Here is a 115,343-nt window from a genome sequence, read left to right on the forward strand (position 1 = left end):
CCTGCCCACCCCGCCGCCGCCCCAACCCGCCCCCCCCCCCCCCCCCCCCGTGGGGGGGGGGGCGCCCCGCCGGGCGGGGGGGGGGCCGGTGCCGCACCCCCACCCCGCTGCTGCGCAGCGACCCTCCCCACAAGGGGGAGGGTGAAGAGCGCGACGGTCCCGCCTGGCATTGGATCGATGAGAGGCCGGCCATCGTGAGTTCCAGCCAATCCCATCGTCTCACATCCGGCGGTCTCATCGACCGTTCCACCCCCCTCACCTTCCGCTTCGACGGCATGACATTTTCCGGCTTCCAGGGCGACACGCTGGCGTCGGCGCTGGTCGCCAATGGCGTCAAGCTGGTCGGCCGCTCGTTCAAATACCATCGTCCGCGCGGCATTCTGACTGCGGGCTCGGAAGAACCCAACGCGCTGGTCGAACTGCGCACCGGCGCACGGCGCGAGGCCAACACCAAGGCCACGACGGCCGAACTGTATGAAGGCCTCGAAGCGGCAAGCCAGAACCGCTGGCCCTCGCTGCGCCACGATGTGATGTCGGTGAACCAGCTGTTCGCACCGATCTTCGTCGCCGGCTTCTACTACAAGACCTTCATGTGGCCGGCAAAATTCTGGGAAATGGTCTACGAGCCGGCGATCCGACGCGCCGCGGGTCTGGGTCGCGCGGCGGTCACCCCCGATCCGGATCACTACGACAAGGCCTGGGCGCATTGCGATGTGGTGATCGCCGGCTCCGGTCCGGCCGGTCTCGCCGCCGCACTCGCTGCAGGCCGCAGCGGTGCGCGCGTCATCCTGTGCGAAGAAGATTTTGCGCCCGGCGGCCGTCTGTTGTCGGATGGCGGCACGATCGACGGTCTGCCGGCCGCGGAGTGGCTGTCGCGCACACTGGCCGAACTCAGCTCAATGCCTGACGTTCGCATCATGACGCGCACGACGCTGTTCGGCGTCTATGACGGCGGCACCTATGGCGCGATCGAACGCGTCAACGATCATCTGCCGGTTCCGCCCGAGCATCAGGTGCGACAGCGGCTGTGGCGCATCGTGGCCAAGCGCTGTGTTGTGGCTGCAGGCGCGATCGAGCGTCCCATCGTCTTTGCCGGCAACGATACGCCCGGCGTGATGATGGCGTCGGCGATGCGGACCTATGTCGCGCGTTATGCCGCGACGCCGGCAAAGCGTGTTGCGCTGTTCACCAACAATGAGGATGGCTGGCGCACGGTCGAGACCGCGCTCACAGCCGGACTGCAGGTCGCGGCGGTGATCGATGCGCGGACTGACGTCTCGCCTGCCCATCGTTCCCTCGCCTCCAGGAACGGCTTCACCGTGCTGCATGGTTCGGTCAGCGGCGTCGACGGCGGCAAGGACGGCGTAAGAAAAATAGCGGTGTCGCTGACCGGCGGCGCGCGCGCCGAGGTCGCGGCCGACGGGCTTGCCGTTTCCGGCGGCTGGAATCCGGCGGTCGGGCTCACCTCTTACCATCGCGGCCGGCCGAAATGGCGAGACGACATCGCCGCCTTCGTGCCGGACGGCGCGCCGCCCGGTATGGTCGCCGCAGGTGCGGCTAACGGCGACTTCGGGCTAGGCGCCTGCCTGCGCGCAGGTTTCGAGGCCGGCGCCGCAGCGGCGCGGGACGCGGGACGCAATGGCAATCCGGGCTCTGCAGCTGTTGCCGGCGACGAGTCCTTCTCACTGACCCCGCTCTGGCACGTCGCCGGCAAAGGCAAGGCCTTTGTAGACCAGCAGCATGACGTCACCGCGTCCGACATCGAGCTGGCGCAGCGCGAGGGTTTTGAATCGGTCGAGCATCTGAAGCGCTACACCACGCTCGGCATGGCGACCGACCAGGGCAAGACGTCCAATGTCGCCGGCCTCGCCATCATGGCGGCGGTGTCGGGCAAATCCATTCCCGAGACCGGCACGACCATCTATCGCCCGCCGTACGTGCCGGTCGCCATCGGCGCCTTTGCCGGCCACCATCGCGACGAAAATTTCCATGCGACGCGGCTGACGCCGTCGCATCACTGGGCGGCCGAACAAGGCGCGATCTTTGTCGACACCGGCCTGTGGAAGCGCGCGCAATGGTATCCGCGCGCGGGCGAGAAGGACTGGCTGGAATCGGTCACCCGCGAGGTCAAGGCGGTGCGCTCGGGCGTCGGCTTCTGCGATGTCTCGACGCTGGGCAAGATCGATGTGCACGGCCCCGATGCCGGCGCCTTCCTCGACCGCGTCTACATCAACACCTTCTCAAACCTTGCCGTGGGAAAAGCCCGCTACGGGCTGATGCTGCGCGAGGACGGCCTCGTCTATGATGACGGCACGACCTCGCGGCTGGCCGAGGACCATTATTTCCTCACCACGACCACGGCGAAGGCCGGGCTGGTGATGCAGCATCTCGAATTCTGCCGGCAGGTGCTATTCCCCGAACTCGACGTGCAACTGACCTCGGTCTCCGACCAGTGGGCGCAGTTCTCGATTGCCGGGCCAAGGACGCGAGACCTGTTGAAGGAAATCGTCGACCCTGCCGAGGACCTTTCGAACGAAGGTTTTCCCTTCATGGGCGTGCGCGAAGTCGCTTTGCGCGGCGGCATCAAGGCGCGGCTGTTCCGCATCTCCTTCTCCGGCGAGATGGCGTTCGAGATTTCGGTGCCGGCGCGTTACGGTGAAGCGATGGCACGCAATTTGATGCTGGCGGGAAAACCGTTCGGCGTGACGCCGTATGGCACAGAAGCCCTCGGCGTCATGCGCGTTGAAAAGGGCCATGTCGCCGGACCGGAACTGAGCGGCATGACGACCGCCGCCGATCTCGGCCTCGGCAAGATGATGTCGACCAAGAAGGATTTCATCGGTCGCGTCATGGCCGGCCGCGAGGCGCTGGTGGCGCCGGACCGGCAGGTCGTGGTCGGCATCAAGCCGATCGACAAGGCGCGCCGCCTGCGCTCCGGCGCGCACATCATCCCGAAGGGCCAGACGCCCGGGCCTGATAACGACCAGGGCTACGTCACCTCGGTCTGCTTCTCGCCGACGCTCGACCAGTGGATCGGTCTCGGCCTTGTCGAGCGCGGCCGCGAACGCATCGGCGAGATCGTCCACGCGCATGATCCGCTGCGCGGTGAAGACTATGATGTCGAACTCTGCAATCCCGTCTTCTACGATCCCGATGGAGGGCGCCAGCGTGGCTGATTTTTCCTGGGATGTTCGTAGCCCGCTCGAGCGCGCGCTCGCTCCTGGCGCTTACGGCGTGCAAGGCGATGCCGGTGTGTCGCTGACCGAGATCCGCAATTTCGACCTCGTCCAGGTGATGGCACGGCGCGGCAAGGCGGGTGATTTGGCCGAGGCGGCGAACGCTCGTTTCGGCGTCGCGGCTCCGGAAACGCCGAAGGCGGTTGGCACCGCGGATGCGACGCTGATCTGGTCGGGACCGGATCAGTTTTTTGTCCTGTCGAAGGGTGGCAGGACTGAGGTGCTCGCTCAGACCTTTGCATCTTCCGCTTCGCTATCCGACCAATCGCATGCACGCGTGCTGATCAGCATCTGCGGCCTCAAGGCGCGCGCCATGCTGGCGAAACTGTCGTCGATTGATTTGCATCCCGATGCGTTTCCGGTTGGCGCTGCTGCCGCGACCTCGATGGATCACACCAGCGTCACGCTCTGGCGTGGTGGTGACCAGGCGGATGGGCAGGCGGTGTTCAACCTCCTGGTGTTTGCGACGTTTGCCGAAAGTCTGTGGCACACGATGTTGGATTCGGCTGCGGAGTATGGTGTGGCTATCGGGCATTCCGAGGAGCTTTAGCTCGATAGTTTCAGATGTTGGCGCCGCCCCTCATTGCCCTGCCGGGCATTTCTCCCCGTATAGTGACGGGGAGAAAGAAGCTGGTCGCAGCCTCGGCGCTCGTCCTGCAACGCTGGCGATTGGCGAAACCGGCGACGACAGCATCCTTCGCCCCGTTTACGAGGAGAAGATGGCGGCAGCCAGATGAGGGGCGGCGCTGGCGTTCGGAAGATGGGTTTGATTGGAAGGGTCTAACCTGCAGCGACCGCGTCGAGAACGCCACCTCCACCTTGCCAAACCCAACCGCGCTGCTATTCTTGCTGCTAAAATAATTTTACACACAGGCAAACATGTTTCTCTAACCGCAAGGCTGAGATGAGCCAGTCGCCCTACCCTTCAGTGACAGCTGGGCCGCCGCGGCCGAGCCTCGTCGTGAGGCCCGGACAGATCGCGCTGCCGCCGGGCATGGAGCGGTATACGATCCAGGGCAATGGCGCGGTGCTGATCGAGGTCGAGGCCGGCGATACGTTCACCGTGCGCAATGTCGAGGGCGGGCAGGCTTGCGAGTTGCTGGCCTGGGACAGGACCGGCGCCACCGATCCTTCCATCCTCGGCGAAAAGTCCAACAGCAATGCCGCCGGGATCAAGGCGCTTCTGGCCGAGGGCGATGACAGCCTGGCTTCCGTCCGTCGTGGCCTTGAGCGCCGCCAGGTGCAGCTCGACGAGCCCAAGGCGGTGCGTGTGTTCGGCGGCGCAACGCCTGCCGGCACCGAGCAGGCATTCACGGTCAGGCGCGACGGCGCGATGCTGATTGCCGCACCCGGCGGGCCGATGCTCGTCGACAGCCATGATACGCCAACGCCGCTCACCGTCATGGTGCGCCGCGCCACCGTGCGCCTGAAGACAAAGTCGCAGCTGGCCGATCCGCTTGCCGATCCGGTGCTCGATCTGCGCGTCCATTCGGCGACAGCCGAACCCTATTTCGTCAAGGCGGGCGACTACCTGCAGATCATCGATGTCGACGGCCGCCAGTGCACCGATTTCCAGTGCTTCTCGGCGCGCAAGCTGGACAAGGGGCTGGACCATCCGCTCGACGTAACGACCACGCGCACGCTGATGGGGTCGAGCTACCCGATGCCCGGCCTTCACTCGAAATATTACGACCAGGACATGGAGCCGTTGGTCGAGGTTATCCAGGACACATGCGGCCGGCATGACGCGTTCGCGCTGGCGTGTGCCGCCAAATATTACGACGACATCGGCTATCCCGGCCACACCAACTGCTCGGAGAATTTCAACCGCGCGCTGGCCGACAAGGGTGTCACCCCACGTGCCGGCTGGATGGCGATCAACTTCTTCTTCAACACGGCGATCGACGCCCATGGCGTCATGGTGTCGGATGAGCCGTGGTCGCGCGCCGGCGACTATGTCCTGCTCAGGGCGCTCACCGACATCGTCTGCGTCTCCTCCGCCTGTCCCGACGACACGACACCGGCCAATGGCTGGAACCCGACCGACATCCATGTGCGAACCTATTCCGGCCAACACAAATTCTCGCGAGCGATCGCCAGACGCATGACGCCCGATTCGGAACCGAAAATGACCCGCGAGACCGCCTTCCATTCAAGCTTCGCCAAGCACACCCGCAACTTCGTGGAATACCGGGGTTATTGGCTGGCCAATTCCTTCGCCAAGGAAGGCGCCATCGCCGAATACTGGGCCTGCCGGCAGGATGCCGTGATCATGGACCTGTCGCCGTTGCGCAAGTTCGAGGTCACCGGCCCGGATTCCGAGGCGCTGCTGCAATACACGCTGACCCGCGACGTCAAGAAGCTCGGCGTCGGCCAGGTCGTCTATTCCGCCATGTGCTACGAGCATGGCGGCATGATCGACGACGGCACGCTGCTGCGGCTCGGCAAGGACAATTTCCGTTGGGTCGGCGGCGACGACCTGTCCGGCGAATGGCTGCGCGACACCGCGAAAAAGCTTGGCCTCAACGTGCTGGTGCGTTCCTCCACCGATCAGATGCACAATGTCGCTGTCCAAGGGCCGAAGAGCCGTGACATTTTGCGAGAGGTGGTCTGGACCTCGCCGCTGCAACCGTCGATCGACGAACTCGAATGGTTCCGCTTCGCTGTCGCGCGCATCGGCGGCGGCAATGGCATTCCGGTCGTGGTGTCGCGCACCGGTTATACCGGCGAGCTCGGCTACGAAATCTGGTGCCACCCACGCGACGCCGAAAAAGTGTTCGATGCCATCTGGGAGGCCGGCCAGCCGCACGGGCTGAAGCCGATGGGCCTGCAGGCACTCGACATGGTGCGCATCGAAGCCGGGCTGATCTTCGCCGGTTACGAATTCTCCGACCAGACCGACCCGTTCGAGGCGGGCATTGGCTTCACCGTACCGTTGAAGGCCAAGACCGACGATTTCATCGGCCGCGAGGCTCTGATAAGGCGCAAGGAACATCCGCAGCACAAGCTCGTTGGCCTCGACATCGACAGCAATGTCGCCGTCGGCCATGGGGATTGCGTCCATATGGGCCGCGCCCAGATCGGTGTCGTCACCTCGGGCATGCGCTCGCCGGTGCTGAACAAAAACATCGCTCTGGCGAGGCTTGACGTCACCCACGCGGCAATCGGCACAGAGGTGGAGATCGGCAAGCTCGACGGTCATGCCAAGCGGCTGCCGGCGCGCGTCGTGGCCTTCGCCCACTACGATCCGCAAAAGACCAGGCCGCGATCCTGAGGGTTGCACCCCCGGCCCTTCGCAGGCTCAGGGCGTTCGAAGCTCGAAAGCAATTGGCTTTCCGTCCGCTACCGCGGACCGCTTCTCACCCCACAAGGGGAGAAGGACAAAGCGAGCGTTTCGCAACCGTGATGTGCACGACGCCACAAATCACTTGACGTGAAAGCGCGCCGGATCAATCTTCACTGTTAAGAAAAAAATACGACTGAGTGGAAACACTGGAGTCGTGCGGTCATGTACCGGGGAACAAGCTTCGCGAAGCCGAGGCATCACCGGCCGGGAACACAAAATGGGGAATTCAGACAGATGAGCACGATTACCACTGCCCTGGAGCAGCCCGCTGAAGGCAAGCTGCTCCGCAACATCGACTGGCGCGGCGCCTTCTGGGTGGCGAGCGGCGTTCCTGCCCTTGTCCTGTTTTCGATCGGCGGCATTGCCGGAACGACGGGAACGCTGGCCTTCGGGATCTGGATCGCTTCCATGATCATGGGCTTCCTGCAATCCTTCACCTATGCCGAGATCGCCGGCCTGTTCCCGAACAAGTCGGGCGGCGCCTCGATCTACGGCGCCACCGCCTGGCTGCGTTATTCCAAGTTCATCGCGCCGCTGTCGGTGTGGTGCAACTGGTTCGCCTGGTCGCCGGTGCTGTCGCTGGGCTGCTCGATCGCCGCCGCCTATATTCTCAACGCGCTGGCGCCGGTGCCGCTGTTCACCGAGGCGTCGCCGGACGTCGTCGCCTATATCGCGGCGCATGCCGGAATGGTGCCTGCCGACGCCATCGCCGCGGTGACCGCGGCGGCCACGCCGGCGATCCGCAACTGGACGCTGTTCAGCCACACGCTAGGTCCTGTCTCCTTCACCCTCAATGCCACTTTCTTCATCGGCGCGGTGCTGATGCTGATCATCTTCTCGATCCAGCATCGCGGCATTCTCGGCACCGCCAATGTGCAGAAGTATATCGGCCTCCTGGTCATCATCCCGATGCTGATCGTCGGTGTCGTGCCGATCGTCACCGGCCAGATCAACTGGGCGAACTTTTCGCCGCTGGTGCCGCTGGCGGCGGCTTACGCGCCGGAGCCCGGCTCGTGGAACATTGCCGGCTGGACGCTGGTTCTAGGCGGCATGTTCATCGCGGCGTGGTCGACCTACGGCTTCGAGACCGCCGTCTGCTACACATCGGAGTTCAAGAACCCCGGCACCGACACGTTCAAGGCGATCTTCTATTCCGGCCTGCTCTGCATGCTTCTGTTCATCCTGGTGCCCTTCACCTTCCAGGGCGTGTTGGGCCTCAACGGCATGCTGGCGACGCCGATCGTCGACGGCTCCGGTGTTGCCGATGCACTGGCCGGCATGGTCGGGGGTGGCGCATTGATCCACAGCCTCTTGGTGATGCTGATGATCCTGGCGCTGGTGCTGTGCATCATGACGGCAATGGCCGGCTCGTCGCGCACGCTCTACCAGGGCTCGGTCGATGGCTGGCTGCCGCGCTATCTCAGCCACGTCAACGAGCATGGCGCGCCGACGCGCGCCATGTGGACCGATCTCGTCTTCAACCTGATCGTGCTGGCCATCGCCTCGGCCGACGCGACGAGCTTCTTCTTCATCCTCGCCGTGTCGAACTGCGGCTACATCATCTTCAACTTCCTCAACCTCAATGCCGGCTGGATCCACCGCATCGACAACGGCCACATCAACCGGCCTTGGAAGGCGCCGAGCTGGCTGCTCGGCCTCGGCGCCATCTTCGCCTATGTAAACGCCATCTTCATGGGCGCCGGCGCCAAGGTGTGGAACCCGATGGCGCTCTGGGCCGGCCTGATCACAGCCGCCTTGATCATCCCGGTGTTCTGCTACCGGCACTACGTCCAAGACAAGGGCAAGTTCCCCGACCACATGCTGGCCGACCTCGGCATGGCGGGCGCAGACCTCTCGGTCAAAAAGGCAGGCATGCTGCCCTACCTGACGCTGGTCGCCGGCCTGGTGGTGATGCTGCTCGCCAACTGGTACTTCGTCATCTGAAAGTGATGGCTTGAAAAGAATGGGCGCGCTTCGGCGCGCCCGTTTCTTTTTGTGGCAGACGTCAGCCGGCCTTGCGGATGACCGCTTCGGAGCCTTCGAAGAACCGGTTCGGCGGACGCTTCAGGCCGAGATTCTCGCGCAAGGTGGTGCCCTCATACTCGCGCCGGAAGAGCTTTCGCCGCTGCAGCTCAGGCACCACCTTCTCGGCGAAGTCGTCGAGCCCGGCTGGCAGATAGGGGAACATGACATTGAAGCCGTCTGACCCTTCGGCAAACAGCCATTCCTCCATCGAATCGGCGATGGTTTTCGGCGTGCCGACGAAAGCAAGGCCGGAATAGCCGCCGAGCCGCTGCGCCAACTGGCGGACGGTCAAATTCTCCCGGCGCGCCAGCTCGATGACGCGCTCGCGGCCGCTCTTCGAGGCATTGGTTTCGGGGATTTCGGGCAAGGGCGCGTCGGGATCAAAGCCGGATGCGTCGTGCCCCAGCGCGATCGATAGCGAGGCAATGCCGCTCTCGTAATAGACCAGGCTGTCGAGCTTGGCGCGTTTGGCCTGTGCTTCCTCGACACTGTCGCCGACGATGACGAAGGCGCCGGGCAGGATCTTGATGTCGTCGCGCGAACGGCCAAGCTTCTCGGCCCTGCCTTTGACATCGGCGAAGAAGCGCTGTCCGGCTGCGAGATCGGAGTGGGCGGCGAAGATCACCTCCGCCGTTTCGGCTGCCAGCTGCCGCCCGGCCTCAGACGCGCCGGCCTGGACGATGACCGGCCAGCCCTGCACGGGGCGCGCAATGTTGAGCGGGCCGCGCACCGAGAGATGCTCACCCTTATGGTCGAGCACATGCAGCCTCGCGGGATCGAAATAGAGCCCGCTCTCGGGGTCGCGGATGAAGGCGTCGTCGGCAAAGCTGTCCCAGAGGCCGGTCACCACATCGTAGAATTCCCGCGCATTGTGATAGCGCTCGTCGTGCTCGACATGCTCGTCGAGGCCGAAGTTCAGCGCGGCGTCGGGATTGGATGTGGTGACGATGTTCCAGCCGGCGCGGCCGCCGCTGATATGGTCGAGCGAGGCGAAGCGGCGGGCAATGTGATAGGGCGCGTCGAAGGTTGTCGATGCGGTGGCGACAAGGCCGATATGATCAGTGACGGCGGCGAGCGCCGACAGCAGCGTGAACGGCTCGAACGAGGTCACCGTGTGGCTGCGCCGTAGCGCCTCGATCGGCATGTTGAGAACGGCCAGATGGTCGGCCATGAAGAAGGCGTCGAACTTCGCCGCCTCAAGCGTCTGCGCGAAGCGCTTCAGATGGGCGAAGTTGAAGTTGGCATCGGGATATGAGCCCGGATAGCGCCAGGCCCCGGTGTGAAGACTGACCGGACGCATGAAGGCGCCGAGCCGCAATTGCTTGTTGTCTGCCATGGGATGATCACCTGATGCGAATGAGCGTTGCCGCTCCGATATGTAAGCAGGATCGGACGGCTTTGCCGTCCTGGAAAGGAATTCTGTTTTGCAAAACCGGCGCCGCGAAGCATTTTCATACAGGTGGCCGTTCAACCTATTTTGATGAACCCGCCTGGTGTTGAGATACTTGCCTGGGTGCTCGGTGCCACCGGCAAGGAGAAAGCCAGAACGCCGCACGTCAAGCGTACGGCGTTCCAGCCTTTTCCAAGGTGCATCCTGTGCGCCGGCAGCGCCTACTCGGCGGCCAGCGCGAGTGGCGGCCTGTCATTGTCCTGCACCGCCTCATCAGCCGGCTTCCTGCCTTTCTTCGGCTCGCGGCCGAAGAACAGCGCGTAGCCTGCCGGCAGCACCAGGATGGTGAGTACGGTGGCGACGAGGATGCCGCCCATCATGGCGTAGGCGAGCGGTCCCCAGAACACCGCACGCGAGATCGGGATCAGCGCCAGCACCGCCGTCATCGCCGTCAGCACGATCGGCCGGAAACGGCGCACGGCCGAGCCGATGATGGCCTCCGATCGGTCCATCCCCCTGGCGATGTCCTGATCGATCTGGTCGACCAGGATGATCGAGTTGCGCATGATGATTCCGAGCAGCGCGATGACACCGAGGATGGCGACGAAGCCGAACGGCGCGCCGCTGATCAACAGAGCCGCCGCCGCACCGATGATGCCGAGCGGACCGGTGGCCAGCACGAGCATCGCCTTGCCGAAATGCTGCAGCTGGATCATCAGGAGCACGACGATGACGGCCAGCATGATCGGCGCCTTGGCGGCAATCGAGGCCTGGCTTTCGGCGGAATCTTCCGCACCGCCCTGGATCTCGATCTTGTAGCCGGGCGCCAGGCCGGCGCGCATGCCCTGCATGTCATTGTAGAGCTTGGTGACGACGTCGTTCGACTGCACGCCATCCGGCAGCGTGGCGCGCACCGAGATGGTCGGCAGGCGGTCGCGCCGCCATTCGACGCCCTGCTCGAGCACCGGCACCACCTTGGCCACCTGCGACAGCGGCACGAAGCCGCCGAAATCGGTCGGGATATAGACCGAGTCGACCGAGGACAGCAGGCTGCGGCTGGCGTCCGGTTCGCGGGCGACGATGGAAACCGTCTCCTCGCCATCACGGAAGTCATCGAGCGGCGCGCCGGACATCGCTGCCTGCAGCATCTGGCGGATGCGTTGCGAGGTGACGCCAAGAGCACGGGCGCGGTCCTGGTCGATGATCAGGTTCATCGCCGGTACCGGCTCCAGCCAGTCGTCATGGACGGCGCCGAGCAGCGGATTTTCGGCGAATTTCGCCTTCACCTGGTCGGCGATGCGGCGCACCTCCTGGCGGTCCGGACCCATGATGCGCATCTGCACCGGCCAGCCGGTCGGCGGGCCGAGGAACAGACGGTCGACCTTGGAACGGATCGAGGGGAAATCCTGCGCCAGGATTGAGCGCAGCTTGAGGATCAGCCGCTCGCGTGCCGGCTCGTCATTGGCCATCACCAGAAGCTGCGCATAGTTCGGATTGCGCAATTGCTGGTCGAGCGGCAGGAAGAAGCGCGGCGCGCCTTCGCCGATATAGGTGGCGATGAAGCGCTTGTCCTTGTCGTCCATCATCCGGGCTTCCAGCGCCTTGGCCTGCGTCTCGACTTCCTTGATCGAGGTTCCCTCAGGCAACCAGAGATCGACGAGGATTTCCGGCCGCGAGGATTGCGGGAAGAAGTTTTGTGGGATGAACTGGAACGTCCACAGGCTGGTGGCGAAGGTGACCAGCGTCATCACCAGAACGATGATGCGGTGGCGCACCGCCCAGCCGACCGTGGCGCGCAGCCGCCGGTAGAAGCCGGTGTCGAAGGCGTCATGATGGTTGCCGGCATGCTTGCGCTGCTTGAGGATCATGTAGCCCAGCCACGGCGTGAAATAGACGGCGACGAACCACGACACGACGAGCGCGATGCCGACGACATAGAACAGCGTGCGCACATATTCGCCTGCGGTCGAGGCGGCGAAGCCGACCGGGATGAAGCCGGCGATGGTGATCAGCGTGCCGCTCAGCATCGGGAAGGCGGTCGAGGAATAGGCGAAGCTCGCCGCATCGATCTTGACCAGCCCCTCTTCCAGCTTGCGCTCCATCATCTCGACGACGATCATGGCGTCGTCGACCAACAGCCCGAGCGCGATGATCAGGGCGCCGAGCGAAATGCGCTGCAGATCGATGCCGAGCTCGTACATGATGGCGAAGGTGGCGGCCAGCACCAGCGGAATGGCAATGGCGATGACCAGGCCGGAACGCCAGCCGATCGACAGCAGCGAGACAGCAAGCACGATCAGCAGCGCCTCGCCGAGCGCCTCCATGAACTCGTTGACGGCGTCCTTGACAACCTCGGGCTGGTTGGAAATCTGGTCGACCGCAACGCCGTAGGGCAGCGCTTCCTCAAAGCGCTTGTAGGTCGCCTCGACATCCGTGCCGACGTCCCTGACGTTAAAACCCTTGGCCATGACGACGCCGACCTGGACGCTTTCGTGGCCGTTGAAGCGGTACTTGCGCTGATAGGGATCTTCGAGACCGGAACTCACGGTGGCAATATCGCCAAGACGTGTCACCTGACCACCGGCGCGCAGGCGCAATTCCCTGATGTCGGCAGCCCTGGTGACATCGCCCTCGACCGAGATGCGCACCGAGCGCAGGCCGGTGTCGACGGAGCCCGCCGGATCGACATTGTTCTGGCCCTTGATGGCGTTCTGCAGGTCGGTCAGCGTCAGGCCGCGTTCGGCCAGGGCCTTGGACGAGACGTCGATATAAAGCTTCTCCGGCTGGTCGCCGATGATGACGGCCTTCTCGACGCCCGGCGTCGTCAGCAGCATGTCGCGAGCCTGGGTGGCGAATTTCTTCAGCTCCGGATAGCTGTAGCCGTCGCCGCCGATCGAGTGCAGGGTGATGAAGGTGTCGCCGAACTCGTCGTTGAAATAGGGCCCGAGCAGGCCTTGCGGCAGGTCGCCGGAGATGTCGCCAACCTTCTTGCGCACCTGGTAGAAGGCGTCCTTCACCTCCTCTGCATTGGTGTCGCCCTTGATCTGGACGGTGATGATGGCGCTGCCGGCGCGGGTGTAGGAACGGACGAAGTCGAGGTGCGGCGTTTCCTGCAGCTTGCGCTCGATCTTGTTGACGACCTGGTCTTCCATCTCCTGGATCGAGGAGCCCGGCCAGATCGCCTGGACGACCATGACGCGGAAAGTGAAATCGGGGTCTTCCTTCTGGCCCATGCGCATCAGGCCGAGCGCGCCGGCAATGATGATCAGACCGAACAGGAAGCGCGCGATCGAGGGATGGCCGATGGCCCAGCGCGAAAGATTGAAAGGCTGCTTTTCAGTGCTGTCGGTGGTGGTCATCGGCGTCAATCCAATTCGTTGATCGTGCGCGCATGCGCTTTGCATGCAGCTAGGATATTCCGATGCTGGCTTCCGGGCGGCGAGGCTTTCCGAGCGGAGAGACACTCATCGCGGTGGGACGCGCGGATCGATGCGGGGGAACTCGATCTTGGCGTCTCGACCATCGGGCGCTCGCCGCCCGGAAACCCTGAATTCGCTTGCCCAGCCCTTTCGCCGAAGCGACGATCAAGCCGGCTTCATGCCTGCGGTCAGCGCAGGGCCTTTGCGGCATCGCCTTCCGCAGAGGCGGCCTGGACCGCATCGCCGGTCAGCTTGACTTTGAGATTCTCGGTCATGAACTGGGTGCCGGCGGCAACGACGACATCCCCCGGCTTGAGCCCGTCGGCGACGCTGACGCCGTCGGCGGTGAACTCCGCAACCTTGACCAGGCGCTCGTGCACCGTCTCGCCGGCGCGGTCGACGGTCCAGACAATCTTGCGACCATCCTTTTCCGCAAGCGCGCTAAGCGGGATCGACACCATCTCCTGCTTCTTGGCCACCGAGGCCTCGATGTTGGCGGTCATGCCGAGCAGCACGCGCGGGTCGTCGGGCAGCGATACGCGGACGGCAAAGGTGCGCGACTGCTGGTCGGCGCTGCCGGCGACTTCACGCACTTTGCCGGAGAGCGCCAGCGCGTCATCGGACCAGAAGCTGGCCTTGACGTCCTTTCCCGGCTTGAAGGCGGCGATGTCCATTTCGGGAACCGCGATCAGCACTTCCTTTTCGCCGTCAACGGCAACAGTCATCACAGGCGTTCCGGCGCCGACCACCTGGCCGACATCGGCCGAGACCGCCGTGACGATGCCGTTCTCGCTCGCCTTGAGATCGGTGTAGACGACCTGGTTCTGCGCCTGGGCAAGGGTAGAGCGGGCGGCATCGCGCGTCGCTACCGCCTGGTTGTAGCTCAGCGTCGCCTGTTCGAGCTGCGACTTGGAGGTGAAGTTCTTGGCAAAAAGCTGCTCGGCGCGCTTGCGGGACAGATCGACCGTCTCGACCTGCCGCTCGGCGGCGTCGAGGCTGGCCTTGGCGCTCTTGACCGACAACTCATAGTCCGTGGGATCGATACGGGCTAGCACATCGCCTGTCGTCACATGCTGGCCGATGTCGACCAGACGCTCAGTGACCTTGCCCGAGATGCGAAAGCCGAGGTTCATTTCGGTGCGGGCTCGCACCGAGCCGGAATAGGTGATTTTGCGACTCTTTTCGGCCTGGCCGATCTCGACCACCTTGACCGGACGGATGATGTCCTGGCCCTCGGTCTTCTCCTGGCTGCAGGCGGCGAGCCCGAGCGTGGCGACGATCAGGCCGGCGACCGGCAGCTTGCGGATGATGGAACTGGACAAAGACACTTTCGTGCTCCCGACTGGAGATGAACGGTCGACACCGGCGCCCGGCGGGCGGCGGCTATTACTTCAGAGCCTTGATCGCGTAATCGATGAGATCGTCGGGCATCGCCCGATTGGTCTTGGCAAGGCATTGCGCCACCATTTGGGGGTGACACAGAATAACGGTGGCGGCGCCGAAGCAGCGCGATGCGATGACCGGATCCTGGTCCCTGAACTCGCCGGCCTCGATGCCATCGCGGATCACCTCGGCAAACAGGTCGTGAATGCTGTCGATATGCTTGTCGATGACGCCCCAGTCGCGCTCGAGCGCGACGATGACCATTTCGTGGACCTTCTGGTCGTCGAGCATGACTTCCAGCGTCATCTTGTACTGCGCATGCACGTAGCGGCGCAGCCGCTCCTCGGCGCTGATCGGCAACCGGGAAATCTCGTAGGCCATGTTGTAGCTGGCGAGGAGCATGCGGCCGCAGACGGCCTGGTGGATTTCGACCTTGGAGGCGAAGAAACGGTAGATGTTGGCCGGCGACATGCCGAGTTCGCGGGCGATGTCGGCGACATTGGTCTTGCCGTAACCATAGTGCCGGAACAGGCGTTCGGCACAGTCGAGAATGCGGGTGACATTCTCCTGGCGGGTGGCGTCGGCCATTACGCTGGCGGCTTCGGACATGGCTCTCTGTCGATTAATGAGTGACGAATTTCAACTTTCGTCAGTCGTAAATCGAAAAGAGGGAAGTGTCAATGCGAATTCGACGTACGCGTATAATTTGGTGACAGATGGTGACAGAGGGTGTGCGCGAACTCGACCTTGCGTGCCGTTGCGCTCTGGAACTAAGATCCCTTCACCATTTCCCGCAGCTGAAACTTCTGGATCTTCCCCGTCGATGTCTTCGGGATCTCGGCAAAAATCACCGCCTTCGGCACCTTGAAGCGGGCGAGCAGCGCGCGGCAGTGTTCGATGATCTCGGTCTCGCTTGCCGCCTTGCCGGGCTTCAACTCGACATAGGCGACCGGCACCTCGCCCCATTTGTCGTCTGCCTTGGCGACGACGCCGCAGGACGCTACGGACGGGTGTTTGTAGAGGGCCTCCTCGACCTCGATCGATGAAATATTCTCGCCGCCGGAGATGATGATGTCCTTGGAGCGGTCCTTGAGCTGGATGTAGCCGTCGGGATGCATGACGCCGAGGTCGCCGGAGTGGAACCAGCCGCCGGCAAAGGCCTCTTCGGTCGCCTTCCTGTTCTTCAGATAGCCCTTCATGACGATGTTGCCGCGAAACATGACCTCACCGATGGTCTCGCCGTCGGCCGGCGTCTTCTGCATCGTCTCCGGGTCCATCACGGTCAGGCCTTCGAGTGCGGCATAGCGCACGCCCTGCCTTGCCTTCTTCTGCGCCTTCGATCCCTTGTCTAGATCGTCCCAGGCGCCGTGCCATTCGTTGACGACCGCCGGGCCATAGGTCTCGGTCAGCCCGTAGAGATGGGTGACGGCAAAGCCGGCATCGGCCATGCCCGACAGCACCGCTTCCGGCGGAGGTGCTGCCGCCGTATTGAAGGTCACCGTCTGGGGGAACGTCCGCTTGTCCTCGTCCCTGGCGTTGATCAGCACCGACATGACGACCGGCGCACCGCACAGATGCGTCACGCCGTGGTCGGCGATGGCATCGTAGATCGGCTTCGGCCGCACCCAGCGCAGGCAGACATGGGTGCCGGCCTGGACCGCCATCGTCCACGGAAAGCACCAGCCATTGCAGTGGAACATTGGCAGCGTCCACAGATAGACGGCGTGCTTGGCCATGCCGGCATGGATGGTGTTGGTGTAAGCCATCAGGGCAGCGCCGCGATGGTGGTAGACGACGCCCTTCGGGTTGCCTGTCGTGCCGGAGGTGTAGTTGAGCGAGATGGCGTCCCATTCGTCGTCGGGCATCGACCAGGCGTAGCCCTGGTCACCGCCGGCGACGAACGCCTCATAGTCGATCGCGCCGATGCGCTCGCCCTTGGGATAGGGTGCATCGGCGGCATAGTCGGGATCGTCATAGTCGATGACCAGCGGCTTCACCTTGGCCAGTGCCAGTGCCTGTTTGACGACAGCGGAAAATTCGCGGTCGACGATGAGCACCTTGGTCTCGGCATGGTCGAGCTGGAACGCGATGACGGCGGCATCGAGCCTTGTGTTGAGCGAATGCAGCACCGCTTTGGCCATCGGCACGCCGAAATGCGCCTCCAGCATGGGGGGCGTGTTGGACAGCATGACGGTCACCGTATCACCCTTGCCGATGCCGCGCTTCGACAGCGCCGAGGCCAGCTTCAGCGAGCGCCGCCAGAAGGTGCGATAGGTGATGCGCTGGCTGCCATGGATGATGGCGACATGATCGGGATAGGTGCTTGCCGCCCGCTCCAGATAGGTGAGCGGCGTCAGCGGCTGATGGTTGGCGGCGTTCTTGCCGAGATCCTGCTCGTAGGGACTGCCCATCCCGTGCTCCCCGAATTTTCATTGTTGAGAACTTCTAACCACAGGTTCCCGCCACGTCACCATCGGCGATTCCCGACCGGGCACATTTGGCGCAATGATCGTCCAGATTCGATGGCCAAAAAGGTATCGTGTACCCACGCCAATTTGACTTTTGTCGAGAGCCGTGAATAATGTCAGCCGAGGAGACGGCATGGCGATCCGACCGGCAGAACAGCTTATACACAAGGCCGCATGGCTCTATTATGCCCATGGCCTGCGCCAGGACCAGGTCGCCAGCCAGCTTAACATCTCCCGCGCCTCGGTCGCCATGTATTTGCGCAAGGCGCGCGAGACCGGCATCGTCAACATCTCGACCTCGACGCAGCTGTTCACCGACGACGTATTGGCACGCCAGCTCGAGGACGCGCTCAAGCTTGATGCGGTGTGGATCGCGCCGGAGAATGCCTATGTCGTCGACCCTTCGACGGACGTTGCGGTGCTGGCGGCGGGCGTCTTTCTCGAACTGGTCAAGAAGGGCGACCGGATCGGCGTCGCCTGGGGCCGCACCGTCTACACTATCGCCGACGTCATGTCCTATGCCGACCTGCAGGACGTCACCGTTGTGCAGCTCTGCGGCAATCTCGGCGCGCCCTACTCCTACCGTCCCGACCAGTGCACGATGGAGATCGCCCGGCGGCTCAACGCCAAGGGCCTCAATTTCTACGCGCCGCTGGTGCTGACGACGGAATTGCTGGCGCATGGGCTGCGCGCCGAACCGGTGATCCGCGAACAACTGGCCGATATTGCCAACTGCGATCTGGCGCTCTATTCGGTCGGCACCGTCGACGCCGACAGCCATGTCGTCAAATGCGGCGCGCTCAGCCCCGGCGAGATGGGGCTGTTGCGCGAAGCGGGCGCCGCCGGCGTCGTTGCCGGCCAGATCATCGATGCCACCGGCAAGGCGCTCGACTGCAGCTACAACCGCCGCGTCATCTCGGCCTCGCTGTCGTCACTGCGCCAGATCGAAAAGCGGCTGATGGTGGTGCAGGAAGACAGCAAGTTCGAACCGCTGCTCGCCGCGCTCGCCGGCGGACTCTGCACGCATCTCGTCGTCGGCGCCAGCATGGCGCGGCGGCTGCTCGACCATGCCGGAGCCAGTGCGGGGGCAAAAAAGGCTTCCTGACCAACGAAATCCCAGCAGCAGGCGCATTGTCATCAAGGCGTCGCGGCACTCCTGTTCACAGCAACATCAAAGACAGCAAAGCGGACATAGCGACATGAAGAACCTTTGGAATGACGGCGACGCGGAAAGACTGGTTGCCGACTATGCGAAAAAGGGCGTTGCCCGCGACCTCGCGCTGCGCGTCTACACGACCCGGCTGCTCGGCGGCGAGCCGCGGCTGGTGCTGCATGGCGGCGGCAACACCTCCTGCAAGACCAAGGCCACCGATCTCGTCGGCGACGAATGGGATGTGCTGTGCGTCAAGGGCAGCGGCTGGGACATGGGTGTGATCGAGCCGCAAGGCCTGCCGGCGGTCAAGCTCGGCGCGCTGCTGAAGGCGCGTGCGCTGGCCAGCCTCGCCGACGAGGACATGGTGGCGCTGCAGCGGGCGAACCTCATCGACCCCGCCTCCCCCAATCCATCGGTCGAGACGCTGCTGCACGCCTTCCTGCCGCATAAATTCGTCGACCACACGCATTCGACCGCGATCCTCGCCATCGTCGACCAGGCGGACAGCAAGCCGCTGATCAAGACCGTGTTCGGCGACAAGATGGGGTACGTGCCCTACATCAAGCCGGGCTTCGACCTCGCCAAGGTGGCCGCCGATGTCTACGACGCCGACCCCAGCGTCGAAGGCCTGATCCTCGACAAGCATGGCATCTTCACCTTCGGCGACGCTGCGAAGCAGGCCTATGACCGCATGATCCATTATGTGAACGTGGCCGAAGACTATGTGGCGAAGAACGGCAAGCCGAAGGCAGCGAAAGCCGCACTGCCGGCCAAGCTCGCAACGCCGGCAGCGATCGCGCCGATGCTGCGTGGCGCGGTGGCGGTGGCGCGTGGCGAAGGCCGCTTCGACCGCATGATCAGCGACTTCCGCACCTCGGATGCCATTGTCGATTTCATCAATTCGGCCGGCATTGCAGACTACGCCGGACGCGGCGTGTCGACGCCCGACCTGTCGATCCGCATCAAGACCGGACCGATGGCGGTTCCGGCGCCAGACGCCGACAAGATTGGCGACTACAAGGCCGTCATCAAGAGCCATGTCGACGCCTTCGCCAACGACTATCGCGCCTATTTCGAAACCAACGATGCGCTGGACGACGTCCAGCGCACCATGCTCGACCCGATGCCGCGGCTGACGCTGGTGCCGGGCCTCGGCATGTTCGGCCATGGCCGCACGCTGAAGGATGCGAAGATCGCATCTGATGTCGGCGAGATGTGGATCGAGGCGGTGCGCGGCGCCGAGGCCGTCGGCAGCTTCCATCCTCTATCGAAGGCCGACCTCTTCCCGCTGGAGTACTGGTCGCTTGAGCAGGCCAAGCTCGCCTCCAACAAGCCGAAGCCGCTGACCGGCCAGGTGGTGCTGATCACTGGCGGCGCCGGCGCGATCGGTGCTGCGACGGCAAAACTGTTCGCCGCCAATGGCGCGCATGCCGTCGTCGTCGATCTCGATGCGGCCAGGGCGGCCGAGGCGGCAAAGGCAGCCGGCAACAATTCGATCGGCGTCGGCGCCGACATCACCAACCCGGCCGAGCTGCGCGCCGCCTTCGACAAAGCTGTCGCTGTCTATGGCGGCGTCGACATTCTGGTCTCCAACGCCGGTGCCGCCTGGGAAGGCCGCATCGGCGAGCTCGACGATGCCCTGCTGCGCAAGAGTTTGGAGCTCAACTTCTTCGCCCACCAGTCGGCGGCGCAGAACGCGGTGCGCATCATGCTGGAACAGGGCACCGGCGGTGTGTTGTTGTTCAACACCTCCAAGCAGGCGGTCAACCCGGGTCCGAAATTCGGCGCCTATGGTGTGCCGAAGGCGGCGACGCTATTCCTGTCCCGGCAATATGCGCTCGACTACGGCGCGCACGGCATCCGCTCCAATGCGGTCAACGCCGACCGCATCCGCTCCGGCCTGTTGACCGACGCCATGATCGCCAGCCGTTCCGGCGCGCGCGGCGTGTCGGAGAAGGAATACATGTCGGGCAATCTGCTCGGACAGGAGGTGACGGCAGAAGACGTGGCGCAGGCCTTCCTGCACCAAGCATTGGCCGAACGCACCACCGCCGATGTGACGACGGTCGACGGTGGCAACATCGCCGCAGCGCTGCGCTAGACATAGACCTGGAGCGGTTCATCGTTCACCAAAACGACGAACCGCTCTCCCACCTGAAGGACTCCAGGCGGAGAACTGCTTTTGCAGGTCGTGCTGAAAAACTGCTCGAACTGGTCAAAATCCACTCCAATCCTTGGCCTATTGCTCGACCACTTTAGGGCGCGCCTTGTGTTTCGCATGCGAGCTCCGACCCTGATCCTTGGTGGAGTTGTCGATGGCTGCGAAGAGACTTCGTGTCGGCGTGCTGTTCGGCGGGCGCTCCGCCGAGCATGAGGTTTCGCTGCTTTCGGCAACCATGTCATGCGTACTCTGGATCGGCGAAATACGACTCCGTTCCCACCTTCGTCACCCGCGAAGGCCAATGGCTGCTAAGCGATTTCAAGGACGGCGCGCTGGCGACACCGTCTGATGGGACGCAGCTTTGCCTGCCGCCGGGCGGGCATGGCGGATGCTGGCGATCCCGCCAAGGGCGCCGCATGACCTGCCTGCCATCGAATATGGTGTTCCGGTGCTGCACGCCTGCATGGCGAGGACGGCGCGGTGGCTGGTGCGCGTCGGGCGGTCATGATGCAGGGGCAGATTCCTAACAGATATTGTTAGATCTTGTTGGCTGCATTATAATGTGGGTATGAAAAACGAACCTATGCGCACCCTCACCATATCCCTTACCGCGCAGCAGATAGCTCGCCTGCAAAGCGCTATCGAAGGTGGCGGTTATGCTTCCAACAGCGAGATTGTCCGCGACGCCCTGCGCTTATGGGAGCAGCGCGAGGAATTGCGCACGCTCGAACTCCAGCACTTGAAGCGGGCCTATGCCGACGGGATGGGCAGCGGCAAGCCAGTGGCTGTCGACCACACCGAGTTCATTCGCAGCCTGAAGGCAGAACGCCGCGCCCGTGGCTAGCCATCGGCTCACACCGCGCGCTTCGCAGGATTTGCGAGACATCTGGCACACCATCGCCGCCGACAATGAAAAGGCAGCAGACAGACTGTTGATGCGCATTTTCGAAAGACTGGAGCTGGCGGCGCAGCACCCCAAGATGGGCAGCGCACGGCCCGAGTTAAGCGCAACGGCCCGCGTGCTCGTCGAAGACCGCTATATCATCATCTACGAGCCGCAGCCCGATGGTGTTATCGCTGTGGCGATTGTCCCCGGGATGCGCGATCCAGACCATTGGTTGTAGGCCGGCAGGCTTACCATCAATATGAAAAGAGCGGCCCATAGCCGCCCTTCGCATCTATCAGACGACCGATCCTACTTCGCGTTCGGGTTCGGCATCCAGGCCGGCATGGCGACATCGGCATGGGCGAATTGCGGCAGCTTGGCCGACAGGTCCTCCATGTTCTTGATGTCCTTGTCGATCAGGTCCTTCTGGGTGATCAGCGTCGGCGGCACGACGACGTTGTGGCCGGGATCTTCACCGGCGAGCAGCTGCGCCAGCGCGCGCACCGAGACCTGGCCGACGACGGCAGGGTTGGTGGCGGCGGTGGCGGCCCAGGCGCTGTCGGTCTCGCGCATGGCCGCGATGTCCGAGGTAGAGATGTCGGCGGAGTAGATCTTGATCTTCTTGTTCAGCCCCGCCTCGTCGACGGCGATCTTCACACCCTTGGCGAACTCGTCATAGGGCGCGAACATCACATTGATGTCGGGATGCGCCTGCAGCACCGAGCGCGCCTGGTTGGCGACCGAGTTGGCGATCGGGTTGTCGAGCGTGCCGAACATCGCGACTTCCTTGATGCCGGCATGTTTCTTCTTCACGTCGACCCAGGTCTCGTTGCGGCGGTCGAGCGGCGCGATGCCAGCGACATAGACATAGCCGGCGTTCCAGCTCTCGCCATTGTCCTTGACCGCCTGCTCGAGCGCCAGGCGCGCAAGGTCCTTGTCGGACTGTTCGATCTGCGGGATCTTGGGGTTTTCGACATTGACGTCGAAGGCGACGACCTTGATGCCGGCATCGACCGCGCGCTGGGCGGCGTCCTTCATCGATTCCGTCAGGCCGTGCTGGATGATGATGCCCTGCACGCCGAGTGCGATGGCCTGGTCGACCATGTCGGATTGAAGGGCGGCGTCCTGGCGGCTGTCGAGCACGCGCAGATCGATGCCGAGCGCCTTGGACTGGGACTCGACGCCCGAGAGATAGGCCTGGAAGAAATCGCCGGTCGAGAGATAGCGCACCAGCGCGATCTTGACGCCGGGCTTGTCGAACGGCGCCGGCTTGTCGGCGGCAAAGGCCGGGACCTGCATCAGCATTGTTGCGCCGGCCAATCCGAGCGCGACCTTCCCCAAAAGTCGTCTTGTGATGTTCACGTTCTTTCCTCCGTTTGTTGAACCCAAAACTGTCCCGGCAGCCATTCTATCTCCTGCCCCGGCCGGAAAGGGCGAAGGTAAAGACAAGGGCGACGACGAGAACCACGCCCTTGACGAAATCCTGCGTGTAGTAAGGCGCGTTCATCATCGTCAGGCCTTGCAGCAGGATGCCGACGAACAGCGCGCCGATGGCGGTGCCGAAGGCGTTCGGCTTGGCGGCGCCGAGCACCGCGTAGCCGATCAGCGCCGCGGCAACCGCATCGAGCAGCAGATTATTACCCGACGCGATGTCACCGCGTCCAAGCCGTGCGGCCAGCAAAATCCCGCCGATCGAGGCAAAAACTCCTGAAATGACGTAGGCCCAGATCTTGTATGCCTTGACAGGCGCGCCGGCGAGTTCGGCGGCCCGTTCATTGCTGCCCACGGCATACATCATGCGGCCGAAGCGTGTGTATTCGAGGAAGAACCAGATCAGCACGGCGAGCACGATCAGCACGACCACCGAGACCGGAATGAGGTTCGGGATGAAGAAGTCGAAGCGGTGGCGGCCGAGCGCCAGGAAGGCGTCGGAGAATTTGCCGTTGGCGACCGAGCCGTCCGGCATTGTCATACCGGTGGCGATGGAGCGTCCTTCAGTCGGGATGCGCTGCAAGCCGACGAGCAGGAACATCATGCCGAGCGTCGCCAGCAGATCGGGCACGCGCATATAGACGATCAGCCAGCCATTGATGAGGCCGACAAGGGCGCCGATGAGCAGGCAGATGAGGACAGCGACGACAACGTTCTGCTCCAGCACCACCATGACATAGGCAGCCGCCATCATGGCCGATGTGGCGACCGAGCCGATCGAGAGATCGAAGCCGCCGACAACCAGTGTGGCGGTGACGCCCAGCGCCAGCACGCCGGTGATGGCGACCGACTGGAAAATGAAGACGGCACTTTGCGGCGAGACGAACCCGTCGGCGGCGATGGCGAAATACGCGATCAGCCCGAACAGAAGCACGATGAACCCGTAGCGGATAGCGTAATCGCGCAGCGTCATTCAGCGCCCGCCGTCAATACCCAACTCAAACCCGTGCACTCCATTCCAACCCTCAGTTCTTCAATCATCGTGGCTCAGGCCGCACTGTGCAACGGCCCGCCCGCGACTTCGGCCAGCAGACGGTCGAGATCGACATCGGCGTTGCGGTGTTCGCCGACGATGGTCTGCTCGGACACCACCAATATGCGATCGGCCGTCTCCAGTGCCTCGTCGAGTTCGGTGACGAACAGCAGCGTGGCGCGGCCATTGGCGCTGGCCCTCAGCTTGGCGGCGATGTCGCGCCTGGCGGAGATATCGACGCCCTGGAACGGTTCGTCGAGAATGAACAATCGGGCGTCCTGCGCCATCCAGCGGGCCACCATCACCTTCTGCTGGTTGCCGCCCGACAGAGTGGTCATCTCGTCCTTCTCCGAGCGGCAGACGATGCCGAGATCCTCGATCTGCCGGCGGGCAATAGTGCGTTCAAGGCCGCGTTTGAGAACTGAAAAGCGCGACATGCGCTTGTGGAAGGGCAGGCTGATGTTTTCCTGGATGTTGAAGCCGCCGACGATGCCGTTTTCGCCACGGTCCTTGGCGACCAGAAACACGCCGGCGGCGATGGCTTCGCCGGTCGACGCGGGCGCATAGGGCTTGCCATATAAAGTCATCGTGCCGGACAGCGGCTTGCGCAGGCCGAACAGCGTCTCGGCGAGCGCTGTCTTGCCGACGCCGACGAGGCCGGTGATGGCAACGACCTCGCCGTCGCCGAGCGTCAGCGAGAATGGCCGGGCACCAGGGGCGATGCGCAAGGAATCGACGGTCAGGATCGGCTTGGCAGAACTCCTGGCTTCGATGCGGTCAAGATGGATCTTGCGGCCGAGCATGGCGTTAACGGCACCCTCATAGTCGAGAGGCTTGCTGTCGAAGACGCCTGAGATGACGCCATCGCGCATCGAGACGATGCGGTCGGCCAGCCGCCTGATATCCGACATGCGATGCGAGATGTAGAGGATGGCGACGCCCTGCTCGCGCAAGCGGTCGAGCAGCGCAAACAGCCGGTCGGCCTCGGCGCTGGACAGCGACGAGGTCGGCTCGTCGAGGATCAGCACTTTCGGCTGGTGCGCCATGGCGCGCGCGATGGCCACCATCTGGCGATCGGCCAGCGACAGGTCGCTGATGCGGGCCTTGAGGTCGATGGCGAGCCCCATGCGGTCGGCCACCGCTTTGGCTTCGCGGCGCACCCGGCCGGGGTTGAACAGCAGCGGCGCGCCCTTGCCGCTCAGCCGGTCGAGCGTCAGATTGGTGGCGACATCGAGATCGGCGACGACGCCGTCATTGATGTTTTGGTGCACGGTAACGACACCGGCGCGGATCGCCTCTGCCGGCGTGTTCGGCGCAAAGTTGCCGCCAGCGAGGTGCATGATGCCGCCGTCATGGTCGTAGACGCCGCTGATGATTTTGACGAGGGTGGACTTGCCGGCGCCGTTGGCGCCCATCAGCACAGTGATCTCACCGGCATGCAATTCGAGCGAGACGCCGCCAAGCACCTCGATATGGCCGAAGGATTTCCTCAGCCCGTCCACGCGGAACACGGCATCATTGCCCATTCGTTCCTCCCTGACGATGACGCTATGGGCTACGTGATCAATTGTCAACTCGATTGACAATTGCCAGTCAGCTTCCTAGCTTGGCCTCACCGCCATCGCTCCACTATGATTGGAGCGAGCAAGCGGGAGGGTGAGGAATGACTGCGAAATTGCCGTTTGAAGCACTGTCGGTGGAGACGCTTGCAACGCGCCTCGGTACGAACGAAGCGCTGTGCGCCAAAATCGGCAAGGGCCCTTGGAAGGTGCGCGAGGTCGGCGACGGCAATCTGAACCTCGTCTTCATCGTCGAAGGCGGCTCGGGTGCGGCCGTGGTCAAGCAGGCCCTGCCCTATGTTCGCCTCGTCGGCGACAGCTGGCCGTTGCCGCTCAAACGCTCCTTCTTCGAGTATCACGCGCTGACGCGGCAAGAGGCGCGCGCGCCGGGCTCGGTGCCGGCGATCCTCCATTTCGACGAAGCCCAGGCGCTGATCATCATGGAATATCTGGCGCCGCCGCACATCATCCTGCGCCGTGCCCTGATCGACGGCCGCGAGTTGCCAAATATCGCCCGCGACATCGGCCTGTTCATGGCCCGCACTTTGTTCCGCGGCTCTGATCTCTCCATGCCCACCAAGGACCGCAAGGCCGACCTGGCGCTGTTTGCCGACAATGTCGAGCTCTGCGGCATCACCGAAGACCTGGTGTTTTCCGACCCATATTTCGATGCCAAGCTGAACCGGCATACGTCGCCGCAACTGGACGGCCTGGTTGCCGAACTGCGTGCCGACCGCGACCTCAAGGTCGAAGCGCAGCGGCTGAAGCATATCTTCGCCGCCAACGCCGAGACGCTGCTGCATGGCGACCTGCATTCGGGCTCGATCATGGTCACCGACACCGAGACGCGGATGATCGATCCGGAATTCGCCTTCTACGGTCCGATGGCCTTCGACGTCGGCATGCTGCTCGCCAATTTCTGGATGTCCTACTTCTCGCAGCGCGGCCATGAACAGAAGGGCAAGCGTGACGCCATGCGTGCCTATCTGCTCGGGGTGACCAACGACACCTGGACGGTGTTCCGCGCCGAGTTCTCGCATCTATGGCGCACCGAGCGCACCGGCATGCTTTACCAGAAGAGCCTGTTCGAGGATCAGGGCGACATTCTCGCCTCGGAGCAGGCGCTCGACCATGTGCTGCACCAGATCTGGACCGACCTCTTGGGCTTTGCCGGCATCGAGGTGCACCGGCGCATCCTCGGCCTCGCCCACAATGCCGATTTCGAGACCATCGAGGACGAGGATCTGCGAGCCTCCTGCGAGGCCAAGGCGCTGAAATTCGGCCGTCACATCGCCGTCAACCGGCGCCAGATTCACGGCATGGACGAGGTTAATAATCTGGCCGCTTTGATCGAACGGGAGAGCAGGATTTGAACGTCGGCGAGCGCCACTACCGCACCATCTGGCTGAGCGACGACCAGCGTTCGGTCGAGATCATCGACCAGCGCTGGCTGCCGCACGAGTTCCGGGTCGAGACGATCGGGAGCGTTGCCGGCATCGCCACCGCGATCCATGACATGTGGGTTCGTGGCGCGCCGCTGATCGGCGTCACCGCGGCCTACGGCGTCGCCATCCAGATGGCGGACGATCCGTCTGACGAAGCGCTCGACGCGGTCTGGGAGACACTGCACAAGACGCGGCCGACTGCGATCAATCTACGCTGGGCGCTGGACGAGATGCGGCGGTTCCTAAGGCCGATCGTATTGGGACAGCGCGCGGAGGCGGCCTATAAGCGCGCTGCCGAAATCGCCGACGAGGATGTCGATCTCAATCGCGCCATCGGCGAGAACGGGCTTGCCATCATCAAGGAGATCGCGGCACGCAAGAAGCCGGGCGAGCCGGTCAACATCCTCACCCACTGCAACGCCGGTTGGCTGGCGACGGTCGATTACGGCACCGCCACGTCGCCGATCTATCTCGCCGTCGAGGCCGGCATTCCGGTCCATGTCTATGTCGACGAGACGCGCCCGCGCAACCAGGGCGCCCAGCTGACCGCCTGGGAGATGGCCGGCCACGGCGTGCCGCACACGCTGATCGTCGACAATGCCGGCGGCCATCTGATGCAGCGTGGCGCGGTCGACATGGTGATCGTGGGCACCGACCGCACCACGGCCAATGGCGACGTCTGCAACAAGATCGGCACCTATCTCAAGGCGCTCGCCGCCTCCGATAATGAGGTGCCCTTCTACGTCGCTCTGCCCTCGCCGACCATCGACTGGACGGTGGGTGATGGCCTGACCGAAATCCCGATCGAGGAACGCTCCGGTGACGAGGTGTCGCTGGTCTGGGGCAAGACGGCGGACGGCAAGATTGCGCAGGTGCGGGTTTCGCCCGAAGCGACGCCGGCGGCCAATCCGGCGTTCGATGTGACGCCGGCACGGCTCGTGACGGGGCTGATCACCGAGCGCGGTGTGGCCAAGGCTTCGCGCGAAGGGTTGAAGGCGATGTTCCCCGAACGCGGATAATCTCCCCCCTTGAAGGGGAGATGTCGCCAAAGGCGACAGAGGGGGTCGGTGCGTCCTGAAGCGTTGACTTTCATCTGCCGCAAGGAGGTCGCACCCAGTCGAACCGACCCCCTCTGGCCTGCCGGCCATCTCCCCTCATGGGGGGAGATTAGCGCCTCACCGGCTGGCTACCGAATTTCGGCCATGCAACAAGAATTGCGGCCTCGATGGCCGCTGACGGTTGCGGTTCTGGCGAAATCCGGCCAGAAGCATCTAGGCCGGCAACCGGCCGGCCCGCGACGTTGCGCTTGAAACCAGATACGGGAGACTATTGGGTGGCTCGCATAACACTGAGACAATTGCTCGACCACGCCGCCGAATACGGCTACGGCGTACCCGCCTTCAACATGAACAATATGGAACAGGGCCTCGCCATCATGGAGGCGGCCGAGGAGACCAAGTCGCCGGTCATCCTGCAGGCCAGCCGCGGCGCCCGCGCCTACGCCAATGACGTGGTGCTGGCCAAGCTGATCGACGCGCTGGTCGAAATCCACCCCGACATCCCGGTCTGCATGCATCTCGACCATGGCAACAACGAAGCCACCTGCGTCACCGCCATCCAGTACGGCTTCACCTCGGTGATGATGGACGGCTCGCTGAAAGAGGACGGCAAGACGCCGGCCGACTATGCCTACAATTCCGGCATCACCCGGCGCGTCGTCGACATGGCGCATTGGGGCGGCGTGTCGGTGGAAGGCGAGATCGGTGTGCTCGGTTCGCTTGAGAGCGGCGGCGGCGAGCAGGAAGACGGCCACGGCGTCGAAGGCGCCATCAGCCACGACCAGCTCTTGACCGATCCGGAACAGGCGGTCGAGTTCGTCAAGGACACCCATGTCGATGCGCTGGCTGTCGCCATGGGCACCAGCCACGGCGCCTACAAATTCTCACGCAAGCCGGACGGCGCGGTGCTGGCGATGAACGTCATCGAGGAAATCCACCGCCGCCTGCCCAACATGCATCTGGTCATGCACGGCTCGTCCTCGGTGCCCGAGGACCTGCAGGAAATCATCAATAGATATGGCGGCCAGATGAAGCCGACCTGGGGCGTGCCGGTGGAAGAGATCCAGCGCGGCATCAAGCACGGCGTGCGCAAGATCAACATCGACACCGACAACCGCATGGCGCTGACCGGCGCCATCCGCAAGGTGCTGACCGAAAACCCGAGCGAGTTCGATCCGCGCAAATACCTGACGCCGGCCATGGCCGCGATGCGCAAACTGTGCAAGGAGCGCTTCGAGCAGTTCGGCACCGCCGGCAATGCCCAGAAGATCAAGCCGCTGCCGGTAGCTGAGATGGCCAAGCGCTACAAGTCGGGCAGCCTTGATCCGAAGTTTGGGTGAAGTCCCCTGGCGCCTCTTCCTTCTCCCCTTGTGGGGAAGAAAGAAGAGCTATTGACATAAAAAAGGCCGGGCGCGAAAGCAGCCCGGCCAAAAGAAGGTCAAGAACCTTCAGAGGGGAACACCGTTCGGTGGAATGGGAGGAAACCGCCGAACGATAATTCCTATATGCGCGCATTCGCTGCGGTTGGCGACGAACGGCTTTCTAAAACAATGCGGGATGCGGAAATTTCGTTCTTGTCTTCCAAGATTTCAGCCGGCTGAGCGCCGGTTTCCAGGAGATCGGCGTAGTGCCGGCGCGCCACGTCGGGATGCGAGCGCAGGCGGCTCTTCAGCACATTGGTACCGACATTGCGAAACAGCGGATTGTCGGGATCGCTGGCCGGACCCCGCGCCTCGGCCGCCAGTTCCTCGGGCAGGTTGAGCAGCGGGATCGTGGCGTCGAGCCGGGCGCTGAAGAAGAAGGGCACCGAAATCCGCTCGACACCGGCCGGTGGCGTTACCACGCGGTGGACCGTTGCTCTCAGATACCCGTTGGAGGCCAGCTCGAGCAGTTCGCCGATGTTGATCACCAGCGTGTCGGGCAGCGGATCGACGTCGACCCAGGCACCGTCATATTCGACCTGCAGCCCCTTGCTCTCGTCCTGCAACAGAAGCGTCAGGAAACCGCCATCCTTGTGCGCGCCGACGCCTTGGTTGTCGCCGGTGGCGTCGCGGCCGGGGTAGCGCACGATCTTCATGCGATGGTTGGGCTCGGCCCGGTAGACGGGATCGAAGGCGTCCTCGGCCTGATCGAGCGACAAAGCGAAGGCCCGGAGCAGCCGGATCGCCACCGCCGTCGCCTTGGCCTGCCATGCGAGTAGCGCCGGCTTCAGCTCGGGCAGCGTGGCCGGCCACTGGTTGGGCCCTTGCAGCCGCGTCCAGGCGGGCACGCCGGGGCCTTGTTCGATGGCCGGGCGTTCGACGCCGATGTCGAGCTGTTCGCGCCAGTCGGCCTTGCCTTTGGTCAGCTCGCCGCCGGCGCGCGTATAGCCGCGGAACTGCGAGGACTTCACCATTTCGATCGCCAGTTTGTCGGCTTCCGGCAAGGCAAAGAACCGGCGCGAGGCGTCGAGCACTTCTGCGGTATGCGCAGCCGATATGCCGTGGCCGGTCAAATAGAAGAAGCCGACATCGCGCGCGGCCGTGCGCAGGTCGAAGAGAAACGTTCGCCGCTCGGAAGCGCCCTGTTCGAGACGGCCGAGATCAAGCACGGGTACGATCCTGGGCATGGTCAAGCTCCTTGTTCCGCTGTCACGGTGGCACGCAGGCCGGTCCGATCAAAGCAACGCGCAATCCAATCTCGGCGCCGATAGAGAAAGCCGGCGCTGCGTTTGGCAGCCTGCCGGCAAATAACGTTCGTGGCGCTCATCCGCGCCGGTCCAGCCTGGCGACCAGCCGGTCACCGACCCACTGGATGCCGCAAACGAGGATGATCAGCACAATGACCACGGCGACCATGACGCTGGTCTCAAAACGCTGGTAGCCGTAGCGGATGGCGAGGTCGCCAAGCCCGCCGGCACCGATGGCGCCGGCCATGGCCGAGGCGCCGATCAGGGTCACCAGCGTCACCGTGAAACCAGCAACGATGCCGGGCAAAGCTTCGGGCACCAGCACCTCACGGATGATCGTCCAGCGGTTGCCGCCCATGGCGCGCGCCGCCTCGATCAGGCCGCGATCGACCTCGCGCAGCGACACTTCGGCGATGCGGGCATAGTAGGGCGTCGCCGCAATCGACAACGGCACGATCGCCGCCCAGGTGCCGATCGAGGTGCCGACGATCAGCCGCGTCACCGGGATCAGCGCCACCAGAAGGATGATGAAAGGCACCGAGCGGAAGCCGTTGATGACGGCGCCGAGCGCGCGGTTCACCCACAGGCTTTCGGCAATGCCGCCGCGCTCGGTGGCGATCAATGCCAGGCCGAGCGGCAGCCCGAAGACGAGCGAGATGAGGCCCGATGCCGCCGTCATCAGGACCGTCTCCCAGATCGAGCGCAGCAGAAGTTCAAACAGAACCGGCGACATGGCCAAGCACCTCCACCCGTGCGTCGCGGGCCTTCAGGAATGCGATTACTTTGGACAGATGTTTCGGATCGTTGCCCGCGACCGCAAGGAACAGCGTGCCGACCGGCTGCTGCTGGACATGGTCGATGCCACCATGGACGAGGCGGAACCGTCCCGGCACGGCCACCGCAAGATCGGACAGCAGCGGACCGCGCGCGGCCTCACCTGCGACGTCGACCCTGAGGATGAGCTCGGCGCCGCCTCCGGGAGCAAGCCGGCCGGCAATCTCGGCCGGCAGTTGCGGGCGGATGCCGCCGAGCAGGCTCCTGGTGATTTCGGAACGCGGCTCGGCAAAGACCGACCACACCGGGCCTTGTTCGACGATGCGCCCGGCATCGATCACCGCGACGCGGTCGGCGATCGAGCGGATCACCTCCATCTCGTGGGTGATGAGCAGGATGGTGAGGCCGAGCTGCCGGTTGATGTCTTTCAGCAAGGCCAGGATGGAGCGCGTCGTCTCCGGATCGAGCGCTGAGGTCGCCTCGTCGGACAGCAGCAGCGCCGGCCGCGCGGCCAGCGCCCTGGCGATGCCGACGCGCTGCTTCTGGCCGCCCGACAGCGAGGACGGATAGGCCTTCGCCTTCTCCGACAGGCCGACGAGGTCGAGCAATTCGGCGGCGCGCGCCAGCCGTTCGGCCTTTGGGCGGCCCTCGATCTTCAGCGGCAGCGCGACATTGTCCTCCACGGTCTTGGCCGACAGCAGATTGAAGTGCTGGAAGATCATGCCGATGCGACGCCGCAGCGGCTGCAATTCACGCTCGCCGAGCCGGCCGATCTCGCGGCCCTCGATGAAGACGTCGCCGGAGTCCGGCCGCTCCAGCCCGTTGAGGCAGCGGATCAGCGTCGACTTGCCGGCGCCGCTGCGGCCGATGATGCCGAGGATCTCGCCCTTGCGCACCGTCAGCGAGACGCCGTCGAGCGCAGGCGTCGCGCCAAAGCGGCGCTTGAGGTCGACCAGGCGTACGACATCTTCTTGCCCGGCCGATATATTGACCGGACCGGATGCCTCGGCCGTGACGTGCTGGTTCATCTCACTGTCCGTTTCAACGCTCGACAAAATGCGACAGCGGCCCGCTCAACAGCGGGCCGCCTGCTCCTGACAACCAGGCGCCAATCAATAGGCGCTGATCCCGGTGCCCTTGTAGACCTTGTCGAACTCGGCCTTGACCGCCTCGTTCTGGTAGGACGCGACCAGCGTCTTCACCCACGCCTCGTTCTCGTTGCCGGATTTCACGGCGATGAAGTTGCGGTAGGGGTTGTCGGCCACTGGCTCCTGGGCGATGCGGTTGTCCGGGCCGAGACCGCTCTTCAGCGCCCAGTCGGTGTTGACGACAGCCGCGTCGAGATCCTCGACCGAGCGCCCGACAATGCCGGCATCCAGTTCCTTGATGACGACCTTCTTCGGGTTCTCGGCAATGTCGGCGGTGGTCGCCAGGATGCCGGTGCCGTCCTTCAGCTTGATCACGCCTTCGTTCTGCAGAACGCGCAACGCGCGGCCCTCATTCGAGGGGTCGTTGGGCAAGCCGATGACGGCGCCTTCGGGCAGGTCGGCAACCTTGGTGTATTTCTTGGAGTAGAGGCCGATCGGCCAGACGCCGGTGTAGCCGACGCGCACGATGTGGTACCCTTGGGTCTTGATCTGGTTGTCGAGATAGGGCTGGTGCTGGAAGGCGTTGGCGTCGATCTCGCCGCGCTCGAGCGCCTCGTTGGGCTGGGTGTAGTCGTTGAACACCACGGTCTCGACGGTCAGGCCTTTTTCGGCGGCCTGGGCGACGACGACGCGCCAGACATCCTCATCCTCGCCGCTGATGATGCCGACCTTGATAGACTTCTTGTCCTCGGCGAAGGACGGCGTCGGCTGAGCCAGACCGGCAAGCGTGACGGCCGAGGCAAAAAGTGCCGCAAGGGCAGCTCGCCGGCTGATGGCTGAAAAAAGAAGAGAGCTGGAAGCGTTTCCGCGTTCGGACATTGTCGATCCCTCGTAATCCTGAAGTCATTGCGGCGAGGTGGAATACCAAGCCTTGACGACATCATCGGCAATGCTGCTTGCCGGATCAAAGAACCGCATTTCTTCTCAAACACGAAGCCGGGAATATTCTCTCAAAGATTTCGCAATTGCGAGAACGGTCACGCCGGACCGGTCAGAATGTCTCGACAAAGGGCCGCAGCTCGACCTCGAAGCTCCAGGCGCTGCGATGCTGGCGATGGGTCGCGAGATAGGTCTGCGCGATCGCATCGGGCGACAGCTGGCTGTCCGGTCGCTCGGGCTTCGTCCCGACCGGCTCGATCTGGCCGTCGATAATGAAATGGGCGACATGGATGTTCTTCGGGAAGAGTTCGCGCGCCATCGACTGAGCCAGACCGCGCAGGCCGAATTTCGGCATGGCAAAGCCGGCGGAGTTGGGAAAGCCCTTGATGCTGGCGGAGGCGCCGGTGAAAAGAATCGAACCGGAGCCGCGCGCAAGCAGCCGCCGCGCCGCTTGCTGGCCGACCAGGAAGCCGCCATAGGCGCCGACAAGCAAGGCTTGTTTGACCGCATCGGGATCGACCTCGGCGATCGGGCCGCGCGTGCGGCCGCTGGCATTGAAGACGGCAAGGGCCAGCGGGCCTTGCTTGTCGGCGGCGTCAAACAGGCCGGCGACGGAGGCCGGATCGGCGACGTCGGTTTCGACGGCCAGCGCGCCGGTTTCCCCGACCAGCGCCGCGAGTTTGGCCGTGTTGCGGGCGGCCAGCACCACACGATAGCCTTCCGTGGTGAGAAGGCGTGCCAAAGAGGCGCTCAGGCCCGCACCCGCGCCGGCGATCACTGCGACTTCGGATGCCATGTCGTTTCTCCTTGGCGATGACGTGTTCGTCTCATAGCTGGCGTCTTGAGCGGCGAGACGCAAGAACGACGTTGCTCGATTTTCGCTGTTCGGTGAAAAACCCTGCCGGCAGGTTCGGAGCAATCGACCGCGGCCAGGGTCTTGCCTGGCGAGACAATCCGTCCGACAGGTGATTGCGTTGGAATCGCAAACGGTGTCGCAAGGGAGTCGACCGTGGAACCAATCTGGGCCGTCGGCCTGATGACCGGCACCGTGCTTGACGGCAATATCGACGTGGCGCTGATCAAGACCGATGGCGAGCGGATCGCCGATTTCGGCACCTATACGCTGGCCCCCTACCCCGCAGCGATCCGTGCCTTGCTGGAGGAGACGCTGCGTCAGGCCCGGGTGTGGAATTTCGACGGGCCGGAGCCGGCGATCTTTGCCGAAGCCGAGGAGGCGCTGACGCGGGCGCAGTCGGCGGCGGTGAAGGACCTTGTCGAAAGCTACGGCCTGACCATGGGCGATATCGGCGTGGTCGGTTTTCACGGCCAAACCGTGCTGCATCGTGCCCCGCAACCCGGGCGGCGCGGCGATACGCGCCAGTTGGGCGATGGCGCGCTGATGCATTCCATTTTGGGCGCCAAGGTCGCCTATGATTTCCGCTCGGACGATGTGCGCGCTGGCGGCCAGGGCGCACCACTGGCGGCTGCCTACCACGCGGCGCTTTTGAGGGAAGCCGACGCCAGCGGGGACACCGCTGTGCTCAATCTCGGCGGTGTCGGCAACGTCACTTGGTGGGACGGCAAGGACAACATCGTCGCCTTCGACACTGGCCCGGCCAACGCGCCGCTCAACGATTTCATCAAGGCAAACGGCCTCGGCGAGATGGACCGCGACGGCGCACTGGGCGCGGCCGGCACCGTCGATGAAGTGCGGCTGGCCAAATTGCTCCAGCATCCGTATCTGACCAAGCCCTATCCGAAATCGCTCGACCGTTTCGACTTCGGCGCCGCCATGGCCGACGGCCTCGGCGCAGAGGATGGGGCGGCGACGCTGACGGCCTTCACCGTCTCGGCCGTCGGCAAGGCGCTCGATTTGTTGCCGCGCCGGCCGAAGCGGCTGGCGGTCAGTGGCGGCGGCCGCCGCAACCCGACGATGATGGCGATGCTGGCGAGGCGCGCCAACGTCGAGGTTGTGCAGGCCGAGACACTGGGCTGGAAAGGCGATGCGGTGGAGGCCGAATGCTTTGCCTTCCTTGCCGTGCGCGTGCTGCGCGGCCTGCCGATCAGCTTTCCCAGCACCACCGGCGTGCCGCGGCCGATGCAAGGCGGGCGGCTGGCAGGTTAGAGCTTCTTCTGCAGGAAGATGCGGCTGCGGCCGACGGGAAAGTCAGGCAGTTCGCCGAAGCGCCGGTAGCCTTGCCGCTCATAGACTTTGGCCGCTGTCGGATTGAACGTATCAATCCAGGCGTTTTGGCAGCCGCGCTTGACCGCTTCCTCCTCGGCAGCGCCCAGCATGTCGCCGGCCATATGCCGGCCGCGCAGGCGTTCGTCGACCCACAGCCACTGCACATAGAGCCAGCCCCAGGCGGTGTATCCCGAAATGCCGGCGACGACAGCGCCGTGCTCATCACGAACGAAGACGGCGATCGGCTTGCGGCCGGAGGGGCCGACATCGCCGTCATTGAACGCCGTCAGCCGCTCGGCCAGGAAGGCGAGGTCGTCTGACGAGGGGTCGGCAGTGGTTTCAAGCGTCGTCTTCATCCGGGCGGGGCTCGCATGGCAAGCCAAGCTCTAGCGAAGGACGGGATGAGAACGCAAGCTTTACGGCTTGATGGGCAGCGGCGATCGCCATGACCCCGCTGCTGCCGCAACCAGCATCAGCACGGCGGCGACGATGGCGCAGATGGCAAAGCCGAACGATGAATAAAGCGGCCCGAAGCTGGTGGTGCCGATGAAGACGGCGAGGTAGGTGACCGAGCTGTTCAGGCCCATGATGGTGCCACGGCGCGACGGATCGAGCGCGGTAAGGCGCATCACCAGCACGTTCAGGCCGAAATGATTGGCAAGGCCCCAGATGGCGATCATAGCCAGGATCAGCACGAAATTGCTGCTTGCGAGCGCGATCGCGACATAGACGACGGCGACCAGCAGATAGGCGAAAGGCATGACGCGCCGTGCGCCGATGCGGTCGATGACGCCGTCGAGGAAGGCCGCGGCGCCCAACCCCGCGCCGTAGGCGAGTGCGGCCAGCGCATTGGCGCTGCCGGGCTCGCCCAGATCCTGGTGCAGATGATCGCCGAGATAGCCGTAGACGCCGTAAAAAGCGGTCATGAAGGCGGTGCAGGCGATGAGCAGCGGCACGATGCCCGGAATGGCCAGCGCAACGAACGGCGACGGCGCCGGGCCGCTCTTCCTGACGTCGCTGAGCGAGGTCATCGACAAGGCAGCAAGCGCAATGGCGGAAAGCACCGCGACGGCGGCGAAGACGGCGCGCCAGTGCACGAGATCGGCAAGCACGGCCGACAGCGACACGCCGGCCACCATGGAGACCGTCCAGCCGGTCAGCACGACGCCGATCGTGCCGCTTTCGCGGCCGGGCGGCGCAATTGCCGCTGCACTGGCATAGATGGCCGGCATGGCGACGCCGGCGGCGATGCCGGCGACGGCCTGGGCCGCGACCCGCATGATCACCGTCGGCGCCAGCGCGCGGGCGAGAAGCCCGACCGTCAGCAACAGCAGAGCGCCCTGCAGCATGCGGCGGGCGCCGACGCCGTCGATATAGCGGGCGAGGAACAAAGCGCTGGCGGAAGTGCCGAGACCGAAGGCAGCCGACGCGGCCATCACCGCCGGCACGCTGGTGCCGAAGGATGCGGCGACTGCCGGAGCAATTGGACCCAGGACCAGCGAGTTCGAGCCGATGACGGCGATGCAGCCGGTCAGGAGATAGGCCAGCGCCGGGATCGGCTGATGGAGCGTTGCAGCTTGATGCGCGTTCGTCATCGGGTCATAATGGCCGAACTGAATTCCGCGACAACAAGGAATTTCGATATGGACGAAGAAACAGATGGGGTTCTGCAGAATAAGGTAGCTCCCCGAGAGCTCGACGCAATCGACCGAAAAATATTAGGCGTGCTGGTCGAGGATGCGACGATCAGCTACGCCGAACTTGGCGAACGCGTCTGCCTGTCGCCGCCGGCGGCGCATGAGCGGGTCAAGCGCCTGCGGCGCAGCGGCGCCATCCGCGGCACGGCTGTGATCATCGACCCGAAGGCGGTGAAAAAGCCGCTGCTCACCTTCGTGCATATCGATACCAAGGGCTGGGGCAAGACGCCGGAGCTGATGGCCGTTTCGCAATATCCTGAGGTCGAGGAAATCCATTCGGTGGCCGGCGACACCTGCCTGCTGCTCAAGGTCCGCACCGAGGACACCAGGGCGCTCGAAGGCCTGCTGGCGCGTCTCTACGAAACGCCCGGCGTCACCTCGACGCGAAGCTATGTCGTGCTGTCGACCTATCTCGAGCGCCCGGTGCAGCCCGAGATCACCGCGCAATGGCCGACGCCCCGGCATATGGCCACGCCGTTGTACTGATCTGCGCTATCTTCGTCTTGCCGGGGCCACAACAATCCTTCACAAACGGCACCCTATATTGATGCCAGGCATTGATTTGGGGTGACGAGAGGCGCGGCTTGGAATTCGAACTGAAAACCATCGAGGCGCTGGCCCCCGATCAGGCGTCGCTAAGCGCCGCCTCGAAGCTCACCAAGCGCTCGAACTGGCCGCGGCTGGAGAAGAACGAGCAGCAGGCGCTGATCTGGGGCGAATGCCAGGGCTCGGGATCCAACCCCTATCGCACCGTCGTCGACACCGGCGACCACGGCTACAAATGCACCTGCCCGTCGCGAAAATTTCCCTGCAAGCACACGCTGGCGCTGATGTGGATCGCCGCCACGGCGCCGGCCAGCTTCACATCAGCCGAAACAACGCCGGAATGGGTCAATGACTGGCTTGGCCGGCGCAGGAAGAGTGCGCCCCCGCCGGTCGACGCAAAGTCTGGCAGGGGCGCGTCTGGCAAGAGCATTGGCGAGGCCTCGCAGGCAGAGGAAAGCACCGTCGATGACGCCGCCGCGACGGAGCGCCGCGAGACGGCGCAGCGCAAGCGGGCGGAAGATACGCGCACCGCGGTGGCAGGCGCGCTGGACGAACTCGACCAGTGGATTGCCGACCAGCTGCGGCTCGGCCTTTCCGCCTTTGCCGACGCCAGCAGCGAGCGCTGCCGCCGCATTGCCGCCAGGCTGGTCGACATGAAAGCAACGGCGCTTGCGGGACGCATCGACGAAATCCCGGCCCGGCTAATGGCGCTGCGCAGCGAGGAACGGCCGGACGCGGCGATCCGCGAACTCGGCAAGCTGGTTTTGCTGGCCAAGGCCTGGCGCTCGGCGCCAGACGATCCCGAATTGAAGCGGCTGGTGTCGGCATCCGAAACCCGCGACCAGGTGCTGGCCAATCCCGATGCAAGACAGGTCGACAGCCAGTGGGAAGTCATCGGCGAGAAGATCGAGACCCGCCGCGACGGCCTTGTCAGCCATTCTACCTGGCTGCTCGACCTGAAAAGCCCGACGCCGCAATTTGCGCTGCTACTCGATTTCTTTCCGGCCTCGGCCGGCCGCCGCTCTGCCGCGTTCACACCTGGCGACCGGTTCGATGCAAGGCTGGTGTTCTATCCGTCACGCCAACGGCTGCGGGCGCTGGTAGCGGAGCGCAAGGGCGATGTCGTGTCGGGCGCCTGGCCGGATTTCGGCCTCGGCATTGTCAAGGATCCGCTGGCGGCGCATGCGGCGCACCAGGACGCAGCACCCTGGTCGACCGATAGCCCGCTGATGCTGCCTGCCGGCGCGATCCTGCTCGATGAGCGCGGCACCGCCTGGTGGCAAGCGGCGCACGACCCGCAAGGGATCGCCCTGCCTGTTAGCGGGACCGTCGATCAGACCGTGCTTGGCCTCGACCTCGCGGCCACGGCAGCGCTTTGGAACGGCGCGCGGCTCGATCTGCTGGCCGCGCAAAGCGGCTTCGGGAGGCTCGATCTGTCATGAACGAGCTCGAACTAACCGGCCTGGCGACGATGCGCGACTGCTGGATCACCGGCGGAACCGCATTCGATCTGGCGCCAACCGCATGGAAGGAGATCGCGGGTGGCGCAAGCCCAGACGAACGGGAGCGACGTCTGCTGGCGATCGCGGCGCAGGCGCTCGATGTCGGCCTGCGGCCGTCGGCGCCGAAGACGCTGAAGCGGCGCCCGCCGCTGCCGAGGCTTGGCCTGCCGCTGCTGCCGGAGCGGTTGCGGCCGCTGTTGCGGGCGGCCCTGAAGAACGCCGCCGATGCGCAGCGCAAGTCGCGTGTCGCGACGCTCGTCGCCAGCCGCGGCTACGTGCTGCATCCGATGGACTGGATGCCGTCGGCATCAGACCAGAACAGCCCTGACATCTATGCGCCGTGGATCGACTGGCAGGCCAGCGTCGAGGGGCTGAAGATTGCCCCGCAGGAGCAGCTGACGGCGCAGAACTGGGATGACTTTTACCCCGCCGCGCGCCGTATCGCGTTGGCCGAGATGCGCCGTCGCGATCCGGCCACGGCCCGCAGCCTGATGGAAGCCAAGGCGACGGGCGAGCCGGCTGAAGTCCGGCTGGCGCTCATCGAACTCATGCATTTCAACCTGACGCCCACGGACGCGCCATTCCTGAAAAGCCTGGCCACCGACCGCTCCGGCAAGGTGCGGGAGCTGGCGGGCCGGCTGCTGGCAAGGCTGGGCGAGCATGGCTGGCCGGGCAACGACGGAGCCGACGACCCCGTTGCCGAACTCGCCGCCTTCATCACAGAAGGCAAATCCGGCTTCATCCGCCGCCGCACCACCTACACGCCGGCAAAGCTCAAATCGCCGGCGCAGGAAAAGCGCCGCGCCGAATTGTTCGAGACCTGCAACCTGGTCGACCTCGCTTCCCGATTTGGGGTCAGCGAACCCGATTTCATTGCAGCCTGGCAATTCGGTGCCGACAAAAATGCGGACATCCAGATCTCACGAATGGTCGCAGCGTCGGGCAGCGACGCTGCCGTAACGCAGATGGCCGACACACTAGTCGCCGGGGGAGGCAAGCCGGCACTATTCGTGCTGCACCTGACACCGCGCCTGGATAGCCGCAGGAAGCGTGTCCTGGTCAGACTGATCCTGAAAGATACGCCGCAGTATATTAGCGCGCTCACCCTTGCCGAGGGCTTCGAAGCCAACTGGCTGGAATGGCCCGACATGACGAACGGCCAGGGCTTGGCGGCATTGCGTTCGGCTGTCGCCGGCGATGATGACGCTATGAAGCGAACCGCCGACGACCTGCTGGAAACGATGGGCTTTCTGGCCACTGCGGCGACAGGGGAAAAATTGATCGAGCATGTCGTTGCGGCTGGCATGCCGCCGGCGGCAGCCTCGCTCGCTTTCCTGCGCCTCAACGCGGCCCTGACGGGAACCAACACATGACAATCCGGAGAACACCACCATGAACGCAGCCATCCGCCTCCCTGTCGAGCAGGCCTATGCCGCTGAACTGCAGGCGCTGGCGCGCAATGACGAACGCCAGAAGCCGGCCGGATGGAGCCTGTCGCCGAAGGCCGTGCTGACCTATCTGCTCGGCGGCAAGGCAAGCGACGGCACCGTGATATCGCCGAAATATGTTGGCCGCCGCCGGCTGATGGAAACCGCGGTGGCGACACTCGCTACCGACCGCGCGCTGCTGTTGCTCGGCGTTCCCGGCACCGCCAAGTCCTGGGTGTCGGAACATCTCGCCGCCGCCATCATGGGCAACTCGACGCTAATCGTGCAGTGCACGGCCGGCACCGACGAGAACCAGGTCCGCTACGGCTGGAACTATGCGCAGCTTTTGGCCAAAGGGCCGAGCCAGGAGGCGCTGGTGCCGACGCCGCTCTACCGCGCCATGGAGAGCGGCAAGCTATGCCGCCTGGAAGAGTTGACGCGCATGGGCTCCGATGTACAGGATACGCTGATCACCGTGCTGTCGGAAAAGATGATGCCGATCCCGGAACTCAACACGTCGCTCTATGCCCAGCGCGGCTTCAACATCATCGCCACCGCAAACAACCGCGACAAGGGCGTCAACGAGCTGTCCTCGGCGCTGAAACGCCGCTTCAATGTGGTGGTGCTGCCGCTGCCCGAGGACATGGCGGAAGAGGTGGCGATCGTCTCCAAGCGGGTCGACGAGATGGCCGGCGGGCTCGACCTGCCGGTGCCGAAAAATGTCGGCGAGGAGATCGCTCGCGTGTTGACCATTTTCCGCGAGCTGCGCTCGGGCGCAACCGCCGACGGCAAGGTGACGCTAAAGACGCCTTCGGGTTCGCTCTCGACCGCCGAGGCGATCGCCACCATGGTCGGCGGCCTCAGCCAGGCGGCGTGGTTCGACAGCGGCAAGCTCGGCGCCGAAGGCCTCGCCGCCAGCCTTGTCGGCGCCATCGTCAAGGACCCGGTGCAGGACAAGGTGGTGCTGGAGGAATATCTCGAAACGGTGCTCAAGAAGCGGCCGGACTATGCCGGCTATTACGCGGCGCTGAACGCAGCGATCTGAGGTCATGAGCGACGTCGCCTATTTCGGCATCCGCCATCACGGGCCGGGCTCCGCCGACAGCCTGGTGCAGGCGCTGCGGGACTTGCAGCCGGTCGCGGTGCTGATCGAAGGGCCGAGCGACGCGTCCGCCCTGCTGCCATTGCTGGCGCGCCCGCAGATGCAGCCGCCGGTGGCGCTGCTCTGCTACCCCGAGGACGATCCGGCCGCGACAAGTTTCTGGCCGTTCGCCGAGTTCTCGCCGGAATACCAGGCGGCGGTGTGGGCGGTGGAGAACAAGGCGGCATTGCGGTTCATCGACCTGCCGTCATCGGCACGGTTCGCGGCACCGGCAACCGACGACACCGACAAAACGGCTGACGCCGACAAGCCCGAACCCAAGGACGAAACCGGTGAGGATGGCGAGCCCGCATCGCATCGCGACCCGATCGGCACGCTGGCTGCGGCCGCCGGCTATGAAGATGGCGAAAGCTGGTGGGCCGACATTATCGAGCAGAATCCGCAGCCGGGTCCAATCTTCGCTGCCATCACCGATGCGATGACGACGCTGCGCGACGGCGAAGGTGCGATCGCGCCGTTCGAGGCCAAGCGTGAAGCGCATATGCGATTGGAAATCGCCGCCGCGCGCAAGGAATTCGCCGGACCGATCGCCGTCGTCTGCGGCGCATGGCATGTGCCGGCCCTGCAGGCCGCGCACACGCAGAAGAACGACCAGGCGCTGATCAAGGGAATTGCCCGGCGCAAAAGCATCATGACATGGGCGCCATGGACCGGGCCGCGTCTTGCGCTGGGCTATGGTTATGGCGCTGGCGTCGTCGCGCCCGGCTGGTGCAAACATCTGTGGCTCACACGAGGGCGGCGCGACGCCGCGACGCTGTGGCTGGCGACGATCGCGGCGGTGCTGCGGGCGAAGGGCCATCTGGTGTCGACCGCGTCGCTGATCGAGGCCGAGCGGCTTGCGCGCACACTGGCTGCCATTCGCGAGCGGCCGAAGCCCGGCTTCGAGGAATTGCGCGATGCCGCGATCGCGGCGCTGTTCAACGGCGAAGCGGTGCTGTGGGCGCTGGTCGAGGCCGAGCTGCTTTTGGGCGCGGATGTCGGCGAGATTCCGCCCGACACGCCGCTGGCGCCGCTGATCGAGGACCTGCAGCGCAACCAGAAGGCGGCGCGGCTGAAGCCGGAGGCGCTGGAACGCGAGCTGTCGGTCGATCTGCGCAGCGAAAGCGGACTGTTTCGTTCGACATTGCTGCACCGGCTGAACGTGCTTGGCGTGCAATGGGGCAGGCTGGCCGACGCCGGCCGCAGCCGCGGCACCTTTCGCGAAAAATGGACGCTGGCCTGGGAGCCGGAATATGCCGTGCGCCTGGTCGAGAACCTGATCTACGGCCCGACTATCGAAAAGGCCGCCAATGGCCGCCTGATCCAGATGCTCGGTGCGGCCGCGAGCCTCGACACGCTTGCCGCCCTTGTCCAGAGCGCCATTACCGCGGATCTGTCGGAGGCCGCGAGCGCCGGCCTTGTAGCGTTGGAGGCGCGCGCAGCGCACAGCAGCGAATGCCTGGAGATGCTGGCCTCGGTGCCGCCGCTTGCCGACATCATCCGTTACGGCGAGGCGCGCAAGACCGAAACTAACCGGCTGTCCGGTTTGTTGGAACGGTTGATCGTCGAAGGCGCGATCGCGCTGCCCTATGCGGTGCGCGACCTGGACGAGCAGGCCGCCACCACGCTGGTCGGTGCTGTGCGCAAGGCCGACACGGCGATCCGGCTGGTCGAGCCCGGCGAAGGCGTGCTCGATGCATGGCGCAACGGCCTGACCGGCGTGCTGGAAGGTCCGGGCTCGACGGCGCTGCTCGCCGGCTGCGCCGCGCATCTGCTCTATGAAGCCGGCCAACTGTCGGCAGAGGATGCCGCCGGGCTGCTCGGACGCAGGCTGTCGCCGGGGACGCCGGTCGCCCAGGCAGCGGGGTTCTTCGAAGGTTTCTTCAGCACTGCCGGCCAGCGGCTGATCTACGACGAGGGCCTGCGCGGCGCCGTCGATGGGTGGCTGAAATCGCTCGACGAGGACGCTTTCATCGCGCATCTGCCATTGCTGCGCCGCGTCTTCTCCAATCTGGACTCGATGGAGCGGCGGCGGTTGATCGAGGCCGTGCTCGGCCGCACCGCAAGGTTGCCGGCCGGCCTGACGCCGGCGCCGGATGGCGGCGAGGGCTGGCGCCGTCACCTGGAGCGGCTTGGGCCATTGCTGGCGGGCGGAGTGTGACAATGGATGACGAAGCCGAAGTGCCCGAACCCGGCCCAGCATCCTCCGATAGCGGGCGCGAGCGCCGCTGGCGGCTGGCGATCGGCGCCGATGACGAGGCTTCCTCCGCCCTTTCCAGTGATGACAAAAAACTGTCTTCGGCGCTCGATGCGCTTTACGGCGACGGCGCCAATGCGGATGCCGACCCGCGCAAGCGGCGCGGCGGGCTCGGCCGCTCGGCGCCACGCGTGGCGCAATGGATGGGCGATATCCGCTCCTTCTTTCCCGCCCAGGTGGTCCAGATCGTCCAGAAGGATGCCTTTGAGCGGCTGAACCTGAAGCAGATGCTGATGGAGCCGGAATTCCTCAAGGCGATCGAGGCCGACGTCAACCTCGTCGCCGACCTGATCTCGCTGCGTTCGGTGATGCCGGCCAAGACCAAGGACATCGCCCGCACCATTATCGCCGACATCGTTGCCAAGCTGATGCAGCGGCTGGAGCAGAAGACCGCCGAGGCGATCCGTGGCGCGCTCGACAAGTCGCGACGCACCAACCGGCCGCGCCAACGCGACATTGACTGGCCGCGCACCATCTCGGCCAATCTTCGCCACTACCAGCCTGAGCACAAAACCGTCGTGCCGGAAAAACTGGTCGGCTTCATGCGCAAGCAACGCCGGCTGGTCGATCTCGACGAAGTGGTGCTGTGCGTCGACCAGTCCGGCTCGATGGCGAGCTCGGTGATCTACGCCTCGATTTTCGCCGCGGTGATGGCGTCGCTGCCGGTCGTGCGCACCAAGCTGGTCTGTTTCGACACGGCCATCGTCGACCTGACCGAAGAGCTCAGCGACCCGGTCGAGGTGCTGTTTGGCGTGCAGCTCGGCGGCGGCACCGACATCAACCAGGCGGTCGCCTATTGCGCCGACCGCATCGAGCGGCCGACCAAATCCCACTTCGTGCTGATCACCGACCTCTATGAGGGCGGCAACGGCCAGGACTTGCTGCGGCGGCTTGCGGCGCTGGTCCGGTCCGGCGTCAATGTCATCGTGCTGTTGGCGCTGACCGATCAGGGCCGGCCGGGCTATGATCAGGCGATGTCGGCTTCGGTCGCGGCACTTGGCATACCGGTCTTCGCCTGCACGCCGGACCTGTTTCCCGACATGATGGCGGCGGCGTTGCGGCGCGAGGATATCGGCGCCTGGGCAGCCGGCGCCGACATAAAGCTGATCCGCGCCGAGACGGAGCCGAGCAGTCAGGCCTGACTATTCGAACGAATAGGCAAACCCGTCAGTGGAAGCGCTGACGGTCACCTTGGTCATCTTCTCGCCGTCGAGCGACCGGTTCAGCACGCCGCGGCTGAGTTCCGGCAACAGCGTGTTGGTGAGGATGGCGTCGATCATGCGGCCACCAGACTCGATTTCGGTGCAGCGCGCCTTGACCAGCGCCATGACGCCGTCGCCGATCACCAGTTCGGCGTCGTGGCTGGCGCGCAGCCGCCGCGCGATCTTGCCGAACTGATGGCGGGTGATGGCCTCGATCATCGAATCCGAGAGCGGATAGTAAGGGATGGTCACGACGCGGCCGAGGAAGGCCGCTGGAAACACCTTCAGCAGTGGAGCGCGCAGTGCAGCATCGAGGCCGTCGAGCCCTGCCCTCACCGTGCCGTTGCCGGTCCGCTCCATGATGACTTCGGAGCCGACATTGGACGTCAGCAGGATCAGCGTGTTCTTGAAGTCGATGCGCCTTCCCTCGCTGTCATCCATCATGCCCTTGTCGAAGACCTGGAAAAAGATCTCGTGGACGTCGGGATGGGCCTTCTCGACCTCGTCGAGCAGGATCACCGAATAGGGTTTTCGGCGCACGGCCTCGGTGAGAATGCCACCCTTGCCGTAGCCGACATAGCCGGGCGGTGCGCCCTTGAGCGTCGAGACGGTGTGCGCCTCCTGGAATTCGGACATGTTGATCGAGATCAGGTTCTGCTCGCCGCCATAGAGCGTCTCGGCCAGCGCCAGGGCCGTCTCGGTCTTGCCGACACCTGAGGGGCCGCAGAGCAGGAACACGCCGACCGGCTTTTCCGGCGCTCCGAGCCCGGCGCGGCTGGTCTGCACGCGCTTGGCAATCATCTCCATGGCGTGATCCTGGCCGACGACACGTTCGGACAGCGTGGTGGCCAGCTTGAGCGCCTTTTCGGTCTGGCTGGACAGCATCCGTCCCGTCGGGATGCCGGTCCAGTCCTGGACCACGGCAGCGACCGCATTGCGGTCGACCGACGGCAGGATCAGCGGCGTCTCGCCTTGCGCGGTGGCAAGCTCGGCCATGAGTTCACGCAGCCGCGCCAGATCGGCGACAGGATCTGACGGCGCAGCTTCGGCCGCCGGCGCTTCGGTCTCGGACGTTTCGGCCTTGGGCGTCTCGGCCTTGGGCACCTTGGTCTTTTCTTCGTCCGGCGCTGCCGGTTCGGCATCGGCCTCAGCTGTCGCCACCGCATCGAGCGGGACGCCGTCGCCGCGCAGCCGCGCGCGCAGTTCGAGGATCTCGGCAACCAGCGCCTTTTCGCGCTCCCAGCGCTCCTCGGCGGCGGCGAGCATGGTCCCCGTCTCAGTGAGCCCGGCCTCGACCCGCGCCTGCCGGTCAGTTACTTCGATGCCGATCGCTGCCTCGCGGCCGATGATGCCGCTTTCGACTTCCAGCGCCTGGCGGCGCCGCAAAATGTCCTCTACTTCGGCCGGCGTCGCATGCTGCGAGATCGCGACCCTGGCGCAAGCGGTGTCGAGCAGGCTGACCGCCTTGTCGGGCAATTGCCGCGCCGGGATGTAGCGATGCGACAGGCCGACCGCCGCCTCGATCGCCTCGTCCAGGATCTGCACTTCGTGATGCTGTTCGAGCACGCCGGCTACACCGCGCAGCATGAGCACGGCGACCGCTTCCGACGGCTCGTCGATCTTGACCACCTGGAAACGGCGGGTCAGCGCCGGGTCCTTTTCGATGTGCTGCTTGTACTCGGCCCAGGTCGTTGCCGCGATGGTGCGCAGTTCGCCGCGCGCCAGCGCCGGCTTCAAGAGATTGGCGGCATCGCCGGTTCCCGCCGCACCGCCGGCGCCGATCAGCGTGTGCGCCTCGTCGATGAATAGGATGACCGGCGTTTCGGAGGATTGCACCTCGTCGATCACCGCCTTCAGGCGCTTCTCGAACTCGCCCTTGACGCTGGCGCCGGCCTGCATCAGGCCGACGTCGAGCATGCGCACGCTGATGCCTTGCAGCGGCGGCGGCACGTCGCCCTGGGCGATGCGCAGGGCAAAGCCCTCGACCACCGCGGTCTTGCCGACACCGGCCTCGCCGGTCAGGATCGGGTTGTTCTGCCGGCGGCGCATCAGGATATCGATGATCTGCCGGATCTCCGGGTCGCGGCCGACGACCGGGTCGATCTTGCCGTCATGGGCGCGCTGGGTGAGGTCGGTGGCGTATTTGGCCAGCGCCGAATCCCCGCCCGGAGCGCGCCGCGGCGCCTCCGCGGTGGGAGCCACAGCTGCCATGGCGCCGGCTTCGAGCGAGCCCTCCACCACCTCGGCAAAGCGGGCGATGACCCCGTCGGCGTCGATCTTGTCGAATTCGCCGCTGATCTTCGCCATCAGGCCTTCCAGCACCGGCGTCTTCAGGCAGGCGAGCACGATATGGGCGCTGCGGACCTCCTCCATGCCAAATTCCAGCGTCGCCAGGTTCCAGGCTTCCTGGATGGCGTGGAAAATGTGGTCGGAAAATTCCTCGATCGAGGTGGCGCCGTAGGGCAGCTTGTCGACGGCGCGGGTCATTTCGCTGGTAAGCCGGCTGGCATCGACGCCGGCATCGGCAATGATCATCTGCACATCCGAACGCTCGGACAGCACCAGTTGTTCTATGAAATGGACGAGTTCGACGTAAGGATTGCCGCGCAGCTTGGCGCTGTCGGCGGCGGCCTTGAAGGCGCGCAGGCAGACCGGATTAAGCTTGCCAACCAGTTCCTTGCGTTTGAACCCCTGCGACGACCGGCGCTGTTCCATCGAACGTGCTCCTGCAATCTGCCCCGTCGACAGCCTGCCACATAAGCAGCCGCTTGACAAAGCGCTTGATGCAGCCGGCCTTTTCCCTTTGTGGAGAGTCCCGCGCCGCCAAATGCAGACAACCACGATTTTTTCTAATCCTATGCGATGCGCTTCACATACGAGGTTGGCCAAGCACGCCATGAATTGCGCCATCCGAGACGCAGTTGCACCGACATTCATTAGCGCTCGTTAACTTTTGAGCGGATGGCGAATTGTGGGAATATGCAACCGTGTGCTAACGTTAGGTCACGTACGGTTTTAGAGCCGGTCGCCGGGGGTATCTGTGATCGATCTCGCACTCTGGCTTGCTCCGCTGGACGGTGAAAATCCGTCAGGCGAAGACTTGCGCAACGATCCGGCTTTTCATGAGCTGGAGCGGCTCACGGAGCCGCAGGTCAAGGTCGTCCATGACGGGCGCAACAAGCCAGCCGCGCAATCGACCATTCCGGTCGACTGGCCTGCCGTGCTCGGCAGGGCCGAGGAGTTGCGTTCGCATGGCCGCGACCTGCGCCTGCTTGTCATTGTCGCCCGGGCGCTGGCCAATGAAGAGGGATTGGCCGGACTGGCACAGGGCCTGACCCTGATTGCAAGGACCTTCGAGACGCATTGGGCGACGATGCACCCGGCGCTGCGGGCCAGCCCCCAACCACGCGAGGCCGCCTTGCGCCGCCTCAACGCGCTCGCCGACCTGCAGAACGGCCAGGAAGGCCTGCTGGCGAACCTCAGGCAAATGGTCTTCTTCGCGCCGCGTCCCATCGGGCCGATCAGCGGACGCGATCTCGAACAGGGTGCGCTCGACGATCGCGTCATGCTTCAGGAAGCGGCGTCGGGATTGAATGCCACGGAGAAGGCAGCGCTGGTCAGCGCGCACGGACAGCTCCTGAACCGGGTGGGCAGCGGTTGTGCCGCCCATCAGGACCAGGCCGGTGAACAGATGACAGCGCTCATCGCCGGGGCGCACGCAGCGATCGAGGCGCTCGACGCGGTCGATACGGCCCTGAATGCCCGTCTTGACAGCAACGGGGCTGCCGTCCCGGACCTGAAACGATTTTTGCAGCGCGTGCTGACGACGCTGGAACGCAACACGGCGGTCGAGACCACGGAAGAGGCAGCGACGAAGGGGGCTGCCAGCCCGGCTGCTCCCCCGGCAAGCCCGGCCGCGCCGGTCAGAAACGGTCATGGAGCCGAGATGATGGCAAGCTACGCGGAGACCGGTGCGGGGCTCCCGGACAGGATTTCCTCGCGCGACGATGTGGTGAAGTGCCTCGACCTTGTGGTCGCGTTCTACGACCGCACCGAGCCGTCGAGTCCGATCCCGCATCTCGCCCGCCGGGTGCGCAGGATGGTGCACATGGATTTCGTTGAACTGATGGAAGACCTCGCCCCGTCGGGGCTCAAGGAATTCCGGCTGCTCGCCGGCGTTCCCGACGCCAAGAAGACTGCCCAGAAGGATGAAAGGTAGCAACACATGCCAGCCGAAAGCAAAGCGAAGGTCATCGAGCGAAATCGCGCCCCGCGCGTGCAGATCGCCTACGATGTCGAAACCTACGGCAGCCCGACGACGATCGAACTGCCGTTCGTCATGGGCGTGATGGCCGACCTGTCGGGCGCATCGCAGACCAGGGAAGCGTCCAAGACGGTGCTCGACCGTTCCTTTGTCGAGACCGATGCCAACCGCTTCCCCAAATTCATGGAAGCGCTGGGACCCAGGGTCAAGGCGCGGGTGAAGAACACGCTGCCGCAGGCCGAGGGACAGGAGCGCGACGAAGAACTGGCGCTCGACCTGACCTTCACCAAGATGGGCGATTTCGCCCCCGACAAGATCGCCGAACAGGTCCCGCAACTGGCCGAAATCCTCAAGATGCGGCGCCAGCTCGAGGAGCTGCTCGGCTTCATGGACGGCCGCGTCGATGCCGAAAAGCGCATCGCCCAATTGCTGAACAACCAGCCGCTGCTTGGCCAGATCGCCGCCCAGGCGCTGTCCGACGACAAGGGTGAGGAATAGATCATGGCCGAACAGCAAAAGACCGCAGCATCCGTCGCCGAGGCCGAGGCCGTCGATCTCGGCGAATTCAGCCAGCTCTTGGAGAAGGACTTCAAGGTCAAGAAGGACGACAGCGAGAAGCTGCAGCAGCTGGTTCGCAACCTGGCTCTGGCGGCGCAGTCGCGCTCCGAGACGACGACGATTTCGTCCAACTCGATCAAGTCGATCAAGTCGTTGATCGCCGGCATCGACAAGATGCTGACGACCCAGGTCAACGAAATCCTGCACGCGCCGGAAGTGCGGCAGATGGAAGGCACCTGGCGCGGCCTCTGGTACCTCATCAACAACACCGAGACGGATCAGAAGCTGAAGATCCGGGTGATGAACATTTCCAAGGAGCAGCTGGCCGATACGCTCGAAGACTATGAAGGCCAGATGTGGGACCAGAGCCCGATCTTCAAGAAGGTCTACACCGACGAGTATTCGATGCTCGGCGGCGAACCGATCGGCTGCGTCATCGGCGCCTACGAGTTCTCCAACCACCCGCGCGACGTCGGCCTGTTGCGCAACATCTCCGGCATCTGCGCCTCGGCGCACACGCCATTCATCGCCGCCGCCTCGCCACGGCTGTTCCGCATGGACAGCTGGCAGGAACTGCCCAACCCGCAGGACCTGCAGCAGATCGTCTCCAACCCGGCCTACGCCTCGTGGCAATCGCTGCGCGAGAGCGAGGATGCGCGCTATATCGGGCTGACCATGCCGCGCGTGCTGGCGCGGCTGCCCTACGGCTCGGAGACAGTCCCGGTCAAGGGCTTCTCCTTCGAGGAGGAAGTGCAGGGCGATCACAACAAATATGTCTGGATGAACGCTGCCTTCCCGATGGGCGTCAACATCAACCGCAGCCACAAGCTCTATGGCTGGGGCACCCAGATCCGCGGCGTCGAAAATGGCGGCACTGTGCTTAACCTGCCGGTGCACTCCTTCCCGACTGATGACGGCTCGATCGCGATGAAATGCCCGACGGAAGTCGCCATCGACGACCGGCGCGAGGCGGAACTGGCCAAGCTCGGGCTGATGCCGATCCTGCACCGCAAGAACACCGATCTCGCGGCCTTCATCGGCGCCCATTCGCTGCAGGACGATGAGACGCGGGCGGGCCGCCTGGTCGACCCCGACGCCCAGTCCAACGAGCGGCTCTCCGCCAACCTGCCCTATCTGTTCCCGGTCTCGCGCTTTGCGCACTACCTCAAGGCGATTGCGCGCGACAAGGTCGGATCGTTCAAGGAACGCACCGACATGCAGATCTGGTTGACCGAATGGATCAACCGGTACGTGCTGGCCAACCCGGCCTTCGCCGACGACAAGGCGCGCGCCAAGCGTCCGCTTGCCGCCGCCGAGGTGCAGGTCGACAGCGTGGAGGGCCGGCCGGGCTACTACAACGCCCGCTTCTATCTGCGCCCGCACTACCAGCTGGAGGGCATCAATGCCTCGCTCAGGCTGGTGTCGGAATTGCCGTCCGTGAAGACCTGATTGCAGCAACCAAACCTTTGTTTGAAAGCGTGGAGAACGAAAATGCCCACAATGAAGATCGACGGTTTTCTGAAAGTTCCGGATATCAAGGGGCCCAGCACGCGCGACGGCCATGACGACGAGATCGAAATCCATGGCGTCGATTACAAGATGGTCGCGCCCTACGACCCCAATTCCCTCTCGCGCCGAGGCCGCGTGTCGATGGGCATGATCAAGTTCACCAAGCACTACGACAAGGCCTCACCCTATCTGGCCAAGGCCCTGTTCGAAAACAAGGCGCTGGACGAGGTCAAATTCTCCGCTCGGCGGACCATCGACGGCGAGAGCAAGGACTATCTGGTCGTTACCCTGACCGACGCCTCGATCATGGAATACGACATGTCGCAGGCCGATGATGAAGCCGACCTGATCCAGGAGGAAGTCTCCTTCGCCTACAAGAAGATCAAGTTCGTCTATGACGACAATGACGAAGCCGAAATGGATGTCTATGTCGGCAAGTGAGGGGCGAGCAAAGCGCCCTGCCGCCGACAAGGTACAGGCGGGCGGTTCACGGGCCAAGCGCGAGGCGGTACAGCCTTCGCTGTGGGACCGCCTCGTCAACGACCTGCCGGGCCTGAGCTCGGAGATAGACGGGCTCAGGCAGGCTCTGCAGGAGGAGCTTGGCGCAGAGCGCCTGGACGAGCTGCTGGCAGACGGACCGAGGCGCATCGACGCCGATGACGCATTGAACCCCGATCAGAAGCGCCGGCTGCACCGGCTGGCGTTTCAGAACCGGCACCGTGGCGAGCTTGAAAGCCGAGGCATCGTGGTGTCGCCCGATGTGCTGCGCGAGGCCGTGCGGCGCGACATCGAGGCGCTGTTCAACACCGAGCGTTTCGAATCCGCGCCGCTGCTATCCGATCTCGAGGCCGAGCAGATGACCGACCGTCCGACATCGCTGGCCGACTTTCCGGAGGTGCGCCGCAGCGTTGTCAATTATGGCGTGCCGTCCTTCTCCGGCCGGTCGTCGCGCGACTTCGATCGCGATGTTCTGGCACGCGAGATCCGCGCCGTGCTCGCCGCATTCGAGCCGCGGCTGAAGGAGAGCGCGACGAAAGTCACGGTCAACCTCGGCGACAAGACCGGCCTGAAGATCGAGATCGACGCCGTGCTGATCATGACGCCGACGCCCGAGCGCATGCGCCTGCGCACGACGATCAATCTCGACAACGGACTGGCGCGCACCGAGTTCAGGGAAGCCTGAGAGATGGACCGGGTCTTCGTAGAATATTACGAGGAGGAACTGTCCCACATACGCGGGCTGGCGGCGGAGTTCGCCGACATGCATCCGGCGGTTGCCCGCAATTTGTCGCTGGATACGGTGCCGTGTCCCGACCCCTACGTCGAGCGGCTGCTCGACGGCGTCGCCTTCCTCGCCGCGCGCACGCGCCTGAAGGTGGATGCCGAGCGCTCGCGGTTTTCGCGCAGCATCCTCGACGTGCTTTATCCCGATCTCGTCACGCCGGCGCCGGCAACCGCCATGGTGGTGCTGAAGCCCGGCCAGCAGGTGCAGACAATGCTTGCCGGTCACGTCGTCAAGCGCGGCACGCGGCTGGTCTCCAGCCTGCAGGCCGGCCTGTCGACACGCTGCACCTTCACCACCGCGCAGGACATGACGCTGTTTCCGATCGCGATCAGTTCGGTCGGCTATTTCCAGGACCGCAGCGCGCTTGCCGCCGCCGGCATCGGCCCGATCGCCGGCAAGGCCGGCGAAGCGGCACTTCGCATCACGCTGGCGCGGACCGGCAAAGGCAAGCTCGACGAACTGGCGCTCGACCGGCTCGACTTCTATTTCGCCAACCGCACCAAGGCGCCGCTGATCTTCGACGCCATCTTCGGAGTCTGCTCTGGTGTCGGCGCTCGACCGGAAGGCAAGACCAATCCATTGTCGCCGCTACCGCCGCCGGAGATGGTCGGCATTGCCGATGCCGAGGCGCTGATGCCGCGCACGCGGCCGACCTTCGAAGGCTACCGCCTGCTGCGCGAATATTTCATGATGCCCGAGCGCTTCCATTATGGGCGCGTCACCGGCTTGCTGCCGGTCGTGCGCAAATGCCAGGCCGGGCTCGAAATCATCTTCCTGTTCCGGCGTCCGGTGCCCGAACTCGCCGATCTGACGCCGGCGGATTTCGATCTCTTCGCCACCCCGATCATCAATCTCTTCGAGCGCGAGTGCAACATCGTCGAGCTCGACCAGCGCAAGACGCGCCAGGTGCTGCATGCCGACCGCACGCGGGCGCGCGACTTTGAAATCTACCGCGTCATCCGCGTCGAAGACGCCGATGCCGAGGGACCCGACGCGGAGATACCGGAACTCTTCAGCCTTGGGCAAAATCGCGGCAGCGGCTGGGTCTATTCGACGGAGCGGCGGCCGCGCCGGCCGACCGAGGACGAGCGGCGCCAGGGCGTGACGCGGACCTCCTATGCCGGCGACGACGTCTTCCTGGCGGTTTCGCGCCCAGTCAACAGTCAGGCCAACCGGCCGCTCAAGCGCGTCGACGTCGTGGCACTGTGCACAAACCGCGACCTTGCCATCCTCGACGACACGCCAACGCTGACGCTGGAAGCGGGCGACCCGGTGGAATCGGTCAGGCTGCTCGGCGCGCTGCGTTCGCCGCAGCCGGCCATCCCGGCAGCGCTGCCGACCGGCGCCGACAGCGAGTCGCGCGCCGCCGACCAGGCCGGGCGGCTGGTCTCGCAGCTGGCGCTGAACTTCCTCAGCCTGGCCAAGGAAGGCCGCGGCGTCGATCCGCTGCATGCGCTGCTCGATCTCTATGCCGAACGCGGCGATCCCGGGCTTGCCCGCAATGTACGCTCGATCGTGCGCATCGACTCGCGCGCGGTGATCGAAAGGCTGGCGATCGAAGGGCCGATGTGCTTCGGCCGCGGCACGGAAGTGACGCTGCATGTCGACCAGTCGGTGCTGGCGGGACAGAGCACTCTGCTGCTGTCGGGCCTGCTGTCGCGGCTGTTTGCCCGCCATGCCGGCATTAACGGGTTCGTGCGCACGCGCACGCGGTTGCTCCAGAAACAGGAGGATGTGCCATGGCCGATGACGCCCGGCAATCGCTACCTGATCTAGAGCGAGCCGCAACCCTGTCCGAGAGTTTCGACTTTTTCGAACTGCTGCGCCGGCTCGAACGGCAAGGCGGCCTGTTCGGCCATTCCGGCCGGCCGGACCGCGAGCCGGCAAGGCTCGGCCAGAATGTGCGGCTGTCCTTCGCAGTGCAGGACGTGGTGGATTTCCGCGAGCCGACGGACAAGTCGCCGGCACGCGTCACGGTCAACAATCTCGGCCTGCTCGGACCCGAAGGGCCGATGCCACTGCATCTGACGCGCTGGGTGCTCGATCGCCTGTCGCAACGCTGGTATGCCGGCGCCGAGGCGCGGCAGACGAGCGACACGACCTTCGTCGATTTTGTCAATATCCTGCAGCACAGGATGATCGCGCTCTACTATCGGGCCTGGGCGGATGCGCATCCGGCTGTGCAGGTCGAACGCGGTGTCGGGGGCCGCGTCCGTTCCATGCTGGAAGCGATGGCCGGCATCGGGCTGCCGGGCACGCAGGATGCCGAACTCGATACAGTAAAACTTCGCCAGGCCGCCTCGCTCGCTGCCCAAGTCGACGGCCCCGAGCGACTGACGCTGTTCCTGGCCGAAGCCTTCAAAGTGCCGGTGGTGCTGAAGGAGTTCGTCGCGGCCTGGATGACCATCCCCAAGGCGCTGCAGACGCGGCTTGCCGGCAGCTATGCCACGCTCGGCCGCAGCGCCACCATCGGCCCGCGCAGCTTCAGCCGGCAGAGCCGCATCGAGCTGCGCATCGGCGCGCTCAGCTATATCGATTACAAGGCCTTCCTGCCCGGCGGTGAGCGGCTGAAGCTGTTGAAGCAGGCGGTGCGCGACCTGATCGGCGAGACCATCGATGTCGATCTCAGGATCGTGCTTGCGGCAAAGGCAGTGCCGCCGGCGAAGCTCGGCACCGTCCAGCTTGCCCGCACCACCTGGCTGGCGCGACCGGTCGAAAAGGGGGACGCCGACGACATGCGGTTGCGGACCATCGTCGGCTGGCGGGAAGAGGTGGCGGCATGAGCCTGCTTCTGACTCTCGAACAGGGACCACGCGCGCAAGTCACGCGGCAGGCGCGGCTGGACGAGGGCGAGCTGGTAATCGGCCGCAGCGCCGACGCCGACTGGCAGATCAACGATCCCGACATGTTCGTCTCGCGCGCCCACTGCAAGATCACCAGCAAGCAGGGCGGCTATTTCGTCACCGATACCTCCAGCAGTGGGTTGTTCATCGACGATGCCGCCAGCCCGCTCGGCGCGGGAAATACCGCGCGCCTGCAAAGCGGCATGCGACTGCGACTGGGCGACTATGTGGTGTGGGTCGATTTGCAGACGGCGAAGACCGAGGCGCCGGCCTCCAGGCCTTCAGCGCCTGCCAGTAAGCCGGCGGCGTCGCGGGCGCCGGTCAGCCTCGGCGGCGACGATTTCTTTTCGTCCACCACGGAAGAAGAGCCGGGACGGCCACGCCCTGCCAACCTGCCCGATCCATTCGAAAAGCCGGTGCCCGGCGCATTCGCGCGTGCGCGGTCCGATGAACGCAGCTCGCAGGCGTTCGACGATCCGTTCAGCCTCGACCCTGTGGCAACGCCGGTGGCCGAGACCGCCCCCGACAAGCGTGTTGGCAAGCCGCTGTTCGACGATCCCTTCGGCCTCGATTCCGCACCGCTGTCGAGAGAGCCGAGCAGATCCAGTTCCGAGCAGCCGCCGGCCTACGATGACGGGTTTGGTTTTGGCCCGGCCGAGTCCACCAGTCTCGACGCAGGCGCGACGGATGGCGGCGCAGTGGATGCGCCCTCGCCTGCCCCGGCGCCCTGGGATCTGCCGGTCCGCGCGGCCGAGGCATCGCCACAGCGGCCACCGCCAACCCCGCCTCCACCGCCACCACGTGCTCCTGTCCGGCAAGCTGCTGCGCGGCCGTCGACCGGACAGGCGGACGCGGAATTGCGCGCCGCTTTCCTGCGCGGCATGGGCATGGACGAGTCCGATTTTCCCGGCAGCGATCCGGTGGCCGACATGGAGAAGTTCGGCCGCGAATACCGGCTGATGATGGAAGGGTTGATGCAACTTTTGCGCAAGCGCGCCGAAGAGAAGGGCAACGCCCGCGTCGCCCAGACCGTGGTTGGCGCGTCCGAGGTCAACCCGCTCAAATTCCTGCCTTCGGTCGACGATGCTCTGGTGACCATGCTGGCCGAGCGCAGCCCCGGTTTCCTCGGCGCCGAAGCGGCGATCAAGGACGCGGTGCGCGATCTGGCGCAGCACCACGTTCGTGCCTGGCGCGGCGTGCAAGGCGCGCTCAAGCGCATGATCGACCGCTTCGATCCGGCGGCGATCGAGCAGGAACTGAAGTCGAGTTCGGCGATCGGCAATCTGCTGACCGGCGGGCGCGGCGCCAAGCTCTGGGAATTGTACCAGAAACGCCACCGTGAAATCGCTCACAGCGCCGAGACGCGTTTTCTGGGCGAGATCGGCGCTGATTTTCGTGATGCATATGAGGAGGACTGAGACATGATCGACAGACGCGAATTCATTCTGGCCATCGGGGCTACGGGACTGCTGACGGCTTGCCAGAGCGGCCCGCCTAAACCGTCCGTCATAACGGTCAATTTGGCCGGTGGGGCCGGCATGAACCCGGGACCGGGCGGCGGCGACAGGCCGGTAACGGTAATGGTCTTACGGCTGAAGAGCACCGGCGCCTTCAATTCGGCCGATTACTTCGCCCTGCAGGGCGGCGCCGGCGCGGCACTTGGCGGCGATCTCATCGGCTCCGATACGATATCGGTCGGACCCGGCAAGACCGCATCGAAGACCATCACGGTCGAACCGGAAGTGGCCGCACTCGGCTTCGTCGCGCTGATCAGGGAACCCACCGGACGCAACTGGCGCACGACCAAGTCGGTGTCGCCGGGATCGAAGTTCACCGTCAATGTGAAGCTCGGCAGCGGCGGCATTTCCGCCTAGCGGCGGCGGGTCCGCAAAGCCGCGCCAAGGTGATGAGCAGGAAGCAGAGAGTGCCGGCATGAGCGATGCAAACAGGGTGCTGTGGTCGGAGGGGCTTTTCCTTCGCACCCAGCATTTCCAGCAACAGGACCGCTTCTTCGAAGCGACGGTGCGCGGCGCCTTGCAGGCCGGGCATCTGCATACGTTCGGCTTTCGAACGCTGATGCTCGATCAGGCACAGCTCGATGCCGGCCAGATCTCGGTGCTCTCGGCACGCGGCATCTTTCCAGACGGGACGCCGTTCGCGATCCCCGAGACGATGGATGCGCCGCGGCCGCTGGCGGTGACGCCGGAGATGGGCGCTGGACCGGTGCTGATAGCGCTGCCGCTCGAACCGCCAGGCGGCGTCGGCTTCGACCCCGCTCACGCCGAGCCGTCCGGCGCGCGCTATCGCGGCCGGATCGTGTCGGTGCGCGACGCCGTGCATGGCGGCTCCGATCCCGAGGAAATCGAGATCGCACGGCCGCAGGCGCTGTTGCTGGCGCCGGGCACGGCCGTCGGCGGCTACACCGCGCTGCCGGTGGCCGAACTCAAGGGCGTGCGCGCCGATGGCGGCGTGGCCCTGGATGACACCTTCCTGCCGCCGACCTTGGTCATCGGCGCGGCGTCCTGGTACAGCCGGCTGCTGCAGGAAGTGGTCACCGGCCTCGACCAGATCGCCGAGGCGCATGGCAAGATGGTGCTGGGCGGCCCCGGGCGCAGCGTCGAGGATCTTCTGATCCTCAATTTGGTCAACGCCGCGCGGCCGCGGCTGGCGCACATGCTGGTGCAGGATGTCTTCCATCCAGCCGAGGTCTATATGGAGCTGGCTGGCTTAGCCGGCTCGATGGCGACCTATGGCTCGAGCGCAAGGCGGCTCGGCGAACTGCCTGTTTACGACCACATGGCGCCAGGCCCGGCCTATTCGGCGCTGGCCGACGCGCTGCGTTCGCTGATCCTCAGCCTGCGCTACATCGAGCCGAAATCGCGCGCCCTGCCGGTCATGCGGCATGCCACCAATGTGTGGAAGATCCGCATCGACAACCCGAAACTTCTGGTGGCGAGCCGCATCGTGGTGCGGATCGGCTCCGAACTGTCGGAGGATGCCTTGCGCAAGATTTTCGTCAACCAGGCGACGGTCGGCTCGGCCAGCGAATTCGAAGGGCTGTGGAAATCACGCCTGCCCGGCATTCCGCTGAAGCCCCTTCATTCGCAGCCGCGCGAAATTCCCTATGACGGCGACCGGCTGTGTCTCGAACTGGACCAGAAAAGCGAGCACTGGGCCTCGCTGCTCGAAGCGCCGGGTTTTGTGATCGGCGTTTCGGGCGTGCTGCCCAGCGAACCGCAGGTCGACTGCTACTCGGTCAACAGGTGAGATGATGAGCAGGGACGATCCGTTCGGACTGTCCGAGGATCGGGAGCGGACGCGCATCCGCCTGAGCGGAGCGCCGACGCCGCGCGCCATGCCGCTGCCGGCGTCGGGCGTCACCGCGAAGCGCTCCGCGCGCGCGCATCCGAACGTGCTCGTCAATGCGTTCTCGCCGCTGCTGGAGTTTGCACCCGAACTGGAAAACGCGCAGCCGCCGGAGAACCCGGAAGCCCTGCGCACCAGGCTGCTGGAGGAACTCGTGCGCTGCCGCGACGCCACGATGGTGCAGGGCTCCTCGCTCGAGCGAGCCGACCAGGCGGCATGGCTGGTGGCTGCGTTGCTCGACGATCTGGCGCTGAATACGCCGTGGGGCGGAGCCAGCGCCTGGCCACGCCAGCCGCTGGTGGTGATGCTGCGCGGCGACGTCGATGCCGGCGCGCAGTTCTTCGCCCGGCTCGAAGAGCTTGAACGCCATCCCAATCGCGACCGCGAAATGCTGGAGTTGCAATATCATTGCATGGCGCTCGGCTTCCGCGGCAAATATCGCGTGCCTGGCCGCTCCGGCGACCGTTCGCTCAATGCGGTGCGTGTGGCGGCCGCGCGTTTCCTGCGCGACAGCGACGCCGAAGGCGCACCGCTGTCGCCCAACTGGAAGGGCGTGATCGCCTCCGACGAACCGCAGCGCTTCATCGTGCCGATCTGGGTGATGGTTGCGGCGGCGGCGGTGATCGCCACCGCCATCCATATCGGCCTGTCGATGAGCCTGAGCAGCCAGGCGGTCGAGCTTTCGGCGCTGGTTCGCGCCTTGCCGCCGCCGACGCGTACGGATGTCACCCGCGCTTCGCCGAAGGTCGACGCGCCGCCGCCGGTGGCCGTGGATTTCGCGCTGCTGCCGGAATTCCAGGCGGCGGCGCCGGACGAGCTCAAGAGAGCGCTGAGCGGCACGGAGAGCGTGTCGCTGGCGCGGCTGGTCATCCAGGCCTCCAATCCCGAACTCTTCCAGTCGTCGCGCGCGCAGCTGACAGACGGCTTCGATCCGCTCATCGCCTCGGTCGCCAGGGTGATCCTCGAGAACCAGGAGCTGATCGGCGATATCACCGTGGTCGGCCACACCGACGGCGTTCCCTTGCAAAAGACCAACCCACTGTCCACCAACCAGCGGCTGTCGGAAGCCCGCGCCGCGGAAATTGCCGATATCCTGATTCAGAACGGCGTGCCGAAGGAGCGCGTGCGCTCCGAAGGCCGGGCCGCCACCGATCCGGTGGCCGACGACGGCACACGCGAAGGCCGGGCCTTGAACCGCCGCGTCGAAGTGCTGGTCGAAAAGAGGCTGTGACATGTTCATCCTGCGCTTCCTCTGGGCGGTCCTGACTTCGCGTTTCCTGTGGACGCTGATCGGCCTGGCGCTGCTGTCGCTGATCATCTGGGTGTTCGGCCCGATCGTACGGGTCGGCGACTATGTGCCGATGGCGTCGGAGACGGTGCGCATCGTCATCATCGCTCTTTTGGTGATCTTCTGGCTGATCTGGCTGATCGTCGCGCAGCGCCGGGCAATCCGCGCCAACCGCATGTTCGTCGCCGAGATTTCCGCCCCGGTCGAGGAAAAGCGGCTCAGCCCGGGCGAGGAAAACGTCGCCGCGGTCGGCGCCAAGTTCCAGGACGTCATGGTCGAGTTGAAGCGCCGCAAGCTCGGCGGCCGCAAGTTCCTGCGCGAGATGCCGTGGTATGTGATCGTCGGCCCGCCGGCGACCGGCAAGACGACGGCCTTGCGCCAGTCCGGCCTCAACTTTCCGATCGACCTGACCGACGATCTGCAGGGCATCGGCGGTACGCGTAACTGCGACTGGTTCTTCTCCGAAACCGCAGTGATGATCGACACCGCCGGCCGCTATGTCCAGCAGGAAAGCCAGCCCGATGTCGACGCCGTGGAATGGCTGGGCTTCCTCGACCTGTTGAAGAAGCACCGTGGCCGCCGGGCGCTGAACGGCGTCATCGTTGCGCTTGGGATCGACGCGCTGTCCGAGGGCGACGAAGCCGTCAAGGCGCATGGCCGCAAGATCCGCAGGCGCCTGGCCGAGCTCGAAGAGCGGCTGGAAATCCGCCTGCCGGTCTATCTCATGCTGACCAAGGCCGATCTGATCAGAGGCTTCGAGGCCTTCTTCGGCGGCCTGTCGACGGCGGCGCGCGAACAGGTATGGGGGACGACCTTCCCGCTCGATGCACGCGTCGACGCCAAGACGATCGCGGGCGAAATCACGACGCTGTCGAGGGAGCTGGAAAAGCGACTGGTGCCGCGGCTGGAAGACGAGGACAAGCTGGCCGAACGGGCCGAGATCTTCCGCTTTCCCGCACAGCTGCAAAGCCTGTCCGAGCCGATCCAGGTGCTTGTCGAGGCGATGTTCGGCGAGAGCCGCTACGAGGAGGCAGCCTGGCTGCGCGGCCTCTATCTGACCTCGGCCACCCAGGAAGGCGCGCCAATCGACCGGCTGACCGCGGCGCTCGCCTCCTCCTTCGGCCTGCCGGCACGACGCTCGATGCCGGCGCAGCGTTTCGAGAAGCGCAGCTTCTTCCTCAAGAACCTTTTGACCGAGGTGATCTTCACGGAGGCCGGGCTCGGCACCTTCGATCCGCTGGCGCAGCGCCGCCGCAGCTGGATCTGGCGCGGTGCCGCCGCTGCCTGCGCGGCTGCGGCCATACTCGCCGGCGGCCTGTTCACCTGGTCCTACTACGACAACCGCAACGCCATCGCCGCGCAAGCCGGCCAGTTCGAAGCACTGCAGGCGCCGCTGACGTCGGCCGCCGCGACGCCCGCCTCGGTGCTGCAGCCGGCTATGGGCGTTGCCCTCAACGCCATGGACGAAGTCGCCAATGCCAGGACTGCGCCTCCGAACAAGGCACAGGACCTGCTCGGACCATCGGCTTCGGCCGAGATGATGCGGGCGCAGACCGACACCTATGACCACGCTCTGCGCAACGTGCTGGAGCCGCGCATGGTGGCGTTGCTGGAAGCGACCATGTGGCGGCAGATCCGCGATCCGGACTTCATGCTGGGCGCACTCAAGACCTACCGCATGATGACCGGTCTGTCTCAGATGGACTCCGACTTCGTCGAGAATTGGTGGGTGAACGACCTGCCCGAATTCGCGCCGGCCGCGCCCTTCCCGACCGCCGATGCCGAAGAACACCAGTTGGCCGCGATCCGGCGCATTGCGGTCGACGACAGCTACATCGCGCCCGACCAGGCGCTGGTCGCCGAAGCGCTGAAAACGGTCTGCACGATCTCGCTGCCGGCGCGGGCCTACAAGCAATTGCTGGCCGATCCGGCGGTGGCCGGATTGAAGGAATGGATCCCCGCCAATTTCGCCGGGCCGAATGGCGCCAAGGTATTTTCGCGACGCTCCGACAAGACGCTGCGCGTCGGCATATCAGGCGCCTTCACCTATGACGGCTTCCACGACGCGATCCTCGACCGGGTCGAGGATGTCGCCGCCCAGGCGGCACTCGACCGCGCGGTGTTTGCCGGCGGTTGCTCGGAAAATTCCGAGACCTCGGTGTCGGCACTGTCGGAAGATATCCTGAAGCTCTACTATGACGATTACATCGCGCAGTGGGACAGTTTCCTGCGCGACATGCGGCTGGCGCCGCTCAGCGACCTCAACATTGCCAGCGAGAATCTGAAGGACCTTTCCAGCGCCGATTCCGCGCTCAAGCGGCTGTTGACGGCGGTGGTCCAGGAGGTCGACCTCACCCGCTCGGACGAGGCGCCGACCGACGACAAGGCGGCGGCGAAGGGCGGCTCGAAACTGCTGGGCAAACTCGGCAAACTGGGCAAGATCGTCAAGACCGGCGCCAAGCTGCTGCCGCGGGCAGGCTCGGCGAGCGAAGTCGACCTGACCGGCACGCTGGTGGCCGAACACTTCAAGCCGCTCAAGAGCACGATTGCCGAGGTCGACGGCCAGCCGCCGGCGCTCGATGCCGCGGTCGTCGCGCTGACGGCGCTGTCCAACGTGCTGCAGACGGTGACCGCCAATCCCGACCCGCAGGACGCGATCAAGAAACAGGGCGGGCTTGCCGAACTGACCGGCGCCGTCGCCCGCCAGGCGCAAATCCTGCCCGACCCGGTCAACACCTGGCTGAGCGGCATTGCCGGCGACACCAGCGGGTTGACGCAGAAGGCCGTGGCCTCCGAGCTCAACGCCATCTGGCGCGCCGACATCCTGCCCTTCTGCCAGGCCGCGCTCAACGACCGCTATCCGTTCAGCCCCGACAGTGCCGTCGACGTCAACGTGCGCGACTTCGCCCGCTTGTTTGGGCCGGCAGGGATGATCGACGGCTTCATCAACGACCATCTGATCAGCTATGTCGACACCTCGGCGCAGCCGTGGAAATGGCGTGCCGATTTCGGCCTCGACCCGTCCGCACTTGCCGCCTTCGAGCAGGCGCGGCGCATCCGCGACGATCTCTTTCCCGGCGGTCAAGGCCCGGTGATGGCCTTCACGCTCGAGCCGACCGACCTGTCGCCCAACGTGACCCGCGTCACGCTCAACCTCGATGGCCAGAACCTGGTCTATTTCAACAATGCGACGCGGCCGCAGCCGATGACCTGGCCCGGCAAGGATGGCACCGGCGTCATCTCGCTCGCCTTCCAGCCGATCGACGGCTCGCCCGAAATCATGCTCAACGAGACGGGCAGCTGGGCGTGGCTGAGGATGCTGCGCGGCGGCCGCTTCACCGGGACGTCGCTGTCCGATGTCTACAGCCTGCGGCTGGGGACGAAAGGCATGTACGCCGATTTCAAGCTCAAGGCGGCGAGCGTCGAAAATCCCTACAACCTCCAGATGTTCAAGAAATTCTCATGTCCGCCGCAGATCTGATCCTGCCTGGCTTCTACGGCAAAATGCCCGCCACCGGCGACTTCGTCAGCCGGCGGCTGACGGGGGAGTTCCTGCGCCTGTGGGACCGCTGGCTGGCGCAGCATCTGGTGCCGCTGTTTGGCCAGGACATCTGGCCGCCGGCCACGGCGCTGCGGTTTCTGGCCGGCCCGAACTCCTTCGGCGCGTCGGCGGGCATCATCCTGCAGAGCGCCGACAAGGTGGGCCGGAAATTCCCCTTGAGCGTCGTTGCCCTGCTACCCGAAGCGCCTGTCGCGCTGACGCATGCCGAGGCATGGTTTGCCCGAATCGAGGAGGCCGCCACCGCCGCCCAGCGTGGCGAGCTGACGCCCGACGAACTCAACGCAGCGCTCGGCGGACTGCCTGTGCGGCCTGCTGAGCCGGGCGAGGAACTAATCGCCGACATGGTGATGTGGACGGCGCACTCCGACATTTTCGACATCGATCCGCAATCGCCACAGGCGACACTGGAGACAATCCTCGCCGGCAGTTGGGAGACGAGTTGATGGGAGCGCAACTCTGATGTTCGTCAGCCAGAACACCACCCCGTTTCTCGCCGAGACTTTTCCCTATCAGGACAAGCATTGCGTGAAGTTCTGCGTCGCGGTCGTTCGCGCGACATACGATGTCGATGAGCAAGGCAACTGCACGCCCAGCACGACGCAGTCACCCTTCGTCTACGCCGATACCCACTACGGCGATCCGGAAGTCACCTCCATTCGCGTCGAGACCGACTTTGCCCCCGTCAAACCGAAATGCGAGGTTCTGCTCGACGCCATGGCCGTCGCCCCGGGAGGGAGGCAGGTTGAGGCGATCGAAGTGCGCCTGGTTGGGCCGGGACTGGACAAGCGCGCGGTGGTCACCGGGCAAAGGCGCTGGTTCAGAGGTGGGCTCGGCATCCAGGCCTCGCGACCGACCCCTTTCATCTCAATGCCATTGGCATGGCATCTCGCATTCGGCGGCACCGACCGATCCGATCCTGATCCAGCGAAACAACGCAGCGACGCAATCAACCCGATCGGCAGCGGCTATCTTGCCGGCCAGGGCAACATTGACGGCACACCTCTGCCCTGTGTCGAGCACCCGCAATCGCGAATGCGCATCTGGAACGACCGGCCGCGCCCCATCGGCTTCGGCCCGGTACCACGCTTCGCTAAGGAACGGGCCCAGTATGCCGGCACCTATGACAAGCACTGGATGGACAACGTGCTGCCATTCCTCCCGCAGGATTTCGACGACCGGTATTTTCAGGCCGCGCCGCAAGACCAATGGGTGGAGAAGCTCAGCGAGGGAACGATCTTCGGGTGCATGAATATGAACGGGTCGGGCCGGTTCAAGGTCAAGGTGCCGACGCTTGGTACGCCCGTGAGATTCATGTACGACGATCACACGGAGCACAAGGTCGTGCAGCCGGATACGCTCAATCTGATCCCGCACGAAGGCAAGATCGTGCTGGTCGGGCGCGCGACAGTGAAGCTGCCACGCAAATTCGTGAGGTTGCAGCAGGTGCAGGTGGGATCGCCGCTTGAACAGCCCGCGGTCAAGCCGCACTACGCCGGCCTTGGCGAGGCGGTCGCCGCGCTCTCCAAGCTGCGAGGCCGACGCCGATGACGGTCGTCAGCTGCGTCAGCCTCGTTTCGCCGGTCGGCTACAGCGCCGCCGCGACCTGCGCGGCGCTGCGGGCCGGCATCGCGGCGTTCGAGGAACTCGACTATCGCGACCGCATGGCGTTGCCGATTCGCGGTGCGCGCGTTGACGCCATCGCGCCGTCCAGACGCGGGCGTGAGCGGCTGCGCATGCTTGCGCGTCTGGTGCTGGAGCACATCGAGCCCGACATCGGTGCGGCACTGCCTTGGGCCCAGATGCCGCTGATCCTGTGCACCCGCGAGAAGGAAACGCCCGGCGCTCGGCTGAACGGCATGTTCTCCGACCTGCGTTTTCCCGATGGATCGGCGGTGACCGAGCGGCGCACGGCGCATATCGCGGCGGGCCAGACATCCGCCTTCGCGGCGCTGATGCAGGCGCGCAAGATGCTCGACGAAGGCGCTCCGGCATGCATTGTCCTCGCGATCGACAGCCTCATCGACGCGCGCACGCTGGCCTGGCTCGACCGCCATATGCGGCTGAAGACGAGCGTGACGACGGACGGGCTGATCCCCGGCGAGGCCGCATGCCTGGCGGTCGTCAGCCACCGTCCGCTGACGCCGCGCCATGTCGCGATTCGTGGCCTGGGGCTTGGCGAGGAGACGGCGACGGCGATCAGCGAGGAGCCTTTCCGTGCCAACGGACTGGCAGGAGCCTTGAAGGCGGCGCTCGCCGAGGCGCGCACCGAAATGCACGAGGTGGCCTTCCGCCTCAGTGATGTGGCGGGTGAATCCTATGCCTTCGAGGAACTCGTCATCGCGCAGATGCGCAACATGCGCCAGTCGCGGCCGGAACAACCGGTGTGGCACGCCGCCGACTGCATCGGCGACACCGGGGCGGCCGCGGGGCTGATCCAGCTTGCATGGGCGGAGCAAGCTTTCAACCGCGGTTACGCCCCTGGCGAATTGGCGGCGCTACATGGGAGCTCGATGGCTTTCGGCGGGCGGGCCGCGGCGATCGTTTCGGCATAGGAGGCGACGATGACCAAGAACGTCTTTGCCGGAATGTGGGAGATCGCCGCCGAGAACGGCATGAATAAGTCCATTGCGCGGTTTCCCGACGTGTGCATGTCGCCGCCTTCGCCGCCGGCCGGCCCGATTCCAATCCCTTATCCGGATACGTCGTTTTCCAACAATTTGAAGTCTGGCTCCAGCACCGTGAAGATCGGCGGCGAGGGCGCCGCCCTGGCGCAGAAATCCTACTACAAGGAATCCGTGCTCGGCGACGAGGCCGCTACTCGTACCTTTGGCGCCAACGTCGTGACGCATCAGATCACCGGCAAGACGTTCTTCCAGGCCTGGTGCATGGACGTCAAGTTCGAAGACAAGAATGTCTGCCGGCATTTCGATATCACGACCAGCAACCACGCTTCGGCGGCGACCACGACCGCACCGCTTGTGTCGTTGGAAATGCAGAACCTCGCCGATTCGCAGTATGCCATTGACGTCGGTGTTTGCCCTTGCTGCGGCGATGCGTTGCATGAGTGGCAGCGCGATCCGGACAGCACTGAAACGCCCAAGAAGCCTTACAAGGCAGTCACATCAACGGAATTCTGGCAATCACGCGTCGATCGGCTGCCGCCAGGCGCAAACAAGACCGCAATGGAGGGGAAATTCAAGGATTTCGTGATGGCGAAAAGCGCGGCACGAGCGAACAGTCGCGCCGGAGGGGCTGGCTGCAACAACGTCCATCCCAATGAGACGAGTGGTTGCGCCATCCATTTCGAGATACCGCCAGGTAAACGACATCCGGACCCGGACAATCCTGGCGATGTTCTGACGACATCAGGGTTATGCGCAAAGGATTTTGGACATACAAAGAAGATGCGCATCGACGCAGTTTGGTCAGCGAGAACCGGAAAACCAGCGGTGAGCGGCACGTCACGGAATCATATGACACCGAAACAGGCTGGCGGATGCAACGACCCGAACAATGTCGTCCCAGCAAATATGATGGGTGGCCCCGAATGCGACGAGATCGAGGATCTGCAGAGCGATCTTGAGACCGGAACCGGCAGCCTGATCTGACATTGAGGATTGGCGTTTGACACAAGAGAATTTCGCTTCCGATCAGCCGTTCCGGCCGCTGGCTCTCGGATTCTTCATTGAAGAAGACAACGAGCTGACTGACGTCAAGCCGGTCGTGCAGGGTTCCGACTGGCAGCGGATTTATGCCATAAATCTGCTTTGCCGACAGGGTGATTTCTCCAAGATGCACCACGTCGCTCCAATTCTCATGCGCAATACTGAAAGCTTGATCTGGTCGGCGGGCGTCAACATCATCGCGTCTGCTGGCAAATGGGAAGACGTACAGAAAGCGCTGAGTGTCTTTCAGGAACGCATCGACACACCGTGGGTTCGCTACAATATGTCGCTGTTGCTCGGGCTGTCCTGCGATCTGCGCGCGGTCGACCCGCTGCTAAAAATATACGGACGCTGCACGAATCCCGAAGAGGATGGGGATCAGACGCTGCGTGAGCTCTCCTATTTGCTGCAAGCCGCAAACAAGGAGATCTTCGGCGGCGGGGGCGCCGAAATCGAGCATCAGCGTATCGTGAATCTTGCTGCGCCCCTGCGAGACGCGCTCTCCCGTTCGGTTCAAGGGACCAAAATATTCGAAAGCGAAACGTTCGATGTCGTAAGACTCGCAACGCGGATCTTAGCGCAGGCGGAGAACGGAAATTTGCAGAGCGAGCGGTTTTATCGTGGCAGGCTGATATTCGAAGCGAATACGGGCGTGAACTGTTCTTCGTTCTTTAATGAATTGGGGCGTCCAGACCGTCTAGCCATCATGGCCATTCTTGAGGAATTCTTCGACGGCAATCCGCGAGGAAAGTATCAACCCGGGCAGCGCTACTTCTTTAGCCATCCGATTCTACCCTAGGATCACGCTACCCGGTTTGAGCCCGCCAGGATTCCACCCGATCCGGGACAGCGACGCCCACCACCTCATCATCGAAAAACTCTGCAAACGCCGGTCCCAAATCCGTCGGATCGACCGTAAACAGCTTCGTCTCCTCCCGCGCTTCCGGAAAAAGCTCCAGAAAAGCCGCGCATGCGGCGACGGCGACGTAGGGCTCGTTCATCCGCTCGATCAACCAGGGCAGAATCGAGCGGTCGCCCAGCATGCCGATACCGCGCACCGCGAGCGGCGCGGTGGCGACGGACTTCATCAGCCCACCCATCCAGGCGCGCACGTCTTTCTCCGGGCCGGCCGTAATCGCGGCCCGCAAGGCAATCAGCGCGTCGGGTCCGCCGGCGACAGCGGCTTTGCGCAACTCGACCCGCGCCAAGTCGCCGGAGCCTAGTTGTGTCAGCGCCCATCCGGCCCATAGCCGCACGATCTCGTCGTCCGACTCCAGCGCTGCTGCCATCTCGCGCGCGAGGTCCGCTCGCTTGAGTCGGCCGGCAAGACGCAAGGCGAAGGCGCGCGCCGGCGCGTCGGCGTCTTTGACCAGACGCGCGAGCAGTTGCCTGGGGTCGACGCCGTGCTCAAGGCAGGCGCCCACCGCCAAATAGCGCTTGAACGCGTCCGGCGCGACCAGCCAGTCGTGCACGAGGTGACCGATCTTCGGCGGCTGGTGCCAGGCCAGGGCGCCGACAAGGCCGCGCCGCTCGTCCAGCTCCTTTGCCGCCGCCACGGTCTGGTCGATGCGCGTGGCGTCGCCCTGCTCGATCGCCATCCAGCCGACGACGAAAAACTCGCCCTTGTCGGGAAAATCGTCGAGCTGTCGTTCGGCTGCCGGCCACGCGGCCGCGCCGGCGATCCGCAGACCATCCAGATTGATCTCGATGCGTTGACTGATCTCGCCGATCACCGTCTCGTCCGTCGGATCCTCCTGGCCCCAGTTGTCACGCTGAGCCCAGAGAAATGCGGCCTGCTCGACGTGCTGGCGCACAGCGTCCACCGCGACGCGTCGCGCCGGGACGAAGAGCTGTTCGCCTGCCGACGCCATCAGTTGAGATTGATAGAGCCGCCACGAATGCGCTGCGCGCCGCTGGCGTGACTAGTGATGTGAGTGCCACGAATTGTGATGCGGCCGTCCGCTTGCATCAGAATCGTCGCCTTGCCACACCTCAGTTCCAAATGGTCATCGGCGGTGATCCGTACTCGCTGTCCGTCGCGGACAACGTGTGGGTCAGTCTTGGGGCGGCTTGGCTCGACAATGCGTCCGACAATGAGCGGCTTGCGTGGATTGCCTTCCTGAAACAGCAAGGCCACGTCGCAGCCGATCATGTCAGATGACAGTTCGCACAGACTGCGAGCAGGCAACGCCGTCTTCTCAGGATTGCCAGGAAAAACGACCAGTGGTGCGTCTTCCCCAAATCCCAGAAAGGCACCGATCACAACGCCGTCGATCTTCGCCTTGAGCTTGCTCATCGTCGTCCTCAGTTCTCGTTGATCTTCGAGCCCTTGATAATCACGTCGCTTGAGGCCTTGATGTTGATCTTGCCCGAGCCCTTGACGGTGATATCCTTGCCCTCGATGATGATCGTGCCATCCTTCTTCATCACAATCTGCGCGCTTCCAGACTTGAGCGTGATGGATTCCTTGGCATCAAGCGTAAAATTGTTGCCGACATCGATGACGCCGCTCTCGCCCACATCGATCTTGCTGCCCTTGGCGATCTTGAGCATATGACCGCCACCAATGTCGGTGGCATCATTGGAGGCAATGGTGGCACTGCGCGAGGCGCCTACACTGGTCGCTTGCGATGCGCCGATCGCAACAGTCTGTCCGGCACCGATACTGATGTCTTGTCCTGCCCCAATGCTCCAGGAATCTCCGGCGCCAATGGAATGGCTCTGGCTGATGCCAACCGTCACAGAGCGCGATGCGCCGATCGTGTTGGTTTGCACCGCCCCCACGGTCCGAGTCTCGGAGGCGCCGACGCTGTCGATGCGAGCCGCGCCTACCGTGATCGTCTGCACGATCGCCACGGTCTGCGTGTGATTGGCGCCGATCGTCTCGGTCGAGTTCGAACCGATGCTGATCGTTTCGTTCGAGCCCACCGTCAGCGACCGGTTCGTCCCCACCGTCTCTGTATCATTGCTGCCAATATCGGTCGTCTGGTCGACACCGACCTTGACCGTCTTGTTGTTGCCGACGTCCTCGTCGAGGTTGTGGCCGACGGAGTGCTTGGCGTCGTGGTCGATGCGGTCGGACTGGTCGTGCTGCACCGTCTTGTTGCGGTCGTGCTTGATCAGAAGGTGGTGGTCCTTCTGCGCCTGGAAGTTGACCAGTTCGGAGCCGGCCTTGTCCTCGAACATCAGCTCGTTGTAGCCGCCACCGCCCTTCGACGAGTTGGACTTCCAGCCCGATTGCGTGGCGTTGCCCGGCAGCCCGTAGGGCGGCATCTGCGAGGCGTTGTAGACCCTGCCGGTGATGATCGGCAGGTCGGGATTGCCTTCGATGAAATCGACGATGACTTCCTGCCCGATGCGCGGGATCTGGATGAAGCCCCAGCCGCTGCCTGCCCAGGTCTGCGACACCCGCACGAAGCAGGAGCTCTTCTGGTCCTTCTTGCCGAGGCGGTCCCAGTGGAACTGCACCTTCACCCTGGCATATTTGTCGGTGAAGATCTCCTCGCCGGACGGACCGACCACGGTCGCCGTCTGCGGGCCGCGCATGATCGGCCTTGGCGTGATGCGCGGCGGCCGATAAGCAACTGAGGTCGGCGCCACACCGAGCACCACCTTGAAATTCTCGCCATCGGTGTCGACGCCGGCGCGATAGCCCGGATCGAACAGCCGGTACTCGGCGCTGATCACCAGATGCTCCTTGTTCTGGTCGTCGCGCGGAAAGCCGTCGAGCTTGAAGGTGCAGCCGGAAAACAGGCCGCGCACCGTGCCGACGGCGGCAATGCGCAGGTGTGGCGCCTGGATTTCTTCGCGCCTGATCGCCGCCAGGCTGTCGCCGCGCCCGACTTCCAGATGCGCGCCGGGGTGGCGATAATTCTCGCCGGCGGCCTGCTTGTGGCCGAAGGGCTGCGCCGACTTCGCCATCAAATCGGCGGCGGGTTTTTCGAAGTCATAGTCGGTGTGGGCATAGGCGCCGGGGCGCACCGCGCTGCCTGGAATCCAGTCGGTGATGTACTCGACGTCGCGGCGCGAGCCCTGCCCTTCGAACTGATAGAGCACCGTCTCATAGCCCGGCGCTGGCTTCAGCTTGCTCATGGCGTCGGCCAGGATCAGCGTGTGCTCGCCCTCGGCATGCTCGAAGAAGTACATTATGCCTTCGTGCTCGAGCAGCCGCTGCACGAAATCGAGGTCGCTCTCGTCATATTGCACGCAATATTCGCGCGGCGGACAGGAGCCTTGCAAGCGCTTTTCGAACTTGGCGATGCCGCCATATTTAGAGAAAATCTCCTCCACGATCTCGACGGCGGTCTTGTCCTGGAAAATGCGGCAGTCGGTGGTATTGCCGAGGAACCACAGCCACGGCCTGACGACCGCCTCATAGTGAGCCAGCCGATCTTCGATGCGGGTAAGGCGAAACTCGGCGATGAGGCCGCTGAACCAGCGCTTGGGGTCGGCCTCGCCTTCGATCGAAACGGCGCCGCCCAGCATCTTCAGCGGGTCGATATCGGCATTGGTCGAAACAAATCCAACGGTGTAGGCAAGGCAGCGGCTGATCTCGTCGCGGCCGACGAGATGCGTGAAAGTCAACAGTTCGGCGCCGACCGGCGTCTGCACAAGCGCGGCGCGTTGTTCACTCGGCATGGGTCGTGCCCCTCCTGAGCGCTAGTGTGGCAGGTTCGAAGCCCTTCTTGTGTTAACGACCTCACGTTCAGGGACATTTCGCAACTTGCCACCCAAGCCATGTTGAGCCTACCACATGTTCTATGGCAGACCAAAGAGGACAAGCGGCAGGCCGTTGCTGTTTGCGCCGCTTTCGCCAGTGTGAAACGCCGCTCTCCCGCTGTGCCCGCAAGCTGCTAGACTGTGGCACATCGGATCAATGGAAACGGCAGCGGTCGACGGTCCATAGCGCATGTTCATCAGTCTGCAGATCAGCAATGTCGATGTCCTGCCTGCCGGGCTGCCGCCCGGCTACGCATCGCGCGACCGCGGCTTCGAGATCGGGCGGGAGAACTGCGCCTGGACCTTGCCCGATCCGGACAAGTTCATCTCCGGCCGACATTGCGAAATCCGCTACGAAGGCGGCGCCTTTTTTCTCCACGACGTCTCGCGCAACGGCACATTCGTCAACGGGTCGAGCCAGCGCCTGACCGGCCCGCATCGGTTGGCGCAAGGTGACCGGCTCCGGATCGGCCGCTATATCGTCTCGGTGTCGATCGATGACGGGAACCCAGCCTTCGGTGGCCATGGTTCGACGCAACGGCAGATGCCCGTTGCCGGATCCTTTCCAGACCATGTCGCATCGCCACGGTCACCGACCGCGCCACCCGCTTCGGTCTCCAGCCGGCCGCAGCAAGCCGACGAGATCCTGCGCGCGATTGCCGCCGGCGCCGGCATTCCGCCAGAGGTGCTTTTGCTGCGCCAACCGCAGGAGGTAGCCGGCGAGATCGGCGCGGTGCTGCGCATCGTCGTCGACGAGCTGGTGTTGCTGTTGAAGGCGCGCGCCGCTGCAAAAGTCCTGGCCAAGACCAGCGACCGGACCATGATCAATTCCGCCGACAACAATCCGCTAAAGTTCGTGCCCGGGACAGACGAAATCCTCGACATCATGTTCGCGCGGCGCAGGGCCGGCTATCTCGATGCCAGGCACAGCATCGAAGACGCTTTCCACGACCTCAAAACACATGAATTCGCCACCTTCGCCGCCATGCAGGCAGCGCTGTCGCGGTTGCTTGACGATCTGTCGCCCGAGGCGATTGCGAAAAAACTGCCGCCATCCTCCTTTGCCTCGAAGAAAACGCGCGCCTGGGACGCGCTGGTCGCGACCTGGCGGGCCAAGGAGGAAGCGCACGAGAACGGCATGCTGGACATATTCCTCACCTATTTCAGTGAAGCCTATGCCAAGGCCGCCAAACAGAAGACCGGCAAGGGCTAAGCCCGCGCACCGCTGAAGACACCGTGAAGGCGACCCGAGCACGGGCCGGCCACCAAAATTGCGCCGGGTTTCCATCGCAACCTTCTGAGACTACGATCACATACGACGATTGAGCACGCGGGTACGGTTGGTCGACCTCGGGGGTCTGCGGCACATGTCATGTCACGGCGAGATAGCGTCCTGCGGTCCGCGTTTGCGCGGACATGGCGCTGTGCGTCGCGGCGCGCGGGCGTAGAGGCAGGGATCGGCGATGAGCTCGAAGGATGATCCTTTCGATCCGACCGGCAAAACCGTCATCCGCCCCAGCCGCCCCAATCCCGGCCGCAAGCAAAAGACGGTTCTCGCCCGCGATGCGCCGGCCCCCGGCAGTACGGTGATCGCCCCTGCCAGCGTCCCGGAACCCACGGTTTTCGATCCCAACGCCGGCCGCCAGCCGCCGTCCGACGTCACGGGGACGGTGATCTATCAGGGAACGCCATTCGCCAACGCGCCGGCCGATCCGCCCGTTCACGGCTCAGCCGGGACGGCGGGGAAAACGCCATGGGATGCGCTGCTCGGCGCCAGCGATGCCGTCGATTATGGCGCGGCCAACCCGATCGTCGCTGCCGCGGCGCCCTTGCTGATACTGCTTGGGCATCTGCGGCTGATGGCTGTCGAAAGACCGGCCGAGCCGCTGGCGCAGCATGTCGCCGGCCTGATCGAGGATTTCGACCGCAAGATCGCCAGGACCGATACCTCGGAAGAGGATGCGCGCATCGCCAGCTATGTGCTTTGCGAAACCGCCGACGATATCGTCGCCAATCTGCCCGGTTCCAGCCGGGATGCGTGGGCGCAGCACGCCATGCTGCAGCGCTTCTTCCAGGTCAAACCCACCGGCGCCGGTTTTTTCCAGGCGCTGAACACGGTGCTGGCGACGCCGGAACCTCATCGTAATCTCATCGAGCTGATGCATGTCTGCCTGTCGCTTGGCTTCGAAGGCCAGTATCGCGGCCAGCCGCGCGAGAGCCTCGAACGGGTCCGCCGCGACGTCTACGAGACATCAGCCTATTTCCGCGTCCTCGGTGACGACGACATCTCGCCGCGCTGGCAAGGCTTGTCGGTCACATCGGCGCAAGGCTCCAGGCGGGTTCCGCTCTGGGCCATAGCCGCTGCAACCGCGGCAGTTTTGACCGCAGCCTTTTTCACGCTGCGCGTGCTCATCACCAATGATGGCGAGGCTGTTGCCGGCGAGTTGCTGGCGCTCAATCCGGCGACGCCGGTCACCATCGAGCGCACCGGTTTCGTGCCGCTGACCGAGGAGGTGAAAGTCGTCGCAGCGCCAACGACGATTGCGCAGGTCGATCGCATCCGCACTGCCTTGGCCAAGGAGATCGAAGGCGGCGGCGTCAGCGTCGGCACCAAGGGTGATTTCATCATCGTGGAAATCAGCAACGCCCTGCTGTTCCAGTCGGGACGAGCCGAGGTCAAGCCGGAGTTCGAGCCGGTGGCCGCCAGCATCGCGGCGGCTCTCGACGCGGAGCGCGGGCCGATCCGGATCGTCGGCCACACCGACAACGTCAAACCGAAGAAGACCAGCGCCTTCAAATCGAATTTCGACCTCTCCGTCGCACGTGCCCAGTCAGTGGAAAAGATGATCGCAGCGCATTTCAGCGATCCGTCGCGGACAAAGGTCGAGGGCAAGGGCGAGGACGAGCCCATCGCCGACAATGCAACGCCGGACGGCCGCGCCAAAAACCGCCGTGTCGATGTAATGATCCCGCGGGAGGAGGTGCTGTGACCGGCTGGCTGCTGCGCATCTTCAGCGCGCTCGCGCTCGCCGGCTTTGCCGCCGCGGTCTGGTACGCCGGCCCGTTAATCCGCTTTGCCGGCGCCCGGCCGTTGGATCCCATCTGGCTGCGGGCAGCGATCATCGGCATCGTCGTCGGAACGGTGGCGATCATCTATGCAATCCGGTTCTGGCGCAGGCGCAAGGCGCAGAAGGCGCTGGAGGCCGCCATGGCCAGCGCCGAGGATGACGGCAGCGATGCAAAGGTGCTGGAAGCTCGCATGAACGAAGCAGTCGCGACGCTCAGGCAGTCGAGCGGCAAGCGCAACTTCCTCTACGACGTCCCCTGGTACATCGTCATCGGCCCGCCGGGCGCCGGCAAGACCACCGCGCTGGTCAATTCCGGCCTGAACTTTCCGCTTGCCGGGTCGGGCCAGGCGCAGCCGGTGGCGGGTGTCGGCGGTACGCGCAATTGCGACTGGTGGTTCACCGACGAGGCGGTGCTGATCGACACGGCCGGGCGCTACACGACGCAGGATTCCCATGCACGGACCGACAGCAAAAGCTGGCTGGCGTTCCTGTCGCTGCTCAAGCGGCACCGGACGCGTCAGCCGATCAATGGCGTCATCCTGGCGATCAGCCTTGCCGATCTGATGGCGGACGGAGAGCAGGCGGCCCGTGTCGCCGAGATCCGCAGCCGCCTGCAGGAAATCCACGAGGTCCTGAAGGTCCGCTTTCCCGTCTACGTGCTGTTCACCAAGGCCGACCTGGTCTCCGGATTCATGGAATATTTCGGCGGTTTCGACGAAGCACGCCGGCGCAAGGTGTGGGGCGCGACCTTCCAGACCGCCGAGCGCGGCCTGAACATGGTCGCAGAAGCGCCAGCCGAATTCGACGCGCTGGTGAAGCGCCTGACCGAAGAGATGAGCGAGCGGCTGCAGGCGGAGACCGATCCGGTCGCGCGCATCGCCATTTTCGGCTTCGCCGCGCAGCTCGGTGCGCTGAAAGGCCGGATCGTGAATTTCCTCGAGGGCGTTTTCGAGCCGACGCGCAAGCAGCTGAACGCCCCCCTGCGCGGCCTGTATTTTTCTTCCGGCACGCAGGAAGGCACGCCGATCGACCAGTTGCTGGGCAGCATAGGCCGCAGTTTCGGCAGGAATGCCCAGGCGCATCTTTCCGGCACCGGCAAAAGCTTCTTCCTGCACGATCTGTTGAGCCGCGTCATTTTCGCCGAGTCCGGCTGGGTGTCCCATGACAGGGCGGCCGACAGGCGCGTTGCGATCGCCCGCTACGCCGGCCTGACAGCGATCGCGGCCATAGCGATCGCCGCGCTTGGCGTTCTCGGCCTGAGCTTTACGACCAACAAATCGCTGGTCGCCGCGACCGGCCAGGCGGCAGGCCAATACCGCGCGACAGCCGCGCCGCTGCTGGCCAGCACGACGGTGTCGGATGCCGACCTCGAAACCGTCATCGGCGCGCTCGATGCGCTGCGCGGCCTGCCGGCCGGCTACGATACGAGAGACCAGCCCACCCCGGCCACGGCGACGTTCGGCCTCAGCCAGCGTGAGCGTATCCTTTCGGCCTCCGAGACCGCCTACCGGCAGGGGCTGGAGCGGATGTTCCGCTCGCGCCTGCTGTTCCAGCTCGAACGCACGATCGAGGCCAGGATGGCCGATCCGATGGCGCTGTACGAGCCGTTGAAGATTTACCTGATGCTGGGCGGCAAGGCGCCGAAAGTGGATGACGAGCTGGTCGTCACCTGGCTGAAGCGGGACTGGGAACAGAACCGCTATCCCGGCGCCCACAATCGCGACGGCCGGGCGCAACTGGAGAAGCATTTGCGCGCCATGCTGGCGCTCGACGATGACCAGGATCCCTCGTTCGAACTCAACCGCGCGCTGGTCGAATCCGCCCAGCGCTCGCTCGGCCGCATGAGCCTTGCCGATCACGCCACCGCGCTCATCCAGTCGGCCACCTATGCGGCGGCGCTGGACGATTTTTCGGTGTCATCGCAAGCCGGCGCGGAGGCGCCGATGCTGTTCGAGCGCAATGACGGAAACGATCTCGCCGGCCTTCGCGTCCCCGGTCTCTACACCCATGCCGGCTTCGACTTCTATCTGGCGCAACTTGCCAGGAGCGCGCAGGCGCTGGTCGACGATCAATGGGTGATCGGCTCGAGCGGCGAGCAAGGCGGTTTCGACCAGGAATTGCTCAAGCTCGGCCCGGAGCTGCTCGATCGCTATGGCAAGAGTTTTGCGGCGGCGTGGAACGAGGTGCTCGACAGGTTGAAGTTCAAGGCAATGGCCGCCGACAAACCGCAATATCTGGCGCTGTCCGCAGCGGGATCACCGAGTTCGCCGCTGATGCAGCTGTTCGAGGCGATCGCGCGCGAAACAGCTTTGACGCAAGAGCGCAATCCGGCTGCGCCGTCTCAAGACAGCGACCAGGAAATCGCCGCGCGCGCCAAGGGCCTCGCCCGCATCGGCATCGAGATTGCGGCGCGCAAATCGCAGAGCAGGGCCGGGACCGCCTTTGTCAGCACCCAAAACCAGGATCCCGGCGCCAACATCGAAGCCCAGTTCCGGTCTTTCCAGGCTTTGGTGGCCGGGGCGCCGGGGCAGCGGCCGCTCGACGCCCTGACCCAGAATTTCCGCGAAATTTATCAGAGCGTGCGGCTGGCCGCCGATGTCCCCGCCCAGACGGACCAGGCCAACGCCAATCTGCAGCTGCAGATATCGACTCTACGCGCCAACGCCTCGCGGCTGCCGAAGGCGCTGGCCAGGATGGTGAGCGCGGCGGCGGACGATTTCGAGGGCACCGTCGCCGAAACATCGACCACGCATCTCAACGAGATGCTGGAGGAGACCGTCGGCCGTCCGTGCGAAGAGATGATTGCCGGGCGCTTTCCATTCGCCCCCGCCGGTACCGACGATGTCGCCATGGCGGATTTTGCCAGATTGTTTTCTCCAGGCGGGGTTCTCGACCGGTTCTTCGCGCAGAACCTGGCGTCGCTGGTCGACATGAGCGGCCAGGACTGGGACTGGAAGCAGGACACCAGGTTCGGCCGCAATCTGGCGAAATCGACGCTGAAGAACTTTCAGCTCGCGGCACAAATCCGCGCGGCTTTCTTTCCGCTCGGCGGGCCGGTGCCGTCGATCAACATCACCTTCACGCCGCTGTCGCTGCATGGCGATGCCGACATGGCGCTGCTCAATATCGACGGCCAGGTGCTGCAGGCCACCCAGGCCGGCAACACGCCGGGACTGATTCCGTGGCCGGGCAAGACCGGTTCGGCCAGTCTCAGCCTGACGCCGGAGCTGCCCGGCCGCGAGTCCGCAATCAAGTTCGACGGTCCCTGGGCTTTGAAACGATTGCTGGACAAGGGGCAGGTCACCGCCAATGGCGATAGTCTCGAAGCGCATTTCGTCATCGGCGGACGGGATGTCGCCTACACGATCAAGACCGGGGAGGACGGCAACCCATTCACGCTGCCGGCGCTTTCCGCGTTCAGCTGTCCGAAGGCTTTCTGATGGGGAATTGCATGGCAGGACCAGCGATTGCAGGACGCAGAGACAGCGGCGGTACCACACGGTCCGTCATCAGCGGCTTAGATTTCGATACTCTAATGAATGGGGCTGTGGCAGACTGGCCAGGCACGTCAGCCAAGGCGTTGCGGAGCGTAGGCAAGTGAACGATGCCGCCTTTGAGAGCTACGGCGTGAGCCACAAGGGCTGCGTGCGCGACCACAATGAGGACAGCTTCCTGGTCGAGCCGCGGATCGGCCTCTGGGTGGTGGCCGACGGCATGGGCGGGCACGAGGCCGGAGAAGTCGCTTCGGCAAGCATTGTCGAGCATCTGGCGACGATCGGCATCGCCAGTTCGGCGCCGGATCTGCGCGCCCGCTTTGAGGATCGGCTGAACCGGGCGCATGCCGAGATCCGCCGGATTTCGCGCTCACGCGGCGTGACCATCGGCTCCACCGTTGCCGCACTGCTGGCCATGGACGGCAGGTTCGCCTGCCTGTGGTCGGGCGACAGCCGCGTCTATCTCGTGCGCAACGCCGCGATCTCGCAGATTTCGCGCGACCACACCGAGGTCCAGGAACTGCTCGACAGCGGCGCGATCAGCGCGGCCGAAGCGGAGAACTGGCCGCGCCGCAACGTCATCACCCGCGCCATCGGCGTCAACGACGAAATCGCCATCGACTTCCAGCAGGGAGAGACCCTTGCCGGCGACATTTTCATCCTCAGCACGGACGGCCTGACGGCGCATGTCAGTGACGCGGAGATTGCGGCTGCAGTGCTCTCGGCAGCGCCGCAGGCTGCCTGCGAAAAGCTGCTTTCCATGGTGCTTGAGCGCGGCGGCACGGACAACGTCACCATCGTTCTGGTCAAGATCAGAGACAAAGGCAATGGCCTGTCCCGAGCAGAAGGCCGCGACCGATGAGCTCCGACGACAAGACCCGGCTATTGCCCAACATGGCGGATACCAGCGTCGGCACGCAGCTCAGCGGCATCTACGAGCTCGACGAACGCATCGCGTCGGGCGGCATGGGCGAAGTCTATCGCGGCCACAACATCCAGACCGGCGATCATGTCGCGATCAAGATCGTGCTGCCGGAATTCGCCCGCGATCAGACGATCCTGTCGCTGTTTCGCAAGGAAGCCTCGATCCTCAACCATCTGTCGCATGACGCGGTCGTGCGCTACCACGTCTTCACCATAGATCCCGGCATCGGGCGGCCCTATCTGGCGATGGAATTCGTCGACGGCCAGTCGCTGTACGACGTCATGCGCGGCGGGGCGATGGCGACTCCGGATGTGCGCAAACTGTGCCACCGGCTAGCCTCGGGCCTGAGCGCCGTGCACCAGGCCGGCGCCATCCACCGCGATCTGTCGCCCGACAACATCATCCTGCCGGGCGGCCGGGTCGAGCGGGCAAAGATCATCGATTTCGGCATTGCGCGATCGGCCGCGGTCGGTGGCGAGACGCTGATCGGCGGCAAGTTTGCCGGAAAATACAATTACGTCTCCCCCGAGCAACTCGGGCTCTATGGCGGCGAGGTCAGCGAACAGTCCGACATCTACAGCCTGGGGCTGGTGCTGGCGGCGGCGCTGCGCGGCAAGCCGATCGATATGGGCGGCTCGCAATACGAGATCGTCGAAAAACGGCGGACCGTCCCTGATCTCTCCGGCATCGATGCCGATTTCAGGGACATTGTCGAAGCGATGCTGCAGCCTGACCCGGATGATCGACCGGCCAGCATGGCCGAAATCGCCCGGTTGACGCGCGACGACAGCGACGCGACCTTGCCGCCGGCATCGCTCGCGCCCCGGCCCGGTCTGCCGCGAACCGGGCAGACCGCAGGGCCTGTCTCGAAGGTCGGGGACTCGCCGGCCCAAGGCTTCGGTTCGGCCCCGCCAAGCGGCACGGCGGAGCCGTCTTTCGTGCCGCACGTGCGCCCGGCGCACCTGTCGCACCCGAAACCGGCTGCTGAAACTCCCAAGCGAGCAAGCACACCACCGAAGCGTGCTACTACAGGCAGAAATCTGACGATCGCGGTGCTGTCGGCGGTGGCCGTGGTATCGCTTGGAGGGCTCTATGCATCGGGTATCGTGGGATTCGGAGACCGGCCTCGCGTCACCGACACCGGCAAGCCGCTCCAACCCGAACTGACAAAGCCGATCGTCGCTGACAAGCCCGTTTCGGACACTGCGCCGGTCGAGAAGACGGTGCCAAAGCCGCAACCAGCGGAGACTCCGGCTGAAGATCAGGCCAAAGCGCCGGTCGAGCCGCAGCCGACGCCGCCAGTCGCGTCGAGCGCCACGGCCCCGCTGCCGGCCGCACCAACCGACAAGACCGTCGCGCTGCAACCGCCATCCGGCCCGTCACAGTCCGATGCCGCGAAGAACCCCGAGCCTGTCAGTCCGCCGGTAGAGCCCACGGCGACAGCGCCCGCCCCGCAAACACCTGAACCGCCGGCCGAGGCCCCCAAACCCCCAGCACCCACGCCTGAACCCACCGCGCAGGCGCCCAAGCCGGACACGCAGGCGCCTGAACCGACCGCGGAGCCTAAGCCGAGCCAGCCCGATATCGCCAGCGGTGAGCAGGCCGACAAGCCGGCAGAGCCCGACATTGCCATGAACGTGCCCAAGCCGGAGGTGCCGCCACCGGCCGATGCGGCCGCGGAGCGGGTCACCTGGGTACGCGCCTTCAATGGTGGTGATTGTTTTTTTGCGACGGTGACGTCGGTCGCCGACAAGGGTGTCGCGATCGAGGGCTTCGGCACGTCGGTGCCACCCTTCGAACAGTTGCTTGGGGAATTCCAGGCGAAGTTCCATGTCGAGCCGGATATCAGCGTCCGCCTTATCCAGCCCCCGCAATGCGGGATCACCGGCTTCCTGCGTTTCATGGGCGCGAGCACGGCCGACAGGCCGCAGCTTGTCCTCGACCAGACATCGGTGCCGGACGGCTCGCCGATCGACGGCACGCTGATGACGCATGGCGGGCTGGTGTCGAGCGTGTTCCTGATCGACCACAGGGGCATCGCGTTCAACCTCGACGATCATGTTGTCGTACAAGCCGACAAGGCGACCTTCTCGATCCCGATCGGGCTCGGCGCCGCCGACAAGGCGGCAGGCAAGGCGTTGCCGCAGATCATCATGGTGATCACCGGGCCGCAGGACATAAAGGCGGCGGACTTCACAACGCCGACGCCGGCCTCGGTGCTGTTGCCCAGGATCCTCGACGAGATCGGCGCCAGGAGTTCGGCATTTTCGGCGACCGCCAAATACTTCCGCCTCGGCGGCTAGCACCGACGCCGATGCAACGCCGTCGCCGAGATCCCGTCCTGCTTGCCCGGAACGTGCGCGTGAAGCTCGCCGCGAGCGCGGTCGCGACGCTGTTGCTGGCGCTTCTTTCCACCGGGCATGCGCGCGCCGAATTCACCGTCTGCAACCAGACGCTCGACGTCGTCAATCTTGCCGTCGGTCAGAAGGTCGACGATGCCGACCAGACCGATGGCTGGTGGACCATCGGCGCCAATCAATGCGTCAACGTCATTCGCGAGGAGCTGACCAACCGCTACATCTACATCTACGCGACGGATGTCTTCGGCCACGCCATTCTGGCAGGCTCCACCGACATGTGCATCGAGCGGCGGCGGTTCTCGATCCGCGGCATCGATGAATGCTGGCAGCGCGGCCATATCGCGGCGAAGTTTCTCGAAGTCGACACGCAGGAACAGGTGCGCTGGACCTTCTTCCTGACCGGAAGCGCACCGTGACGCACAGCATCGACACCAGCTTCAAGGCAAAGAAGCAGGCGCGCGCCGCGCTACGCAGGCGCAGGATCTGGCTCGGGCTGGCGGCTGGCCTGGCGACAATCGTCCTCGCCGCGATTGCCACCGGCTTCTATCTTACCGCCGACTACTGGTCGTTCCGCGACGAGGACGAGGAACTGCATGCCGTCGAAGACTCGGACGACGTGCCGGCCGACGCATCGGTCTACGTGCCGGCCATCATCGACCTTGCCGGCGACCCGATGTGGATCACACTGGCGCCGGAGGCGGGCGTCGCCAAGAGCCGCGGGATGCCGCGCCCGACGGAGCTCGACCAGGCCGGCATCTCCCCTCAGATCATGGTTCTCTCCGACGTGATGCTGAGCGCCAGCGAAAAATTCATGACGACGATCCCCTCGACGCAGGAGGATTTCGCCTTCTTCCAGGCGCAGCGGAAGACCGCGGTCGCGCCACCCGCCGAACCCAACGATCCGCAGAATGACCTGCAGAACGATCTTCAACCATCGCCCGGCGCGGACGGGGCTCCGGCGGCCTCCGGCCCAGCTCCTGACCCGCAGGCTGCTCCGGGTGCATCGGCGGCGGCCGATGACCCCGAGGCCGGCTGGGGCGAGACCATCGATGAGGGCGAAGCAGCACTCCCCGCCTTTCAGAAGACAGCGGTCGAAAACAACACCAGCGTTGCCAACGTCAGCTCGGAATATCAGCGCTTCGAGGCGACCGAGGACATTTTCGTGAAAATCCTCAACGACCGCAGCCTGGACAGCGTGGCGCTCGATGCGCATTTTTCCGCCGACGACGCAAAGCTTGCCGGCGAGGCGCTGAAGGCGCTGTTCGACAAGGACGGCCTGCAGCCTGGTTATGTCGTGGCGATGCGCGGCTTTAGGCCGACGCGCGAGACCACGACGATGTCGCTGATGCAGGTCTCGATCTACGCCAGGAACGTCTTTGTCGGCACGCTGACACGCAACGCGGCCGGTGCCTTCGTGTCGGGCGTCGACCCGTGGGTGCGCGAGGACCTGTTCAATTATTCGGGCGCCGAGACCGAAGGCACGCAGAAACGGCAATACCGCCTGCTCGACGCGATCTATTCGACGGCGGCCCGCAACAATGTGCCGAGCGGCATCATTGGCGAAGCCATCATGTATCTGTCGCGGGGACAGGATCTGGATGCTTTCGCCAGCGAGGACCAGCGTCTTGTGCTGATCTATTCGCAGACGCCGCGCGGCAAGAACGAGACCGACGGACGGGTGCTCTATGTCGGTATCCAAGGCACGCAAAAGAGCTTGGATTGTTTCGTTTTCCAGCAGAGCGACGGCCAGTTTTCCTGCGTCTCGGGCGATGACCAGGTGCGCTCGCTGACGGTGGCCAACGGCATGGTGACGCCGGTCAACGGTGTCATGACGTCGACCTTCGGGCCGCGCAAGCATCCGATCCTGGGCGTTGTTCGCATCCATAAGGGCGTCGACTGGGCAGCACCCGTGGGGACGCCGATCGCCGCAGCCTTCGACGGCGAGATCATCTTCCAGGGCGACGGCGGCGGCTACGGCAATGTGGTCAAAATCGCCCATGGCGGCGGCCGCGAGACGCGCTACGCGCATATGTCGAAATTCGCCATTGCCAGCGGTGTCGGCACCAAGGTGAAGGCCGGCGACATCATCGGCTATATCGGCACCACCGGCCTGTCGACCGGGCCACATTTGCATTTCGAACTCTATCAGAGCGGTCAGGCGATCGATCCGCTCGGAACAGTGACCGCTGCAATCGCCGTCACTTCCAGCGATCCCGCCGTCGAAACGCTGACCGACCGTATCGTCCACGTCGAATCGGGCGGTAGCGCGCGGGCCAAGAACCCGCTGTCTTCGGCAACAGGCGCCGGCCAGTTCATATCCAAGACCTGGATCCGGATGATGAACACCTATCGTCCCGAACTGGCGCGCTCGCTGTCGACCGCAGACCTGCTCGCTTTGCGCTACGACGCCACCATCTCGCGTGAGATGGTGCGCAATCTGGCGCGCGAGGGCGAAGCCTATCTCAAGGCGCGCGGCCATCAGATTACCGCCGGCCGGCTCTATCTCTGCCATTTCCTCGGCATGGAAGGCGCACATCAGGTGCTGGCGTCGCCGGGATCGGCGCAGTTGAGCGCCGTGCTCGGCTCGTCCGTTATCCAGGCCAACCCGTTTCTTGCCGGCAAGACCGCCAGCTACGTCGTCGACTGGGCGGAACGGAAGATGGGCCGCAAATTGCCGACGCCCGCCACCACCGATGCGGGCCAGCAGACGACGACGGAAGTCCGCCAGACATCGCCGGAGTTCGAAAAATACAAGCAGGCGATAACGGCACTGGTCGGCTCGATCCAAAATACTCTTGAGCCGGGCTAGAGCTGGCAGTTCGCCCCGGCTTTCGCCAAGCCGATTGGTTCTGAGGCCGGCGAATGGTATGTTTGCGGATATTTGGGAAGGTTTTTGGGTCCTTGTGAACCAAAACTGTGGCTGGGATCACATACGCCCAACAGCCATTTTGGCAGAAGCGATACAGTCGCTGGTGAAATTTAGCATGCGCAGCCATCAATAACGCGCCCCATTGGGGCGGAGGGCCGATCCCATGAAAGCGTTTGCCGTCCTTTTGAGCGGATTTTTTCTGTTAATGCCGACCGCGCTTGGCACCGGCCAGGCGGCGGCGCCGGATGCCGGTGGCGTCAAACGCGTCGCGCTGGTCATCGGCAACAGCAAATACGTCCATGCCGTCGAATTGCCCAATCCGGCCAATGACGCGCATCTCATCGCATCGACGCTGCGCAATGCCGGCTTCGAGGTGATCGAGGGCGTCGACCAGGACAATGCCGGCATGCACAGCCTGATCAGCAAATTCACCGAGCAGTCCTACGATGCCGACCTCGCCGTCATTTTCTATGCCGGCCACGGCATGCAGGTCGACGGCAAGAACTTTTTGATCCCGGTCGACGCCGAACTGACGTCACCTGCCTATCTCAAGACCCGCACCGTCCAGATCGACGACTTCATGGCCGCATTGCCACCCGACCCGGCGGTCGGCGTCATCATCCTCGATGCCTGCCGCGACAATCCGCTGGCACGCACACTGGCGGCCGCGATGCCGAAGACCCGCTCCACCGCGCTGGGCACCGGCCTGGCGCCGATCGACCCTAAATCAGAGGGCGTCGGCACCGGCGGCATCCTGATTGCCTATGCCACCGACCCGGGCGCCATCGCCTTTGACGGCAACGGCGTCGACAGCCCCTACTCGACCGCGCTCGCCAGGCACCTGACCGAACCCGGCGTCGAGATCCAGAGTGCGCTGACGCGGGTGCGCGGCGAAGTGGCCGAGACCACGCAAGGCCGCCAGCGGCCATGGCACAACGCATCGCTGGGCCGCGAGGTCTTCCTTGGCAAACCGGCCGCCCAAGCCGCGCCGATGGTAAAACCGGCCGCCGATGACGCGAACGCCGCGACAGCGCCCGTCCCTGCCCCCGTCACCAGCGAACCGCCTTCGTGGGAAGTCGAGCAGCGGCTTTGGGACGAGGCCTCGAAGCGCAACACCGCGCCATTCTACGAAGCCTATCTCGAACAGTTCCCGAATGGCCGCTTCGCCACGGTGGCGCGGCTCAACATCGATGCGCTGAACGATCCGAAAGCCCAGGAACGGGAAGTCGCCGCGCTTGCTGCCGAAGAAGCGAACTCGGGTTCTGCCGTGCGCACATCGGTAGGCATTTCGGACGACATGAAGAAGGTGCTGGGCACCGAGGCGACGGAGAACGCGATCGGTCTCGATCGCCAGGGCCGCATCGACCTGCAATTGCGCGTCGAGGCGCTGGGCAACGAGCTTGGCCGCGTCGACGGAAATATCGGCGCCAAGACCCGGCAAGCGATCGGCGACTGGCAAGAGGGGAACGGGCTGCCTCCGACCACTTTCCTGACGCGCGAGCAACTGGCGTTCCTGGTTATCCAGACGGATCCGATGATGGAGGCCGTGCGTGCCAAGCATGAGGCCGACCAGGCCGGCGTGGACAAGCCGAAAAAACAGGTGGTGCAGAAGGCCCGCACGCTGAAGCCGGTGGCGGAAAAGCCACGCAAGAAGCAGTACGCCCAGAAGCCGCGCCGACAACAGCAGTTCGTGCAGAAAAGGCGCAACCGGGAGGTCGTGCGCGAGGATGAGCCGCCGCCGCGGGACAACAATGATTTCCTGACCAAGGCGCTGATCTTCGGCACCGGCGTAGCGGTCGGCGGCGTGCTCAAGAACTGATCGATCATGTCAAACAATAAAAACGCCGCGTGTCCGTTGGACGCGCGGCGTTGTGTTTGACGACGGCCGGAAGACGCAGCCGGCGAAGCTACTGCGCCTTGATCCGCATCTCGACCCGCCGGTTGACGGGATCGTAGGGATCGGGATTGCGTGGATTGGCCTCGCCGAGACCGACCGCCTTGATGCGGGTGGATTCGATGCCGTTGGATTCGAGGAAGGCGGTGACCGATTGCGCCCTGCGCTGCGACAGCCCCTCATTGTAGGTCGCCGAGCCGGATGCGTCGGTATAGCCTTCGACGACGAAGGACAGCTTGCTCAGCCGATCGTCCTTCAGCGCCTTGGCGAATTCGTCGAGTTCGCTGCGCGCCTTGGCGTCGAGCTCGGACGAATCCAGGCTGAAATTGATCAGCATATCGAGGCCGGTCTTCTCCGGAGGCTTTTCTTTCTGGCCGGTCTTGCTCTTGCACTCGTCCTCGGTGCCGACACAAATCCCGCGTGCCGCGCCGTGATCGATCGTGCCGGCAAAGAACTTCACAATGTCTTCCGATTTCTGAAGTGGGTCGGCATAGACGTGGGTCGAGAAAAGCACGGTCGCCAATGCCAAGACTGAAATGTGCCGCTGCATAACGGTTACTCCCGTTTCGAGCATCCGATTTTCACTCAGGCCCGATCCATGGATCCGGGCCAACTCTTCCTGTTCGACAATGATCTGTCGAGATCACGGTCGGCTGTGGAATATACCAAACCGTGAGGCGTTTGTCTGTGAACAACGTCATGGACATGTGGTGGTCGACAGACTTGACCCGCGCCTCGCAGACGGGTTGAGTGAGGGCTTGGGGAGGATAACAGCAGCGATGGTCAACGGGCTTCGATTCCAGACCGCACGCGATCTCTTCGCCGCGACCACGGCTGTCGCCCGGGACATGACGGCCGTTCCGACCGACCAACCCTCGCTCGAGTTCTGCCGCCGGCTGATGGCCGGGCGCATCCCCGAGGAAGCGATTACCTTTTGCGCCTATCTCCTGCCTGACCGGGCCGCAATCTGGTGGGGCCATGAGTGCCTGGGGCATCTGACCGAGCTGCTCGAAGAGCAGGACCTCGCAACGCTGGCACTGATCCAGGAGTGGGTCGGCGACCCCAACAATGCAAGCCGCCGGGAGGCTGTCGCCGGGGCGGCGATGACGCAGCAGCACACGCCTGCCGGCTGGATCGCGCTCGCGGCGCAACGGCATATCAATGGCCTGGCGGCGCAGGCCAACGGGTCGAGGCTGCGGCCGCTGCCGGCTGCGCATGCCGTCAATGCCGGCATACTGGCCGGACTGGCGCGGGTTGCGGTGGCGGACCGTTTCTCCGTGCTCACCGCCTTTGTCGAGATGGGCATCCATCTGGCCGAAACCGAGGCGCTGCGCCGAGCCTGATTGCTCTGGATCGTGATGAGATTTCATTGAAATCTGATCCAACCCATTGTTGGCGGTCTCATTTGCAGCCGTTTTGCGCCCATTTGCCGAGTGCCACCTTGAAGCGCGTGCCCAGCGGGTGTTGCAGGCGCAACACCGAGACATCATTGGTGACGTAGGTCTTGGCCTGGTCGCACAGCCGCTCCTCGGTCCATTGATGACAGTTGCTGCACTGGTTCTCCCAGACGGACTTTTCCAGGCCCTCGACCGGACTGAAGTGCGGCTTGCCCTGGATGAGTTGGGCGATGCTCTTGCCGTCGATCGCCGGGTCGCCGAAATTGACCGGAACGTCGAAAAGGACTGGCGCGTCCGAGCCCAGCTTCGGAATTTCCTCACGCAGCTGTTCCAGCGCCTGCTCGCCGGCGTCCGTACCCGGCGGATTGGCGGCCGCGCCGGTGCGCGCCTGCGTATCGCCTTCGGGCGCAGCCGCGCCGGAATCGCCGACGATCAGCGGCGCCTTGAGATCGACCTTGTGAAGCACGACATCGGTGGTCAGCGAAACGTTGACCCAGGGCTGCTGGCGTCCGGCTGTGGCCTTGAACACATCCGACGTAACCCGGTTCATCGCTTCGGTGATCGAGACGTTGACCTCGCCGATATGGGCAAGCAGCGCCGCCGAAAATGGCGAGTGCTCGCCCGGTCCGTCATAGGCGAGCTGGTTGGGACTGGCAGCGAAGGCGACCAGCGTGCCGGCGCCGCCATTCTCGATCGGTATTTCGGCAAGGCCGCTGCTTGCCGTGCTGTCGCCGCCAGTCTCCTTGGCAAGCACATCGGCGAGCGGGTTGTCGCGGCAGGCGTCGAGGAACACCAGCCTGATGCTGGTCTCGCGCGACATCTGCCGCAGGATGAAGTCCACCTGCACGGCTTCGAAGTCGAGCGAGGTCTCGTCCTCCAGCGCCGCATCGACAGGCAGCAGGTAATTCCTGCCCGAGACCTGCAGGCCATGACCGGCATAGAAGAACAGCGCGATATCGGCGCCACGCACCTGCCGCGCGAATTGCGCGATCTTTTCCTGCGTCTGCGCCTTGGTGAGATCGAGGCCGGAGACGATTTCGAAGCCCAGCCCCTTCAGGCGATCGGACATTGCCTGCGCATCGTTCACCGGATTGGGCAGCACCGGCGCGTTCCGGTAATGGGAATTGCCGAGCACCAGGGCGATGCGGCGTTCGGCACTGGCCGCGGTCATGGTAATGGTCATGGTCAACGCAAGCGCCAGCACGGCGAGGCCGATGCCGCGCATGAAGTTGCCGCAACTTGCAATCATGTCCAAACGCACCGGATTCCTTTTCGGTTGACGGGCCTTCTCAGTTAAGGACCGGCTCAGTTGGAGAGCGGCGTGGCGGAGAACTCGATCCGCCGGTTCAGCGCCTTGTTCTTCGGCGTATCGTTCGGCGCCACCGGCTTTTCCTCGCCATAGCCGGAAGCCGTGATCTGCGCCGATGGAATGCCCGCAGCGATGATCGCGTCGGCGACCGCCTTGGCGCGCCGTTCCGACAGGTTCTTGTTGGCCGTCGGCGAGCCGTCGGAATCGGTATGGCCCGAAACCTCGACCTTCAGTTTCGGACATTTGCCGACGACGCCGACCACCTCGGCCAGCAGCGGGCGGCTCTTTTCATCGAGCCGAGCGCTGGCTGGGCGAAAATAGACGGCGCCGGTGCGCGACAGCACCTCGAACCTGTTCAGGCATTCATCGTCGCTGAAGGACGTCTTGCCTGCATCTGTGGCGACCGGCCCGGCATCGGCTGGGGCTGCGGCCGCGACGGCAGGCGTGGCCGCAGGCTTGGCGCCATCAGCGGCGAAGACGAAGTCGAACGACACCGAAGCCGTCGGGACGATGCTGCTGACATTGGCCGCCTGCTGGAGTTTTTCGATGTTGGGCAACAGGCCGAAATCCTCGACATGCACGGCGACCGGCGCCTCCGAGGCGATCGACACCATGCTGTCGGTGATCATGGTGACCACGACATTGGCCTCAAGGTCCTTGTCGACGCCGTGCAGGCTCAGGCGAAACGGGATATGCGCGCTCATGCGCCGTTTGGTGGCGAGATCGGCAAAAGCGGCGGGATCGACTTTCGCCGTCACTTCCGCCGTCGGGAATTTGAAGGTTTCGAAGAACAGGAAGCGCATGCGGACATTGCGAAGGTCGATACCGGTGTCGACCGAGTTGAGGTCGAACGTGACCTTGGCGGCGCCATCCGATGTCAGCGTGCCCGAGAGGTTCCTGATCTTGTTGGTTTCGACAATGGTGTTCTTCTTCACCGATTGATAGGTGAGCGTCGAATTCGCCGGATCGAGCGTCCAGTTCGGCTTCGCATTCGCCACTTCCGGTGCGAGCAGCAACAGCCCGAATACAGCGGCGACGAGAGCAAGGGCGCCGACGATGCGCCGGCCCTTTGAGAACGGCATTCGTTGCCGAAAAAATCCGCCGACCTCGAACATTGATGCCCCGCCTCAGGACAACAGACCTCAGTTCCGATCACGGCTGTCGAACGCAGTGATGCCAGCGAGCATAGAACATATGATTTGACTTTGCGAGTAGCTCCGCCTGTCTGCCCAAGGGGAGAAGACAGCTCAAAAATCCGTCATCACTGGCAGCTTAACAGGCGTCAAATCCAGAGGCGCCTTGCGCGATCACGAGCGCTTCGGCGGGCCTGTCGAACGCAGAAAAAATGCATTCATAGCCTTGAATATACTACAATATTAGCAACTCCTTGACAATCGACCGAAGCTCTGGTTTCTTGACATATTAAACAAAGTTCGTTGCGTTTTTTACGGACGTGTTCCCATGTCGAGCTTGGTAGTCGCGGACCCGCGGGGGGTGTATCTCGCCGGTCTGGAGTGGGTTTTGCGGAAGGCGGGACACAGCGTTGTCGCAGAATGCCACCACACGATTGAGGTTCTCCCCTTGGTGGAGCGCCACCGGCCCGATCTTGTCATCATAGGGTTGGATGGTGTGGACCGGCAGACGGCCGGCCTTTCCGCAAGGCTGAGAGCCACCAGCAGCCCTTTGGGCATCATCTACATCCTGCAGCCAAACGGCGGATTCGACTTCAACGAAATCCCCAAGCTCGATGCCGACGGCCTGCTGATGGACGGCATCAGCCACAGCTACCTTGTCGAATGCGCCAATGCAGTGGCAGGCGGCCGAAAGTGGGTCGACGACCATATCCTCCAGCATCTGCTGACGCCGAGATCGCTGCCTCAGCGCGCGCCAAAGCTTACTGGACGCGAGACGGAAGTCGCCGGCCTTGTTTCACGCGGCCTGCGCAACAAGATCATCGCGCAGCGGCTGCATGTATCCGAAGGCACGGTGAAGATGCACCTGCATCACGTCTACGAGAAGCTGCGCCTCGGCAGCAGGGCCGAACTCGCCTGGGCGACTTTTGGCGACGGCGCCGACCATCTGGGACCAGGCCACAAAAGCGGGCTTTGATTCCTCCCTTCGGTCAGCTGGCACTGCGTCGACAGGATACCGGCAACAGGCCGGAAACCCACGGCATATCGATCCATCCACCAAACCAACACGGTTGCCCGCGAGCGCCTGTCGCGGCCCGGTCTATCGAAGGATGTATATCGTTCGATCAGGTAGGGGCATTCACCATAACACTATCGAACCGCGAATGGACGCGTGCTCGGCGTCAGCGGCACAATGGAGGATAAAAGACCGCAATTCTGCGCGTCAGCGGATGCCCTGGGGTAGGTGCATCCGGCATCGGGTGGGGGGTGAATACCCTTTTCTCGATGTATTGAAAAAGGGGAGAATCTCCATGGCAATCGACATCACAGCTCATGACATCATCATCGATGAGAGCGCTGGCCTCACGGACAATGATATTGACCCATCCGATCCGCTGTACAGCACCAACACCACGCTGCAATATCTGCTGAATCTTGGCACCGCGCTGGAGGTCGCCTTCAAGGAGGACTTCGTGGTGGCCTCTGCGGACCCAGGGGAGACCATCACCTCGGTCGTTCTCGCCCAGGACTCTTCGGGAACTGCGTTTTCACCCACCGACGGCGCGGTCACCGGCATCCGGACGGTCGATGGCAATTATGTCTGGCTGTTCCAGGACCCGAACAATGCAGACGTCGTGATCGGCGTCATTGGGACCTCTGACCCGACCTCAGTTGGCGAGCCCGATCCATTACTCGATCCCCTCGCCTTCTCGTTTGCGCTGGACGGCGACGCGGACCTGTACCTGGTCCAGTACGTGGCGTTGATGAATCCGGACCCTGACAACGCGGACGTCGATCTAATCGATCTGGATCAGCTAGTCTACGCCTCGGTCACCGGGACCAGCGTCCTGAATTTTAGCTCGCTTGGTGACGCCCCTCCCGGACACAACAAGTGGTATATCCTCGACGCTGACACGGCGAGCACGCAGAAGATCCTGGTCACGGCTCATGACAATGGCGTACAGGCTGAAGTCAATGTCAGCACGCAAGGCCTGGGCGTCTCATCACAAGACGTGCGCTTTGGCCGTGAGCTTCAGATCGACCTGATCAACGGCGGCACCCAGAGCGCCGGCAAGAACTTTACCAATACGCCGACCGCGCCGAACTACACAGATCACATCGAGACCGTCTCCACCGCGGGTTTCTCGATTTCGCAGTCTACTCCGACCCATACCGTGGCTGACATAGAGGTCCACGCCTACAACAATGATGACAACGCGAAAGGCGCCACGTTACCGGGTGATGACAACGATGCGGAAGTCAACATCGCCTCAGTGACTTTCAAGCTGAACGGCGTGGTAACGGATGCCGCCACCCTGGGCATCACGGTTGATTACACCAACCTGGGAGTGATCCTTCACAATGTCGGCGAGGGTGTGACGGTCGATTTCACCGCAGACGCAACCTTTGACCGCTTCACTATCAAGAACATTGACGAGCAAAAAGACTATTTCGATGTCAAGGAAGTGCATTTCGGCACAGATCAGACCAACGTCGCCAGCGCAGAGGTCGGCTCCTTGATCAACTTCGACGATGACGGCCCATCGATCGTGCCGTCCGGCAATGACGTACCGACCCTGGTGGTCGGCGATTCGGACTTCGTTACCGACGACTCGACCAGCTTCGCGGCGCTGTTCACGCCGAACTTTGGCGTCGATGGACCAGCGGCCACCGACGATGTGACCTACACGCTGGATGTACTCGGCGGCGGCAGTAACGTCGCCAGCGGCGTGTTCGATACGCTCAGCGGCCTTGAGGTGCTTCTCAATGTTGTCGGCGGCGACATCGTCGGCACTGCCGGCACGGATGAGGTGTTCCGCATCTCGGTCGATGCCGACGGCAACGTGACCCTCGACCAGTCGCGTGCGGTTGTCCATGGCGATCCAACCGATCCCGTAGAGGCGGACACTCCGGTCATCCTTGCCGCCAACCTGGTGAGCCTGACCGCAACCGCAACCGACGGCGACGGCGACAGCGCGCACACCTCGGTCGACATAGGCGGTGCCTTCACCTTCGAAGACACCGGGCCGGCAATTGCTGTGGAGAACGCAACCGGTGACTACGACAGTGGCGCCCATGGCACCTGGACGCACGACCCAGGCGCCGACGGGTTCAACCTGCTGGGCGTAACGCTGGACGATTATACAATCGACTCCAACCCGACGGTAACGTCGGGCCTATCCCTGACACCGGACGCGGCAGACCCTTACACCTTCACAGGCTCGATCCACGATGACTTCAACGGCGACGGCACGGCTGAAGACGTGGACTTCACACTGACCTTCGATCCGGTCAACGGCACTTACGACCTTGACGTCGACACCCCTCCCGGAACGATCACGACCTTCGACACCACACAGGGTTCGCTGAAGGCGGGCGGTCCGGACGCGGTGCAGACGCTGCAATTCCCGCCGACCGGTCACGACGGTGACGTCATTTTCTTCAGCAATCTGGTGACCGCTCCCCTGGAGAATGGGGCGGGCAGTTTCCCGAACGACATCGAAGACCTGGTCAACAATGACCCTACCGAGGCAACGCTGGAGGGGTATGGTGCCACCAGCCTGATCAACAGCTCATCGAAGATGAACGTGTCGACTTCGGGCATCGGCGTCAACAACAACAACCTCGACGGCAAGAGCGGGGGTACCCCGCTGTTCGCCGGCACCTCAATCACCTCGGGCGACGAGAGCTTCGTGGTCAATCCCCAGCAAGACGTGGATAAGGTCACGGTCTATATCGACAACTCCGTCGGCGGCTACAACCCGGCTACGGAAGACCTCTATTACATCGTCTACTATACGGACGGTACCGTCAGCGGTCCTACCGACGTGACGGCGGGCATGCTCAGCAATGCCCCGCGCCACGACCCGCTCATTCCTGACGTCGCGGAGGGCGGGAAGTACTTCGAGATCGACGGCGGCGCGAAGCAGATCGAGGCGGTCCAGCTCATCATGGGCGTGGGCACCGTCAAGATCCCCGTGATTCAGTTCTCGCTCGAGCAGGAGTCCAACCCGGCGCCGCTCGACCTGGATTTCACGGCCAATCTCGTCGACGGCGACAATGACAGCTTTACCGACACGTTCTCGGTCCATGTCGACGCCCCGGACGGCATCATCTGACCCGACACCGGGCGGGCGCCTTTCCTGGCGCCCGGCCGGCACAATCCAAAGCATCACAATGGGGGGCGAGCCGTGCCGCAGCCAAGACCGCAGTTCGAAGAGGTAATGCATCTGGCCCGGCGCCAGGCGCCCGCCCTGCTCATCTTCAGCCTGCTTGCAAACGTCCTGATGCTCGCCAGCACCGTCTACATGCTGCAGATCTACGACAGGGTGCTGTCGAGCGGGTCGATCGACACGCTGGTGTGGCTCACCCTGGCGGTGATCGGCGCGATCGCCGTCTATGGCCTTTTGGAACAAGCCCGCCGCATGATCCTCGGCCATATCAGCCAATGGCTCGACGACCAGTTGAACGTCCCGGTGATCGAACGAGCCATGGAGGCTCGCCTCGCGGGTAGCAACGTCGAGGCCGGCCTGAAGGACGTAGCGGACCTGCGCGGTTTCGTCGGTGGCGACAGCATGCTGACCTTTCTCGACGCGCCGTGGACGCCCGTCTTCCTGGCGTTCATGTGGCTTCTGCACCCAGCACTGGGCGTGCTCGGACTCATCGGGGCGATCCTTTTGTTCTGCGGCGCGCTCGCCAATGATTTCTTTACCCGCCGCAGGAGCCAGGAAACGTCGGCAGAGCTGCGTCGCAACCAGGTCGCGGCCGGCCAATACATCGATGGCGCTGAGACGTTGCGCTCGCTCGGCATGTCGGGCTCGGCGCTGCAGCGCTGGGAAGAAAAGCAGCAGTCGTTGATGACCATCCAGGCGCAACTTCTCGGTCGCACGACCAGCATCGGGAGCCTGTCGCGCTCGCTGCGCATGGCCCTGCAAGTGGCCGTGCTGGGACTTGGCGCCTACTTTGTCTTGCGCGGCGAACTGACGGCCGGATCGATGATCGCGGCATCGGTACTGCTGAGCCGCGCGCTTGCGCCGATAGAACGCTCGATCGGAGCCTGGCGCAGCCTGGTTACCGCTCGCACCGCGCGTCGCAACCTCATGCGCCTGTTCGCGGACACCAATTCTAGGCAGGGCGGTGAAGTGACCTTACCCCGCCCGCAAGGCCGGCTAAGGCTCGAGAACGCACACTACCATGCGCCGGGTACACAGCAGGCCCTGATGAACAAAGTATCCTTCAACGTCGAGGCCGGCGAGACCTGCGGCGTGATTGGTCCGTCGGGTTCCGGCAAGACCACACTTTGCCGCCTCATGGTGGGAACGTTGCGGCCTTCGCTCGGTCATGTAAGGCTGGACGGCGCAGAGCTCGCGAGTTGGCCTTCGGACCAGCTTGGAATGCACATCGGCTACCTGCCGCAGCAGGTCGAGCTGTTTCCGGGAACGATCGCCGACAACATTGCGCGCTTGCGCGATGTCGATAGTGCCGCAGTGATCGCCGCGGCGCAGGCCGCAGGTATCCACGAGACGATATTGCGGATGCCAAATGGCTATCAAACGGAGGTGGGGCCGCATGGGGCGCGAATCTCGCGTGGCCAACGTCAGCGCATCGCTCTCGCCCGGGCGCTATTCGGCAATCCCGCGCTCGTCGTGCTCGACGAACCGAACACTGGCCTCGACGGCGATGGTGAAATGGCTCTGTTCAATGTTCTTCACCATTTGAAGGAACGGGGCTGCACCGTCATTCTCGTCAGCCACCAGACGAACCTGCTGCGTACGGCGGATCATGTCGTTTTCATGCACGACGGCACCGTTAAGATGTTCGGCACGCGCGACGAGGTGCTGGGCGCGCTGGGCGGTCACCGCAAACCGACTGCCGTGCCGTCGTCCGGGCAAGACAAGACCAGCGTCGTCGTTCCGGCAAAATTGAAGGCGGCGGAGTGAGCCATGAGCGACCGATTTAGCGACCTGTCGAAGATGATGGACATGCTGATGGCCAGCCTGCGTGACGTGCTGGACAGGTTAGTTGTCGCTGCTGGAGATCTAGCTGCGGCGGCTTCGAACCGTTTCGACAGCCTGGACGTGCCGGCGCGCGCCGCGCTGGCTGCAACTGCCACCGCGCTGTTCGTGCTCGTGCTTGTCGGGCTTGTCCGGCGGCGTTCGTCTGCATATCGCGATAGCAAGCGCGACCTGAATCGCCGGACGCGTCCAGCGCGTATACTCGGCTATTTCTCCGCGCTGTTCTTTGTCGGCGGCATCGCCCTCTGGTCAGACGTGGCCCTCCTGGCCAGCGCCATCGTGGCCCCCGGCATCGTCAGCCCGGACGGCTACCGGAAGACCGTTCAGCATCTGGAGGGCGGCATCATCGGGATGATCCACGTGCGGGATGGCGACAAGGTCACAGCGGGCCAGGTTCTGATAAGCATGAAGACGACCGATGCACAGGGCCGCTACGACGAGCTGCATGAGCGCTACATTCGCTTGCTGGCGGTCGAAGCGCGCTTGGGTGCGGAGCTTGCCGGAGAAGATCAGATCATTTTTCCCAAGGAACTGACATCGGCTGACAACCAGGCCGGGCAGAAAGTGGCCGCTGAAGAGCAGGAACTGCTTCGCAGCCGCCTTGCCACTCGCGAGGGGCGCGAGCAGATCCTCAACAAGCGGATACGGCAGATAGAGGAGCAAATCACCGGGTCCAGGGAAGTGATCGCAGCCGAGGAGGAGCAACTGGGGCTGATCGACCGCGAGATCGCTTCGGCACAGGAAATGTACAAAAAGGGATTGGAGCGCCTGCCGCGGATCCTTGCGCTGCAGCGTGCCCAGGCCGACATCCGAGCGAGCCAGGCGTCGAACCGGTCGCAGGTCGCGCGCAACGAACAGCAGATCGGCGAGACCGAGCTGCAGCTTCTCAATTTGCGGCAACAGGATGGTGAGAAAGCGAACGAGGATCTTGGCAAGGTGCGCGGCGATCTGGCCGAATTGCGGAGCCTGTTACCCTCGCGTCAGGATGTGCTGGCCAGGACTGACATTGTCGCGCCGATCGCGGGAACAGTGATGAACGTGCGTGTCACAACTGAATCTGGCGTGATTTCCAGCGGCCAGCCCCTCCTCGATATCGTTCCGAATGAGTCCAACCTGGTCATCGATTCACGGATCAAGCCGCGGGACATCGACATGGTGCATCCGGACATGCCGGCACGCGTTGTGCTGTCAGCCTATCCAACACGGCATCTTCCCCAAATCCACGGGTTGCTCACCTCGGTATCGGCCGACCGGCTGACGGACGAGAGGACCGGAGAACCCTATTTTCTCGCCAAGATCAAAGTCGATATGGCTGACCTCGCAAACCTCCATGACGTAAAATTGTCGCCCGGCATGCCTGCCGAAGTGATGATCCTGACTGGCGAGCACACACTGCTCGACTATATGCTGGCGCCGGTTCGCGACTCGCTCAATCGAGGATTCAGAGAGAATTAGAGTCTTCTACTTTCCCGTATCCCGACGCCATCCAATCCTCCGAAAAGCCGCCCGTCGAACGATACGGCTCGAGTGTCATGGCATTGGCGATTCCTTCGCCAGCGCGCCCCCAGCAGTGTCGGGAGCGCCGCTTCGCGGAACTGGAAGATCGCTATAAGCAATCCGTCCCACTGCGCTCAGCTTGACGCCAAGCCCGGGATCAGGCCGATCGGCTGGCCCACAGCACCCCACGCTCGAAGATGGTGCGCATTTGCGGGACGGAAAACTCATCCGCGGTGTGGCCGAGCGCGCTGAAGAAGACGCGGCCCTTGCCGTAGCGGCGCTTCCAGACCACGGGCATGACGACGCCGTCGATGAAGTCGAGATGCTCACCGCTGAACGTCGTCGTCGCCAGCACCTCGTTGCTCGGGTCGACATGCATGTAATACTGCTCGGAATGGTAGGCGAAACCCTCGATACCCCTGACGATCGGATCGTCGCTGATGATGTCGACACGGTAGTCGATGATGTCGCCGGGGTGCGCGACCCATTGGCCGCCGGTCATGAACTGATAGGCCGGTTCGTTGCGAAAACTGTCGCCCATGGTGCCATGGAAGCCGGCAAGGCCGGTCCCGCCGCTGACGGCGGCGGTGAGGTTTTGCAGCTCCAGTTTATCGATCGTCGACATGGTGATCACCGGCACGATCAGATCGATGGCCGGGAGCTGCGGATCGGCGAGCGCCGATGTGCCCTCTTCTATCCGCACTTCGAAGCCATGCCCCGTCAATATCTCGCTGACGACAGCGGCGCTGCGGGCCGGCGTGTGACCCTCCCATCCGCCCCAGAAAATCAGTGCCGTCTTGCTCATGCTCGTCTCTCCTTTGGTCGGCAATATTGATAGGCAAGCGGAACGCTTTTGTCTTCCCTTCCATGATGGGCATTCTGGGACGGGCATTTCTGGTCGGAAATCACGACCCGGCGATGAATTCCGTGGATGAGGACCGATTGGCCGCGCTGGCGTCTTGTTTCAATGCCGGGCTGCACTCAAATCAGCTGTCTTCGCGTTTGCGCAGACATCGGTCCGATCCGCCGCAACCAGCCGGAGCCTTCCGGGGAGACCGCTCTATGAGTTTCGACCAGACGACTGTCGCCGCCTATCTGGAAGTCATCACCATCAACCTTGTGCTGTCGGGCGACAATGTCGTGGTGATCGGCATGGCGGCCGCAGGCCTCGCCAAGGCGTTGCGGCAGAAGGCGATCATCGCCGGCATTGCCGCGGCGGCGGTGATCCGCATCGTCTTTGCGGTGATCGCGGTGCAGCTGCTGGAAATTCCTGGGATCATGCTGGTCGGCGGCATGCTTTTGTTCTGGGTGTGCTGGAACATGTTCCAGGAGTTGCGCTCGGCCGGCGACGGCGAGGACGTCGACACTGAAGCCGCAGCACTTGCGACGGCGCGGCCGGCCAAGGCGCTGCGCACCGCGATCCTGCAGATCGTCGTCGCCGATGTCTCGATGTCGCTGGACAATGTGCTGGCCGTGGCGGGCGCCGCCGCCCACGACATGAATGCGCTGGTGTTCGGTCTCATCCTGTCGGTGGTTCTGATGGCGGTCGCCTCGACGCTGGTGGCGGCGCTGCTTGCCAGGTATCGCTGGATCGGCTGGCTCGGTCTGGCAATCATCGTCTATGTCGCGGGAAATATGACTCTGAACGGCGTCGAGCAGATGAGAACGGTCGACTTCCACGCGCTGCTCTCGCCAGTTGCAAGCTAGATCCTCCTGGCGATCAAATGATATCGAAAATCCGCCCTGGGTTGAGAATGTTGTGCGGATCGAACGCCACCTTCAGCCGGCGCATGGCTGATAGTTCGGCGTCGCTGCGCACGAGGTTCAGCCATTTCTTCTTGTCGAGGCCGATGCCGTGCTCGGCCGAGACGGCGCCACCGCATGCCGCCACGCCGCGATAGATGATCTCATAGGCGGCCGCCGGTTCCGTGGTGTCGACCTGATAGTGCAGATTGCCGTCGCCGAGATGGCCGAAGACGTAGATCTCGGCGCGGCTGTCGACGGCGTGGATCGCGGCTTCGGCGTTGCGCAGGAAACCCGCCATGGTCGCCAACGGGATGCTGATGTCGACGCCGATCATGCCCTCGATCGCAAACAGGAAGCGGTTGGCCTCTTCGCGCACATCCCATAGCGCACGGAATTCGCGCGGCGACTGCGAGACGACCACGTCGTCGACGATGCCGTCCTCGACCGCCTGCATCAGCACCGAAGCGAAACGCTCGCCGTCCAGCTCGGCCTGGTTGCCCTGGATCTCGGCCAAAACATAAACCGGCGCGCCGGCAGGCAGCGGCGCCGGCGCCGCCATGCCGGCAATCATGGCGCCGTAGAGCGGCGAGAAGTTTACCTCATAGGCCGAAAGCAAGGGCCCGAGCCGCTGCTTGAGCAACCCCAGCAACGCAATCGCCGCCTCCAGCGAGCCAAGGGCGCAAAAGGCGGCAACCTCGGTGGCGGGCTTGGGATGCAGCCGCAGGCAGGCGCGAGTAACCACGCCCAGCGTGCCTTCGCTGCCAATGAAAAGCTGGTTGAGATCGTATCCCGAATTGTCCTTGGCCAGGCCACGCAACGAAGTCAGGATCGAGCCGTCGGCAAGCACGGCCTCCAGCCCCAGCACCTGGGCGCGGTACATGCCGTAGCGCAGCACGCGAATGCCGCCAGCATTGGTGGCGATGTTGCCGCCGACCGTCGCCGTGCCGCGCGCGCCGATATCGACGCCGAACATCAGGCCGGACGCATCGGCCGCTTCCTGCACCATTTGCAGCGGCGCGCCGGCTTCCGCGATGATGGTTGCCGCGGCGCGGTCGGGCGCTTCGACCGCGGTCATGCGCTCCAGCGACAGCACCGCTTCGCCCGGCTGCACGCGCGCGCCGCCGGCCAGCCCGGTGCGGCCGCCATGGACGACCAGCTTCTGGCCGATACCACTGCATAGGCGCAGGATTTCGGCGACGTCGGCGGCGTTGCGCGGACGCAAGACCAGTTCGGGCTGGCCGCCGCCCTTGCCGGAGAGGTCGTCGCCATAGCGCGGATCGATAGCATCGCCGATCACAATCGCGGCGGCATCGAGCCGACGATATAGCTGGGAAAGAAGCCGATCGATCTGTTGTGTCATGGTGCCTGGACTTTTCAGCGCTCTTTGTGACCGAGACTTTGATGCGCGACAATTTTCGCGTCAATTGAACAAATTTACGCACGGTATAATCTGTCATTGCGCGTTGAACCCACTGACGTTTCCTGTAAATTTCGTCTGCCGTTGCGTGGCGGACGCGCCGGCTGCAGGACCGTGGGCAGCGTCAAGGGATGACCGAGGTTCTGGCGCGTGCCAGACGAGGATTGAATGCCAATGACGCACAAGACGATGGAGGATTTCGCCCGCTCCTGCGGCGTCTCCAGGCCGACGCTGTCGAAATATTTCGACGATCCGACCAGCGTCAAGCCGGCAACGCGCAAGCGCATCGAAGAGGCGTTGCGGTCGTCCGACTACCAGCCCAATCTGTTTGCCCGCAACCTCAACCGCAAGCGCACCCGCGCCATCGGCATTGTCGTACCGACGGTCACCGATCCCTTCTATTCCGAAATGGTCAGCCGCATCGAGCTCAGGCTGCGCGACGAGGGCTACTGGCCGATCGTCATCTCCTCGCATGGCTCAACCGAGCTCGAAATGGAGGCGACACGTACCATCCTGTCGCTGAAAGTTTCGGGCGCGCTGATCGCGCCGCTCGGCTTGCGCTCGGACCGGCGCACGCTGGAGAAGCTGACCCAGACAATGCCGGTCGTCTATTTCGATACCTATCTCGAAGGCGGCACGCCCTTTGTCGGCAACAACAATGCCCAGAGTGTCTCGACCATCGTCGACTATCTCTGCCGCTCCGGCGACGCCCCGGTCTATTTCGATATCCCGCATGTCAATCACAATTCGCCGGAGCGCCTGAACAGTTACATCGCCGCGATGCATCAGCTTGGCCAGGACCCGGTGGTTATCGGCAACACCCGAGACTACACATGGGATTTCGAGCGCATCGGCTACGAGCAGATGGAACAGATGCTCGGGGCCAGCGGCCTGCCGGGCAAGACCATACTGTGTGCGAATGACCGCCTGGCTTTCGGCGTGATGGCGGCAGCCTTCGCGAAAGGGCTGAAGATCGGCCGCAAGGCCGATTGCGACCTGCGTATCGCCGCCCATGACGACCATCCGCTGAGCCGCTACACCTGCCCCGCACTGACCACCATCGCGCAGGATTTTGCCGCCATGGCGGGGCGCAGCGTCGAGACATTGCTCGCTTTGCTCAACGAGGATAGGGCGAACGTCGCGCCGAAGGTCAGCCTTGACGCCGCCCTGGTCATGCGTCAGTCCGCTTGAAATTTCCAAAGGCGGGATCGAAGCTGAGCCACGCGGCAATGGCGGCGGCAACCGCCTGTCTCGCTGCCGGGCCGTGACGGCCCATAGAGACGAAGCCGTGGATCTGACCGGGCCAGTGTTCCAGCACGACCGGCACGCCGGCCTCGTGCAGACGCCTGGCATAGGCCTCGCCCTCGTCGGCGAGGATGTCGTGACCGGCGATGGCGATGAAGGCGGGCGGCGCGCCGGCGAGGCTATCCGCCTTCAGCGGTGAGATGCGCCAGTCGACGATGTCGGCGGCGTCGCGGATGTAGTGATCTCGGAACCAGGCCATGGTCGAGGCGGTCAGGCCAAAGCCTGCGGCGAAGCGGCGATAGCTGTCGGCCGTCTGCCCGGCATCGGTGTTGGGATAAAACAGAAGCTGCGCTGCCGGCGGATTTTTGTCCCCCCGCGTGAGCAGGCCGAGCACCGTGGCGAGATTGCCGCCGGCGCTGTCGCCGGCAACCGCGATGCGGGCAGCGTCGATGCCGAGTTCGTCCGCGGCGCTTTGCATGAAGGCAAGTGCCGCTCGGCAATCCTCTATTGCCGCCGGGAATTTGTGTTCCGGCGCCAGCCGGTAGTCGACGGAAACGACGACAGCGCCTGCCTCGTTGGCGAACCAGCGGCAGATCTCGTCATGCGAGTCGAGATTGCCGATCACCCAGCCGCCGCCATGGAGATAGAGCAGCGCCGGAGCGCCTGCCGAAGGCGCGCCCTGCCCGCGATAGATCCTGAGCCTAAGTGGTCCGCCGGGTTCGGCGACGATGCGCTCGCTGAGTGCTGCGACCGGCTCACGCTCGCCTTGCAGGTTTGGGAAGCCCTCATTGTAGGCAAGGCGCGCCTGTTCTGGCGTTCCCGTTTCGAACGGCGGCGCACCGGCTTGGCTGCCGAGCTCGAGCACATGCCGGGCCTCCGGATCGAGTGTCGGCAGGGACGGTGGCGATGTCACGGACGAACCTCCCGTCAGGCAAGCAGGGTTGCCGCTTCCTCTTCGCCAAGCAGCGGCGGCTGGTCGACCGTGCCGTTGATGGCAACCGAGCCACGGCTTTCGCCCGAAGCCAGGATCGCCTCCATGATCTCAAGCACATGCAGCGCCAGCTCACCGGAGGCGCGCGGCTTTCTGCCCGTGGCCAGCGCGCCCGCCAGATCGGCGACGCCGAGCATGCGGTAATTGGCACGGTCGGGCGCCACATAGGGCCAGTTGCGGTCGCCATAGAGTTCGTTCTCGCTGGCGAAATCGGCCCAATCGGCGCCACGTTCCGACAGCGAGACCGTGCCGCCGAACGTGTCGGGATCGGGTAGCCTGAGCGAGCCTTCGGTGCCGTGCAGTTCGATCGGATGGTTGGAGTGTTTGAACACGTCCCAGGAGGCGCCGAAGGTGACGGTGGCGCCGGAACGGAATTCGAGCAGCGACACTATGTTGGTCGGCGTGCCGACCTTGAATGTCGTGTTCTTGAACGGCCCGTCGGCCGTGATCAGCCTCTCCTCCTGGCCGTGCGTCGCCATCGCCATGACGCGCTCGACCGGTCCGAGCAGGTTGACCAGCATGGTCAGGTAGTAGGGACCCATGTCGAACACCGGACCGCCGCCGGGCTGATAATAGAATTGCGGATTGGGATGCCAGTGCTCCATGCCCCGTCCCATCATGAAGGCGGTGCCGGTCACCGGCTTGCCGATCGCGCCGTCATCCATCAGCCGGCGCGCGCGGCGGCCGGCTGCACCCAGGAATGTGTCCGGCGCCGAGCCGATCAGCAGGCCGCGCTTCGCGGCCTCGGCGACAAGGCGGCGGCCGTCGGCGGCGGAGGTTGCCAGCGGCTTTTCGGTGAAGACATGCTTGCCCGCCGAGAGCGCTGACAACGAAATGTCGAAATGCGCCGCCGGGATGGTCAGGTTCAGCACGAGGTCGATGTCGGGGTCGGCGAGCAGCGTGTCGACGCCAATCGCTCGGATGCCGTACTCGCTGGCGCGCAGCTCGGCCATGTCAGCGGAAATGTCGGCGCAGGCGCGTAGCTCGACACCACCGAAGAGCGCTGCATTGCGCAGATAGGTCATCGAGATGTTGCCGCAGCCGATGACACCGATGCCGAGCTTTGTCTCTGACTTTCCGTGCATTTCCAGCTTTCCTCCGAAGCCAAGGGCATGCTGCACGAACCGTTGCAGTTCCCACGCCCCCCCGCAATCCGCTATACAGGATTTTAAATGTTGACGCGCGTAAAATTTTTATAGAGCTTATGATAATTCTGGCGCGCATTGGGAGGCCGCCAGCGCGAGGAGGAGAACATGACCGTGAAAAACGGCCGACGGCCGCTGCGAAGCCCGTGGGTCATGCGCGTCTTCCGTCGCGCATCAGAGACCGGGACGGCTTCAGGCATAGATCACCTTGGCCCCGACCCTATCAAGCTCACCGCGTATTGGACCGGGCAGGCCATCGTCGGTGATCACCACATCGACGGCCGACAGCGAAAATGCCTTGGACGTCCCGCTGACGCCCCATTTGCTCGAATCGGCGAGCAAGACAACGCGCCGGGCCATGCGAACGAGGTTCCGCTTCGTTCGCGCCATGTCTTCGTTCACGTCGACCACATCCAGTGACGAGTCTATCGCATGCGCTCCAACAAATACCTGATGCGCTACCAGGCCGCCGAGAGCCGTATCGGCATCGGTGATCAGCGTGCTCACCGTGTCGGGATAGACCCGGCCGCCGATCATATGAACGTCGAGCCCGGGACGATGCATAAGATGCTGCACGATATTCATGGCCGTGGCCGCGACCACGACATTGCTGAGCGGCGGTAACTGCATGGCAAGCTGCATCAATGTCGAGCCGCCGTCGAAGATGACCGACTGGTTGTCCTCGAACAGGTCCAGCGCCGCCCGGGCGATGCGCTTCTTTGCGTCGAGGTTCGTTTGCATCCGCCGCGCGAACGCGGCCGTCGTCGAATCGGTGGTCCGGGTCACCGCCCCTCCACGGGTCTTGGTCAGCAGTCCCTTGCGGTCCAGTATTTCGAGGTCGGAGCGCACCGTGACCTCCGACACGCCAAACCCGTCCGACAGGTCCTTGATGCGAACCTGTCCGCTGCGTTGCACCTCGCCCAGGATCGATTGGCGTCTCTGCTCCGACAACATTGCCCTGCCCTTGCCTGCCTGCGCCGAGCAATCGCGCCGGCCTCGGCTCACCTTACCGGAAATATGCAGATTCGAAAGCTTTCGAAAGATTGTTTTTCTTTTTTCTTTCGGAAACACTGGATCGAGCATTTTTAAACCAACCGATCAGGGAATTTTGGACTCATGAGCCTAGGAACCAAGGTGCGCCTCGCGCGCCTCTTCTCGCATCCATCGGGGAACCTTTTTGGCGGCGCGGTCGACCACTTCGTCGGCTATGGCGACGTGCGCAAAGGCGGCCTTGCCGACCTGCCGGGTGCGCTCGCACGCGTCATGGCGGGCAAACCCGACTATGTCAGCATCCAGCCTGGCACTGCGCGCCATCTGTGGCCGCAATATGCGGGCAAAGCTTCCCTGGTAATTCAGGCGGGCTGTTTCACCGCGGACGATCGCATCAGCGAACTGATCGCAACGCCCGAGGATGCGGTGCGCGCGGGCGCCGATGCGTTGGCCGTGGCCATTCCGGTGCGCGGCGCGACGGAGGGCAAATACATACGCTGGCTGACCGATTCGGTGAATGCGGCGGCCCGCTACGGCATGCCTGTGGTGGCGCATATCTACCCTCGCGATTTCACCGACGGAGCAAAGATCGTCTTCACCCCCGACGAGATCGCCTATGCGGCGCGCATCGGTTACGAGTCCGGCGTCGACGTGATCAAGATCGGCTACACCGGCGATTTCGAGTCGTTCCGGGAGACCGTCCGGACCTGCCCGGTGCCGGTTGTCATCGCGGGCGGTCCAAAGACCGATACGCTGCTCGGCGCGCTTCAGCAGACGGCGGACGCCATCCGTGCCGGCGCGCGCGGCGCCGTGGTCGGCCGCAATCTCTGGGGGCACGGCGATCCGGAGAAGGCAGCGCTTGCCTTTCGCGGCGTCATCCATGACGGCCTTTCGGCGCAAGACGCCCTGGCGAAGGCGGGTGCCTGAACGATGCCCACCATCCCCTCGATCCTCGGCTTCGGCGCTATTGCGATCGACGATCGTCTACGTCGATCAGCCATTGTCGGCGGGCAAGGGTAAGGTTCTGCAAAGTACCCGCGCCTTCGGGGGAAATGTCGCGACGGCGCTGGCCGCCGTCGCGCGGCTCGGCGGAACCGCCGGGTTCGTCGGATGGCTGGCCAGTGCCTCGGACAACGCGGTGCAGCTCGATCTCGTGGCGAGCGGTATTGAAACCGCATTCGCGCCGCGCCATCCCGACGCGCGCCCGGTGCACTCGCGGATCACCGTCGGCTCGGACGGGGAAAGGTTCATCGCGTATGACGACGACGCGATGCTGGGCACCGCTCCGGACTTTCCGGACGATATCCTCAGCCGCGCAACCGTCCTGATCGTAGATAGCTATGCGACCGGGTCGCTGGATGTCGTGGCTCGGGCTCGCGATCTCGGCCTTGCGATCCTCGGCGATATCGAATGGAGCAGCGGCCCCGCCACGGAGCGGCTGATCGCGCTCTGCGACCATCTCATTGTTCCACTTAGCTTTGCACGGACTGCCACGGGGCGCCGATCGCCTGCCGAGATGCTCGATGCCTTGTGGTTGCCATCGCGATCCGCCGTGGTTCTGACCGATGGAGGCAGGGGTGTGTACTATCGCGGCCGTGAAGAGACAGGTCTCTGGCACCTGCCCCCGCACCGGGTTGCGGTCGTCGACTCCACAGGCGCGGGTGACTGCTTTCATGGCGCCTATGCCCATGCGTTGACGCGCGGAGCCGACACCGCGGGCCGGGTGGCATTCGCGGCCGCGGCGGCGGCCGTTTCGATAACGGGGCGTGGCGGGCGCGAGGCGCTTCCGACCGAGGACCAGGTCACGCAACTCCTGGCATCGGCGAACGCGCCGTCAGCAGTCGACCTGAAAAATGCGCATGTGGATGCTGGAGCATGACCTGAAACGATCCGACGAAACATTTCGCAGGCGAACACAAGCCCAGGAGAATCATAAAAATCAGGGCTTATACTTGTGGAGGGAGGAATATGGCAGAAGTCATTCTTGAGAAGATCTGCAAAACCTACGGGAACAGTTTTCGCGCAATCGACCAGTTGAACCTGTCGGTCAAGGACGGCGAGTTCTTGATCCTCGTCGGGCCTTCCGGCTGCGGCAAATCCACGGCGTTGCGAATGATCGCGGGGTTGGAAGACATCACCAGCGGCAGCCTTCGGATCGGCGGGGTCGACGTCGTCGACATGCCGCCCAAGGACCGCGACATCGCGATGGTGTTCCAGAGCTACGCGCTCTACCCGCATATGACGGTATCCGAAAACATCGCCTTTTCGATGCGGCTGGCAGGCAAGCCGAAGGCCGAGCGCAAGAAGCGCGTGGACGAGATCGCCAAAACTCTTCAGCTGACGTCTTTGCTGGACAGCAAACCCGCGAACCTGTCAGGCGGGCAGCGTCAACGGGTTGCCATGGGCCGCGCCATGGTGCGCGAGCCGGCCGCCTTTCTCATGGACGAGCCGCTTTCCAATCTGGATGCGAAACTGCGTGTGCAAATGCGCGCCGAAATCACCAGCCTGCAAAAGCAGCTCGGCGTCACGACCATTTACGTGACCCACGATCAGATCGAAGCGATGACGATGGGCGACAGGGTCGCGGTGCTGAAAGGCGGTGTGCTGCAGCAGGTCGACACACCCAAGAGGCTCTATGAATCGCCGGTTAACGCCTTCGTTGCCGGCTTCATCGGCTCTCCTTCGATGAACCTTTTCGAGGCGACCCTGAAGGGCGGCGAGCTCGCTTTTCGCGACTTCGCCGTCCGGCTGCAGGATGCAGCCTTCGTGCGCAGGCCGGCCTTGAGGTCGTATGCGGGGCGCAAGGTCGTGTTCGGGATCAGACCGGAGGATCTTTATGACAGCAGCCTTGAATCCGGTCGCAAGTATCAGACGATACCGGCCAGGGTGACCTCGATCGAGGAACTCGGCTCCGAACAGATCGTCCACATGAACATCGACGCGGTCCGGGTGGACTCCGGCGATCCGGATGCGGTGGACGATTTCGGCCTGGCATCGAACGCGGTGGCGAGGTTCGAGCCGATCAGCGCCGTCCGCTCCGGCTCGGAAATCCGGTTGGCCGTGGATGATGCCAAGTTCCATTTCTTCGATCCCGAAACGCATCTGGCGATCTGAAGATCTGCGGAAGACCGCGGGCGGGAGCGAGGTGCCTGCGGAAGATACAAGAAGGCTTCTGAATGAACAGACGACCGTCCGCATTGTGCGGCCGATCTTGAAGAAGGAGGAGAAAATGATGTTTCGGATACGACCCGCGATGCTGAAAATAGCCGCGGCCGCATGGTTGCTTGGTGCAACCGGCGCCATGGCGGACACGACGCTGGAATTCACCCAATGGTGGGAGCCCGAATTGCCGGCGGGATCGCTCAGGGCAATCATGAACGACTTCGAGGCTGCAAACCCCGGCATCAAGGTGACGCTGGTCAGCGGTCCCTATGCGACCACGCGAGACCAGATCTCGGTCGGCGCCGCAACCGGAACGCTCAGCGACGTCGTCGGTCTCGACGGCGCCTGGGTGAACAATCTGAACGCGCAGGGTGCGCTGGCCGACATGAACCCGATGATGGATGCGAGCGGGTTCGACAAGACCCAGGTCGCGGATATCATGAAGGTGGACGGCAAGGCGGTGATGTTTCCCGTGGCTTCGTTCGTCTATCCGGTCTTCGTCAATCTGGACCTCGCCGCCCAGGCAGGCGTGACCAAGCTGCCGTCGACCCGCGCGGAGTTTCTCGAAGCCGCCAAGAAGATGACCCATGCCGACAAGAACCAGTATGGCTGGGTGCTGCCGCTGTCGCTGCAAACGCCGTCCGGTGTCCAGAACGACCTGATGTCGTGGGTCTGGGCCTCGGGTCAATCGATGATGGTTGAAGGCAAGCCGGCTCTCGAGGGCAAGCCGGTCGTCGATATGCTCACCTTCGTCAAATCGCTGAACGACGCCGGCGTCATCTCGCCCGGCATTGCCACCAAGACCGAGCAGGAAAAGGTCGAGGAATTCGTCAACGATCGGGTCGGAATGATGATCGACTCGCTCGCGCATGTGAATCTCATCCGCAAACGCAATCCCAAGCTGAACTTCGACCTCATCCCGGTCCCAGTCGTGGCGGACTACAACGGCAAGCGCGGCCTTCCCTATGCCTCCTGGGGCATCGGCATCTCTGCCGCCTCGAAACATCAGGATGAAGCCTGGAAGCTCGTCCAATATCTGATGAGTGAAAAGGTGAATGCCAAGCTTGTGTCGCTTGCAAACGCCTTCCCGGGGAACGTCAACGCCAAGCCCGATTTCGTGACCTCGGACAAGGCTTTCGCCAAGGCTTTCGAAATCTTCAAGACCGGCTATCTCGCCAACGAGTTCACGGGCCTGCCGGTGGCTGAAGACCTGATGACCCAGTTCGACGTGGAGGCTCAGAAGATGCTTGCCGGCGAGCAGTCTCCGGAACAAGCCGCAACCAACGCTCAAAAGGGCTGGATGGCGAAATTCTGAGCGGCCCATTGCCCGTTTGCTATCTTCCACCGGGTGGCCCGGCCTCGGCCAGGCCCCCCGTCAACAACGGATCGCAATTTGAGATGGACCTGTTTTTGAAGCGCACCTTCCTCCTGAAGGCACATCCCAGGGGTCGCACATGACCGGGCAGAAGCGCTCCCACCATCGACTGAAACGAGCGGTCGCACCCTATCTCTATCTGTCACCATCGCTCCTCATAATCGGCCTTCTGATGCTGCTGCCGATGGTGACGGTGATTGGCTATTCGTTCCAGAACAGCGCGGTGCTGCGTCGCGACCCGTCCTTTGCCGGACTGAAACACTACCAGGCGATCTTTGCCGATCCGGTGTTCTGGGCCTCGCTGTGGCACACGCTCTACTTCACCTGCATGAGTGTCGTCTTCCATATGACCATCGGCATGCTCTTCGCACTCATGCTGAACAGCGACCGCATCAATCCGACGCTGCGCAACATTCTGCGCGTGCTGTACATACTGCCCTGGCTGTTCACCGCGGTAATTATCGCGGTGATCTGGCGCCTTCTGCTTGAGCCGAATGGTGTCGTGAACAGTGTTCTCATGCAGATGGGCATCATCGGTTCCAAGGTCGAGTGGTTTTCCTCGCCCGCGACCGCGCTGCACGCCGTCACCTTCGCCAATATCTGGGCGGGCTACCCGCTTTTCATGGTCAGCCTGCTCGCAGGCTTGCAGGGCATTCCCGAGGATTTCTACGAGGCCGCCGATATCGACGGCGCGAAGGCCTACCAGAAGTTGATCTTCATCACCATTCCGCAGCTGATGCCGATCATCATCAGCATCTCGCTGCTCGACTTCATCTGGACCATGCAGGTCTTTCCATTGATCTGGATAACGACGGGTGGCGGTCCGATCTACTCGACCGAGGTCCTCAGCACCTACACGTACAAGCTGGCGTTTTCGAGCTACAACCTGTCGCAGGCCTCGGCGAGCGCCGTGGTCATCCTGCTGATCTCTCTCGGCCTGACGCTGTTCTACATCCGCTATCAAAAGGCTCGGTAGTCACATGAGGAAAATGCACACGCCGAAAGACAGGCTGATCACCGCCGCGCTCCATGTCGCGCTTGCCGCAGGGCTCTTTTTCGCGGCCTTCCCGATCTACTGGATGCTGAGCAGCTCGTTCAAGTCGAACACCGAAATCTTTGCCCTGCCACCAACCGTCCTGCCGAAGGCCTTCACGCTGGAAGCGTATGCGGCCATCCTGGGCGACCCGGTAAAGCTGCGCTTCTTCTTCAACAGCTACTTCGTGGCCGGAGCGGTGACCGTGCTGACGGTGCTGATCGCCTTGCTGGCGGCCTATGGGTTCAGCCGTTTCAATTTCCGCGGCAAGGGCAGCCTCAACACTCTCATCATCAGCACGCAGACGATCCCGCCGATCACGCTTTTGATCCCCTTCTTCGGGCTTGTCGTCTCGTATGGCATCTTCGACACCTATGTCGCGCTGATCCTGACCTATCTGGTGTTTACGCTGCCCTATGCGATCCTGCTGATGACGGGATATCTGAACACCTTGCCCCGCGACCTCGATGAAGCGGTGGCTGTCGACGGCGGCACCAGTTGGACCGCACTGTGGAGGGTGATCGTCCCGATTTCACTGCCTGGTATCGTGGCGACGTCGGTCTACACCTTCCTGTTGTGCTGGAACGAATTTCTCTTTGCGCTGACACTGACGAAGTCGACGTCCATGCGCACCGTCCCGATCGGCATCCAGTTGTTGATGGGGCAACACGCATTCGAATGGAACCAGATGATGGCGATGAGCGTGCTCGGCTCGCTGCCGCTCCTGGTCATCTACCTGGTTGCCCAGAGGTTCTTCCTCGCCGGCATGACCGCAGGGTCGGTCAAGTAGGATGTCCCTCCAACGGAGGTGGATCAAGGAATGAAAGGATGACCGTGAAAGACCTGAAAGTCGGCTGCCAGACCTTTACCTGGGAAATGCTCGGCGACCGTTTTGCCGGCGGCCCGGACGATCTGCTCAAGGCGATCGCCGATGGCGGCTATGCCGGCATCGAGATCACCGACACGATGATCGGCCGCTATGCCGGCAAGCCGGCGGAGTTCGCGGCCGCGCTGAAATCATCCGGACTGACGCTCGTCTCCTTCGCCTTCGGCTCGAAGAGCGGTTTCACGCTCAGGGATGAGATCGGCGCCGACCTCGAGACCGCCAAACGCTGGATCGACTTCGCCGCCGCCTTTCCCGGCGCGCTGGTGTCGATGGGCTCGGCCACGATCGTTTCCGACGGGCCGCGCGACGGCAAGTTTGCCATCGCCGCCGAGGTCTACAACAAAGCCGGCGAGCTCGGGCGCGAGGCTGGCGTCCAGGTCGCGGTGCATCCAAGCTCGCATCACAACACGCTGCTGTTCGACCGCGCCGACTACGACCGCATCTTCGGGCTGCTCGACGCCTCGCTGGTGGGCTGGGTGCCCGACACCGGCCACATCTTGCGCGGTGGCCAGGACATGGCGGATACGCTCACCACTTATCGCGACCGCATCCGCTATTTGCATCTGAAGGATGTCGACGCGAATGGAACCTGGGCGATGCTCGGCAAGGGCGTCTGTGACACGGCGAAGGTGATCGAGATCGCTGGTGCTGCACCCAATTTCAACGGCTGGCTGGTGCTGGAGGAAGAATCCGAAACGGCTGCCGCCGACCCTGCCGGCGCCGTCAAAACCAACCGCCAGACAATGCGCGGCTACGGAGCCTGAGACGATGACGACGAACAAGCCCCTGTCCGGCCCCGCCGCAATTGCCGCTCTGCCGCGCAACCGGCTTATCGGCGAGTTTTCGCTGTGGTCGGCCGACCTCGCCAATATGGAGCGCGATTTGAAGCGCATCGAGACCCATGCCGATGTCCATCATATCGACGTCGCCGATGCCCGCTTCACCCCTGGCTTCCTGTTCTTCCCGGATCTGGTGACGCACATCGCCAAGCTCACCGCAAAGCCTATCCATGTCCATTTGATGGTCGAAGCCGAGATCGTCGAGGAACAGACGCGCCAGTTCATCGAGGCCGGCGCCGACCTGATCAGTGTGCACGCCGAAAACGGCGAGACCGGTCTGCGTGCCGTGAAACTGGCGCGTGAACTCGGGGCCGAGGCCGGCGTGGTGCTGCGGCTGGAAACACCGGTCGCGGCCGTCACGCCGTTCCTGCCGGAAGTGGCGTTCGTGACGCTGCTCGGCACTTCCATCGGCGTCAAGGGCCAGAGCCTGTCCGATCAAGCGTGTCCGCGCCTGATCGAGGCGCGCGCGCTGATGCGCAAAGCCGGCCGCGAGGCCGACATCGTGCTCGCCGCCGATGGCGGCATCCGCCACGAGACCGTGCCGCTGCTGCGCGCCGCAGGTGCGGAAACCGTGGTGCTGGGCTCGCTGGCCTTCGGCGATCCCGACCTTGCCCGGCGCATGGCCTGGCTGCACGGGCTGGAGGTCGCCGCCTGATGACCAAGCTTGCGCTGGCCTTCGATCTCGGCGGCACGGCGCTGCGCGGTGCGCTGGTCGAAAGCGATGGCCGCATCGTCGCTCATGCTTCAGCGCCGACGCTTGCCGGTGCGGGATCCGAGGCGGTGATCGGCCAGATCGTCGCTCTGGCAGGCACGCTGCTTAGGGAACACCCGCAGGCAAACGTCGCCGGCATCGGCGTCGGCGCGCCGGGACCGCTCGACCCCAAGGCGGGCATCGTGATCGCGCCGCCGACGCTGGCCGGCTGGCACGACGTGCCGCTGATCGACATTCTGGGGCAGCATTTCGGCCTGCCGGTGCGGCTGGAAAACGACGCCAATGCGGCGGCGCTCGGCGAATGGCGTTTTGGCGCCGGACGCGGCAGCGGATCGCTCGTGTTCGTGACCGTATCGACCGGCATTGGCGGCGGCGTCGTCGCCGATGGCCACATCTATCACGGCAGGCGCGGACTGGCGGCTGAGATCGGCCACATGACCATCACCGGCGAAGGCGACCGCTGCTTCTGCGGCGCCATCGGCTGCTTCGAGGCTGTCGCATCGGGAACCGCGCTTGGCCGCCGCGCGACGCGATTGACCGCGCCCGGCGACGGCTCGCTCTTACGACGGCTGTCAAATGACGGTGACGTCTCGGCCAGGCATGTCGTAGAGGCTGCCAAGGCCGGCGACGCCAACGCTCTCGACCTGATCGAGGCGGAAGCAAAATGGCTGGGCATCGGCTTCACCAATCTCTTGCATCTCTATTCGCCCGATCTGATTGTCATGGGTGGCGGCCTTTCCAACGGGTTCGACCTTCTGGCACCGTCGATCAGAGCGGTCATCCAGCAGCGAGCGATGCCGGCATATCGCGACGTGCCGGTCGTGCAGGCTGAACTCGGCGACCGCGCCGGGCTGATCGGCGCCGCGAGCCTGATCCTGTGGGAAGGCGAACCGGGTGCGCCGCTGGCGATGGCGCAGGACGACAAGGACAGAGGCGCGACCGCCGATGCCACGGAGGCACGCCATGGCTGAACTCGAGCTGCGCGGCGCGCGCGAAGATGGTGAATGGTCCAGTTTGAATGCAGCGCCAAGGTCCCCGAAGAGGACCCCTACCCTTCGCGATTCCAGCTGGCGTATTTTCGGATCGTTTGCCGCTTGTCTTCCGACAAGCCAACAAGGAGATTCTCCTCGAGATAGCCTTGCCGGATGAGATTGGCGAAGACCTGTATTAGCTGTGAATAGCGATAGTCGAACATCTGGTCGATCTTCCGTCGCTGCTGCCGCAGAAAGTCTTCGACATCCCATATTTCGGAAGGCGTTGCCGCAACGTGGGCCCTGCTCTTGAGTTCAGCCAACGTCTTGTCGAGAGCCACCTTCAGCGCTGCGTCATAGGCAGTGCGGGCGACTTTCTTTTCGGACGGAGAC

At 64.0% G+C, this 115,343-nt stretch carries 86 protein-coding genes and 2 pseudogenes (1 of these 88 running past the window's edge); 60 read left to right on the forward strand and 28 right to left on the reverse strand.

Annotated elements, in window-relative coordinates:
* Window positions 1-194: 194 nt before the first annotated feature.
* The 4 genes from NKH35_RS12180 to NKH35_RS12195 all read left to right on the forward strand — a co-directional run bounded on the left by NKH35_RS12180 (window position 195) and on the right by NKH35_RS12195 (window position 8,526).
* Window positions 195-3,176: a sarcosine oxidase subunit alpha gene (locus NKH35_RS12180; protein ID WP_352914679.1), complete on the forward strand. Its 2,982-nt coding sequence runs from the start codon at window positions 195-197 to the stop codon at window positions 3,174-3,176.
* A complete protein-coding gene (locus tag NKH35_RS12185; RefSeq protein WP_352914758.1) occupies window positions 3,169-3,786 on the forward strand; it encodes a sarcosine oxidase subunit gamma in 618 nt (205 codons plus the stop codon). The genes NKH35_RS12180 and NKH35_RS12185 overlap by 8 nt, the downstream gene beginning before the upstream one ends.
* A 354-nt stretch (window positions 3,787-4,140) precedes the next feature.
* The gene (locus NKH35_RS12190; RefSeq protein ID WP_352914681.1) at window positions 4,141-6,510 is read left to right on the forward strand and encodes a trimethylamine N-oxide demethylase; all 2,370 of its coding nucleotides are present in this window, start codon (window positions 4,141-4,143) and stop codon (window positions 6,508-6,510) included.
* Between the two features lie 306 nt (window positions 6,511-6,816).
* The gene (locus tag NKH35_RS12195) at window positions 6,817-8,526 is read left to right on the forward strand and encodes a trimethylamine N-oxide permease (RefSeq protein WP_023834839.1); all 1,710 of its coding nucleotides are present in this window, start codon (window positions 6,817-6,819) and stop codon (window positions 8,524-8,526) included.
* 61 nt (window positions 8,527-8,587) lie between these two features.
* On the opposite strand, the gene NKH35_RS12200 is transcribed toward NKH35_RS12195, so the two are convergent.
* The 5 genes from NKH35_RS12200 to NKH35_RS12220 form a co-directional block, all read right to left on the reverse strand.
* Window positions 8,588-9,943, reverse strand: a complete 1,356-nt coding sequence (locus NKH35_RS12200) for an LLM class flavin-dependent oxidoreductase (RefSeq protein ID WP_352444462.1) — start codon at window positions 9,941-9,943, stop codon at window positions 8,588-8,590.
* A gap of 275 nt (window positions 9,944-10,218) precedes the next feature.
* Window positions 10,219-13,356, reverse strand: a complete 3,138-nt coding sequence (locus NKH35_RS12205; RefSeq protein WP_352914684.1) for an efflux RND transporter permease subunit — start codon at window positions 13,354-13,356, stop codon at window positions 10,219-10,221.
* Between the two features lie 248 nt (window positions 13,357-13,604).
* A complete protein-coding gene (locus NKH35_RS12210) occupies window positions 13,605-14,744 on the reverse strand; it encodes an efflux RND transporter periplasmic adaptor subunit (protein WP_023732177.1) in 1,140 nt (379 codons plus the stop codon).
* 58 nt (window positions 14,745-14,802) lie between these two features.
* The gene (locus tag NKH35_RS12215) at window positions 14,803-15,408 is read right to left on the reverse strand and encodes a TetR/AcrR family transcriptional regulator (RefSeq protein ID WP_023732178.1); all 606 of its coding nucleotides are present in this window, start codon (window positions 15,406-15,408) and stop codon (window positions 14,803-14,805) included.
* Between the two features lie 161 nt (window positions 15,409-15,569).
* Window positions 15,570-17,210 (reverse strand): acyl-CoA synthetase, encoded by a 1,641-nt coding sequence (locus NKH35_RS12220; RefSeq protein WP_352914686.1) that lies wholly within the window; start codon window positions 17,208-17,210, stop codon window positions 15,570-15,572.
* 190 nt (window positions 17,211-17,400) lie between these two features.
* Here NKH35_RS12220 and NKH35_RS12225 point away from each other — a divergent pair, with 190 nt between their 5' ends.
* The 5 genes and pseudogenes from NKH35_RS12225 to NKH35_RS12245 all read left to right on the forward strand — a co-directional run bounded on the left by NKH35_RS12225 (window position 17,401) and on the right by NKH35_RS12245 (window position 21,705).
* Window positions 17,401-18,372 carry a sugar-binding transcriptional regulator gene (locus NKH35_RS12225; protein ID WP_023754042.1) on the forward strand — a complete coding sequence of 324 codons (972 nt, stop codon included), beginning with the start codon at window positions 17,401-17,403 and terminating at the stop codon, window positions 18,370-18,372.
* A 94-nt stretch (window positions 18,373-18,466) separates the two neighbouring features.
* Window positions 18,467-20,521, forward strand: coding sequence for a bifunctional aldolase/short-chain dehydrogenase (locus NKH35_RS12230; RefSeq protein WP_352914689.1), 2,055 nt, complete (start codon window positions 18,467-18,469; stop codon window positions 20,519-20,521).
* Between the two features lie 214 nt (window positions 20,522-20,735).
* Window positions 20,736-21,070, forward strand: a pseudogene (locus NKH35_RS12235) (D-alanine--D-alanine ligase A); the annotation flags it as partial.
* 94 nt (window positions 21,071-21,164) lie between these two features.
* The gene (locus NKH35_RS12240; RefSeq protein WP_023704832.1) at window positions 21,165-21,425 is read left to right on the forward strand and encodes a ribbon-helix-helix domain-containing protein; all 261 of its coding nucleotides are present in this window, start codon (window positions 21,165-21,167) and stop codon (window positions 21,423-21,425) included.
* Window positions 21,418-21,705, forward strand: a complete 288-nt coding sequence (locus NKH35_RS12245; RefSeq protein WP_023704831.1) for a type II toxin-antitoxin system RelE/ParE family toxin — start codon at window positions 21,418-21,420, stop codon at window positions 21,703-21,705. The genes NKH35_RS12240 and NKH35_RS12245 overlap by 8 nt, the downstream gene beginning before the upstream one ends.
* Before the next feature lie 71 nt (window positions 21,706-21,776).
* Here the strand turns inward: NKH35_RS12245 and NKH35_RS12250 are convergent, their stop codons facing one another.
* The 3 genes from NKH35_RS12250 to NKH35_RS12260 form a co-directional block, all read right to left on the reverse strand.
* A complete protein-coding gene (locus NKH35_RS12250) occupies window positions 21,777-22,829 on the reverse strand; it encodes a substrate-binding domain-containing protein (protein WP_023687049.1) in 1,053 nt (350 codons plus the stop codon).
* A gap of 46 nt (window positions 22,830-22,875) precedes the next feature.
* Entirely contained in the window at window positions 22,876-23,871 is a 996-nt protein-coding gene (locus tag NKH35_RS12255) for an ABC transporter permease (protein WP_023668572.1), read from the reverse strand.
* 74 nt (window positions 23,872-23,945) lie between these two features.
* Window positions 23,946-25,457, reverse strand: a complete 1,512-nt coding sequence (locus NKH35_RS12260; RefSeq protein WP_352791021.1) for a sugar ABC transporter ATP-binding protein — start codon at window positions 25,455-25,457, stop codon at window positions 23,946-23,948.
* 137 nt (window positions 25,458-25,594) lie between these two features.
* Here NKH35_RS12260 and mtnK point away from each other — a divergent pair, with 137 nt between their 5' ends.
* The 3 genes from mtnK to fba all read left to right on the forward strand — a co-directional run bounded on the left by mtnK (window position 25,595) and on the right by fba (window position 29,333).
* Window positions 25,595-26,863: an S-methyl-5-thioribose kinase gene (mtnK, locus tag NKH35_RS12265; RefSeq protein WP_023668574.1), complete on the forward strand. Its 1,269-nt coding sequence runs from the start codon at window positions 25,595-25,597 to the stop codon at window positions 26,861-26,863.
* Complete coding sequence (gene mtnA / locus NKH35_RS12270) at window positions 26,860-27,954, forward strand: S-methyl-5-thioribose-1-phosphate isomerase (RefSeq protein ID WP_352914691.1); 1,095 nt, start codon at window positions 26,860-26,862, stop codon at window positions 27,952-27,954. Before mtnK ends, mtnA begins: the two co-directional genes overlap by 4 nt.
* 314 nt (window positions 27,955-28,268) lie before the next feature.
* Window positions 28,269-29,333, forward strand: coding sequence for a class II fructose-bisphosphate aldolase (gene fba / locus NKH35_RS12275; protein WP_023687044.1), 1,065 nt, complete (start codon window positions 28,269-28,271; stop codon window positions 29,331-29,333).
* Window positions 29,334-29,494: 161 nt separating this feature from the next.
* Here fba and NKH35_RS12280 read toward each other — a convergent pair whose 3' ends face one another.
* From NKH35_RS12280 to NKH35_RS12300, 5 genes are all read right to left on the reverse strand, one after another.
* On the reverse strand, window positions 29,495-30,601 hold the full coding sequence (locus NKH35_RS12280; protein WP_352914693.1) for an isopenicillin N synthase family dioxygenase: 1,107 nt from the start codon (window positions 30,599-30,601) through the stop codon (window positions 29,495-29,497).
* A 136-nt stretch (window positions 30,602-30,737) separates the two neighbouring features.
* Entirely contained in the window at window positions 30,738-31,394 is a 657-nt protein-coding gene (locus NKH35_RS12285; RefSeq protein WP_023668578.1) for a methionine ABC transporter permease, read from the reverse strand.
* A complete protein-coding gene (locus NKH35_RS12290) occupies window positions 31,375-32,463 on the reverse strand; it encodes a methionine ABC transporter ATP-binding protein (RefSeq protein WP_023687042.1) in 1,089 nt (362 codons plus the stop codon). Before NKH35_RS12290 ends, NKH35_RS12285 begins: the two co-directional genes overlap by 20 nt.
* An 84-nt stretch (window positions 32,464-32,547) precedes the next feature.
* Window positions 32,548-33,402 carry a MetQ/NlpA family lipoprotein gene (locus NKH35_RS12295; protein ID WP_023668580.1) on the reverse strand — a complete coding sequence of 285 codons (855 nt, stop codon included), beginning with the start codon at window positions 33,400-33,402 and terminating at the stop codon, window positions 32,548-32,550.
* Between the two features lie 172 nt (window positions 33,403-33,574).
* Window positions 33,575-34,258: an SDR family NAD(P)-dependent oxidoreductase gene (locus tag NKH35_RS12300; RefSeq protein WP_023668581.1), complete on the reverse strand. Its 684-nt coding sequence runs from the start codon at window positions 34,256-34,258 to the stop codon at window positions 33,575-33,577.
* Between the two features lie 213 nt (window positions 34,259-34,471).
* Here NKH35_RS12300 and NKH35_RS12305 point away from each other — a divergent pair, with 213 nt between their 5' ends.
* Complete coding sequence (locus tag NKH35_RS12305; protein WP_023709949.1) at window positions 34,472-35,587, forward strand: anhydro-N-acetylmuramic acid kinase; 1,116 nt, start codon at window positions 34,472-34,474, stop codon at window positions 35,585-35,587.
* Here NKH35_RS12305 and NKH35_RS12310 read toward each other — a convergent pair.
* Complete coding sequence (locus tag NKH35_RS12310; protein WP_023684459.1) at window positions 35,584-36,003, reverse strand: GNAT family N-acetyltransferase; 420 nt, start codon at window positions 36,001-36,003, stop codon at window positions 35,584-35,586. The genes NKH35_RS12305 and NKH35_RS12310 overlap by 4 nt on opposite strands.
* Window positions 36,004-36,063: 60 nt before the next feature.
* Complete coding sequence (locus NKH35_RS12315) at window positions 36,064-37,242, reverse strand: MFS transporter (protein ID WP_352914696.1); 1,179 nt, start codon at window positions 37,240-37,242, stop codon at window positions 36,064-36,066.
* A 48-nt stretch (window positions 37,243-37,290) separates the two neighbouring features.
* On the opposite strand from NKH35_RS12315, the gene NKH35_RS12320 reads away from it, so the two are divergent.
* The 6 genes from NKH35_RS12320 (at window position 37,291) to NKH35_RS12345 (ending at window position 45,359) form a co-directional block, all read left to right on the forward strand.
* The gene (locus NKH35_RS12320; RefSeq protein WP_023724276.1) at window positions 37,291-37,830 is read left to right on the forward strand and encodes an Lrp/AsnC family transcriptional regulator; all 540 of its coding nucleotides are present in this window, start codon (window positions 37,291-37,293) and stop codon (window positions 37,828-37,830) included.
* Between the two features lie 98 nt (window positions 37,831-37,928).
* On the forward strand, window positions 37,929-39,332 hold the full coding sequence (locus tag NKH35_RS12325) for an SWIM zinc finger family protein (RefSeq protein WP_352711047.1): 1,404 nt from the start codon (window positions 37,929-37,931) through the stop codon (window positions 39,330-39,332).
* Window positions 39,329-40,765 (forward strand): DUF5691 domain-containing protein, encoded by a 1,437-nt coding sequence (locus NKH35_RS12330; RefSeq protein ID WP_352909779.1) that lies wholly within the window; start codon window positions 39,329-39,331, stop codon window positions 40,763-40,765. Before NKH35_RS12325 ends, NKH35_RS12330 begins: the two co-directional genes overlap by 4 nt.
* Before the next feature lie 19 nt (window positions 40,766-40,784).
* On the forward strand, window positions 40,785-41,864 hold the full coding sequence (locus NKH35_RS12335) for an ATP-binding protein (protein WP_023687038.1): 1,080 nt from the start codon (window positions 40,785-40,787) through the stop codon (window positions 41,862-41,864).
* 4 nt (window positions 41,865-41,868) lie between these two features.
* Window positions 41,869-44,121, forward strand: a complete 2,253-nt coding sequence (locus tag NKH35_RS12340; protein ID WP_023708142.1) for a DUF5682 family protein — start codon at window positions 41,869-41,871, stop codon at window positions 44,119-44,121.
* A 2-nt stretch (window positions 44,122-44,123) separates the two neighbouring features.
* Window positions 44,124-45,359 (forward strand): VWA domain-containing protein, encoded by a 1,236-nt coding sequence (locus NKH35_RS12345; RefSeq protein WP_023704819.1) that lies wholly within the window; start codon window positions 44,124-44,126, stop codon window positions 45,357-45,359.
* Here the strand turns inward: NKH35_RS12345 and tssH are convergent, their stop codons facing one another.
* Window positions 45,360-48,134, reverse strand: a complete 2,775-nt coding sequence (gene tssH, locus NKH35_RS12350; RefSeq protein ID WP_023756334.1) for a type VI secretion system ATPase TssH — start codon at window positions 48,132-48,134, stop codon at window positions 45,360-45,362. It lies immediately after the preceding gene.
* A gap of 325 nt (window positions 48,135-48,459) precedes the next feature.
* Between tssH and tssA the strand changes: the two genes are divergently transcribed.
* Genes tssA through NKH35_RS12435 form a run of 17 tightly spaced genes read left to right on the forward strand, consistent with a single transcriptional unit; the run spans window position 48,460 to window position 68,558 of the window.
* Entirely contained in the window at window positions 48,460-49,638 is a 1,179-nt protein-coding gene (gene tssA, locus NKH35_RS12355; protein WP_352914699.1) for a type VI secretion system protein TssA, read from the forward strand.
* 6 nt (window positions 49,639-49,644) lie between these two features.
* Window positions 49,645-50,181: a type VI secretion system contractile sheath small subunit gene (tssB, locus tag NKH35_RS12360; RefSeq protein WP_023673718.1), complete on the forward strand. Its 537-nt coding sequence runs from the start codon at window positions 49,645-49,647 to the stop codon at window positions 50,179-50,181.
* 3 nt (window positions 50,182-50,184) lie between these two features.
* Entirely contained in the window at window positions 50,185-51,690 is a 1,506-nt protein-coding gene (tssC, locus tag NKH35_RS12365; protein WP_023682611.1) for a type VI secretion system contractile sheath large subunit, read from the forward strand.
* 51 nt (window positions 51,691-51,741) lie between these two features.
* Window positions 51,742-52,191, forward strand: a complete 450-nt coding sequence (locus NKH35_RS12370) for an Hcp family type VI secretion system effector (RefSeq protein WP_023673716.1) — start codon at window positions 51,742-51,744, stop codon at window positions 52,189-52,191.
* On the forward strand, window positions 52,178-52,933 hold the full coding sequence (gene tssE / locus NKH35_RS12375; RefSeq protein ID WP_023714850.1) for a type VI secretion system baseplate subunit TssE: 756 nt from the start codon (window positions 52,178-52,180) through the stop codon (window positions 52,931-52,933). Before NKH35_RS12370 ends, tssE begins: the two co-directional genes overlap by 14 nt.
* Window positions 52,934-52,936: 3 nt before the next feature.
* Window positions 52,937-54,811 carry a type VI secretion system baseplate subunit TssF gene (gene tssF, locus NKH35_RS12380; protein WP_352914701.1) on the forward strand — a complete coding sequence of 625 codons (1,875 nt, stop codon included), beginning with the start codon at window positions 52,937-52,939 and terminating at the stop codon, window positions 54,809-54,811.
* Complete coding sequence (gene tssG, locus NKH35_RS12385) at window positions 54,775-55,818, forward strand: type VI secretion system baseplate subunit TssG (protein WP_023673712.1); 1,044 nt, start codon at window positions 54,775-54,777, stop codon at window positions 55,816-55,818. The genes tssF and tssG overlap by 37 nt, the downstream gene beginning before the upstream one ends.
* On the forward strand, window positions 55,815-57,296 hold the full coding sequence (gene tagH / locus NKH35_RS12390; protein WP_352914703.1) for a type VI secretion system-associated FHA domain protein TagH: 1,482 nt from the start codon (window positions 55,815-55,817) through the stop codon (window positions 57,294-57,296). Before tssG ends, tagH (NKH35_RS12390) begins: the two co-directional genes overlap by 4 nt.
* 3 nt (window positions 57,297-57,299) lie before the next feature.
* Entirely contained in the window at window positions 57,300-57,752 is a 453-nt protein-coding gene (gene tssJ / locus NKH35_RS12395; RefSeq protein WP_352519182.1) for a type VI secretion system lipoprotein TssJ, read from the forward strand.
* Between the two features lie 58 nt (window positions 57,753-57,810).
* The gene (gene tssK / locus NKH35_RS12400) at window positions 57,811-59,145 is read left to right on the forward strand and encodes a type VI secretion system baseplate subunit TssK (RefSeq protein ID WP_023751846.1); all 1,335 of its coding nucleotides are present in this window, start codon (window positions 57,811-57,813) and stop codon (window positions 59,143-59,145) included.
* 4 nt (window positions 59,146-59,149) lie between these two features.
* Window positions 59,150-60,475 carry a type IVB secretion system protein IcmH/DotU gene (gene icmH / locus NKH35_RS12405; RefSeq protein WP_352914706.1) on the forward strand — a complete coding sequence of 442 codons (1,326 nt, stop codon included), beginning with the start codon at window positions 59,150-59,152 and terminating at the stop codon, window positions 60,473-60,475.
* Between the two features lies 1 nt (window position 60,476).
* The gene (gene tssM, locus NKH35_RS12410) at window positions 60,477-64,013 is read left to right on the forward strand and encodes a type VI secretion system membrane subunit TssM (protein ID WP_352914707.1); all 3,537 of its coding nucleotides are present in this window, start codon (window positions 60,477-60,479) and stop codon (window positions 64,011-64,013) included.
* Window positions 63,995-64,537 (forward strand): type VI secretion system-associated protein TagF, encoded by a 543-nt coding sequence (tagF, locus tag NKH35_RS12415; RefSeq protein ID WP_352914709.1) that lies wholly within the window; start codon window positions 63,995-63,997, stop codon window positions 64,535-64,537. The genes tssM (NKH35_RS12410) and tagF overlap by 19 nt, the downstream gene beginning before the upstream one ends.
* Before the next feature lie 16 nt (window positions 64,538-64,553).
* Window positions 64,554-65,642, forward strand: a complete 1,089-nt coding sequence (locus NKH35_RS12420) for a DUF2169 family type VI secretion system accessory protein (protein WP_352914711.1) — start codon at window positions 64,554-64,556, stop codon at window positions 65,640-65,642.
* Window positions 65,639-66,646, forward strand: a complete 1,008-nt coding sequence (locus tag NKH35_RS12425; RefSeq protein ID WP_352914713.1) for a hypothetical protein — start codon at window positions 65,639-65,641, stop codon at window positions 66,644-66,646. The genes NKH35_RS12420 and NKH35_RS12425 overlap by 4 nt, the downstream gene beginning before the upstream one ends.
* Before the next feature lie 9 nt (window positions 66,647-66,655).
* The gene (locus NKH35_RS12430) at window positions 66,656-67,702 is read left to right on the forward strand and encodes a PAAR-like domain-containing protein (RefSeq protein WP_352914715.1); all 1,047 of its coding nucleotides are present in this window, start codon (window positions 66,656-66,658) and stop codon (window positions 67,700-67,702) included.
* A gap of 16 nt (window positions 67,703-67,718) precedes the next feature.
* Entirely contained in the window at window positions 67,719-68,558 is an 840-nt protein-coding gene (locus tag NKH35_RS12435; RefSeq protein ID WP_352914717.1) for a hypothetical protein, read from the forward strand.
* 7 nt (window positions 68,559-68,565) lie between these two features.
* Here the strand turns inward: NKH35_RS12435 and NKH35_RS12440 are convergent, their stop codons facing one another.
* Genes NKH35_RS12440 through NKH35_RS12450 form a run of 3 tightly spaced genes read right to left on the reverse strand, consistent with a single transcriptional unit; the run spans window position 68,566 to window position 72,397 of the window.
* Window positions 68,566-69,630 carry a HEAT repeat domain-containing protein gene (locus NKH35_RS12440; protein ID WP_352914719.1) on the reverse strand — a complete coding sequence of 355 codons (1,065 nt, stop codon included), beginning with the start codon at window positions 69,628-69,630 and terminating at the stop codon, window positions 68,566-68,568.
* Window positions 69,630-70,055 (reverse strand): DUF6484 domain-containing protein, encoded by a 426-nt coding sequence (locus tag NKH35_RS12445; RefSeq protein WP_352914722.1) that lies wholly within the window; start codon window positions 70,053-70,055, stop codon window positions 69,630-69,632. Before NKH35_RS12445 ends, NKH35_RS12440 begins: the two co-directional genes overlap by 1 nt.
* 8 nt (window positions 70,056-70,063) lie before the next feature.
* Complete coding sequence (locus NKH35_RS12450; protein WP_352914723.1) at window positions 70,064-72,397, reverse strand: type VI secretion system Vgr family protein; 2,334 nt, start codon at window positions 72,395-72,397, stop codon at window positions 70,064-70,066.
* 271 nt (window positions 72,398-72,668) lie between these two features.
* On the opposite strand from NKH35_RS12450, the gene tagH (NKH35_RS12455) reads away from it, so the two are divergent.
* The 8 genes from tagH (NKH35_RS12455) to NKH35_RS12490 all read left to right on the forward strand — a co-directional run bounded on the left by tagH (NKH35_RS12455) (window position 72,669) and on the right by NKH35_RS12490 (window position 87,013).
* The gene (gene tagH, locus NKH35_RS12455; RefSeq protein ID WP_023692193.1) at window positions 72,669-73,691 is read left to right on the forward strand and encodes a type VI secretion system-associated FHA domain protein TagH; all 1,023 of its coding nucleotides are present in this window, start codon (window positions 72,669-72,671) and stop codon (window positions 73,689-73,691) included.
* A 250-nt stretch (window positions 73,692-73,941) separates the two neighbouring features.
* Complete coding sequence (tssL, locus tag NKH35_RS12460; RefSeq protein WP_352914726.1) at window positions 73,942-75,468, forward strand: type VI secretion system protein TssL, long form; 1,527 nt, start codon at window positions 73,942-73,944, stop codon at window positions 75,466-75,468.
* Window positions 75,465-78,986 (forward strand): type VI secretion system membrane subunit TssM, encoded by a 3,522-nt coding sequence (gene tssM, locus NKH35_RS12465; protein WP_352914728.1) that lies wholly within the window; start codon window positions 75,465-75,467, stop codon window positions 78,984-78,986. The genes tssL and tssM (NKH35_RS12465) overlap by 4 nt, the downstream gene beginning before the upstream one ends.
* Before the next feature lie 157 nt (window positions 78,987-79,143).
* Entirely contained in the window at window positions 79,144-79,902 is a 759-nt protein-coding gene (locus NKH35_RS12470) for a PP2C family protein-serine/threonine phosphatase (protein ID WP_023692196.1), read from the forward strand.
* Window positions 79,899-82,268 (forward strand): serine/threonine-protein kinase, encoded by a 2,370-nt coding sequence (locus NKH35_RS12475; protein ID WP_352914729.1) that lies wholly within the window; start codon window positions 79,899-79,901, stop codon window positions 82,266-82,268. The genes NKH35_RS12470 and NKH35_RS12475 overlap by 4 nt, the downstream gene beginning before the upstream one ends.
* Window positions 82,269-82,279: 11 nt before the next feature.
* Window positions 82,280-82,741: a DUF1036 domain-containing protein gene (locus NKH35_RS12480; RefSeq protein ID WP_050485828.1), complete on the forward strand. Its 462-nt coding sequence runs from the start codon at window positions 82,280-82,282 to the stop codon at window positions 82,739-82,741.
* The gene (locus NKH35_RS12485) at window positions 82,738-85,134 is read left to right on the forward strand and encodes a M23 family metallopeptidase (protein WP_352914731.1); all 2,397 of its coding nucleotides are present in this window, start codon (window positions 82,738-82,740) and stop codon (window positions 85,132-85,134) included. Before NKH35_RS12480 ends, NKH35_RS12485 begins: the two co-directional genes overlap by 4 nt.
* A 265-nt stretch (window positions 85,135-85,399) precedes the next feature.
* Window positions 85,400-87,013 carry a caspase family protein gene (locus tag NKH35_RS12490; RefSeq protein ID WP_245260717.1) on the forward strand — a complete coding sequence of 538 codons (1,614 nt, stop codon included), beginning with the start codon at window positions 85,400-85,402 and terminating at the stop codon, window positions 87,011-87,013.
* Between the two features lie 88 nt (window positions 87,014-87,101).
* Here NKH35_RS12490 and NKH35_RS12495 read toward each other — a convergent pair whose 3' ends face one another.
* Window positions 87,102-87,638 (reverse strand): OmpA family protein, encoded by a 537-nt coding sequence (locus NKH35_RS12495; RefSeq protein ID WP_023732205.1) that lies wholly within the window; start codon window positions 87,636-87,638, stop codon window positions 87,102-87,104.
* Window positions 87,639-87,867: 229 nt separating this feature from the next.
* On the opposite strand from NKH35_RS12495, the gene NKH35_RS12500 reads away from it, so the two are divergent.
* A complete protein-coding gene (locus NKH35_RS12500; RefSeq protein ID WP_023732206.1) occupies window positions 87,868-88,431 on the forward strand; it encodes a DUF6931 family protein in 564 nt (187 codons plus the stop codon).
* Between the two features lie 58 nt (window positions 88,432-88,489).
* Here the strand turns inward: NKH35_RS12500 and NKH35_RS12505 are convergent, their stop codons facing one another.
* Together NKH35_RS12505 and NKH35_RS12510 are read right to left on the reverse strand one after the other, a co-directional pair.
* The gene (locus tag NKH35_RS12505) at window positions 88,490-89,734 is read right to left on the reverse strand and encodes a caspase family protein (RefSeq protein WP_031261854.1); all 1,245 of its coding nucleotides are present in this window, start codon (window positions 89,732-89,734) and stop codon (window positions 88,490-88,492) included.
* Window positions 89,735-89,790: 56 nt separating this feature from the next.
* The gene (locus NKH35_RS12510; RefSeq protein ID WP_245260718.1) at window positions 89,791-90,876 is read right to left on the reverse strand and encodes an OmpA family protein; all 1,086 of its coding nucleotides are present in this window, start codon (window positions 90,874-90,876) and stop codon (window positions 89,791-89,793) included.
* Window positions 90,877-91,423: 547 nt separating this feature from the next.
* Here NKH35_RS12510 and NKH35_RS12515 point away from each other — a divergent pair.
* The 4 genes from NKH35_RS12515 (at window position 91,424) to NKH35_RS12530 (ending at window position 98,396) form a co-directional block, all read left to right on the forward strand.
* Entirely contained in the window at window positions 91,424-91,903 is a 480-nt protein-coding gene (locus tag NKH35_RS12515; protein WP_245260719.1) for a response regulator transcription factor, read from the forward strand.
* Window positions 91,904-92,237: 334 nt separating this feature from the next.
* Entirely contained in the window at window positions 92,238-95,045 is a 2,808-nt protein-coding gene (locus NKH35_RS12520) for a DUF5801 repeats-in-toxin domain-containing protein (protein ID WP_023726320.1), read from the forward strand.
* Window positions 95,046-95,150: 105 nt separating this feature from the next.
* Window positions 95,151-96,866 carry a type I secretion system permease/ATPase gene (locus NKH35_RS12525; RefSeq protein ID WP_023726319.1) on the forward strand — a complete coding sequence of 572 codons (1,716 nt, stop codon included), beginning with the start codon at window positions 95,151-95,153 and terminating at the stop codon, window positions 96,864-96,866.
* A 3-nt stretch (window positions 96,867-96,869) separates the two neighbouring features.
* On the forward strand, window positions 96,870-98,396 hold the full coding sequence (locus NKH35_RS12530; protein WP_023732210.1) for an HlyD family type I secretion periplasmic adaptor subunit: 1,527 nt from the start codon (window positions 96,870-96,872) through the stop codon (window positions 98,394-98,396).
* 199 nt (window positions 98,397-98,595) lie between these two features.
* Here the strand turns inward: NKH35_RS12530 and NKH35_RS12535 are convergent, their stop codons facing one another.
* Window positions 98,596-99,243 carry a ThuA domain-containing protein gene (locus NKH35_RS12535; protein WP_023732211.1) on the reverse strand — a complete coding sequence of 216 codons (648 nt, stop codon included), beginning with the start codon at window positions 99,241-99,243 and terminating at the stop codon, window positions 98,596-98,598.
* A 257-nt stretch (window positions 99,244-99,500) separates the two neighbouring features.
* Between NKH35_RS12535 and NKH35_RS12540 the strand changes: the two genes are divergently transcribed.
* Window positions 99,501-100,145: a YjbE family putative metal transport protein gene (locus NKH35_RS12540; protein ID WP_023724279.1), complete on the forward strand. Its 645-nt coding sequence runs from the start codon at window positions 99,501-99,503 to the stop codon at window positions 100,143-100,145.
* A gap of 13 nt (window positions 100,146-100,158) precedes the next feature.
* On the opposite strand, the gene NKH35_RS12545 is transcribed toward NKH35_RS12540, so the two are convergent.
* The gene (locus NKH35_RS12545; protein WP_352914734.1) at window positions 100,159-101,544 is read right to left on the reverse strand and encodes an FAD-binding oxidoreductase; all 1,386 of its coding nucleotides are present in this window, start codon (window positions 101,542-101,544) and stop codon (window positions 100,159-100,161) included.
* 225 nt (window positions 101,545-101,769) lie between these two features.
* Between NKH35_RS12545 and NKH35_RS12550 the strand changes: the two genes are divergently transcribed.
* A complete protein-coding gene (locus NKH35_RS12550) occupies window positions 101,770-102,792 on the forward strand; it encodes a LacI family DNA-binding transcriptional regulator (protein ID WP_352537141.1) in 1,023 nt (340 codons plus the stop codon).
* Here NKH35_RS12550 and NKH35_RS12555 read toward each other — a convergent pair.
* The 3 genes from NKH35_RS12555 to NKH35_RS12565 form a co-directional block, all read right to left on the reverse strand.
* On the reverse strand, window positions 102,773-103,759 hold the full coding sequence (locus tag NKH35_RS12555; protein WP_352537140.1) for an alpha/beta hydrolase: 987 nt from the start codon (window positions 103,757-103,759) through the stop codon (window positions 102,773-102,775). The genes NKH35_RS12550 and NKH35_RS12555 overlap by 20 nt on opposite strands.
* A gap of 14 nt (window positions 103,760-103,773) precedes the next feature.
* On the reverse strand, window positions 103,774-104,922 hold the full coding sequence (locus NKH35_RS12560) for a Gfo/Idh/MocA family protein (RefSeq protein ID WP_352914737.1): 1,149 nt from the start codon (window positions 104,920-104,922) through the stop codon (window positions 103,774-103,776).
* 252 nt (window positions 104,923-105,174) lie between these two features.
* On the reverse strand, window positions 105,175-105,936 hold the full coding sequence (locus tag NKH35_RS12565; protein ID WP_023682641.1) for a DeoR/GlpR family DNA-binding transcription regulator: 762 nt from the start codon (window positions 105,934-105,936) through the stop codon (window positions 105,175-105,177).
* 162 nt (window positions 105,937-106,098) lie between these two features.
* Here NKH35_RS12565 and NKH35_RS12570 point away from each other — a divergent pair, with 162 nt between their 5' ends.
* The 9 genes and pseudogenes from NKH35_RS12570 to NKH35_RS12610 all read left to right on the forward strand — a co-directional run bounded on the left by NKH35_RS12570 (window position 106,099) and on the right by NKH35_RS12610 (window position 114,950).
* Window positions 106,099-106,899, forward strand: coding sequence for a beta/alpha barrel domain-containing protein (locus NKH35_RS12570; protein ID WP_023692211.1), 801 nt, complete (start codon window positions 106,099-106,101; stop codon window positions 106,897-106,899).
* Window positions 106,900-106,902: 3 nt separating this feature from the next.
* Window positions 106,903-107,851: pseudogene (locus NKH35_RS12575) on the forward strand (PfkB family carbohydrate kinase).
* A gap of 89 nt (window positions 107,852-107,940) precedes the next feature.
* On the forward strand, window positions 107,941-109,086 hold the full coding sequence (locus NKH35_RS12580) for an ABC transporter ATP-binding protein (protein ID WP_023686996.1): 1,146 nt from the start codon (window positions 107,941-107,943) through the stop codon (window positions 109,084-109,086).
* Between the two features lie 115 nt (window positions 109,087-109,201).
* Entirely contained in the window at window positions 109,202-110,449 is a 1,248-nt protein-coding gene (locus tag NKH35_RS12585; RefSeq protein WP_352914742.1) for an ABC transporter substrate-binding protein, read from the forward strand.
* 139 nt (window positions 110,450-110,588) lie between these two features.
* Complete coding sequence (locus NKH35_RS12590; protein ID WP_023726309.1) at window positions 110,589-111,485, forward strand: carbohydrate ABC transporter permease; 897 nt, start codon at window positions 110,589-110,591, stop codon at window positions 111,483-111,485.
* A gap of 4 nt (window positions 111,486-111,489) precedes the next feature.
* A complete protein-coding gene (locus tag NKH35_RS12595; protein ID WP_023686993.1) occupies window positions 111,490-112,332 on the forward strand; it encodes a carbohydrate ABC transporter permease in 843 nt (280 codons plus the stop codon).
* A gap of 38 nt (window positions 112,333-112,370) precedes the next feature.
* The gene (locus NKH35_RS12600) at window positions 112,371-113,192 is read left to right on the forward strand and encodes a sugar phosphate isomerase/epimerase family protein (RefSeq protein ID WP_023732216.1); all 822 of its coding nucleotides are present in this window, start codon (window positions 112,371-112,373) and stop codon (window positions 113,190-113,192) included.
* Between the two features lie 4 nt (window positions 113,193-113,196).
* Window positions 113,197-113,922: a ribulose-phosphate 3-epimerase gene (locus tag NKH35_RS12605; RefSeq protein WP_031261857.1), complete on the forward strand. Its 726-nt coding sequence runs from the start codon at window positions 113,197-113,199 to the stop codon at window positions 113,920-113,922.
* A complete protein-coding gene (locus tag NKH35_RS12610) occupies window positions 113,922-114,950 on the forward strand; it encodes an ROK family protein (RefSeq protein WP_023732218.1) in 1,029 nt (342 codons plus the stop codon). Before NKH35_RS12605 ends, NKH35_RS12610 begins: the two co-directional genes overlap by 1 nt.
* A gap of 77 nt (window positions 114,951-115,027) precedes the next feature.
* Here the strand turns inward: NKH35_RS12610 and frp are convergent, their stop codons facing one another.
* Window positions 115,028-115,343 carry the 3' portion of a fluorescence recovery protein gene (gene frp, locus NKH35_RS12615; protein WP_023704781.1) on the reverse strand. It continues 20 nt past the right edge of the window, so 316 of the gene's 336 nt are visible here — the last part of the coding sequence; its start codon lies off the right edge, out of view — the gene reads right to left on this strand; the stop codon is at window positions 115,028-115,030.

The organism is Mesorhizobium sp. M1143, assembly GCF_040318435.1.
Taxonomy (GTDB): Bacteria; Pseudomonadota; Alphaproteobacteria; order Rhizobiales; family Rhizobiaceae; genus Mesorhizobium.

Excerpts from the sequence above, each read along its gene's own strand:
- NKH35_RS12190 (WP_352914681.1), top strand. The coding sequence starts at position 4,141 with ATGAGCCAGTCGCCCTACCCTTCAGTGACAGCTGGGCCGCCGCGGCCG.
- NKH35_RS12195 (WP_023834839.1), top strand. The coding sequence starts at position 6,817 with ATGAGCACGATTACCACTGCCCTGGAGCAGCCCGCTGAAGGCAAGCTG.
- NKH35_RS12200 (WP_352444462.1), bottom strand. The coding sequence starts at position 9,943 with ATGGCAGACAACAAGCAATTGCGGCTCGGCGCCTTCATGCGTCCGGTC.
- NKH35_RS12205 (WP_352914684.1), bottom strand. The coding sequence starts at position 13,356 with ATGACCACCACCGACAGCACTGAAAAGCAGCCTTTCAATCTTTCGCGC.
- NKH35_RS12215 (WP_023732178.1), bottom strand. The coding sequence starts at position 15,408 with ATGTCCGAAGCCGCCAGCGTAATGGCCGACGCCACCCGCCAGGAGAAT.
- NKH35_RS12220 (WP_352914686.1), bottom strand. The coding sequence starts at position 17,210 with ATGGGCAGTCCCTACGAGCAGGATCTCGGCAAGAACGCCGCCAACCAT.
- NKH35_RS12225 (WP_023754042.1), top strand. The coding sequence starts at position 17,401 with ATGGCGATCCGACCGGCAGAACAGCTTATACACAAGGCCGCATGGCTC.
- NKH35_RS12230 (WP_352914689.1), top strand. The coding sequence starts at position 18,467 with ATGAAGAACCTTTGGAATGACGGCGACGCGGAAAGACTGGTTGCCGAC.
- NKH35_RS12240 (WP_023704832.1), top strand. The coding sequence starts at position 21,165 with ATGCGCACCCTCACCATATCCCTTACCGCGCAGCAGATAGCTCGCCTG.
- NKH35_RS12255 (WP_023668572.1), bottom strand. The coding sequence starts at position 23,871 with ATGACGCTGCGCGATTACGCTATCCGCTACGGGTTCATCGTGCTTCTG.
- NKH35_RS12260 (WP_352791021.1), bottom strand. The coding sequence starts at position 25,457 with ATGGGCAATGATGCCGTGTTCCGCGTGGACGGGCTGAGGAAATCCTTC.
- mtnK (WP_023668574.1), top strand. The coding sequence starts at position 25,595 with ATGACTGCGAAATTGCCGTTTGAAGCACTGTCGGTGGAGACGCTTGCA.
- NKH35_RS12280 (WP_352914693.1), bottom strand. The coding sequence starts at position 30,601 with ATGCCCAGGATCGTACCCGTGCTTGATCTCGGCCGTCTCGAACAGGGC.
- NKH35_RS12285 (WP_023668578.1), bottom strand. The coding sequence starts at position 31,394 with ATGTCGCCGGTTCTGTTTGAACTTCTGCTGCGCTCGATCTGGGAGACG.
- NKH35_RS12290 (WP_023687042.1), bottom strand. The coding sequence starts at position 32,463 with ATGAACCAGCACGTCACGGCCGAGGCATCCGGTCCGGTCAATATATCG.
- NKH35_RS12295 (WP_023668580.1), bottom strand. The coding sequence starts at position 33,402 with ATGTCCGAACGCGGAAACGCTTCCAGCTCTCTTCTTTTTTCAGCCATC.
- NKH35_RS12300 (WP_023668581.1), bottom strand. The coding sequence starts at position 34,258 with ATGGCATCCGAAGTCGCAGTGATCGCCGGCGCGGGTGCGGGCCTGAGC.
- NKH35_RS12310 (WP_023684459.1), bottom strand. The coding sequence starts at position 36,003 with ATGAAGACGACGCTTGAAACCACTGCCGACCCCTCGTCAGACGACCTC.
- NKH35_RS12315 (WP_352914696.1), bottom strand. The coding sequence starts at position 37,242 with ATGACGAACGCGCATCAAGCTGCAACGCTCCATCAGCCGATCCCGGCG.
- NKH35_RS12320 (WP_023724276.1), top strand. The coding sequence starts at position 37,291 with ATGGACGAAGAAACAGATGGGGTTCTGCAGAATAAGGTAGCTCCCCGA.
- NKH35_RS12330 (WP_352909779.1), top strand. The coding sequence starts at position 39,329 with ATGAACGAGCTCGAACTAACCGGCCTGGCGACGATGCGCGACTGCTGG.
- NKH35_RS12335 (WP_023687038.1), top strand. The coding sequence starts at position 40,785 with ATGAACGCAGCCATCCGCCTCCCTGTCGAGCAGGCCTATGCCGCTGAA.
- NKH35_RS12340 (WP_023708142.1), top strand. The coding sequence starts at position 41,869 with ATGAGCGACGTCGCCTATTTCGGCATCCGCCATCACGGGCCGGGCTCC.
- NKH35_RS12345 (WP_023704819.1), top strand. The coding sequence starts at position 44,124 with ATGGATGACGAAGCCGAAGTGCCCGAACCCGGCCCAGCATCCTCCGAT.
- tssH (WP_023756334.1), bottom strand. The coding sequence starts at position 48,134 with ATGGAACAGCGCCGGTCGTCGCAGGGGTTCAAACGCAAGGAACTGGTT.
- tssB (WP_023673718.1), top strand. The coding sequence starts at position 49,645 with ATGCCAGCCGAAAGCAAAGCGAAGGTCATCGAGCGAAATCGCGCCCCG.
- tssC (WP_023682611.1), top strand. The coding sequence starts at position 50,185 with ATGGCCGAACAGCAAAAGACCGCAGCATCCGTCGCCGAGGCCGAGGCC.
- NKH35_RS12370 (WP_023673716.1), top strand. The coding sequence starts at position 51,742 with ATGAAGATCGACGGTTTTCTGAAAGTTCCGGATATCAAGGGGCCCAGC.
- tssE (WP_023714850.1), top strand. The coding sequence starts at position 52,178 with ATGTCGGCAAGTGAGGGGCGAGCAAAGCGCCCTGCCGCCGACAAGGTA.
- tssF (WP_352914701.1), top strand. The coding sequence starts at position 52,937 with ATGGACCGGGTCTTCGTAGAATATTACGAGGAGGAACTGTCCCACATA.
- tssG (WP_023673712.1), top strand. The coding sequence starts at position 54,775 with ATGGCCGATGACGCCCGGCAATCGCTACCTGATCTAGAGCGAGCCGCA.
- tagH (WP_352914703.1), top strand. The coding sequence starts at position 55,815 with ATGAGCCTGCTTCTGACTCTCGAACAGGGACCACGCGCGCAAGTCACG.
- tssJ (WP_352519182.1), top strand. The coding sequence starts at position 57,300 with ATGATCGACAGACGCGAATTCATTCTGGCCATCGGGGCTACGGGACTG.
- tssK (WP_023751846.1), top strand. The coding sequence starts at position 57,811 with ATGAGCGATGCAAACAGGGTGCTGTGGTCGGAGGGGCTTTTCCTTCGC.
- icmH (WP_352914706.1), top strand. The coding sequence starts at position 59,150 with ATGAGCAGGGACGATCCGTTCGGACTGTCCGAGGATCGGGAGCGGACG.
- tssM (WP_352914707.1), top strand. The coding sequence starts at position 60,477 with ATGTTCATCCTGCGCTTCCTCTGGGCGGTCCTGACTTCGCGTTTCCTG.
- tagF (WP_352914709.1), top strand. The coding sequence starts at position 63,995 with ATGTCCGCCGCAGATCTGATCCTGCCTGGCTTCTACGGCAAAATGCCC.
- NKH35_RS12420 (WP_352914711.1), top strand. The coding sequence starts at position 64,554 with ATGTTCGTCAGCCAGAACACCACCCCGTTTCTCGCCGAGACTTTTCCC.
- NKH35_RS12425 (WP_352914713.1), top strand. The coding sequence starts at position 65,639 with ATGACGGTCGTCAGCTGCGTCAGCCTCGTTTCGCCGGTCGGCTACAGC.
- NKH35_RS12430 (WP_352914715.1), top strand. The coding sequence starts at position 66,656 with ATGACCAAGAACGTCTTTGCCGGAATGTGGGAGATCGCCGCCGAGAAC.
- NKH35_RS12440 (WP_352914719.1), bottom strand. The coding sequence starts at position 69,630 with ATGGCGTCGGCAGGCGAACAGCTCTTCGTCCCGGCGCGACGCGTCGCG.
- NKH35_RS12445 (WP_352914722.1), bottom strand. The coding sequence starts at position 70,055 with ATGAGCAAGCTCAAGGCGAAGATCGACGGCGTTGTGATCGGTGCCTTT.
- NKH35_RS12450 (WP_352914723.1), bottom strand. The coding sequence starts at position 72,397 with ATGCCGAGTGAACAACGCGCCGCGCTTGTGCAGACGCCGGTCGGCGCC.
- tagH (WP_023692193.1), top strand. The coding sequence starts at position 72,669 with ATGTTCATCAGTCTGCAGATCAGCAATGTCGATGTCCTGCCTGCCGGG.
- tssL (WP_352914726.1), top strand. The coding sequence starts at position 73,942 with ATGAGCTCGAAGGATGATCCTTTCGATCCGACCGGCAAAACCGTCATC.
- NKH35_RS12475 (WP_352914729.1), top strand. The coding sequence starts at position 79,899 with ATGAGCTCCGACGACAAGACCCGGCTATTGCCCAACATGGCGGATACC.
- NKH35_RS12480 (WP_050485828.1), top strand. The coding sequence starts at position 82,280 with ATGCAACGCCGTCGCCGAGATCCCGTCCTGCTTGCCCGGAACGTGCGC.
- NKH35_RS12490 (WP_245260717.1), top strand. The coding sequence starts at position 85,400 with ATGCCGACCGCGCTTGGCACCGGCCAGGCGGCGGCGCCGGATGCCGGT.
- NKH35_RS12495 (WP_023732205.1), bottom strand. The coding sequence starts at position 87,638 with ATGCAGCGGCACATTTCAGTCTTGGCATTGGCGACCGTGCTTTTCTCG.
- NKH35_RS12500 (WP_023732206.1), top strand. The coding sequence starts at position 87,868 with ATGGTCAACGGGCTTCGATTCCAGACCGCACGCGATCTCTTCGCCGCG.
- NKH35_RS12505 (WP_031261854.1), bottom strand. The coding sequence starts at position 89,734 with ATGATTGCAAGTTGCGGCAACTTCATGCGCGGCATCGGCCTCGCCGTG.
- NKH35_RS12510 (WP_245260718.1), bottom strand. The coding sequence starts at position 90,876 with ATGCCGTTCTCAAAGGGCCGGCGCATCGTCGGCGCCCTTGCTCTCGTC.
- NKH35_RS12520 (WP_023726320.1), top strand. The coding sequence starts at position 92,238 with ATGGCAATCGACATCACAGCTCATGACATCATCATCGATGAGAGCGCT.
- NKH35_RS12525 (WP_023726319.1), top strand. The coding sequence starts at position 95,151 with ATGCATCTGGCCCGGCGCCAGGCGCCCGCCCTGCTCATCTTCAGCCTG.
- NKH35_RS12530 (WP_023732210.1), top strand. The coding sequence starts at position 96,870 with ATGAGCGACCGATTTAGCGACCTGTCGAAGATGATGGACATGCTGATG.
- NKH35_RS12535 (WP_023732211.1), bottom strand. The coding sequence starts at position 99,243 with ATGAGCAAGACGGCACTGATTTTCTGGGGCGGATGGGAGGGTCACACG.
- NKH35_RS12540 (WP_023724279.1), top strand. The coding sequence starts at position 99,501 with ATGAGTTTCGACCAGACGACTGTCGCCGCCTATCTGGAAGTCATCACC.
- NKH35_RS12545 (WP_352914734.1), bottom strand. The coding sequence starts at position 101,544 with ATGACACAACAGATCGATCGGCTTCTTTCCCAGCTATATCGTCGGCTC.
- NKH35_RS12550 (WP_352537141.1), top strand. The coding sequence starts at position 101,770 with ATGCCAATGACGCACAAGACGATGGAGGATTTCGCCCGCTCCTGCGGC.
- NKH35_RS12560 (WP_352914737.1), bottom strand. The coding sequence starts at position 104,922 with ATGCACGGAAAGTCAGAGACAAAGCTCGGCATCGGTGTCATCGGCTGC.
- NKH35_RS12565 (WP_023682641.1), bottom strand. The coding sequence starts at position 105,936 with ATGTTGTCGGAGCAGAGACGCCAATCGATCCTGGGCGAGGTGCAACGC.
- NKH35_RS12570 (WP_023692211.1), top strand. The coding sequence starts at position 106,099 with ATGAGCCTAGGAACCAAGGTGCGCCTCGCGCGCCTCTTCTCGCATCCA.
- NKH35_RS12580 (WP_023686996.1), top strand. The coding sequence starts at position 107,941 with ATGGCAGAAGTCATTCTTGAGAAGATCTGCAAAACCTACGGGAACAGT.
- NKH35_RS12585 (WP_352914742.1), top strand. The coding sequence starts at position 109,202 with ATGATGTTTCGGATACGACCCGCGATGCTGAAAATAGCCGCGGCCGCA.
- NKH35_RS12590 (WP_023726309.1), top strand. The coding sequence starts at position 110,589 with ATGACCGGGCAGAAGCGCTCCCACCATCGACTGAAACGAGCGGTCGCA.
- NKH35_RS12595 (WP_023686993.1), top strand. The coding sequence starts at position 111,490 with ATGAGGAAAATGCACACGCCGAAAGACAGGCTGATCACCGCCGCGCTC.
- NKH35_RS12600 (WP_023732216.1), top strand. The coding sequence starts at position 112,371 with ATGACCGTGAAAGACCTGAAAGTCGGCTGCCAGACCTTTACCTGGGAA.
- NKH35_RS12605 (WP_031261857.1), top strand. The coding sequence starts at position 113,197 with ATGACGACGAACAAGCCCCTGTCCGGCCCCGCCGCAATTGCCGCTCTG.
- NKH35_RS12610 (WP_023732218.1), top strand. The coding sequence starts at position 113,922 with ATGACCAAGCTTGCGCTGGCCTTCGATCTCGGCGGCACGGCGCTGCGC.